This is a genomic window from Allobosea sp. AAP35, assembly GCF_001295925.1.
Taxonomy (GTDB): domain Bacteria; phylum Pseudomonadota; class Alphaproteobacteria; order Rhizobiales; family Beijerinckiaceae; genus Allobosea.
On record NZ_LJHQ01000024.1, the window covers coordinates 1 to 115343 of the forward strand.

Genomic DNA, 115343 nt, shown 5'->3' on the forward strand with positions numbered 1-115343 from the left:
CCCACCCCGACCCTCCCCACCGCAAGCGGGGGGAGGGGGAAGGGGGAGCTGCGCCAGCGGCGAAACCAGCGTCAGCCTTTGCGGCCCGTCGCCCTCATGCTCGTCGACCAGCCGCTCGGCCAGCAGCGTCGCGACCAGTTCCGGATGGCTTTGCGCCGTGACCCCACGCAACTGCATGTTGCCGCGCGCCGAGATCTCGATCAGCCCGTTGCCGTGCTGGCCCGCCAGCGTCGCGATGCGCCGCAATTGCGCCGGGGTTAGACAGGCGCCAGGCGGATGCAGCCGCACCAGCCAGCCATCGCCGGTCTCCATCGGCTTGAGCGTGCTCGGGCACCAGCCGCGCCGCAGGGCTTGGGGGGAGGGCGCGTTCATTCCGCCGCCTCCGCCGCAGGCCTGCCCGCCAGAAACGGCCCCACCGAATTGCGCCGGCTCGTCCACAGGCCGCGCCGCGCGGCATCCGCCAGCCGCGACCGGATCGCCTCGGCGGCCGGCGCATTGGCGGCCTCGATCGCGGTCCAGACAGTCGTATCGGCGCACCAGGCCTGGAAAACCGCGTCGAACAGCCCGTCGGAGACCGCATCCGTGCTCGCCGCAAAGACGAAGAGCGTGTCGATTGCCTCCGCCAGTTCCGCCGCGCCGCGCCAGCCATGGGCGAGATGGGACGCGATCCAGCGCGGATGCGTCAGCCGGCCATGGACGATGCGGGTGATGTCCTCGGCCAGCGTGCGGGCTTTCGGCGCCTCGGGGTTGGAGGAATCGAGGCTGTAGAGCGCGGGTGCGGCCCCGAGCGACTGCGCCGCGGCCGCAAGCCCGCCGATGACGTCGGCAGCACTAGAGGCTTCGAGGATATCGCGCCCGGCGGTGTCGCTGACATGCACGAAGGCATCGGCCGCGCGGATTCGGGCGGAGAAACTGTCATCGGGATGGGCAGCACCCTCCGGCCCGCCATAGGCGTGGCTGGAGGCGGCGAGATAGGCGGCGCCCAGTTCGTCGCGGCTCGTCCAGTCGCCGTCGAGCGCCCGGTCGGCGACGGCCGCGCCATAGCGGCCCGGCGCTGCCCCGAAGACGCGCGCGCCGGCTTCGCCACGACGCCGCGCGGCGGCGGGCTCGTTACAGTCGTCCGGTTCGTCGAGCAGCGCGACGGCGCGCGCAGCCGCATCGAGCAGCGCGACTTGGCTCGGAAACGTGCCGCGGAAGGCGCCCGAGATACGCACCGTCACATCGACGCGCGGATGCTCCAGCTTGGGTTGCGGCGTGATCGCAAAGCCGGTGACGCGCGTCGAGGCATCGTCCCAGAGCGGCACGACGCCCATCAGCGCCAGCGCATGGGCGATGTCCTCGCCGCCCGAGCGCAGCGTCGGCGACGCCCAGAGATCCATCACGATCCGGCGCGGCGGCTCGCCCTCATCCTGCAAATGGCGCGCGATGACGGCCTGCGCCGCCAGCGCTCCCAGCCGTGCCGCCGCTCGCGTGGGAATTGCGCGCGGGTCGAGCGTCGAGAGGTTGCGCCCGGTCGGCAGCACGTCGGGCCGGCCACGATGCGGCGAGCCGGCGGGCCCGGGAGCCACGAAGTGCCCGTCGAGCGCGCGCAGCAGCCCCTCGCGCTCGCTTTCCGCCGAGACCGGGTCGAGCGCGGACTGTCCAAAGACATGCAGCCCGTCGCGGAAGGGCAGTTCGGCGATGTCGCAAAGATGCGCGTCGAGCCGCGTCAGCGCTTCACTCATCGGCTGATCGGCCGTGACGCCGCAAGCCGCGGCCAACCCGCTGGCCTCCGCCCGCGCCCGGATCTCGCTGGCGACGATGTCGGCCCGGCGCGGATCGAGCACCTGTGCCTGGCTGAACTCCTCGACGAGGTCGCGCAGCAGCGCGGTCTCGCCTGAAGCCCCGATCTGTGCCAGCGGCGGCGGCAGATGGCCGAGCGTCATCGCCGAAAGCCGCCGCTTGGCCGGCGCGGCCTCGCCGGGGTCATCGACGACGTAAGGATAGATGACCGGCAGGCCGTGCGTGACCAGCCGCGGCCAGCAGGACGACGACAGCGCCACCGCCTTGCCCGGCAGCCATTCGGTCGTGCCATGGGTGCCGAGATGGATCAGCGCGTCGATGCCCGCCGTCTCCCGCAGGGCGCGGTAGAAGGCGAGATAGCCATGGGCCGGCGGCGCGTCGGGGTCATGATAGCGCGCCTTCCGGTCGGGCGTCGCATCGCGCGGCGGCTGCAGCGCGATGGTGAGGGCACCATTGCGGACGATGCGGAAGCGGAAGGCGCCATCGCTGACGGTCGGATCGGATTCCGGCGTGCCATGGGCGGCGATGAGGGCCTCGCGCGCGTCGTCGGGGATGGTGGCAAGCCAGGCGCGATAAGCGTCGAGGGGGAGCGAGAGAGCGGCTGGCCCGGTGGTGAGGGAGGTCATCAGAGCCGCGCCGGCCTTTTCTCCCTCCCCCCGCTTGCGGTGGGGAGGGCCGGGGTGAGGGGGCATTCCGCTTGGCTCAACGGTCAAGGCCTCTCCTGCACGCCCCCCCATCACTAACCCTTCCCCACCGCAAGCGGGGGGAAGGGGATGGCGTAAGGCTTCAACCGCTCCACCGGAAACGGCGTACCCCGCCGCCGCCAGCAGCCCCTGGATCACGCCGACGCTCGCCGGCGTGTCGAGCCCCACCGCGAAGCCCGCCCGCCCGCCGCGCGCGGGGTAATCCGACATTACCAGCGCCAGCCGGCGCGCGGCGACCGGCTTGGACGCCAGCGCGGTCCAGCTGGTCACGAGATCGGCGAGCGCTGCAACGCCCTCCGGATCGGGCACCAGCCGGCGGGTCGCCAGCCCGGTCGCAGGGTCGGTGATCTCGGCCTTGAAGGCGACGGGGATCGTGCCCAGCCGCCCGTCGAACTCCGGCAGCGCGACTTGCATCGCGAGATCCACCGCCGAGAGCCCCCGCGCCGAGGCCGCCCAGGCCTCGCGGGTGCTGCCGACCGGCATGGCCTGAAAGACGGGGCAGTCCGCCGCGTCGAGCACGAAATCGGCGCCCTCGCGCGCCGAGAACGCGGTCGTGGTGACGATGGCCGCCGGCTGCCGCGTCGCGATCAGTGCCGCGAGCTCGGCGGTGACGGCGGGGTCCTTCAGGCTGGTCAAGGCGAGGATCAGCGGGGCCGTGCCGCGTGCAGCGAGCGCGGCGGCCAGCGCTTCGCCCATCGCCGTGTCGCCGGCGCTGACGGCCGAGCGGTAGACCAGGATCGGCACGAAGGACTTGTCGGGCAAGGCGGCGAGCGCCTCGCGCCAGGGCATCGGCGCGGCGTTGGCGCCCAGCGCAAACAGCGGCGGGAGGGAGAGGGGCGCAAGCTCGGAGGGCGGCCGGTCGCGGCCGAGATACCCCCCCGCCATCGCCAGCAGCCGGCGCATGTTCTCCGCCCCGCCGCCGGCATGGAAATAGCTCAGGATCGCCCGCGCGCAGGCGGGCGGCACGGTGCCGTACTCCGCCAGCCGGGCATCGTCGCGGTCGTCGCCCGGCAGCACGGCGAGTGCGATGCCCTCGCGTCGGCAAGTTTCGCTCAACTGCTCGACGCCGTAGCGCCAGTAATCCAGCCCGCCGAGGCAGCGCAACAGCACGAAGCGGCTCCTGGCGACCGTCTTCTCGATCAGAAGATCGACCGAGAGCGGGTGCCGTAGCCGCCGCAGCGAGACGAGGCGGACGCTCAGGGCACTGTCTCCGGCCGCCGCCGCCAGCGCGGAGAGATCGCTGTCGGCGAAGGAGAGCACGACCACGTCTCCCGGCGGCAGGCCAAGATCGACGGCGTCTTCGCCATCGTCGAGCCTGATCTCGCTGGTCGGGAGCAGATGCATGCGCGTCCTTTGACTGCCGCCCCGCGCTCAGGCGCCGGCGAGCGCGGCCTCCACAGCCTTCACGTCGAAGCCCTTGAGCCCGATCACGGTGAGGCGTCCGTCGCGCGCTTCGCCCTCGGTCCAGGCGCGGTCGAAATGATGGCTGACGCGCCGGCCGACGCCCTGCACGACGAGCCGCATCGGCTTGCCCGGCACGGCGGCGAAGCCCTTCAGCCGCAGCACGCCCTGCGCTTCGGCGGCCTTGCCGAGGCGCGCCGCCAGCGCCTCGGGCGCAAGGCCGGCCGGCAAAGCGAGCGCAACCGAATCGAAATCGTCGTGTTCGTGATCCTCGCCATCGCCGTGATGGGAGGGGCGCGACGCCAGATCGGCCTCGGCGGCCGCGCTCAGACCCAGGATCAGCGCCGGCTCGATCGTGCCGTGGCGGGTCTCGACAATCTTGATGGCCTTGGGCAGATGCGCGGCGATCTCGCTCTTCACCCGCTCGCGCGTCGCCTCATCGATCAGGTCGCTCTTGTTGAGCAGGATCAGGTCGGCGCAGAGGATCTGGTCCTCGAACACCTCCTCCAGCGGGTTGTCGTGCTCGACGGACGCATCCTGCGCCCGCTGTGCGGCCAGCGCCTCGGGATCGTCGGCGAACTGCCCCTCCGCCACGGCGGGCCCGTCGACCACGGCGATGACGCCATCGACGGTGACGCGGGCGCGGATCGCCGGCCAGTTGAAGGCCTGGACCAGCGGCTTGGGCAAAGCCAGCCCCGAGGTCTCGATCAGGATGTGCTGCGGCCGGTCGGCCCGGTTCAGGAGCTTTTCCAGCGCCGGCACGAAATCATCCGCCACCGTGCAGCAGATGCAGCCATTGGGCAGTTCGACCACGTCGTCCTCGGTGCAGCCGGAAATGCCGCAGCCCTTGAGGAACTCGCCGTCGAAGCCGAGATCGCCGAACTCGTTGACGAGGACCGCGAGCTTCTTGCCTCCGGCATTTTCCAGCAGATGGCGCACCAGCGTGGTCTTTCCGGCGCCGAGGAAGCCGGTGACGATGGTGCAGGGAATTTTGCCGAGGGTGATGTTGGTTGGGGACGTCATTGCGGACTCGCGATCGGAAGAGGGGGAAGGCGCGCCACGACGCCCTTGCGGATCGCCTCGGCGCGCTCGCGCCAGGGCACGATGCCATCAGGGGTCGAGCCATACTGGCGCGCGAAGGTGAGCAGCGTCTCGACGCCCATTGCGGGGTCGAGATCGCCATAGATATAGGTCCAGCGGCCCTCGCCGGTGAGCGCCACCGTGCAGGGCCGCTTGCAGACCGAGAGGCATTCGACCGTCTCGACGGTGACGGCCTGCCGGTCGCCGGCATCGAGAGCCTGCCGAAGTCCGGCGGCGAGAACCGCGCCGGGGCGCGGCGCATCGGGGTCGCCCCCGGCCGCGCGGCAACTGGCGCAGACGAGAATGCGCACGCAGTCCGCGCCCGTGCCCGGGCGCGGCGGCTCCAAAAGATCACTCATGCTGCGGTCTGGCTTCAGGCCGTGCCGGGCAGGGCGGCGGCGAGGAAGACCAGGCCGACGCAGGCGAGCGCAGCGGCCGCTGCACGAACCGGCAGGGGCAGGGCGGCGGGCATCGCAAACAGGCGCCGCACGAGCAGGATCGTGCCGACCGTGACCGCAGCCTGGATCGCCACCAGCCCGACAAGATAGGCCCCGACCACGGCGGTGTCGGCACCGATGATCGATTCGGCCAGCGCATGGCCATGGGCGAAGCCGGCCGCCGCAAAGAGCGCAGCCAGGGCAGGCAGCGGCAGCGAGGGCTTGAGCACGCCGATGGCGCCGATCAGCACCAAGCTGCCGGCAACCAGGATCTCGCCGGCCGGCAGATCGATGCTGTTCATATGGGCGAAGGCGCCAAGCCCCATGCCGACGATCCAAAGCACGGGCAAAAGCAGCGCGCCCGAGGCATAGCGCGAGGCGACGAGGCCGACCGCAACGAGCGCGGCGAGGTGATCGAGGCCGAGAATGGGATGGCCGAGGCCCGACAGCAGCCCCTCGGCGAGGGTCGAGGGCGTCGCGCCACCCATCGGGTGGTGGGCGAGCGCGGGCGTCGCGAGCAGGGCGGTGAAGGCGAGGGTCAGGCGGTTGCGAAGCGTCATGGTCGCAGGGTCTCCGTCACAAGGCAGCCGGTCTTGCGACCGGCCAACGTTCCCAAGGACGGAGCCGCCTGGCTTGACGCCACGCGAACACAGCCGCCGTCGGAACACCCCGTCCGATGGGCCCATGGGAACAGTGTCGACGGCAGGTCTCCTGGCTCGCGGGTCTAGGCCTTTCGCGCCGCCTTCCCGGGATCGCTCCCAGTGGCCGATGGCGCGAAACTCGCCGCTTACAGTTGCGGGGGCAGCCACGGCATCGCACCGCGTTCCCTTTTCACCTCCTCGCGGAGGCACCGTCGGCGACGATCATTAGCCATGTGCGGGAGGCTGTGCAATGCAGTTGCTTCGCTTCCACCCCAGCCCTCATCCTGAGGAGCCGCGAAGCGGCGTCTCGAAGGATGCTCCAGCGCACTCTGGAACATCCTTCGAGACGCGGACTGTCGTCCGCTCCTCAGGATGAGGGCTCGCTTCCTTGCGCGGGCTGCCGTGACAGAATCGATCCCCCACCTCACCCTCGTCCTCGGCGGCGCCCGCTCCGGCAAGAGCCGCCATGCCGAAGCGCTGATCGAGGCCCTGCCGCCACCTTGGGCCTATATCGCGACCGCCCAGGCCTGGGACGACGAGATGCGGGCGCGAATCGCCGAGCATCGCGCCCGCCGCTCCCCGGACTGGCTCACGCTCGACGCGCCCCTCGACCTGCCCGATGCGATTCGCAGGCTTCCCGAGGGCCGCCCGGTGCTGGTCGATTGCCTGACGCTGTGGCTGACCAATCTGATGCTCGCCGAGCAGGACACCGTCGCCGCCGGTGCCGCGCTGATCGCGGCCTGCGCGCAGGCCTCGGCGCCCATCGTTCTCGTCTCCAACGAGGTTGGGCTCGGCATCGTGCCCGACAATGCGCTGGCCCGGCGTTTCCGCGATGAGGCCGGCCGTCTGCACCAGGCGATTGCGGCAAGGGCCGGCCGCGTGGTCTTCATGGTCGCCGGGCTGCCGATGCAGGTGAAGTGAGAACGACGATGACGAACGAAACCGACGACGCCGCCCGCTACAAGGCCAAGATGGCAAAGCGCAAGGCGCTTCAGGATGCCGAGGTCGCCTCCAAGACGGTCGAGAAGGGCCTGCTGATCGTCAACACCGGGCCCGGTAAGGGCAAGTCGACGGCGGCCTTCGGGTTGATGCTGCGCGCGCTCGGCCATGGCTGGCGCGTCGGCGTGGTGCAGTTCATCAAGGGCGCCTGGGAAACCGGCGAGCGCCGGGCGCTGGAGGCCTTCGGCGAGCAGATCGCCTGGCACACCATGGGCGAGGGCTTCACCTGGGAGACGCAGGACAAGGCCTGCGACATCGCTGCCGCGACCCGCGCCTTCGACAAGGTCAAAGAGCTGATGGCCGATGACAGCATCCGCCTGATCGTGCTGGACGAGCTCAACATCGCGCTGCGCTACGATTACCTGCCGCTGGCCGAAGTCATCGCCACGCTGCAGGCGCGCCGCCCCGATCTCCACATCGTCGTCACCGGCCGCAACGCCAAGCCGGAGCTGATCGAGGCCGCCGACCTCGTGACCGAGATGACACTGGTGAAGCACCATTTCACCGCCGGCGTGAAGGCGCAGGAGGGGATCGAGTTTTAGAAGGGTGTCAGGCCGTGGGAATGAGGTGAAGCGCGTCGGCACCGCCACGGACTGTATAGGTGGCGATATGTGTATCGAAGGTCGCCAGCTTCCCGCCTTTGGATGACGCGAGCGCCAGCAGATAGGTATCGGTCACCTCTTTTGAATGGCGCAGCCGTGAGAGATCGACGATCGCGTCGTCAAACAGACTGACCGCATCAGGCCAAAAAACGTGTCCGGGAATGGCGCGGAGTTCGCTCAGAATCCGGGCAACGCCAGCAGGTGACGATTGGGCCGGCGAAAACGGATAGCGCGGGTTTCCGAGGATACGCACCACGCCGTTCTCGACGATCGGACAGGTCGCCCATGACTCTTTCGCACGGGACGCAAACCAGTCATGTGCGACCGAGGAATGAATGTGCGACGGATTGATGAGCGCGATCAGAACGTTGACGTCGAGCAGATACGTCACGGCTCTTCATCGCGAAGCGCGTTCACCAGTTCCAACGTGACCACGACGCCGGGACGGCTCGGCAGTTGAGGGAAGCCGTTTCGGTAGGTGATCTCCGGCTCCGCTGGCAGAGCGCGCCGGGCCAGGTCGGAGATCACCTCCCCGACGGTGCGGTCCTGCTCCCGCGCCAGCTTCTCGGCGGCCCGGACGACGTCGTCGTCGATCGTCACATGCGTGCCCATGATCGCCTTCCCACCCGGCTTCAGAACGATTTTAGCGCAAACTGCGGCCAGCCGTAAGCCGGCCTGCTCACCCCCGCGACAGCACCAGCGCGATCAGCGCGCCGCATCCCGCCAACCCCCACAACAGCCCGCAAGCCTTGCGATACAGCCGCAAGCCGCGCCGGATGTCCGCCGCCGTCGCCTCGGCCCGGCCGTCGCCCATCCAGCCATCCTCGACGGTGACATCGCCATAGATGCGCGGCCCCGCCAGCCTCAATCCCAGCGCGCCCGCCATCGCCGCTTCCGGCCAGCCGGCATTGGGCGAGCGATGCAGGCGCGCATCGCGGCGCACGGCCCGCCAGGCGCCCGCCGCATCGGCGTCGCGGTCGAGCGAGGCGGCTGCGACGATCAGCAGCGCGGTCAGCCGCGAGGCTGGCAGGTTGACGAGGTCGTCGAGCCGCGCCGAGGCCCAGCCGAAGGCGAGATGGCGCGGCGTCTTGTGCCCGATCATCGAATCGGCGGTGTTGATCGCCTTGTACAACGCGATGCCGGGCAGCCCTCCGACACCAAGCCAGAAGGCCGGCGCCACCACGCCATCGGAAAAATTCTCCGACAGACTCTCGATCGCGGCGCGCGAGACGCCGGCCTCGTCGAGGCTGTCGGGATTGCGCCCGACGATCATCGACACCGCCTTGCGCCCCTCGGCCAACCCGCCGCTTTCCAGCCCGTCGGCGACAGCCGCGACATGCTCATGCAGGCTGCGCTGCGCCAGAAGCGTCGAGGCGAGCAGCGCCAGCGGCAAAAGTCCCGCCGGCCCGAGCAGCCAGCACAGGGCGTTCAGCGCGAGTGCGGCAACCAGCGCCACCGCGAGCAGGATGACGAGCGCGGCCACGCCCGCCGCCTTGCGGGCAGCGAAACCGGCGCTCTCGCGATTCATTCGGCGGTCGAGCGTGGCGATCAGCGCACCGAGCCAGGTGACGGGATGGCCGATCCGCGCATACAAGCGCTGCGGATAGCCGGCCGCAGCCTCGATCGCGAGCGCGGCCAGCAGCAGAAGCATTGTGTCGGGCAGGGCCATGGGCGAAACGACGGGGACCGGAGGCATCTGGCATGGCGGCGATCTCGGCCAAGCCCGGGCGCTGTTTCCGGCAGCGCCCGAGCCCTGGATCGATCTCTCCACCGGCATCAACCCGATCCCCTATCCGCTTCCCGCGCTGCCGTTAAGCCTGTGGCAGCGCCTGCCCGGTGCCGATGATGAGGCTGCGCTGCTGACGGCGGCGCGAAAGGCCTATCGCGTCCCGCCCGAAGCGGGGATCGTCGCCGCGCCCGGCACGCAGATTCTGATCGACCTGCTGCCGCGCGTTTGTCCAGAGATCGCCCGCGCCGGGCCCGTCGCGGTGCTTGGGCCGACCTATGCCGAACATGCGCTGGCCTGGCGGAAGGCGGGCGCGCAGGTTATCGAGGTGGAGACCGTCTCACGGGCAGCCGAGGCAGCGAGCCTGGTGGTCGTCAACCCCAACAACCCCGACGGCCGCAGCTTTCAGCCGGCAGAACTCAGCGCGCTCGCCATGCGCTGCGCCGCGCGCGGCGGCCTCCTTGTTGTTGACGAGGCCTTCTGCGATGTCACGCCGAAGCTGAGCCTGATCCCGGCCCTGCCGCCGGCTGCGATCGTGCTACGCTCCTTCGGCAAGACCTATGGGCTAGCGGGTGTCCGGCTCGGCTTCGCGATCGGCGAAGCGGCTCCGATAGCAGCGTTGCGCACCGCGATGGGCCCCTGGGCCGTCGCCGGCCCGGCGCTGGAGATCGGGGCACAGGCTCTGGCCGACGCCGAATGGCTCGCGCAGGCCGGCGCGGCGCGCGTCGCCGATGCCGCCAGGCTCGATGCTTTGCTGTCGCCGCTGGGCCGGATTGTCGGGGGCACGGCGCTGTTTCGCCTGCTCGCGACCCCGGATGCGCCGCAACTCTTCGCCCATCTCGGCCGTGACGGACTCTATGTCCGCCGCTTCCAGAACGATGCGACATGGCTGCGCTTCGGCCTGCCCGGCGATGGCGCAGCCTGGCGCAGGCTCGAAGCGGCGCTGTCGTCCTTCGCTCCGCGCTCGGGTTCAGCGTGAGTCTTGCATGCGCCACGCGCCGGGACAGAGCCCAAACCGCCCGCTACGTTGCCCTCAACCGCGCCTGATCACGCCTTGCCTCGAGAGGATACGACCGACATGCCCGCCCTGCCGCCATCAGGCGATCTGACCATCTGCTTTGCCCATGCCGCCTATCAGTTGCAGGCCGAATTTGCGACGCGCGGCCATGCGGCGAAGAGCTTCGAGGTCCGCTCCCTCGACGCGTTGAAGGCCCGCGCGCATGAGGCCGATGTCGTGGTCGTGTCAGGCCTGTGGCGCAACGAACTGATCGCGACGAGCCCGAAGCTGCGCTTCGTCCAGTCGGTCTCCGCCGGCACCGACCAGTACGACAAGGCGGCGTTCGCGGCCGCCGGCATTCGCCTCGCCAGCGCGCAAGGAGCCAATGAGCGCGCCGTCTCCGAGCATGCCATGGCGCTGATCCTCGGCCTGACCCGCCAGATCCACCTCGCCCGCGACAACCAGACGGCCGGGATCTGGCGCCCGATGATCGGCGACCGCAGCCGGCGCGAGGACGAACTTGCCGGCAAGACGCTGGTGATCGTCGGCCTTGGCCGCATCGGCCTGCGGCTGGCGACGCTCGCCGCCGCTTTCGGCCTGCGCGTCATCGGCGTGCGCCGCAGCCCGCAGCCGAATGCCAGCATCGAAGCGATTGTGCGGCCCGATCAACTGCACGAGGTCCTGACGCAGGCCGACATCGTCGCGCTGACCTGCCCGCTGACGCCGGAGACGGAAAACCTGATCGACGCGGCGGCGCTGGCCGCAATGAAGCCGAGCGCGCTCCTGATCAACGTCGCGCGCGGCAAGGTCGTCGATGAGCAGGCGCTGATCGAGGCTCTCAGCGAAGGGCGCATCGCCGGTGCGGGGCTCGACACCTTCGTCGAGGAGCCGCTGGCGGCGGCTTCGCCGCTCTGGGCGATGAAGAACGTCATCGTCACGCCCCACAGCGCCGGCGAAACCCGCGCCTATGAGACGAATGTCGTCGATCTGCTGGTGGACAACCTCGCCCGCCTTTCGCGCGGCGAGACGGTGCTGCGCAATCAGGTGGTTTAGCCTCTTCACGATCGCCCCTATGCGCCGTCATCCTGGGCGGCCCTAGGCCGACCGGGATCCATCATAGGGCAGCGACGGTGCTCGATGATGGATCCCGGCCTGCGCCGCTGCGCGGCTCGGCCAGGATGACGGCGTGTTTCCATTCGAACTTGATGCCGCTTACACCCGCAACCCGCGCCACCAGCTGCGCGCTGCGTCGCGAGCCCGGATGGCAAAGCCGTAAGCCGCGCTGCTACGAACCCAGTCGAGCGCCCGGCGCCGCAGCCGCTCGAGCAGGGTCATCAGCCAGTTCAGCCAGCCATAGGTCAGAAGCTTCTCGCGCCCGGCATGATAGATCCGCTCGACCAGCAGGAAGCTGACGAGATGGGCGAAGGCGAAGACGACGAGCCCGGTCCGGAACCGGCCATCCGTCATCATCCACAACCCCAGCAGCTTCAGCGGTTCGGCGATGGCGAAGGGCACGGCGAGCAGGGCGAGGATCGCCAGCCGCGACTGCCGCGCGATCACGGCCTCCATCCGCGCCACGATCCGCAGCGAGGCGAACCAGGCGATCAGCGGGCGGTAGAGCGGCCGGGCGATCTCGTCGACGACGATGACGACGGTCAGGATCGCTCGCAGGATGGCGAAGAGGATACGGGCGAGGGGGCCGCGCGCGTCGCTTGGAGGATCAGACTTTGTCATCGGTCGTGCTCACCCCGCCTTGGCATCCTCCAGCATCATTGCCGCGCCCTTTTCGGCAATCATCATGGTCGGGTTGGCGGTGTTGCCCGAGGTGATGGCCGGCATCACCGAGGCGTCGATCACGCGCAGACCCTTGATCCCGCGCACCCGCAACCGCTCGTCGAGCACGGCGAAGGCGTCATCATCGCGGCCCATCTTTGCCGTGCCGACGGGATGGAAGATCGTCGTGCCAAGCGTTGCTGCCGCCGCGAGCAATTCGTCGTCGCTGCTAGCGGCGGGGCCCGGCAGATGCTCCTGAGGCCGGAAGCGCGCCAGCGGCGCCTGCGCGACAATCCGGCGCGTCAGCTTCATCGCGTCGATCGCGACCTGTCGGTCGGCTTCCGTGTCGAGGTAGTTCGGCGAGATCGCGGGCGCGTCCTGCGCGGAGGGCGTCTTGAGATGGACATGGCCGCGGCTGGTCGGGCGCAGATTGCAGACGCTGGCGGTGAAGGCATCGAAGGGATGCAGCCCCGAGCCCCAGGAATCCAGCGACAGCGGCTGGAAGTGATACTGGAGATTGGCCGTCGCATACTCGGCCGAGGACTTCGCGAAGGCGCCGACCTGCGAGGGCGCCATCGTCAGCGGCCCGCTGCGCAGCGCCGCATATTGCAGCGCCATCAGCGGCCGTCGCCAGATCTTGGCATAGTCGCTGTTGAGGGTCCGCACGCCCTCGACCTTGTAGACGGGCCGGATCTGGAGATGGTCCTGCAAATTCTCGCCGACGCCGGGCAGGTCGGCCACGGTCGCGATGCCGAGGCCTTGCAGCCGAGCGCCATCGCCGATGCCCGAACGTTCGAGCAGCGCCGGCGAGCCGATGGCGCCGGCTGACAGCACCACCTCGCCCGTCACCTCGGCGCGCAGCATCTCGCCCCCGTGGCTGAACTCGATCGCCGTGGCGCGGCCGTTCTCGACAACCACGCGTTCGACCAGCACACCCATTTCGAGCCGCAGATTGGCCTCCCGCGCGTCCAGCACCGGCCGCATGAAGGCGTTGAAGGCGCTGAGCCGCCGCCCACGCCGCTGATTGACCTGGAAATAGGACGAGCCCTCGTTGTCGCCGGTGTTGAAGTCGTCGATCTTGGCGATGCCGGCCTCGGCCGCCGCCTCGCGGATCGCGTCGAGGATCGCCCAGCGCACGCGCGGATGCTCGACGCGCCATTCCCCGCCTGCCTTGTGCATGTCGCTGGCGCCAGGCCCGGCATGGTCCTCATGCTGGAGGAAATAGGGCAGCACATCGTCCCAGCCCCAGCCGGAGAGGCCGAGCTGGCGCCAGCCGTCATAATCGGCAGCCTGCCCGCGCATATAGACCATGGCGTTGATGGCGGACGAGCCGCCGACCACCTTGCCGCGCGGATAGGCCAGGGCCCGCCCGCCCAGCCCTGCCTGGGCTTCCGTCTTGTACAGCCAGTCGGCGCGCGGATTGCCGATGGCGAAGAGATAGCCGACCGGGATGTGGAACCAGATCCAGTCGTCCCGCCCACCAGCCTCCAGCAGCAGCACGCGGTTCTTCGGGGCACGCGACAGGCGGTTGGCCACGACGCAGCCGGCCGAGCCGGCGCCGATGACGACATAATCGTAAGTGCCGATCGTGCGGCGTCCGGCATCGTCTTGGTCGGCCATGGCGTTTCCTGTCAACGACGGCAGGTACGCCCCGCTCTTGATCCGGCGAGGGATAAGGCGCGGGGGACGCCGCTGCAATGGAACTGTCGTCTATGAACAAGGCACCCGCCCTCGGCCTGCGCCTTGCTAGGGCGGAGACGAGCGGTTGATATGCCACCGTGGCTTCGTGGTGCGCGTCTGGGAGACGGGTTGATGGGATATCGCATCGCGGTCGGCAACCAGACTTACGTCTTCGCCGATCTCAAGGAACTGATGGCGAAAGCGACGCCGCTGCGTTCCGGCGACCGGCTGGCTGGTCTCGCGGCCGGCAGCTTGGAGGAGATGATGGCGGCGAAGATCGCGCTGGCCGATCTCCCCCTGCGGACCTTCCTGCACGAGGCGCTGGTGCCTTACGAGCAGGACGAGGTCACCCGCCTGATCATCGACGGCCATGACGCGCCGGCCTTCGCGACCGTCGCCTCGCTGACCGTCGGCGAGTTCCGCGACTGGCTTTGCTCGGACGCCGCAACGACGGAGGGGCTTGCCAGGCTCGCGCCCGGCATCACCCCCGAGATGGCGGCGGCGGTCTCCAAGCTGATGCGCAATCAGGATCTGATCCTCGTCGCGCGCAAATGCAGCGTCGTCACGCGCTTCCGCAACACGCTGGGCCTGCCCGGCCGGCTTGCCGTTCGCATCCAGCCCAACCACCCGACGGATGATGCTGCTGGCATCCTCGCCTCGACCATCGATGGGCTGAGCTATGGCTGCGGCGATGCCGTCATCGGCATCAACCCGGCCTCCGACAGCACGGCCCGGATCGGCGAATTGCTGCGCCTGCTGGACGGCCTCATCGCGCGCTTCGACATCCCAACCCAAGCCTGCATCTTGACCCATGTCACCACCTCGATCGCGCTGATCGAGCAGGGCGCGCCGGTCGATCTCGTTTTCCAGTCGGTCGCCGGCACCCAAGCCGCCAACGCCTCCTTCGGCGTGACGCTGCCGTTGTTGCAGGAGGGGCTGGAGGCCGGCCGCTCGCAGAAGCGCGGCACGGTCGGCGACAATGTCATGTATTTCGAGACCGGCCAGGGCTCGGCGCTCTCGGCCAATGCCCATCATGGCGTCGACCAGCAGACGCTCGAAGCGCGCGCCTACGCCGTCGCCCGGGCCTACCAGCCGCTCTTGGTCAACACCGTCGTCGGCTTCATCGGCCCGGAATATCTCTATGACGGCAAGCAGATCATCCGCGCTGGTCTTGAGGACCACTTCTGCGGCAAGCTGATGGGCGTACCGATGGGCTGCGACATCTGCTACACCAACCATGCCGAGGCCGATCAGGACGACATGGACACGCTGCTCACCTTGCTGGGCACGGCCGGCGTCAATTTCATCATGGGCGTGCCCGGCGCCGACGACGTCATGCTGAACTACCAGTCGACCTCCTTCCACGACCAGCTCTACATCCGCGAGGTGCTCGGCCTAAAGCGCGCGCCGGAATTCGAGGATTGGCTGCGGCGGATGGACATCACGGATGCGAGCGGCCGTTTGAGCGCCGGGCAGGGCGGGCCGGCCTTGCTCGCCGCCCTGCAGGACCGGGCGGCATGAGCGTGTCGGACAAGCCGCCGGCCGCGGGCCGTTTCGCGGAACTCGCCAGACTGACGCCGGCTCGGATCGCGCTGGGACGGACCGGCGCCTCGCTGCCGATGCGCGAGGTGCTGCGCTTCGGCCTCGCCCATGCCCAGGCGCGCGACGCCGTCCATGCACCCTTCCGCCCTCACGAGGTCGTGGCCGCACTCGTGGGGCTTGGGATCGAGACGCTTGCGGTTGAGAGCGCGGCCCGTTCGCGCGAGGATTATCTGCGCCGGCCGGATTGGGGCCGAAGTCTCTCGCCGGAAAGCCGCGCCGCACTGGAGGCGCGTCGCGCTTCGTTCGACCTCGCCATTGTCGTCGCCGACGGGCTGTCCTCGACCGCCGTCCACCAGAACGCCGCTGCGCTGATCGGCGCGCTGCTGCCGTTCCTGCAGCGCCAGTCGCTCACCGTGGCGCCGATCGTCATCGCCACGCAGGCGCGGGTGGCGCTGGGGGACGCGGTGGGCCAGGCGCTGGGCGCGCGCATGGTCGCGGTGCTGATCGGCGAGCGCCCTGGCCTGTCCTCGCCGGATTCGCTGGGCGCCTATCTCACTTTCGCGCCGCGGATCGGGCTGACCGACGAAGCCCGCAACTGCATCTCGAACATCCGCCCCGGCGGGCTCGGCTTCCCGGAGGCGGCCTTCAAGCTCGCCTGGCTGATCGACCAGGGGTTTCGTCGCGCCCTGACCGGGGTCGATCTCAAGGACGACAGCGATGCCGCGCTGGAGACGGGCGCTGATCGGCTACGGCTTCCACAGCCTTGAACGCGGCCGCGAACCGGCAGGCGCAGAGGCAACTCAGCGGCGCCGGTGCTTGCGCATGCCTCGGGCGATCCCATCAGGCGAATCCCTGCCGCGCGCCGGGCGCCGGTCGGTCTTTCGAATCAGGAACGGCATCGACGTTTCGCTGTCCAGATCAGACGCGCCGCTCGTAAAAAGGGCTGCCCTTACGGGAATTTCACGCAGAGGTTGAAGGAGGGCATTTGCTCCCGTTGCAGCAGCATCTCGTCAACCTTTTGAATCAGGTTTCGAGCGGTCGTGGATAGACATTGCCTTGTCTTCGTCCTAATTCGAATGGACTTCTAACAGCAATGACCTTCACTTCCCCCGATCGGAACACCTCATGGCAGACAATAACGAAGAGCTACTGGACCTGACGACCTCGATCGTCTCCGCCTACGTCGCCCGCAACAACGTCCCCCGTGCTGATCTCGCCGATTTGATCGCCAGCGTCCATGCCTCGCTCGCCAAGCTCGGCGGCGAGCCTGAAGCGCCAGCCGCCGCGCCGCTGGTTCCAGCCGTGTCGATCCGCAAATCGGTCACCCCTGATGCGATCATCTGCCTGGAGGACGGCAAGTCGTTCAAGTCGCTGAAGCGCCATCTCAGCAGCAAATACGACCTCACCCCCGAGCAGTACCGCACGAAATGGGGTCTTCCGGCCGATTATCCGATGGTTGCGCCGGCTTATGCCGAGGCACGCTCGGCGCTGGCCAAGTCGATGGGACTCGGCCGCAAGGCCGCCGTGCCGGCCGCTGCCGCCAAGCCCAAGCGCGTCGCCCGCGCCAAGGCGTGACGCTCAAGCTCCGACGCGCTTGACGTCAGCGCGCCCGGAACCAACGGGCCTCCGACCTCCGCCACGCGCGGCGGAGCCGCAACACGACGAAGCGAACACGACAGAACCCGCCCGGCCGCCGGGCGGGTTCTGAACGTCCACGCGGGCGAATCAGCGCTGCTCCAGCAGGCTCTTCTTCAGCATGCAATGCACGCCCTTGTGCTGGTTCACCGTTTGCGTGACGCGGAGATCCGCCGCCATCGAGCACAGCGCATAGGCCTGCTCGCGGGTGATGCCCGTGCGTTCGACGATCAGCACGATCATGTCGCGCAGCGCCTTTTCGGCACAGCGGTCGAGATCGGGGTCCATGCCGCAGGTGATGACATGGGTCGGCGTCTCGGCACGCGGATAGGTGAAGCTCAGATCCTTGCGCACAGTCAGCCGGAAGGTGCCCGACAGCGCCGTCTCGATGGCGGTGACGTTGACCTCGCCATCGCCCTGCACGCCATGGCCGTCACCGACCGAAAACAGCGCGCCGGGCGCGAAGACCGGCAGATACAAGGTCGTGCCCGCGACCAGTTCCTTGTTGTCGAGATTGCCGCCGAAAGCGCGCGGGATGATCGAGGTGCAGCGCCCCCATTCGATCGGCGGCGCGACGCCCATCACCCCGAAGAACGGCGCGAGCGGCAACTCGAGACCCCATGGCATCGTCGCGACCATCCGCGCCTTGTCGAGCGGGATGTTCATCAAATGGAAATGCGGAAAGTCGTCGGGCAACGTGCCGGCGAGCGGCCGGTTGAAATTGTAGCCCCAATCCTGGCGCAGCGAGACGGCCTCGATATCGACCTGCAGCACGTCGCCGGGCCAGGCCCCCTCCACCGCCACGGCCCCGGTCAGGATATGCGGCCCGAACGGCAGGCCCTTCTGCGCGGCGTGGATCGCGTGCAGTTCGGGCGGCACGTGGAACCCGGCAGGCGGCAGTGTCTCGACCGTCCCGCTGACGGATTCGATCGTCACCCTCTCGCCGCTTGCAATCGTCACGGCCGGCGCGACGCGCGCGTCGAAATACCCCCAATGGCAGGTTTCGGGCGAGGCGTGCAGATGGTGGGGCATGAGCGATCCCTGGCGGCTGGGGGGTGGCAGGAGGATGGACTTTGGGCGCTTTGCATGTCGAGTGCCAATCCCGCAAGCCAGGCGCCTCACGCCAGCAGGCGGAGCGGCCCGCTTCTTGCTCCCACATCGTGCTGGTGCTTGTCGCGCGGCCGACATTCCGGCATGCCCGGACTGGCCTGTTCCTCGGAGAGACCCCTTGCGCCAGATCATTGCCGGACACGCCTTCGATGCCCATCGCAGCCTGAGCGACACCCGCTTGACGCTGGATTGTGGCACCATCGCCGCAGTCGCCCCCGCCGCGCAGGCGCCTTCCGACGACATCGTCCTGCTGCCGGCGCTGGTCAACGCGCATGACCATGCAAGGCCGATCCGCACCAGCTCGGTCGGCGGCTTCGCCAGGCCGCTCGAACTTTGGCTGCACCGGCTGGCGCTGTTTGCCCCCGTCGATCCTTACCTCGCGACCCTGGCCCCGCTCGGCCGTGCCGCGCTCGGCGGGCAGGGCGCGGTGATGATCCACCATGTCCGGCCGATGGGGCTGACCGACCTGCCGACGGAGGCCGCCGCGATGGCCCGCGCCGCCCGCGACATCGGCGTGCGCATCGCCTTTGGCGTCGGCATGCGCGACCAGAACCCGCTGGTCTATGGCGATCACGCCCCCGTTCTCGCCGATCTCGACCCCGTCGCCCGCGCCGAGATCGAGGCGCGCTATCTTGCGCCGGTGCTGCCGGTCGCCGAGCAGATCGCCCGTGTCGACGCCGTGGCGGAGGCCATCGCCGGGCCGATGGTCGATGTGCAATATGCGCCCAACGGTCCGCAATGGGGCTCGGATGCGCTTTGGCAGGCGATCGCCGAAGCCTCGGCCCGGACCGGCCGGCGCGTCACCACCCATCTTTTCGAGACGAAATACCAGCGCGACTGGGCCGACCGGACCTATCCGGGCGGGCTGGTGAAGCACTGGAAGGAGATCGGCCTGCTCTCCCCGCGCCTGACGCTGGCCCATTGCGTCTGGGCAAGGCGCGACGAACTCGAGATGATCGCCGAGGCCGGCTGCGTCATCGTCACCAACACCTCCTCGAACCTGGCGCTGCGCTCAGGGTTGGCGCCGGTCGCCGAGATGGTCGCGCGCGGCTGCAAGGTCGCGCTCGGCGTCGACGGGCAGGCCTTCGACGAGGATGACGACGCGCTGCGTGAATTGCGCCTGCTCTGGTCGCTGCAGGCCGGCTGGGGCTTCGACCAGACGCTCAAGCCGCGCGATGTCCTCGCCATGGCGCTGGAGACGGGCCGCATCGCGCTCGGTGCGCCCCCGGGCGGCCAACTTGCGGAAGGGCAGGCGGCCGATCTCCTGATCCTCGACCGTGCCGCACTCGACGAGGATGCGCTGATGCCGGTCGATCCGCTGGATCTGATGTTTGCCCGCGCCAACCGCCGCCATATCCGCGAACTGATCGTGGCGGGGCGCACGGTCGTCGCGCATGGCCGCGTCCAGGGCGTCGATCTCGACGCCGTCCATGACGAACTGCGCGGCATCTACCGCGCCGGAATTAAGGAGCGCGCCGGTCTCGCCGCAGCCCTCCCGGCGCTGGAGAGCGCCGTGACGCGGCACTACCTCTCGCGCCTCGGCTGCTGCTGAAGCGCGGCGGCGACCATCAGGAGCGCGATGTCAGTCGAGCGGCGCGGGCGGCGCCAGCCCGTGCAGGAAGACATCGATACAGTGCCGCGCATGGGCGAAACGGTCCTCGCGCGTCAGCAGGTCATCGCCCGGAAAGCGCTTGACCAGCACGCCGAACACCATGTCCATCAGCATGCGCGCCGCCGTCTGCGGCGGAAACGGGCGTAGCGCGCCGCGCTCCTGCTGATGCGTCATCCAAGTGGTCAACAGCCGAAGCGCCGGCTCCGCCCCCTCAAGGGTGATCGCCTCGGCGATCTCCGGGTAGCGGTCCGAATCAGCCATGGCGAGCCGAATGAAGGCGAGCCTCTCATTGTTGTCGGGCTCCTCGATATCGAGGCGGAAGATCGCGGCCAGGGCCTGCGCCAGCGGCAGATCCTCCGGCGGGCGCGGCAAGGCCAGCATCGTGCGCCGGTTATCGGCGACCATGGCCCTGAACAGATCCGTTTTGGCCGGAAACAACCGGTAAAGCGTCTTCTTGGAGATGCCGCAGCGCGCCGCGACGCCGTCCATCGTCGTGCCGCCATAGCCGACATCGAGAAAGAATTCGCAAGCCAGCGCGATGATTCGCTGCCGCTCTTCCGCGTCCGAACGCTGCTTGGGCCGCCCGCGCGGCCGTGTGGCGTGCATTGCTGCTTCCGTATGGTCATTCATTAACCGTCACCACTTTCGGAAACATCTTTGGGTTTGACAGGCGAAGAAATCAAGCGTTAAGAAACCGAAGAGTTTCCAAAAGAGGCGCCTCATGCCGACTAACCGATTCGAGACCGCCAGGCACGTCCTTCTGTCCGGCAGCGTCCTGCTTGGCCTTGTCAGCTGCAACAGCGAGAAGGCCGCAGCACCACCGCCGCAGCCGCAGGCCCAGGTCAGCGTCGTGGTGCTGCGTCAGCAGCCCGTCGCGATCAGCGCCGAACTGCCGGGCCGCGTCGCCGCCAGCCTGGTCGCCGAAGTCCGCCCGCAGGTCGGCGGGCTGATCAAGTCGCGCCTGTTCCGCGAAGGCTCCGAGGTCAAGGCCGGCGACCTGCTCTACGAGATCGACCCGGCGAGCTATCAGGCGGCGCTCGACAGCGCCGTCGCGTCGCTGGCCCGCGCCGAGGCGTCCGTACCCAGCGCCCAGGCCAAGGTCGACCGCTATCGCGACCTGATCCGTCAGAATGCGATCAGCAAGCAGGACAATGACGACGCCAATGCGGCGCTGGCACAGGCGCAGGCCGATGTCGCCTCCGCCAGGGCAAGCCTTGCCACGGCGCGGATCAATCTCGCCTTCACCCGCGTCACGGCCCCGATCGGCGGCCGCGTCGATGCCTCGACGCTGACGCCCGGCGCGCTGGTGACGGCCAACCAGACCACCGCACTGACCACAATCCGTCAGCTCCACCCGATCAATGTCGACGTCATCCAGTCGAGCACCAACCTGTTGAAGTTCCGCAGCGCGGTGGCGGAAGGACGGCTGAAGCTCAGCGGCCCCAATGTCGCGGTCAAGCTGAAGCTGGATACGGGCATCGAATACGCCCAGTCCGGCCAGCTCGAATTCGCCGAGGCGAATATCGACGCGACCACCGGCACCTTCACGGTGCGCGCCGAATTCCCCAATCCCGACCGGCTTCTGCTGCCGGGCATGTTCGTGCGGGCCGTGATCCAGGAGGGCGTTGCCGAAAACAGCTTCCTGCTGCCGCAGCGCGCCGTCACCCGCAACACCAAGGGCGAGGCGATGGCCAAATTCGTCGCAGCCGACGGCAAGGTCGAGGAGCGGGTGGTCGCGACCTCTCGCAGCGTCGGCAACAATTGGCTCGTCGATCAGGGCGTCAAGGACGGCGAACGGATCGTTGTCGAAGGCGCGCAACTCGTCCGCCCCGGCCAGACCGTCACCGGCAATGAAGTGACGATCGACGAGGCCAGCGGCGAGCTCAAGCCGGCCAACCGCCAGGCTTCGCTGCCCGCCTCGCCGCCGGCCGCCCCGGCCGTCAGCCCGACCGCGAAGAACTGAACCTCATGTCGCGTTTTTTCATCGACCGCCCGATCTTCGCCTGGGTCGTGGCCATCGTCATCATGGTCGCGGGTCTTCTGGCCCTGCGGACGCTGCCGATCTCGCAATATCCGCAGATCGCCCCCACCACCGTCAGCATCAGCGCGAGCTACCCCGGCGCCGACGCGCAGACGGTCGAAAATTCGGTGACCAAGGTCATCGAGCAGGGCATGACCGGCGTCGACAACCTGCAATACATGTCGGCCACCTCGACGTCTTCGGGGCAGGCGACGATCACCCTGACCTTCACCAGCGCGGCCGACCCCGACGTCGCGCAGATGCAGGTCCAGAACAAGCTGCAGCTTGTCACCTCGCAACTGCCGCAGACGGTGCAGAACACCGGCATCACGGTCGCCAAGGCGTCGAGCGGCTTCCTGATGGTGGCCGCCTTCGTCTCGACCGACGGGCGGATGTCCACCACCGACCTCGCCGATTATGTCGACTCGACCCTCAACGACACCTTGAAGCGCGTGGCCGGCGTCGGCTCGACCCAGCTCTTCGGCGCCGGCTATGCGATGCGGATCTGGCTTGATCCCGACAAGCTGCAGAAATATGCGCTGATGCCCAGCGACGTCGTCACCGCGATCCAGGCGCAGAACGTCCAGGTCTCGGCTGGCCAGCTCGGCGGGCTGCCGCAGACCAGGGGGCAGCAGCTCAACGCCACCGTCACCGCGGTGAGCCGCCTCCAGACGGTCGGCCAGTTCGAGAACATCATCCTCAAGAGCGGCGCCTCGGGTTCGATCGTGCGGCTCAACGACGTTGCCCGCGTCGAGCTCGGCGCCAAGGATTACACCACCGCGACGCGCTATAACGGCGTTCCGGCAACGGGCCTGGCGGTCAATCTCGCGACCGGCGCCAATGCCCTCGACACCGCCGCCGCCGTGAAGGCGACCATCGACCGGCTGAAGCCGACGCTGCCTGTGGGCGTCGACGTGGTTTACCCCTTCGACACCACGCCCTTCGTCCAGGTCTCGATCGAAAAGGTGATTCACACGCTGATCGAGGCGATCGTCCTCGTCTTCATCGTGATGTATGTCTTCCTGCAGAACCTGCGCGCCACCCTGATCCCGATGATCACGGTGCCGGTGGTGCTGCTGGGCACCTTCGGGGTTCTCGCGGTCGCCGGCTATTCCATCAACACGCTGACCATGTTCGCCATGGTGCTCGCCATCGGCCTGCTCGTCGACGACGCCATCGTCGTCGTCGAGAATGTCGAGCGCGTGATGCAGGAGGAGAAGCTGTCGCCCAAGGAGGCGACGATCAAGTCGATGAACGAGATCACCGGCGCGCTGGTCGGCATCGCCACGGTGCTGTCTGCGGTGTTCGTGCCGATGGCCTTCTTCGGCGGCTCGGTCGGCATCATCTACCGGCAGTTCTCGATCACGATCGTCACCGCCATGGCCTTGTCCGTGATCACCGCCCTGATCCTGACCCCGGCGCTCTGCGCGACCATGCTCAAGCCCGCCGGCGATCACGCCGCGAAGAAGGGCCCCTTCGGCTGGTTCAACCGCGGCTTCGACAAGACGATGCATGGCTATGCCAGCGGCGTCGCCGGCATGATCGCGCGGCCGCTGCGCTTCATGCTGGTCTTCCTGCTGATCGGCGGCGGCATGGTCTATCTCTTCGCGCGGCTGCCGAGCTCCTTCCTGCCCGAGGAGGACCAGGGCGTGCTCTTCACCATCGTGCAGTTGCCTGTCGGGGCCACCCAGGATCGCACGCTCGCGGTCCTCGACCAGGTCAGGCGGCACTACCAGGAGAACGAGAAGGACCTGGTCGAGGGCGTGCTGACCGTCACCGGTTTCTCGTTCAGCGGCGCGGGCCAGAATGTCGGCATCGCCTTCGTGCGGCTCAAGCCCTTCGAGGACCGCGTCGGCAAGCAGGCGACGGCCCAGGCGGTCGCAGGGCGCGCCATGGGGGCCTTCCGCGGCATCAAGGACGGCATGGTGTTTGCGCTGGCGCCGCCCTCGATCCAGGGCTTCGGCAACAGCGCGGGCTTCGAGTTCTACCTGCAGGACGTCGCCGGCGCCGGCCACGCCAAGCTGATGGAGGTGCGCAACCAGTTGCTGGGCCTCGCCGCGCAGAGCCCTGTGCTGTCGGGCACGCGCCCCAACGGCCAGGAGGACACGCCACAATATGCCGTCGAGATCGACCAGGAGAAGGCCAGCGCCCTGACGGTGTCGCTGGGCGACGTCAACACGACGCTCTCCACCGCCTGGGGCTCGGCCTATGTCAACGACTTCATCGACCGGGGCCGCGTGAAATCGGTCTATGTCCAGGCCGACGCGCCGTTCCGGATGCAGCCCGAGGACATCGATCGCTGGCATGTCCGCAACAGCGGCGGCGCGATGGTGCCGTTCTCGGCCTTCGCCTCCGGCCACTGGACCTATGGCTCGCCCCGGCTGGAACGCTACAACGGCGCCTCGGCGGTCAATCTCCAGGGCGCGGCGGCGGCCGGCATCTCCTCGGGCGCGGCGATGGACCAGATCGATGTGCTGGCCAGGCAGCTACCCGCCGGCTTCAACCATGAATGGACCGGCCTGTCTTTCCAGGAGCGGTTGTCGGGCAGCCAGGCGACCGCGCTCTACGCGCTCGCCATGCTTGTCGTCTTCCTGTGCCTGGCGGCGCTCTACGAGAGCTGGTCGGTGCCGTTTGCGGTGATGCTGTCGGTGCCGATCGGCATCTTCGGCGCGCTCGTCGCGGCGACCGTCTTCGGCCAGACCAACGACGTCTATTTCAAGGTCGGCCTGCTCACCACGATCGGCCTGGCGGCCAAGAACGCGATCCTGATCGTCGAATTTGCGATCGAGCAGGAGGCGGCCGGCAAGAGTCTCGTCGATGCGACGGTGGATGCCGCGCGCCAGCGCCTGCGCCCGATCCTGATGACCTCGTTCGCCTTTATCCTCGGCGTGCTGCCGCTGGCAATCGCGACCGGCGCCGGCTCCGGCAGCCAGAATTCGATCGGCATCGGCGTGATGGGCGGCATGATCGCGGCGACCCTGCTCGGCGTGTTCTTCGTGCCGCTGCTTTATGTCGTCGTCGCCGGCACGGTCCGGCGCTGGCGCAAGGCCCCGGCTGCAAGCCCGACCCCGGCGCCGGCCGAGGCGCATTGAGGACATGACGCGGATGACGAAGACGATTTGCGCCATGTTGCCTTGTGCCATCACCCCTGCCGCAACTGGTGCGGCACCTGTCGCGCGCCTCTTGCCTCTGGCCGGCCTGGGCCTGCTGGCAATGGCTCTCGCCGGCTGCGCGGTCGGGCCCGATTACGCCACACCGGCGCAGTTTCTGCCGACCAATTGGGGCAACGCCCCAAAGACGAACAAGCCGCTCGAGGCCAAGCGGCTGGCGCGGTGGTGGACGAAGCTTGGAGATCGCCGTCTCGACGCGATCGTCGAACGCGCGGTGGCCGGAAACCTCGATGTCGCCTCGGCCAAGGCGCGCATCCGCGAGGCCCGCGCGACCCGTCGGCAGGCGGTCGGCGCGCTGTTCCCGCAGGTCGACGGGTTCGGCTCGGGCACGCGCTCGCGCACGGCGGCCGCGACCTCGGCCAGCGGCGGCAACACCACGGGCAACCTGTTCCAGGCAGGCTTCGATGCGAGCTTCGAGCTCGATCTCTTTGGGGCCAATGCCCGCAATGTCGAGGCGGCGACCTTCGGGGTCGATGCCGCCGACGAGGATCTGCGCGGGGTTCTGCTGACCCTGATCGGCGATGTCGCGACCAACTATGTCGAGGCGCGGGGCGCCCAGGCTCGCGTCGCGCTGGCCCGCCGGACCTCGGCCTCGCAGCGCGAAACCGAGCGGCTGACCCGCACCCGGTTCACGGCCGGTTCGGCCTCGGCTCTCGATGTCGAGCGCGCCGCCGCCCAGGCCGCCACCACGGAAGCCGCCGTCCCGACGCTGGAGGCGGCCTATGCCCAGAGCCTGCACCAGCTCGGCATCCTGACCGGCGAGGCCCCGACCGCGCTCGCGGGCATCCTCGACCGGGGCGGGCCGATCCCCGCCGCGCGCGGCACGCCGCCGGCGGGCATCCCCGCCGATGTCCTGGTCAACCGCCCCGATGTGCGCCGGGCCGAGCGCCAACTCGCGCAGTCAACCGCACGGATCGGCCAGGCGGAAGCCGCGCTTTATCCAAGCATCAGCCTGACCGGAAACATCGCAACCACCGCTCTCAAGACCGGCGACCTCGCCAAGAACTCCTCGATCGGCTGGTCCTTCGGCCCGTCCCTGAGCGTGCCGATCTTCAATGGCGGCGAATTGCGCGCGGCCGTCGAGGTCGCGCAGGCCCAGCGCGATCAGTCCGACGCGGCGCTGCGGCTCTCGGTGCTCACAGCCCTGCAGGATGTCGAGAATTCGCTCGTCAACCTCGCCAAGGAGCGCCAGCGCGCCGGCAAGCTCGCCGCCGCCACAGCCTCCTTCCGCGAGGCGGCCAGGCTCTCGCGCACGCTCTACCAGTCGGGTGCGGCGAGCTTCCTCGACGTGCTCGACGCCGAACGCTCGCTCTACAGCGCGGAAGACACGCTGCTGCAGAGCCGCGTCGCCGTGACGTCCAATTTCGTGTCGCTCAACAAGGCGCTCGGCGGCGGCTGGGACAAGCCGGTCGCCGTCGATCTGCCCCGGGTGATCGACGCCAACACCGGCCCGCATCCGCGCGCCGCCTATTGAGCCGAAGCCGGCTCAGCCCGGCGTCTTCTGCGGCACCTCGACACCGGCGATCGACGCCGCCTTGGGCGCCCGTTCGCGGCGGGGCCATTGCAGCGCGATCACGCCCAGCGCCAGCCCGAAGCCGATCAGATCCGTGATCAGGCCCGGCTTGATCAGGGTGAAGGCCGCCGCCAGCATCATGGCCCGTTCGATGTGCGTGGCGCGGGCCAGGAAGAAGCCGTGCAGCCCGGCTGCGAGAAACAGAGCCCCGCAGGTGGCACTGACCGCCGAGGTTATGATCGTCGGCCAGTCGCCGATCATCAGCAGGGCCGGCTCGTAGACGAACATGAACGGCACGATGAAGCCGGCCGCGCCGATCTTCACCGACGCCCAGCCGGTCTCCCAGAGGTCGGATTTGGCGAGCCCGGCCGCGGCATAGACCGCCAGCGCCACTGGCGGCGTGATCGCGGACATGATCGCGAAATAGAACGCGAACATATGGGCCGCCGGTGCGACGACGCCGAGCTTGACCAGGGCCGGCACCAGCAGCGCCGTCATGATGATGTAGGCTGGCGTCGTCGGCATGCCCATGCCGAGCAGGATGCCGGCGAACATTGTCAGGATGAGTGCGAGCAGCAGCGTCTGATCCGCGGCGCTGATGACGAGCTGCGTGAAGACGATGCCGACGCCCGTCAGCGAGATCGCCCCGATCACGATGCCGGCGCAGGCGCAGGCCAGCGCCACCGCCAGCGTGCCCCTCGCGCCGTCGATCAGCGCGCCGATCAGATTGGCGAAGGTCACCGTGCCGCGTGACGATTTGCGCAGCGCGGCGACCGGAAAGCAGGCGACCGTGCCGGCAAGCGCCGCCAGCGGGGCGCTGTAGCCGGCGTAGATGATCGCGAGGATGACCGCGACCGGCAGGAAGAGATGGCCGTGCTCGGAGAGGACGTTGCGCATCCGCGGCAGGTCGGCACGCGGCAGCCCGGCGAGGCCGAGCCGGCGGGCCTCGAAATGCACCGCGCCGAAACAGGCGACATAGAACAGGATCGCCGGGATCAGCGCCCAGATCGTCACCTGCGCATAGGAAACGCCGAGGAACTCGGCGAGCACGAAGGCGGCGGCGCCCATGATCGGCGGCATGATCTGCCCGCCGGTGGAGGCCACCGCCTCGACGCCGCCGGCGAAGGCGGGCCGGAAGCCGGTGCGCTTCATCAGCGGGATCGTCATCGTGCCGGTGACCATGACATTGGCCACCGCGCTGCCCGAGATCGTGCCGAACAGGCTCGACGAGATCACCGCGACCTTGCCGGGCCCGCCCGAACTGCCGCCAGCGATGCTCATGGCGAAATCCATGAACAGCCGTCCCGTGCCCGTACGCTCGACGAAAGCGCCAAACAGCACGAAGATCATCACATAGGAGGCCGAGACCGACAGCGGGATGCCGAAGATTCCTTCGGTCGTCATGAAGAGCTGGTCGAGCAGCCGCATCGGCTCGACCCGTGAGACGAACAGGGCATAGACCAGGAACACCATCGCCGTGATCGGCAGGGCCCAGCCGATGACCCGGCGCGTCGCTTCGATCAGCGTGACGATCAGGACCACGGCAAAGACCATGTCCAGCGTCGAGAGATCGTCGACATAGTAGATGCGGTTGACCAGGTAGTCGTAGTTGAAGAACAGATACAGGATCGGCGCGCTGGCGACGATCATCCAGACATAATCGCTCCAGGACGGACCCGAACTGTCGTCTACCGATCTGCGGAAGATCAGGAAGGTCAGCGCCAGCGCAAACAGCAGGTGCATGCCCCGGAAGATCACCGCCTCGGGCGTTCCGGTCAGGATCACCCAGATATGGTAGAGCGACATCGCGCTGGCCAGCACGGCGATGAGCCAGGCGCTCGGCGACAGGGTTTTCAAGCGCTGCATGGCGCTGCTTTCATGTCTGGATCAGGCGGGAGGGGTCGTCCGGAGCGCAGCGTGGCGCTCCGGATGGCCAGGCGAGAGACCGTCGAGGCCGCGCCTCACTGCGTCGCGACGGTGACGCCCTTTTCCTGATAGAACTTCGCCGCGCCGGGATGGAACGGCACGCCGACATCCTCCGCCATGCCCTTCACCGTCAGCCCGGCCACGGCCTTGCTGGTCGCGGCCAGCGCGGGGATGCTCTCGGCCACCGCCTTGGTCATGGCGTAGATCTGGTCGGCCGGCAGCTTGCAGGACGCGACGAGATGGGTCGCATAGCCAATCACCTTCACGTCGCCGTCCTGTTTGGGATAGGTGCCTTTGGGCACGGTCACCAGCGTGTAGCCCGGGTTGAGCTTCTTCATGCCCTCGAGATCGGCGCTGAGATCGAGCAGCTTGATGTCGCGCGACGAGGCGAGGTCCATGATCGATCCTGCCGGGATCGCCGTCCCGAGCGAAAAGGCCGAAGCCTGCCCGTCCTGCATCTGCTGCACCGAGTCTGTGTAGGAGACGAAGGAAACCTTCACGTCGCTGTAGCTGAGCCCATGAACCTTCAGCAATTGCCCGGTGATCAGTTCCCCGGTGTTGCCGCGCGGCTGGGTGGTGATCGCCTTGCCCTTGAGGTCCTTGACGGAGTTGATCCCCGCATTGGCCGGAACCACCATCTGGAAATACTGCGGATAGAGCGAGGCGATGTTGCAGATATTGGTGTGCTTCTTCGGGAAGGGCGCGTTCCCGGCCAGGCCGTCGACGGTCGAGATCGAGTTGCCGAAGCCGATTTCCGCCTTGTTCTCCTCGATGGCGCGGACATTGGCGATGCCCGCGCCCGGCAGCGCCTGCACCGAGAGCCCCGGCACGGCTTTCTCCCAGATATCCTTGAGCTGTCCGCCGAGCGGCACCCAGACGCCGCCTTGCGGGCCGGTCATCAGCCGCATGTCGGCGGCCTGGGCCGTGGCGGGCAGCAGCGCGCCGACGGCGCAGGCGAGATACAGATAGGGCTTGAGTCCGAAATTCATGGCGCGTTCTCCCAAGATTATGGTTCTGAAAGCGCCATGTCGTTGCTGCATGTGCGCCCTGGCGGCGCCCGGTCTTTCGGCCCAGCGCAGCCTCGCTGGTCAAGCTACCGGCTGTGACGCCTGTGGCAAGGCCGGATTTTGACGGCGGCGAAGTCCAGGATCCATCCGGACGCCTCAGGTGCCGCAGAAGGTGCGGCGCACGCGCTCATGCGGTTGCGGTGGGGTTTCATAAGCCGCGAAGGCCGCGCGCTCCTCGAAAGGCTCGGCGAGCACGCTCATCAGCGTCTCGAACGGGCCGAAATCATCGCGCTCCTGAGCAGCCTCGATGGCCGCTGCGATGCGGTGATTGCGCGGGATATAGGCCGGGTTGACCGTCAGCAGCGACCCCTTCGCCGTGCCGGCGCCGCGGTTCCGCCACCGCGCCAGCCAGTCGGCGAGCGCGGGATCATCGCCAAGCGCCGCGCGCAGCGGTGCCTCATCGGCCAGACCTGCCTGCAGCCGGCTGAGATGGCGGAAGCTCAGGGTGAAATCGGCGCCCTGCGCACTCAGCATTCCGAGGAATTCGGCACCCAGCACGGTGTCGGCCTCGCCGTCGCCGGCGAGCCCAAGCTTGCGCGCGATGCCGGTGTCGTAAGCGGCCTGGAAGCGCGGCGCGAAGGCCTCCAGAGCCGTCTGGGCCAGCGCGACCGCCGCGTCGGTGTCCTCCGCCAAGAGCGGCAGCAGCGCCTCCGCCAGCCGCGTCAGGTTCCACAGCGCGATGCTCGGCTGATTGCCATAGGCGTAGCGTCCATGGGCATCGATCGCGCTGAAGACGGTCTCCGGATCATAGCCGTCGAGGAAGGCGCAGGGGCCGTAATCGATCGTCTCGCCGGAAATCGAGCTGTTGTCGGTGTTCATCACGCCATGGATGAAGCCGACCAGGAGCCAGCGCGCCACGAGATCGGCCTGCGCCGAGATGACCGCCTCGAGCAGGGCAAGGGTGGGATTGGCAGCCTCGGCGGCGTGGGGATAATGCCGCGCTATGGCATGGTCGGCCAATAGCCGCAGCGCCTCGATGTCCTGCCGCGCGGCGAAATACTGGAAGCTGCCGATCCGGATATGGCTGGTTGCGACCCGGGTCAGCACCGCGCCGGGCTGGATCTCCTCGCGGATCACCGGAGCACCCGTCAGAACAAAGGCGAGCGCGCGCGTCGTCTTGATGCCCAGCGCCGCCATTGCCTCGCTCACGATGTACTCTCGCATCACCGGGCCCAGTGCCGCACGGCCATCGCCGCCGCGCGAAAAGCGGGTGCGGCCGGCGCCCTTGAGCTGGATGTCGCGGCGCGTCCCGGCCCGATCGACGACCTCGCCGAGCAGGATGGCGCGGCCGTCGCCAAGCTGCGGCGAGAACTGCCCGAACTGGTGGCCGGCATAGGCGGTCGCGATCGGCGTCGAGCCCGGCGCCACCGCATTGCCCGCCAGCATGGCGACACCTTCGGGGCCTTCAAGCCAGGCCGCATCAAGACAAAGCTCGTCGGCCAGCGCTTCATTGAGCCGCACGAGGCGGGGGGCGGGAACCGGCGTCGGCGGCGTCAACGCGAAGAAGCGCTCAGGCAGCCTGGCATAGCTGTTGTCGAAGGCGATGGGCATGGCGCGTCCTGTGCACGGGGCGGCAAACCCCTCTCGTCGAAAGCCGTGGCGGCTGCAAAGGGTTCCCCGACGATGTGGGAGCCGGCTCGCGCGGCGCTTCCTCGACCATGTGGAGATCGGTTTGCACGAAGACAACGCGTCGCGGCCCACGCGGGGCGGTTGTCACATATTCCCGGCGCGCATTCTGCTAGGCTTCCGCCATGGCAACGCTCCGACTGAAACGCATGCTCGAACCGGCGACGATCGCCGTCGTGGCGCCGCCGGGATCGGCGACTGTGCCGCTGCTTCACGGCATCCAGGCGGGGGGCTATGCCGGCCGGGTCTTCGTGCTCGGCGGCACGCAGGCCGAGGGTTTCGAGCCCGCCGCCGGCCTGGACGAGCTGCCGCTGCCGGCCGACCTCGTCATCGCCCCGTTCCGGGGCGCGCTGGAGACAATCGCGGCGGCGGGTCGCCATGGCTGCGCCGGCGTCCTTATCGTCGATGGGAGCCGCGATGACGCCAGAGCCCTGTGCGAAGCGGCACGCCGCGCCGGCATCCGGCTGATCGGCCCCGATTCGATCGGGCTGGTCGCGCCCCGGCTGCAGCTGAATGCGAGTTTGGCGCCTGTTGTGCCCAGGGCCGGCAGCATCGCCCTTGTCGCGCAGTCGAACTCGATTGCCGCTGGCATTCTCGCCTGGGCCGCGCGTCGCGAGGTTGGCTTTTCCGGCGCTGTCACGCTGGGCGCCGCCGGCGATGTCGATCTCGCCGATTGCCTCGACCATTTCGGGCTGGACGGCCGCACCCGCGCGATCCTGCTGGCGCTCGACGATGTCGAGGACGCGGCGCGCTTCCTGTCATCGGCGCGGGCCGCAGCCCGGCTGAAGCCCGTGCTGGTGCTGAAGCCCTGGCGCGCCGCGGCGGCGGCAGGGTCGGAGATGGCGGCCCATACCCATGCGGGGCTGATCGTCACCTCCGACCGTGCCCATGATGCCGCCTTCCACCGCGCCGGGCTGCTGCGGGTCAACGATCTCGACGAGCTGTTCGCGGCGGCCGAGACGCTGGGGCGCACGCGGCCGCTGGCCGGCGGCCGGCTCGCGATCGTCAGCAACGGTTCGGGGCTTGCGGCCCTGGCGGCAGGGCGCCTGGCTCAGCTCGGCGGCGCGCTCGCGACCCGGATCGACCCAAGCCGCGGCTTGGACATCCGCAAGGAAGAGGCAGTGATCGAGGCCGCGACGCCTGCGGAGTATGGCGCGGCGGTTTCCAGCCTGATCGAGGATGACGGGGTCGATGCCGTGCTGGCGGTCCATGCACCGTATCTCCTGGCGGAAGCGGAGGCCTGCGCGGAGGCGGTGGTGGCGGCCGCGAAGGGCGCGCGCAGCACCAAGCCCGTGCTGGCGGCCTGGATCGGCGGCGACGAAACGATCGGCGCCCGCTTCGCAGCGGCCGGGCTGCCCTCCTTCGCGACGGGGGCCGAGGCGGTGATCGGCTTCCAGCACCTGCTGCGCCATGCCCGCCTGCAGGGCGAACTGATGGCGACGCCCCCTTCCGCAGAAGAGCGCGCCCCGCCCGACCTGGCGCAGGCGCGCGCGATCGTGTCGGGGGCCTTGGCCCAGCAGCGCGACTGGCTCGATCCCGACGAGGTCGCGGCGCTCCTGGCGATCTACCACATCCCGGAGCTGCGCCCGGTGGTGGCTGTCGATATCGAGGCGGCGCTGGCCGTGGCGCGGCCTCTGCTCGCGCGTGGCCGGCCCGTGGCGCTGAAGATCGTCTCCCCCGACATCGCCCACAAATCCGATGTCGGCGGCGTCGCGCTCGATCTGGCGACCGAGGCCGCCATCCAAGAGGCGGCGCAGACCATGCTGGCGCGGGTGCGCGCCGAGCGGCCCCAGGCGCGGATCACCGGGCTTGCGGTCCAGCCGATGGCGGAGCGCGCCAAGGCGCGCGAACTGATCGTTGGCTTTGCCACCGATCCCTGCTTCGGGCCCGTCGTCGTCTTCGGCCGGGGCGGCATCGCCGCCGAGTTGATCGACGACAGCCACGCCGCCCTGCCGCCGCTCGATCTCGGCCTGGCGAGCCGGCTGATCGCCCGCACCCGCGTCTCGCGCGTGCTTGCGGCCTATCGCGATGTGCCCGCCGCGCGGCTCGATGCGGTCGCGGCCACGCTCGTCGCCGTGGGGCAGATGGCGGTCGACCTGCCCGAGATCCGGGAACTCGATCTCAACCCGCTCCTGGCCGATGAAACCGGCGTCATCGCGGTCGATGCCCGCATCATGCTGGAACGTTCGCCGGAGAAGCGCCGTCGCCCCGCGATCCGGCCCTATCCCGGCCACTGGCGACGCGAGGTCGCGCTGCGTGGCGATGTGCGCTTCTTGCTGAGGCCGATCAGGCCGGAAGACGAGACGGCGATCGGCGCCATGCTGCGCAAGGTCACGCCCGAGGATCTGCGCTTACGCTTTTTTGCGCCGCTGAAGAGCTTCAGCCACGCCTTCCTCGCCCATCTCACCCAGCTCGATTATGCCCGCGCCATGGCGTTCGTCGCCTTTGAGCAGGCCACCGGGGAGGTGGCGGGCGTCGTGCGGCTCCATACCGAACCGGACCATGAGGAGGCCGAATACGCGATCCTGCTGCGCTCCGATCTCAAGGGCATCGGGCTGGGCTGGACCCTGATGACGCTGATCATCGAATGGGCGAAGGCCGAGGGGCTGAAGACGATCCGCAGCCAGGTGCTGGCCGAGAACACGCGCATGCTCGCGCTGTGCCGCGAACTCGGCTTCGAGATCGGCTATGATCCCGACGACATCGCGCTGCGCATCGTGACGCTGCCGGTCGAAGCGGCGGTGCTGCGCCTGCGCCGCTGACGGGGCGCGTCCCGAGGCACCGGTCAGCAGGGAGGGGCCGATCGCGATCAGGTCCCGATCTGGCGGATTGCGATTGTGTCAAAGGGCGGGAGCTTGCTGCCCTCCTGCACCATGTCAATCTCGCCGTTGCGCACCCTGAACCGGATCACCGTCCCGCCCGCGCCGCGCCAGTCGGCAGTGTCGCCGTCATCCTCGTAGAGCTCGCCGCTGGCGCCCTCGACCAGCCCGCAGACCAGGATCTCCCGCTGTTCGGAGATGCCAGCCGGGTCGCCGAGCGGGATCAACGCGCCGGCCCGCACGAAGAGCGGCAGGCGTCCGAGCGGCGCCGCGACCGTCGCGACCGCGCCGCCCTGGTGGAGCTTGCCCTCGTGCCAGTCATACCAGCCGCCCGGATGGGCCGGCAGATAGACGCTGCGCTGCGTCGAACCCTCCTCCAGCACCGGCGCGACCAGCACGTCCGGACCCAGCATGAAGGCATCGTCCACGGTCACGGCGACGGCGTCCCGCGGGAAGTCGTAGAGGAGCGGGCGGATGGCGGGCGTGCCGTCGCGGCTGGCGCGCCACATCTGCGTGTAGAGATAGGGCATCAGCCGGTAGCGCAGCGAAATCGCCTCGCGCACCTGCGGCACCATCTCCGGATGCATCCAGGGCAGGTTGACCACACCGTCGTCGTTCCAGGAGTTCATCACCATGCGCGGCCACAGGCTGCAGAACTCATTGAAACGCACGAAGAGCTCCGGCCCCGGGGTGGGACCATGGAAGCCGCCGACATCGTGGCCGATGCTGAACATCCCCGACAGGCTCATGTTGAGGCCTTGCGTCAGGTTGTAGCGCAGCGTCTTCCAGGCGGTTTCGTTGTCGCCCGACCAGGTCTGGCCGTAGCGCGAAATGCCGGCGCAGCCGCCACGCGTGATGGCATATGGCCGCTTCCCGGGTTCGCGCGCGCCTTGAGTCTCATAGGACAGCTTGGTCATCAGCAATGGCTGCGCCGGACGCGCCAGCGCCTGGCGGAAGGGCCGGCCATCGCCGTCGCAGAGTGCGTCCTCGTCCCAGATCTCGTACTCGTTGTTGTCGTTCCAGACCGTGCTGAAGCCGTGATCGAGCAGCGCGGTCTCGATGCCCTCGCGCCACCAGGCCCGGCCCTTGGGGTTCGTGTAGTCGAGATGGAAGCCGAGCCCGTCCCAGAACTGCGCGACCGCCGGCTCCCCGGTCTGGCCGTCCTTCACCAGGAAGCCGCCATCCAGCGTCTCCTGCAGACGCGGATGGTCATCGAGCAGGCAGGGCTTGAGATTGGCGACCGTCTGCATGCCGGCTTCGTTCAGCCGCTGCATCGTCGCCTTGGGGTCCGGGAACTTGTCGCGGTTCCAGTTGAAGGCGTAGCGGCGATGGCCGATCTGCGTATAGCCCGAGCCGAAATGGAACGAGTCGCAGGGGATGCGATGCGTCGCGAGCTTGCCGATGAAGTCGCTGATGCGGGCATCGGCGTCGGGCGCGTCGGCGATCGCCATGGAGGTGACGCCGAAGCCGAAGGACCACAACGGCGCGAAGGCCTGCCCGCCGGTGAGCCAGGAGAAGCGCTTGACCACGTCGGGCACGTTCGGCCCGGCCATGACGTAGTAGTCGAGATCGCCGTCATCGCCTTTCCAGGAGCGGAACAGGCCATGGTAGTTGTCCAGCGTGCAGCCGAAATCGACGCTGCCGGTCGAGAGGTTGTCGTAGAACACGCCATGCGCGCCCGCAGGCCCGTCGACGATGAAGAAGGGCAGCATCTTGTAGAGCGGGTCCGACAGCTCCGCGTCGAAGCCGCAGGGGTCGACGGCGTCGATGGCGAAACGCCGCCCGGTCCGGTCGAGCGGGCCGGCCTTGTCGCCCAGCCCGTAATGCCGCTCGGCATAATCGCGCGCCATGAAATGCGCGAGCGCGCCGGTGCGCGGCGACATCAGATAGGCCTGGGTCGTGCGGTCCTGCAGGAACGGCTTGTCCTCCCCGGCGCGAAACCAGGCGATGCCGAAGGGCGACAGCGTGACTTCGGCAGTGAGGCCGCCGGCCGACAGGACGATTTTGCCATCGCTTTCGGCCACGCTCGCCTGCGGGCAGGCGAAGCCTTCGAGGCTGTCGCGCGGCCGGCCCTCATAGGCCGGCTCCAGCCCGCCGGGGGCGATCGACCAGCCCCGGTCGAGCCGGTAGCCGCCCTGCGGCTTCAGGGTCACCCGGCCGATGTCGCCTTCGAGGATGCGTACGGTGATCGTCGCGCCGAGCCCGACATCGAACAGGGCGGCTTCGCCGTCGCGGCCGAGATAGCGGCCTTGCGTGAGGGCTTTCATGGGGTCGTCTCCGGGATCGGACTATCGTTTGGCAGCGTTGAAAGGCTGGTTCGGAAACACCCCGTCATCCTGGGCAAGCGAAGCGCGGCCCGGGATCCATCGTAGAGCAGCGACATTGCCCTATGATGGATCCCGGCCTGCGCCGCTTCGCGGCTTGTCCAGGATGACGCGGTGTTTCCGAGGAGGCGGATCAAGGCCGGATCGCCTGGCCGGTTTGGTCGAACAGGTGGAGCTGCGCCGAGGGCAGGGCGAGGAAGACGGTCTCACTGCGCTGATGCGCGCTCTGGCCGTCGAGCTTGAGCGTGATCTGCGGCAGGCCGGGCGAGGCGCCGTAGAGATAGCTTTCGCCGCCGAGCCGCTCGACGAGGTCGATCGTGAGCGGCAGGCCTTCGCCCTCGGCGAGCGCCAGATGCTCCGGGCGAACGCCGAGCGTCACGGACGCGCCGGGCGCCAGCGTGCCCGTGGCGCAGGCGATCTCATGGCCGCCCTCGCCAACGGTCACAAACCCGGCGCGCGCCACCGTACCGGGCAGTAAATTCATCCGCGGCGAGCCGATGAAGCCTGCGACGAACAGGTTGTCCGGACGGTTGTAGAGGTCGAGCGGCGTGCCGATCTGCTCGATCCGGCCGCCCTGCAACACGACGATGCGGTCGGCCAGCGTCATCGCCTCGACCTGATCGTGGGTGACATAGATCATCGTGCCGCCGAGCTCGGCATGCAGGCCAGCCAGCTCCTTGCGGGTCGCGACGCGCAGCTCCGCATCGAGATTGGAGAGCGGCTCGTCGAACAGGAAGATCTTGGGGTCGCGCACGATCGCCCGCCCGATCGCGACGCGCTGGCGCTGGCCGCCCGAGAGCGCGCGCGGCTTGCGCTCGAGATAGTCCGTGAGCTTCAGCATCGCCGCCGCGCGCCGCACGCGCTGGTCGATCTCGTCGCGCGGCAGGCCCATATTCTCGAGCGCAAAGGCCATGTTCTTGAAGACGCTCATATGCGGATAGAGCGCATAGGACTGGAACACCATGGCGAGCCCGCGCTCGGAGGCCGGCAGGCCGGTGACATCGACGCCGTCGATTGCGACCGCGCCCTCCGTCACGTCCTCCAGACCGGCGATGACGCGCAGCAGGGTGGATTTGCCGCAGCCCGAGGGGCCGACGAAGACGACGAATTCGCCATCCGCGACGGTGAGGTCGATCCCATGAAGCACATGCGTCGCGCCAAAGGATTTGCGCACACCGGAAAGGGTCAGGCCGGCCATGACTACTTCATTCCCGTATTGGCGATGCCGGTGGTGATGAACCGCTGCAGGAAGACGAAGACCAGCGCCACCGGCAGCAGCGTCACCACGGTCATCGCGAGCAGGTAGTGCCACTGCGTCTGGAGTTCGCCCTGGAAGGCGTTGAGGCCGATCTGCAGCGTGTAGGATTCGGTCTTGGTCAGCACCGCGAGCGGCCAGAGGAACTCGTTCCAGCGCCACATCACCGAGAAGATCGCCAGCACCGCCAGCGCCGGCATGGCCAGCGGCATGACGATGCGCCAGTAGATCTGCCACTCCGAGGCCTTGTCCATGCGGGCGGCCTCGATCAGGTCGCGCGGCAGGGTCAGCATGTATTGCCGCAGCAGGAACACCCCGGTCGGCGTCGCGGCGCCCGGCAGGATCACCGCCCAGAGCGAGTTCACCAGCCCCAGTTCGGTGACGACCAGATAGACCGGGACGAGGATGATGGTGATCGGGATCATCAGCGTGCCGATCACCATCAGCATCACCGTGTTCTTGCCGCGGAATTCGTAGATCGACAGAGCATAGGCCGCCATCGAGTTGATGATCAGCGTGATGATCGTCGCCACCACCGTGACGAAGACCGAATTCCACAGGAAGCGCGTGAAGGCGAAGCGCTCCAGCGGCTCGGTATAGTTCTCGGTCGCGAGCTTGAACTCCCGCACCGGGGTGCGCTTGTCGATGGCGACGCGGATGACCTCGGCCGGATTGGCGGGGTCGACCATCTGCGCCTGGATGCCGATGCGCCGGACCTGGGCGAGTACACGCGTCGATCCGTCGGGCATCGTGACTTCGAACAACGGCAACGGCTGCGCATGGCCCGCAACCACGACCTCCTGCTGCGACATCGGCAGGAGCGAGGGCGGGAATTCCAGCAGCCCGGCCTGCGTCTTGAAGGAGGACATCGCCAGCCAGAGCACCGGCCCGAACATCAGGACGACGCCAAGCGCGAGATAGGCGTAGGCCGCGACATCGGTCCAGTGCCAGCGGCCGGGTTTGCGGCGCGCGGTGGCGAGCTTGGTGACGAGGCTCATGCCGCCCCCTTGCGGTTGCTGGCCGCCAGTTGCGCCAGCGTCAGCGCGAAGAGCACGACGCCGAGCACGACGGAGGCTGCCGCCGCGAGCCCGAAATTCTGGACCTGGTTGGAGAACGCCGTCTCGTAGATATAGTGCACGACCATCAGCGTCGCGGTGCCCGGCCCGCCGCCGGTCAAAACGAAGACCTCGTCGAAGGTCTGCACGCCCTTGATCAGCGCCAGCACGATCACGACGATCATGTTGGGCCAGAGCAGCGGTAGCGTAATGCGCCAGAACACGCGCCAGCGCGGCGTCGCATCCATCTCGGCCGCCTCGTAGAGATCGGCCGGGATCGCCTGCAGGCCGGCCAGCAGGATCAGCGTGTAGAAGCCCATATGGGCCCAGACCGAGACGAAGACGATCCAGAACATCGCCCAGCTCGGATCGACCAGGAACAAGATGCGCTCGCCGCCGAGCGAGGTGATCCCCGCGTTCAGCAAGCCGTCGCGCTGCAGGATCCACTTCCAGGTCAGCGCCACCACGACGGGCGAGAGCAGGACGGGGAAGAAATACACCGCCCGGAAGAAGCCGCGCGCCCTGATGCGCATGTTGAGCACCACCGCCGTCACCAGCGAGAACAGCACCATCGCCGTCACCTGGAAGACGGTGAAGCGGGCGGTGTTGGAAACGCCGCGCCAGAAATGGTCCTCGCGGCAGGAGTTCGGATCGAGGAACGAGCCGCAATCGAACAGATAGGCATATTGCTCGCCGCCGACGAAGGGCCGCTGCGAGGGAAACAGCGCGGTCCCCCCGGTCACCGAGAACACCACGTTGATGATCAGCGGCAGGAAGACGAACAGGCCGAAGAAGACGATGTTGGGCAACAGGAAGGCATAGGCCATCTGCCGCTCGCCGATGAGGCGCTGGAGTGCGCTCATCGGCCAGTCGACGAGCCGCATCAGCAGGGACAGCGGCGCGGCGAAGAAATGTGCGGCGCCTCGCGGCGCCGCTGGTTCGGCGGAGGCCATGCGGGCTTACTTCTTGTTGCGCTCGGCGATCTGCTGCTCGATGTCCGAGGCGATGCGCTTATAGGCCTCGTCCAGCGTCGTTTCGCCCGAGATCGCCTGGCCGACCCGGCTGATCGCCGCATTGAAGATGATGCGGTTGTTGACATAGCCCTGCAGCGCGTAGGCGACGGGGGAGAGGTTCGCGACCTGGTCGGAGAAGACCTTCAGCGCCGCCTTGGCCTGGGGGCTGGCGTCCTTGTAGTCGAGGCCCTTGGCGGCGATGCCGAGATGTCCCGGCACGAACAGCGAGCGGGCATAGAACTCGCTCAGAACCGGCTCGCTGGCGAGATACTCCATCACCTTGGCGACGGCTTCCGGGTTCTTCGTCGCCTTGATCGCGACGAGGCCGGCGCCGCCCGGCATGCCGGTGCAGGCGGCCGCACCGCAGGGCGAGGGCGCCGCAACCCAGTCGAAGGCGTTGCCGACGGTCTTGTCGAACTGCGCGATCTGCCAGGAGCCGGAGACATACATCACGACCTGGGCGTTCTTGAACTCGTCATTGGCGCCGCGATAGGCCGCGCCCGAGACCGAGCCCCAGAGCTCCTTGGGCATGACGCCGTCCTTGTGCCAGTCGAAGACGCGCTGCGCCGCGCGCTTGAAGCCGTCATCGATCACCGCCGGCTCGCCCTTGGTGTCGAACAGCTTGGCGCCTTCCGAGATGGCGAGCCCGAAGAAGCGGTGGCCGGAGCGGTCCATCGCCAGCGGGAACGGCGCCTGCACCTTGGTCGCGACCGCCTTGGCGGCCTTCGCCCAGTCGTCCCAGCTCGCCTTGGCGCCGGGCATGGCGATGCCGGCCTGCTCGAACAGCGTCTTGTTGACCAGCGGGCCGGTGACGGTGAGCTGCGTCATGAAGCCGGTGATGGCCTTGTCGTCGCCGGCCGGCCGCATCCAGGGCAGGAAGGGGCCGAAATTCTTCTCCCAGTAACCGGCGTCCTTGAGATAGGGCCGCAAATCCAGCGCATAGCGGGCGACGCCGCCGAGATCGACCACGCGGGCGATGTCGGGGCCCTGGCCGGAGGCGAGCTGCACGGGCAGGTTCTCGGTGATCGCCTTGTAGGGCACCTGGTCGAGGACGACCTTGATGTCCTTGTTCTGCGTCTCGAAGCGCTTGAGCAGGTCGGAGACGACCTCGCCCTCGATGCCGTCGGAATACCAGGCGATGCGTACCGTGGTCTGGGCGAAGGCCACGCCGCTCGCCAGAAGGCCCGCCGTCAGCGCGAGCGCCGAAACCCAATGTCTGCCCTGCATCTGCGTTCTCCCTGAATGGTCTCCAGCGCTCATGGACGCCTTGGGCGGCACTAAGGCAAACGATTGCCTTGCTTGTCAACGGTCCAGATCGGCCTCATTGGTGAGGTAACGGCCGCAAGAGCCGGCGGCATTCGGGGAGATTCGGGCGGCGATGACGGGCAGGCCGGGAAGAACGTTACAGGGAGGACCGCGCAAGCACGCCGCCTCGCTCGCGACCGTAGCCAAGGATGCCGGCGTCTCGGTCGCGACCGTCTCGCGCATCGTCAACGGCAAGACCGGGCGTGCCTCGGCTGAGACCATCGCGCGCGTCGAGGAGGCGATTGCCCGGCTGAGCTATCGGCCCAATTCCGTCGGGCGGGCGCTGCGCCACCGGGCCAGTCGCGTCGTGGCGATGCTGGCGCCCAATCTCGACAATCCGGCGATGGCCGCGATCGCGGTCTCGGTCGAATCGGCCCTGCGGGATGCCGGTTACGTGATGATCCTGTGCGACACCCACGACCGCGCTGATCTCCAGGACGATTATCTGCGGGCGATGCGCGATCAGCTCGTCGCGGGCTATGTCATGGTTAGTGCGGTGCGCAGCAAGGGGCTGGAGGAGACGCTGAAGCGCGGCGATCCGACCGTCTTCGTCGCCAGGCGCAACCCGCTCGGCGGCGGCGCCTTCGTCGGCATCGACAACCGCCGGGCCGGCGCCGATGTCGCCGATTTCCTGCTCGACTGCGGCGTCGATCGTCCCGCCGTGCTGATGGCGGCGCAGAATGCGTCCAGCACCTCGGAGCGCGCAGCCGGCTTCATCGAACGGCTGATCGAGCGCGGCGTGCCCGACGACGCCATCCGCCGCGCGATCGGTCCGGGTCTCTCGCATATCGAGATCGGCTATGCCGCCGCCGGCATGCTTGTGCGCGAGGGCGGCTGGCCGCGCGGCGCGCTCTGCGTCAGCGATATGATCGCCTATGGCGCCTATCGGCTGGCGGTCGAGCATGGCGTGCCGATCCCGCAGCGCTGTCGGCTCGTCGGCGTCGACGGCAACGCGATCAACGCCTGGATCGCACCCTGGCTGACCTCGATCCGCATTCCCTATGAGAGCTTCGGCCGCCATGTGGTCGAACAGCTCACCTCGCTCTGGAGCGGCGCTGCCACCAGCGAGATCCATGTGCCGCATGAGGCGCCCACCGCCTTGGCACAGCCCGACATCTCCAACCGTCCGGCCGCCGGCGCGAGCCTCCTCAGCAAGCGTTAAAAACAGCTGGCCGAGGTTCGCCCGAACCATGGTGCCGATGACGGACGACAAGGCGTAGATGCCCGGCCACGCCTGGTGAAGATGCCGAAAATGTGAGGTGGCCTCAGGGCTGAGGTTGCCCGGACGCCTGGAACGTTTCCAAACTCTGAGTGGTTGGGGTGTCAGGCAACCGCGCAGCGCGGCGCCGCGATGACGCGCCGGACTCCGAACGGCCGGTCATCGCAGCATCGCGCGATGCGTCCAATCTCGGAGCAACCATGCAATTTCCCAGCGATCTGGCGGCAACGCGCCGTCACGTGCTGATCGGCACAGCCGCCGCGATGGCAACGACGTCATCGGGCTCGCGCCTGGCAGCCCAGACCCCTGCCAATCCCGCGGCCAGCGTGCCCAACGACCTCGCCCCGGTGATCTCGCGGATCTCTTTCGAGGTCAACGGTGCCAAGCGGGAACTCAGCCTCGACGCCCGCACCACGCTGCTCGACGCGCTGCGCGAGCATCTTCACCTGACCGGCACCAAGAAGGGCTGCGATCACGGCCAGTGCGGCGCCTGCACCGTCATCATCGACGGTCGTCGCGTCAATTCCTGCCTGACGCTCGCCGTCATGCATGAGGGCGACACGGTGACCACGATCGAGGGTCTCGGCACGCCCGACAACCTGCACCCGATGCAGGCGGCCTTCGTAAAGCATGACGGCTACCAGTGCGGCTATTGCACGCCGGGCCAGATCTGCTCGGCAGTCGGGACGCTGGAGGAGATCAAGGCCGGCATCCCCAGCCATGTCACCGCCGATCTCAATGCGGCGCCCGAAGGCACCGAAGCCGAGATCCGCGAGCGCATGAGCGGCAACATCTGCCGCTGCGGCGCCTATCCCAACATTGTCGATGCCATCACCGAAGTTTCAGGGAGGAAGGCATGAAATCCTTCACTTACGAGCGCGCCGGCTCTCCCGCCGCTGCCGCCGCTGCCGCCCTCAAGACGCCGGGTGGAAAATTCATCGCCGGGGGCACGAACCTGCTCGACCTGATGAAGCTCGAGATCGAGACGCCCCGGCATCTGATCGACGTCAACGACCTCGCTCTCGACAAAATCGAGCCGACGCAGGACGGCGGGATGCGGATCGGCGCGCTGGCGCGCAACACCGATCTTGCGGCCGATGCTCGGATCCGGCGCGATTACGGGCTGCTCTCGCGGGCCTTGCTGGCCGGCGCCTCCGGGCAGCTCCGCAACAAGGCGACGACCGCCGGCAACCTACTGCAGCGGACGCGTTGCCCGTATTTCTACGACACCAACCAGCCTTGCAACAAGCGCCAGCCAGGAAGCGGTTGCTCGGCGATCGAGGGCTACAGCCGGCAGCTGGCGATCGTCGAGACCAGCGAGGCCTGCATCGCGACGCATCCCAGCGACATGGCTATCGCGATGCGCGCGCTGGACGCGCAGATCGAGACGGTCAAGCCCGATGGTGCCACCCGCGCGATCCCGATCGCCGAGTTCTACCGTGCGCCGGGCGACACGCCCCATATCGAGACGGCGCTCGAAACCGGCGAACTGATCACGGCGGTGACCCTGCCCAAGCCGGTCGGCGGCAAGCAGATCTACAAGAAGGTGCGCGACCGCGCCTCCTACGCTTTCGCGCTGGTCTCGGTTGGCGCGATCATCCAGCAAGACGGCAGCGGCCGCGTCACCGTCGGCGGCGTTGCTCACAAGCCCTGGCGTGTCGAGGCGGCCGAGGCTCGCCTGCCCCAAGGGGCCAAGGCCGTGACGGACGGTCTCTTGGCCAATGCCCGCACCACCAAAGACAACGCATTCAAGCTCCCGCTGGTGGAGCGCACGCTCGCCGCCGTGCTTGCCGAAGCGAGGGCCTGACGCCATGAAGTTCGACACACCCGCCACCACCAACCCGATCGACCGGATGAAGGTCATCGGCCAGCCGCTGGACCGGATCGACGGGCCGCTCAAGGTCTCGGGCACCGCCCGCTACGCCTATGAGCAGCACGACGTCGCCGCCAACCAGGCCTATGGCCATATCGTCGGCGCCGCCATCGCCAAGGGGCGCATCGTCGCGATGGACCTCGATGCCGCCCGCAAGGCGCCGGGCGTGCTGTCGATCGTCACGGCCGAGAGCGCCGGCAAGCTCGACAAGGGCAAATACAACACCGCCAAGCTGCTTGGCGGGCCGGAGATCGAGCATTACCACCAGGCCGTCACGCTCGTCGTGGCGGAAAGCTTCGAGCAGGCCCGCGCCGCAGCTCAACTGGTCAAGGTGCGTTACGACGAGACCAAGGGCGCCTTCGATCTGGACGCCGCCAAGTCGGGCGCACCCGACGCCCCCTCCGACGAGGACAGCCCGACCCAGACCTCCGTCGGCGATTTCGACGGGGCCTTCGCATCCGCGCCGGTGACGCTCGACCAGAGCTATTCCACCCCCGATCAGTCGCATGCGATGATGGAGCCGCACGCCTCCATCGCGCAATGGGAGGGCGACAAGCTCACGCTCTGGACCTCCAACCAGATGATCGCCTGGAGCGTCGGCGACATGGCCAAGACGCTGGGCATCCCCAAGGAGAACATCCGACTGGTCTCGCCCTATATCGGCGGCGGTTTCGGCGGCAAGCTTTTCAACCGGGCCGATGCGCTTCTTGCGGCGTTGGGCGCCCGCGCGGCTAAGCGGCCGGTCAAGGTGGCGCTACAGCGGCCGCTGATCTTCAACAACACCACCCACCGCCCCGCCACCATCCAGCGCATCCGCATCGGCGCGACGCCCGACGGCAAAATCACCGCCATCGGGCATGAGAGCTGGTCGGGGGATCTGAAGGATGGGCAGCCGGAACTGGCGACGCAGCAGACGAAGCTGCTCTATGCCGGCGCCAACCGGATGACCTCGCTCAAGCTCGCCGTGCTCGATCTGCCGGAAGGCAATGCGATGCGTGCGCCCGGCGAAGCGCCGGGCCTGATGGCGCTTGAAATCGCCATGGATGAGATGGCCGAGAAGCTGAACATGGATCCTGTCGCGTTCCGGGTCCTCAACGACACGCAGGTCGATCCCGAGAAGCCCAAACTGCCGTTCTCGCAGCGGCATCTCGTCGAATGTCTGCGCCAGGGCGCGGAACGCTTCGGCTGGGACAAGCGCTCAGCCAAGCCTGGCACCGCGCGCGACGGCAACTGGCTGGTCGGCATGGGTGTCGCATCGGCCTTCCGCGGCAATCTGGTGATGAAGTCGGGCGCCCGCGTCACGCTCGGGAAGGACGGCGTCGTCACCGTCTTCTCCGACATGACCGATATCGGCACCGGCAGCTACACCATCATGGCGCAGACGGCAGCCGAGATGATGGGTCTGCCGATCGGCAAGGTGAAGGTCGAACTGGGCGATTCCAGCTTTCCGGCCTCGGCCGGCTCCGGCGGCCAGTGGGGCGCCAATTCGGCGACGTCTGGCGTCTACGCGGCCTGCGTCAAGCTGCGCGAGGCGGTGGTGCAGAAGCTCGGCTTCAACTCGGCCGACGCGGTGTTCGAGGACGGTGCCGTCAAGACGGGCAACCGTGCGGTTCCGCTGACACAGGCTGTCAGCGACGGCGAGATCACCGCCGAGGACACGATCGAGTTCGGCGATCTCGACAAGACCCACGCGCAGGCGACCTTCGGCGGCCATTTCGTCGAGGTCGGCGTCGATGCCGCCACCGGCGAGGTCCGCCTGCGGCGCATGCTGGCCGTCTGCTCGGCCGGCCGCATCCTCAATCCCAAATCGGCCCGCAGCCAGGTTATCGGCGCGATGACGATGGGGGCCGGCGCGGCCTTGATGGAGCACCTCGTCGTCGACAAGAGGCGCGGCTTCTTCGTCAACCACGATCTCGCCGGCTACGAAGTCCCGGTCCATGCCGACATTCCCCATCAGGAGGTCGTCTTCCTCGACGAGACCGACCCGATGTCCTCGCCGATGAAGGCCAAGGGCGTCGGCGAGCTCGGCATCTGCGGCGTCGGCGCCGCCGTCGCCAATGCGATCTACAACGCCACCGGCGTGCGCGTCCGGGATTACCCGATCACGCTCGATAAGATGATCGACCGGCTCCCCGCCGTGAGCTGAGACACGCATCGACCGGACCTTCCCGCAGCCCAGGGGGCGCGGGAAGGCCCGTTCGAACCTTCGCGCAGCCAAGAGGTTGCGGTGCAAAGCAAGTATCCGTCAAGATGAACATTTGTTCATTGTTGGCGCAGCAGCGTTGCGCCGAAATTCGGTGGGAACAAATACTATAGCCGATACGTTTTCGCTGCATGACACGGACGGAGAATTTTTCTCCGATGTGGTCAAGCGAAGGACGATCCCCATGTTCAAGCCTTTGGCTCTCGCAGCCGCGATCTTCATCATTCCCGCCGCCGTTTCCGCGCAGAACGCTCCTGCCGCCCAGGGCGGTGCCCTTAGCGGCGCTGCGACCGGTGCCGTCGGCGGCGCCATCGTCGGCGGTCCGATCGGCGCGGCTGTCGGCGGTGTCGGTGGTGCCGTCGTCGGTGCGATCATCGGTGACAACACACCGAAGTTCCAGACCTATGTCGTCCAGCAGCGGCGTCCGTCCTACACCTATGCCGAGCCGGTCGTTGTCGGCGGCGTGCTGCCCAGCAACGGTATCGAATACTACGCTGTGCCGCGCGAATACGGCGAGACCAACTATCAGTACACGGTGATCAACAACCGCACCGTGCTGGTCGATCCCGCGACGCGCCGCGTCGTTCAGGTCATCCAGTAACCGTTTTCCCGCCGGGCCGGGTCGACAGATCCGCGCCTGGCGTATCTACACCATGACGAAAGCCCGGACCGAAATCGGACCGGGCTTTCGCTGTTGCGGCGTCCCCGTCGCGTGAAACCCGGCCGGCCGAGAAGCCGTGCCGGTTGACAACCTGGATGATCAGCACGGTGGACGCCTATATTCTGTTTCTTCTGGGCTTTGGCTGTCTCGTCCTGCTGACGGCCTGGCTGCCGATGGTTCTGAGCCGCGCGCCGCTCTCGTTGCCGATCGTCTGCGTCGCGATCGGCGCTGGCCTGTTCGCCATCCCTGGCGTGTTGACGTTCGATCCGCGCCCGCAGGCACATCTGCCCCTGGTCGAGCGTTTTTCCGAGATGGTCGTGATCATCTCGCTGATGGGCGCCGGGCTCAAGCTTGACCGGCGCATTGGCTGGAAACGCTGGATCCTGACCTGGCGGCTGCTCGGCATCGCGATGCCGCTGACCATCCTCGGCCTGGCGCTGCTCGGCTACGGGCTGCTGGGGTTGGGTGTCGCCTCCGCGCTGCTGCTGGCGTCGGTTCTGGCGCCGACCGATCCGGTGCTGGCGGCCGATATCCAGGTCGGCCCGCCCAATTCCGGTGAGGATGGCGACACCCGCTTTGCCCTCACATCGGAGGCTGGGCTCAACGATGCGCTGGCCTTTCCGTTTGTCCACGCCGCCATCGCCCTGTCTCTGGTCTCGGCGAGCAGCGAGCCATGGCTCCTGCACTGGTTTTCCGTCGATGTCGTCTGGAAGCTCGCGGCAGGTCTCGCCGTCGGGGTCGTCACGGGCTATGGGCTCGGCTACCTCGTCTTCCGGCTGCCCAACACGGCGCGGCTGTCGCGCACGGGGGATGGGTTCGTCGCGCTGGGGATCACCTGCATCGCCTATGGCGGGGCCGAACTCGTCCATGGTTATGGCTTTTTGTCGGTCTTCCTTGCGGCGCTGGTGATGCGTATGCAGGAGCGCGACCACGACTACCACACGCGGCTGCACGACTTCGCCGAGGAACTCGAACGGCTGTTGATGATGGCGCTGCTGGTGGCCTTTGGCGGAGCCCTGTCGACAGGGGGGCTGCTGCAGGCGCTGGGCTGGGACGGCATCGCCTTCGGCATGCTCGCCCTTTTCGTCGTCCGGCCCTTGAGTGCCTGGATTGGACTGAACGGCGCCGTGCTGCCGGGCGACAAGAGGGCCGTGATCAGCATCTACGGCATCCGCGGCATCGGCTCGGTCTACTATCTCGCCTATGCCGCCGGTCACGGGTCCTTCGACGACGCCGATCAGATCTGGAGCGTGGTTGCCTTCATCGTGCTCGTTTCGATCGTGCTTCACGGCGCCACCGCCAGCCCGGTGATGGCCTGGCTCGATCGACGAAGGGCGGAGCGCGAAGCCGTGGCGGGGACCGATCCTGCCTGAAGCCGCGACGCATGAGGCCGGCCTGATTGTCGCGGCCGATTGAAATTAGAACTGTTCTAAACTATATGAATGGGGCCGGCGCGGCACTCCCTGCGCTCAGGATGACCCATCATGACCATCATCGTCCCGCCCGTGCCGGCCTGTCCGCAGAGCGACGCGCCCTGCACCTGCGCGCGCCCTTTCGAACGCAGCTGCTCGGCGAGCCCGGCGGAGCAGGCGAGGCGCTCGCCCGGCTGGTTCGGCGGCCGCCTGCCGCGCGCAGTCAGCCTGTTTGGTCACGATGTTCAAACCGTCGAGCTGCTGCGGGTCGCGGTCGTCGCGATCACGGCGGCGCTGGTCTGGTTCGAGATCGTGCCCCGCATCGCCGGCTGGGATGTGATCGGCATGGCAGGACTGCTGTTTGGCGCCTGGCCGATCCTGCGCGAGGCATTCGAGAACCTCAAGGCCCGGCGGATGACCATGGAACTCTCCATGTCGATCGCCATCCTGGCGGCGGCCGCGATCTCGGAATTTTTCACCGCTCTGGTCGTCACCTTCTTCGTGCTCGTCGCCGAGGAGCTCGAGAATCTCACCGTCGACCGCGGCCGGGCCGCGATCTCCGATCTGATCGACGTGATGCCGCAGGACGCCACTGTGCGCCGCGACGGCGTGATCGCCGTGGTGCCGATCGACACGATCGTCGTCGGCGACCGGGTGCTGGTGGCGCCCGGCGAGAACATCCCCGTCGATGGCGTGGTCCAGTCGGGCCAGTCTTATGTCGATCAGGCCCGCATTACCGGCGAGTCGATGCCGATCAAGCGCAGCGAGGGCGACACGGTCTTCGCGGGCTCGATCAACCAGTCGGGCGCGCTCGATATCCAGGTCGATCGCATCGGCCGCGACACCAGCTTCGGGCGCATCATCGACGCGATCGAGAACGCCGAGCAATCGCGCGCACCGGTCCAGCGCCTGGCCGACCAGCTCGCCGGCTATCTCGTCTATTTCTCCTTCGCGGCGGCGATCCTGACCTACTGGCTGACCGGCAATATTCGCGACACCATCTCGGTGATCATCGTCGCCGGCGCCTGCGGTGTCGCGGCGGGAACGCCTCTGGCCGTGCTTGGCGGCATCGGGCGCGCCGCGCGCAACGGCGCCATCATCAAGGGCGGCATGCATCTCGAAATGCTGGGCAAGATCGACACCATCGTGCTCGACAAGACCGGCACGCTGACCTTCGGCGAGCCGCGCGTCGCGGGGATCCACCCGGCGCCGGGCCGGTCGGAGGCCGATCTGGTCAGGTTCGCGGCGTCCGCCGAACTGCGCTCCGAACACCCGCTCGCCAAGGCGATCGTCGCCGAGGCCCATCGCCGCGAGATCGCGGTGCCGGAGCCCGACAGCTTCGACTATACGCTGGGGCGCGGCGTCACCGCCCAGATCGGCGAGGCCCGCGTGCTGATCGGCAGCGTCAAGCTGCTGAAAGCCGAGGGTGTCGAGGTTCCAGACGACAGGGGCGGGGACATCGTCTCCTCCGAGATCTGCGTCGCGATCGACGGGCTTTATGCCGGGGCCTTCTCCGTGGCCGATGAGGTCAGGCCAGAGGCTGCGGCCGCCATCGCCGCCCTGCATGCGATGAAGATCCGCACCATCCTCCTCACCGGAGACAATGCCCGGGTGGCGCAGAGCGTCGGTGCCAGCCTGGGGATCAACACGGTCGAGGCCGGCATGCTGCCCGAGCAGAAGCTGGAGCGCGTGCGGGCGCTGGTGGCCTCGGGCGCCCGGGTCGCCATGCTCGGCGACGGCATCAACGACGCGCCCGCATTGACGGCGGCCAGCGTCGGCATCGCGATGGGCTCGGGCACCGATGTCGCCAAGGAGAGCGCCGACATCGTGCTGCTCGCCAACGATCTTGGACGTCTCGTCGAGACCGTCGCGCTCGCCAAGCAAACGCGCGGCGTGATCTGGCAGAACTTTGCCGGCACGATCGCGGTCGATGCCATCGGCATCGCGCTGGCCGCCTTCGGCTTCCTGAACCCGCTATTTGCAGCCTTCATCCATGTCTCGTCGGAGCTGATCTTCATCTCCAACTCGGCCCGCTTGCTGCCGGCTGCCGACAAGATCAAGCTGCCCGGGAAGGCCGCGGCTGCGAAGACGAACGCCCTCGCAGGCGGCGCGCAGGGCTGATGGGCCGATCGTGCCTGGCCCGACACCCGGCCATGCGGCTGGCTGACAATGCCGACGATCAGGACCGCGAGGGCGTTCCCGTCTCGCGATCGCGGACCCAGCGCTGCAGGGCAGGGCGGTAACGCAGGAAGCGGACATAAAGCCATTCCAGCGCCGCGCCGACATGGCGGTTGCGCGCAGCCAGCCCGAACGGCCGCAGGATCGGAATCGCCCGCCACATCGCCGCGAAGGCGGCGGCGCCCGACAAAAGCTTGCCGTTTTCCTCCGCATGGAAGCGCGCCAGCAGCGCGCCGCGATCGATCGGGCAGCTGGTGTCATCGGAGGTCACGTCGAGAAAGGTGATGGCGCCGTTGCGGTCCAGCCGCCTCATCGCCGCGATCTCGCGCCGGCAAAGCGGGCAGTTGCCATCATACCAAACAGTGGGACCGGTCATGGACGAAGACATGGGCCCTCAGTGCCGACCCGGCAAGCGAGGCCGACGCCGCAGGGCCTCTTGTCGCAGGTGTCGAAAAACAAGCCGTCCCGGCGCCAGGGACGGCGCCGGGACGATTGAGGAGCGCCGAGGCGCCCCGTCGAGACGTGGTCTCAGTTCAGGTCGAAACGGCCGGCATTCATCACCTTGACCCATGCCGCCACGAAATCGGCCACGAACTTCGCCTTGGCGTCGTCCTGGGCATAGACCTCGGCATAGGCGCGCAGCACCGAATTCGAGCCGAAGACAAGATCGACCCGGGTCGCGGTCCACTTCACCGTGCCGCTCTGGCGCTCGACGATGTGGTAGAGGTTCTTGCCGACGGGCTCCCAGCGATAGGCCATGTCGGTCAGCGCGACGAAGAAGTCCGTCGTCAACGCGCCGACCCGGTCGGTGAACACGCCATGCGCGGTGCCGTTGTGGTTGGCGCCGAGAACGCGCAGACCGCCGACCAGCACCGTCATCTCATGAGCCGTCAGGCCCAAAAGCTGGGCGCGGTCGAGCAGCAGCTCTTCGGGGCTGACCGCGTAGTCTTTCTTCAACCAGTTGCGGAAGCCGTCGGCGACCGGCTCCATCACCTCGAAGGAGCTGGCATCGGTCTGCTCGGGCGTGGCATCGCCACGGCCGGTCGCGAAGGGCACGCTGATCTCGACGCCGGCCGCCTTGGCCGCCTGTTCGACGCCGTATGACCCGGCAAGGACGATCACGTCGGCGACGCTCGCGCCGGTCTCCGCCGCGATGCCTTCCAGCACGCCCAGAACCCGGGCGAGCTTTGCCGGCTCGTTACCCTCCCAGTCCTTCTGCGGGGCAAGGCGGATGCGCGCGCCATCGGCGCCGCCGCGCAGGTCCGAGCCGCGGAAGGTCCGCGCGCTGTCCCAGGCGGTGGAGACCATCTCGGCGATCGACAGACCCGATGCTGCGATCTTCGCCTTGACGGCGGCGACGTCGTAGTCGCGTCGCCCGGGGGTGACCGGATCCTGCCAGATCAGCTCCTCGCTCGGCACTTCCGGGCCGAAATAGCGGATCTTCGGGCCCATGTCGCGATGGGTCAGCTTGAACCAGGCCCGGGCGAAGGTGTCGGAGAAATAGGCATGGTCGCGGCTGAAGCGTTCGCAGATTTCCCGATAGGCCGGGTCCATCTTCATCGCCATGTCGGCATCGGTCATGATCGGCATGACGCGGATCGAGGGATCCTCGACATCGACAGGCATATCTTCTTCGCGGATGTCGATCGGCATCCACTGGAAGGCCCCGGCTGGCGAGGTCTTCAACTCCCACTCATAGCCGAACAGCAGATCGAAATAGCCATTGTCCCACTTGGTCGGATGAGTGGTCCAGGCGCCTTCGAGGCCCGAGGTCACGGTATCGCGCCCGATGGCGCGGGTGCTGTGGTTCATCCAGCCGAAGCCCTGCTCGGCGATGTCGGCGCCCTCGGGCGCGGGGCCCAGCAGCGCGGCATTGCCATTGCCATGGGTCTTGCCGACGGTGTGGCCGCCTGCGGTGAGCGCGGCGGTCTCCTCATCGTTCATCGCCATGCGCGCGAAGGTCTCGCGGACATGGGCCGCCGTCATCAGCGGATCGGGCACGCCGTTCACGCCCTGCGGGTTGACGTAGATCAGGCCCATCTGCACGGCGGCCAGCGGGTTCTCCATCGTCGAGGCGTCCATGAGATCGCCATAGCGGCTGTCGGACGGCGCCAGCCACTCCGTCTCCGCGCCCCAATAGATGTCCTTCTCCGGGTGCCAGATATCCTCGCGCCCGAACCCGAAGCCGAAGGTCTTCAGGCCCATCGACTCATAGGCGACGTTGCCGGCGAGCAGGATCAGATCGGCCCAGCTGACCTGGTTGCCGTACTTCTTCTTGATCGGCCAGAGCAGGCGGCGCGCCTTGTCGAGATTGGCGTTGTCGGGCCAGGAGTTCAGCGGCGAGAAGCGCTGGTTGCCGGTGCCGCCGCCGCCGCGGCCATCGGCCAGGCGGTAGGAGCCTGCCGCATGCCAGGCCATGCGGATGAAGAGGCCGCCATAATGGCCCCAATCGGCTGGCCACCAGGGCTGGCTGTCGGTCATCAGCGCGTTGAGATCGGCCTTCAGCGCCGGGACGTCGAGCGTCTTCAGCGCCTCGCGATAATTGAAGCCCTTCAGCGGGTTGGTCTTGCTGTCATGCTGGTGCAGGATGTCGAGATTGAGCGCGTTGGGCCACCAGTTCATGGTCCTGCCGTCGGTCTTCGTCACCGCGCCATGCATCACCGGGCACTGGCCCTTGGGTGTCACGTTGATACCGTCCATCACTTTTCCCCGCGCTGTTGATCAAAAGGCTGAAGCGCTCGGCGGCTGAAAGCCGGCTCGGATCGCTCAGTTCGATCGTGTTCTAGCACGCCGATTCGATAAAAATAATTTTGAATTTATAATCATTCTGATAAGTCAGGCCTATGATAGGCATCTCGATCAAGCATTTGCGCTATTTCGATGCGCTGGCGCGCCAGGGCCATTTCGGCCGTGCCGCAGAGGCCTGTTCGATCTCCCAGCCGGCCTTGTCGCTCCAGATCAAGGAGCTCGAGGAAATTCTCGGTGCCAAGCTGGTCGAGCGCAGCTCCAAGCAGATCCGTCTCACCATGCTGGGGGAGGCCTTCGCGCTGCGCGGGCGCGACATTCTGCAGGCGGTCGAGGAACTGACCGATCTCGCCAGGGCCTCGCGCGGCCCCCTCGCCGGGCGCCTGCGGATCGGGGTCATCCCCACCGTCGCGCCCTATCTGCTGCCCCGGCTGATCAAGGAACTGGTCGCACGCTATCCCGGCATCGAGTTGCATCCGCGCGAGGCGCTGACCCGGATCCTGCTGGAGGACCTCGTCGGCGGGCGGCTCGATGCCGCCATCGTCGCTCTGCCCATCACGGAACCCTCATTGGCCAGCTTCATCCTGTTCGAGGAAGAGTTCGTGCTGGTGCGCCCGCGCGACGATGCCGCCAAACCGGTGCCGAGCCCCAGCATGCTGCGCGAAATGCGGCTTCTGCTGCTGGAGGAGGGCCATTGCTTTCGCGAGCAGGCGCTCGAGATCTGCAGCATTTCCTCGTTGGCGCCACGCGCGCTGATGGAGGGCAGTTCCCTGTCGACGCTCGTGCAGATGGTCGGCGCCGGGATCGGGGTGACGCTGATTCCGGAAATGGCGATGCCGGTTGAAATTCGGGGTGCGGCCGTCTGCGTCGCCCGGCTCGACGCGCCGCGTCCCACCCGCATGATCGGCATGGTCTGGCGCAAGACCAACCCGCTCGCCGACCAGCTGATGGAAATCGCCGAGATGGTGCGTCGCGTCGGGCTCCTGGCGCTGGAGGATGCCGATAGCGCGTTCGGTCCGGCGCCGATCGCACCTTGACCTCAGCCGCTGCGGCTTCAGACGAAGCGGCTGAGGACGAAGCCAGTCAAAGCGATATGGGCCAGGGTGATGGCAACCGAAGCCCCGTGCAAGATCTTGAAGCGGCTCTTGTCGCCGGCATCGGTCGCAGCGTTGATCGCGGGCATCAGCAGTTGGCGGGTCGGGATCGTCGAGACGGCGATGGCGGCGAGCCAGGCCGCAGACGCCCCATCGCTGGTCCAGACCAGCGCCGCCGCAAGCGCCGATGTCGCGATGACGAACAGATAGAAATGCGGAAAGGCGCGCCGCAGCACCCGGCCGGCCTCATCCGCCGAGAGCGTGGCAAACAGGATCGCCGCGAACCCGAACGAAAACAGCACCATGCCGCCAAACAACAGCGCGACGGTCAGAAGGGCGGCGGTCTGCATCATCGAACCTTGCGCTGGAGGAGGGGAGACGCTTCAGCCCAGCCACATCGAACAAGACGACGAAGCGACATCACTGGCATCGCAGCCGCCCGAGGATCTGGGGAATCTGCTGCTTGACCTTGAAGAAGCCGGCACTCGCATGCGGCCAGATCAGGCCATCCCATTCGCGCCGAAATTCGCACAGCGCGATGCTGCGGGCCGCCAGCAGCGGCTGGGCCTGAGCCAGGAAATCATGCAACGGGCCCTGCGTGACGTAAGGCGTCGCGATCTGGCGTGCGCCGGACCGCGCCGCCCATGTGACCAGATTGTCGGGCGCATCGGCCTGCAGGGAATCCACGGCGAGCCCGACGCGTGCGGCCGCATCGTCGAGCGCCCGGGCCTCGAAAGCCGCGACCGCATCCGACACCGGCAGGGGCGAACGCAGATGGCTCGCGCTAAGCGTGGCGCAGGCGCGGATGTCGAGGCCGGCGAGATTGAAATCTTCCAGCCGGCAGTCCTCCTCGGTGATCAGAAGCGCCGTCGGCAGGCCCGGCTCCGGTGCCCGGACGCTGCGCGCGGCCTGCGCCGGCGGCAGGCCGTCGGGCTCCTGCGCCTCGAGGCCCTGCGTGACCTCGGCCAGATCACTGTCGCGCGGTGTGAAACGCTGGCCGGTGAACTTGGCGATGTTCCAGGCCTGCGCCGGATAGGGCTTGCCGCGCGTGTGCAGCCCGGCGACCCAGCGCCAGCCCAGCGTGTTCGAGGCGGGGTCGCCATCGAGCAGATGCCGGTAGAAGAAATCCGCGCCCAGCCGCCAGGGCAGACCCAGCGTGAAAATCCAGATCGAGGCGAACCACATCCGCGCATGATTGTGCAGATAGCCGGTCTCGGTCAGTTCCTGCGCCCAGGCGTCGAAACACGCCAGGCCCGTGCGCCCCTCTTCCGCCTCGGAAACCCGACGCCGCAACCGGCGATCGGCATCGAGCACGGCGAGGTCGGCCTCAAGGCCCGTGACATAGGCGCTCCAGATCGACGGGCGCCGCTCCAGCCAGCCCTTGAAATAGCCGCGCCAGAGCACCTCCTCGACGAATTTCTCCGCCTCCTCGGGGCCATGCGCGGCGATCGCGGCCGACACCAGCTCGGCCTCGGTCACGAGCCGGCGCCGGATATAGGGCGAAAGCCGCGAGACCGCGTCGTGACGCCCGGGGCCATGATCGAAATTGCGACCATTGGCATAGCGGCGGCCCATGCGGGGCACGAACTCGGCCAGCATCGCCAGGCCGGTTTCACGGGTTGCCATCGGCATGGGCATGATCTCAGCGCATCGTCTCTCGGCTTTCGCGAGAGCTACGCGCAAACCGCGCCGATTCAACCTGCTGCGACGCTATGACCGCAACACCTGTGCCCAGACGCAAGCCCGGCGACGGCCCGCACCGCCGCAAGGATCAGTTCAGGAACTCCGGCGAGATCAGGCTCGGCAAGAACAGCGAGACCTTGGGCCACATGATGATCAGGCCGAGGACGACGAACATCGGGATCAGCATGATCAGCGTGTCCCGGATCGCCGAGCGCATGCTGATGCCCGCGACCGAGCAGGCGATCATCAGGCACAGGCCGTAGGGCGGCGTCACCAATCCGAAGGCGAGGCTGACGATGCCGATCATGGCGAAATGGACCGGGTCCATCATCACCGTGCTCGCCAAAGGCGCCAGGATCGGCCCCACGATGATGATTGCCGGGATCGCATCCAGGAAACAGCCGACGAGCAGGAAGACCCCTGAGATAAAGAAGCCGGTCTCGTAGAAGCCCATCCCCCAGGCCGAGACGCCGGTCAGGATCGCCTGCGGCATCTTGTAATAGGCCATCAGCCAGCCGAAGGCCGACGCCGTGCCGACGCAAAACAGCGTCACGCCGGCAAGCTTGCCGGTGTCGAGCAGGGCCGCATAGAGCCCCTTGGCATCCATCTCGCGATAGACGATGAGCGACAGGAAGGCTGCGTAGACCACCGCGATCGCGGCTGATTCCGTCGCGGTGAACCAGCCGAAGACCTTGCCGCCGATGATGATGCCGGGTGTCAAAAGCGCCAGGAAGGAATGCTCGACCGCCTTGAACACCTGCCGGAGGGAGGAGCGCGGATAGGTCGGGTAGCCGCGCCTGACCGCATAGGCATGGACCGTTGCCATCTGCGCCACGCCGATCAGGATGCCGGGAATGACGCCCGCCAGGAACAGCGCGCCGATCGATGTCGTCAGGATACCGCCCCAGACGATCATCAGGATCGAGGGCGGGATGATCACCGCCAGCACGGCCGAGACGGCGGTGATCGCCACCGAGAAGCTGTCGTCATAGCCTTCCCGGCGCTGCGCCTCGATGAAGATCTTGGATTGGCTGGCGGCGTCCGCCGTCGAGGAGCCGGAGATGCCGGCGAAGAAGAACGACAAAACCACGTTGATCTGGGCGAGGCCGCCGGGGAAATGCCCGACCAGCGCCCGCGAAAGGCTCATCAGCCGGTTCGTCACCCCGCCGACATTCATCAGATTGGCCGTCAGCAGGAAGAACGGCACGGCCAGCAGGATGAAGGAGTTGAACGCGTTGAACGTCTCGCTCATCAGCGTCATCGAATCGAGCCGCGGCTCGATGATCAGGATCGGCAGACAGGCCAGCGCCAGTGCGAAGGCCACGGGAATGCGCAGGAAGAGGCCGAGGAAGAAGCAGCCGAAGAGGATGAAGGCAGCCTGCCCCGAGGAGAGAACGCTGCCGGTCATGAGCTGATGGTCTTTCCGAAGAGGACGCGAAGATCATCGACGAACTGCTCGCCGAGGAAGATGACCCAGCTCACCCCGGCGATCGGCCAGGCGATATGGATTAGCCAGAGCGGCAGTTCGGCCAGCTCCGAGGTCCGGTTCCAGGCGAACTGGGTGAATTCGATGCCGCCATAAACGAAGACGATCGCGATCGTCAGCACGCCGAGCTTGGCGACGATGCGCATGAAGGCATCGCCCCGTGCGCCCAGCCTCGGCAGCAGGTCGACATCGAAATGAGCCGCGTCGCGCACGCCGATGATCGTGCCGATCATCACGGTCCAGATGAACAGGAAGCGGGCCAGTTCCTCCGTCCAGATATAGGAGGGGATCAGGTTGGAGTAGCGCGAAACGATCTGCAGCATGACAGGCACCACCAGGATGCCGACGGAGAAGACCACGACGAATGACAGCAATCGCGAATAGGCAGCGGTCATGCGTCGCCACAGGCTGGGCCTGTCAGACAAGGAAGCATTCATGAAGGGATCCCGCGCGTAACAGCAGCTTCCGGGCGCTTTCGCGCCCGGAACTGATGGATTCAAAGGATGACGGGCTCAGACGCCGGCGATGGCGGTCTGGATGCCGCTGGCGTCGATTTCCTTCGCATAGGTCTGCATGATCGGCTCGGCGAGCTTCTGCATGGTGGGCCGGTCCTCGAAGGGAATCCGCTTCAGCCGGCCTGCCGCCTCGAGCCTGACGAGGATTTCCGCATCGCCGCTCGATTCGATCTTGCGCTCGTAATCGGCTGCTTCCTTGCCGGCCTGGATCACCGCCTCCTGCAGATCCTTGGGCAGGGTCGCCATGGTCTTCATCGAGAAGCAGATCGGCCGGACGGAGACCGCGTGCTGCGTCATCAGGATATTGGGCGCGACCTCGAAGAACTTCATCTGCTCGATGCCGGCCGCCTCGTTCTCGGCCGCCGAGATGACGTTGTTCTGGATGGCGTTGTAGATCTCGTTATAGGCGATGACCGTCGGCGACATGCCGATGGCCGCGAAGCTGCGCGACCAGATCGGAGCGCCCTGGACGCGCACCTTCAGGCCCTTGATCTCGGCAACGCTCTTCAGCGCCTTGTTGGCGAAGAGGTTGCGCACACCGCCGCCGCCAAAGCCGATCAGCCGCACGCCGGCCTTCTTCTCGATCTCGTCGGCGATCGGGTTCAGCAGGCCCTTGTTCACCACCGCTTCCATATGGGCGAAATCCCGGAAGACGAAGGGCGCGTCGATGAAGGGCGCGGCCTTGGAGAAGGTCGACATATGGGCGGGTGAAACCACCGCGTAATCGACGTTCTTCCCCTGCGCCATGTACTCGAAATACTGCTTTTCGAGCCCGAGCGACGAATCCTTGTGCAGGGTGAAGTTGACCGGCTTGTTGTAGAGCGCCTTCACACGCTCCTCGAATTTGAGGAGCCCCTGCGTGAAGGGGTGCGCGTCGTTGAACTGCACGGCACCGACCAGCGTCGGCACTGTCTGGGCCCGCCCGATGGCGGGGGCGGCAATGGTGGCGGCGACCGCACCGATGCCCTTGAGCAAATCTCTGCGTTCCATGGACGATTCCTATCCCTTGACGCTCCTCTGATGGGAGCTGTCATCAGAATGTCAGACGGAATCCGGTTTGGCCATCGTCATGACCGAAAGAAAGCAGGGCAGCATCCGGCAAAACGGCCTGGTCAACCCTCGACCCGGCGGGGGCTCACCTCGCCGAGATAGATGATCGCCTCGCCGGGCTTGGGCGTCTTGTTGGGAAAGATGGCAAAGCCGTCGCGCGGAGCCAGCACCACTGCGCCATCGGCCCGGCGCGCGATCGGCAGGCCGGCCGCGATGGCGTCCCCGGTCTTCCAGTCGCCCTCGATCTGGTCGCCCTCCGCCTCGCATATCACCAGATCGCACATGTGGATCACCTTCGGCCGCGTGCGCGCCGGGGCGGGGGCATCGATGAGGCCCAGATGCGCCAGCGCCTTGTGGATGGCGGCATAGCCAACGTCGATCGAGGCTGGATCGTCATGCTGACCGCATTCGAGCGTGACGCCGTAGCCCCCGGCAAAGCGCATGTACTCCGTCGTGCCGAAGCCTTCGGTGACCGCCAGCCGGGCAAGCCCCAGCCGCTCGCGCGCCGCGATCAGCCGGACATAGATGTCGAGCCAGCCATGGATCAGCATGCCGGTGCCGAGGCTGGCGGCGAAGGACGCTTCCGCGCCGGCATGGCGAAACGCCTCGAGCTCGCCGGTGTTGTCCTCCGGGCCGAAGAAGACGAAGGGCTCGCCCTCGCCCCTGAAGGAATGCACGTCCAGCAGGACGTCATGCCGGCGCAGCAATGCGCAGAGACGGTTGCCGATCCGGTCCTCGTTATCGCCGGGCTGCGGCCGTTCGCGCATGTCGCGGTTGAGGTTGCGGTCGCCCTCGCGGGTGTTCTGCCGGCGGGCCTTGGGGTTGGCGACCGGAACGAAGGTGACCTCACCCCGCAGCACGCTCAGCGCGCCCTTGCGGCAATCGGCGATGACCCGGTTGATCGCAGCCGGCCCGCAGCCCTCATTGCCATGCACGGCGCCGAGCACGATCAGCTTCGGCCCTGCCTTCAGCCCGTGAAAACAGACGCTTTCCAGCGGTCCGAGATCGAGCGCACCGGCTTGGAAGGACGAGTCGTGCATGGGGTGTCCGGATGGTTGGAGATGAGCTGCGGCATAGTTCTTGCTGTGAAAACTGCCGAGGCAAAGCGGCAGATATCACGTCAGATCTGGGGAGATAAGACCGATGCGCGTGTCAAATATCAAAAAAAACCTGATGATTTTTGCGTTTTCAGCCTGTGCTGCCGGTTGGGCCAGTCAGGCCTCGGCCCAGGCCACGCTGGCTCAGGTCAAGGCCAGGGGACATGTCAACTGCCAGGTCGGGCTGCCCACACCGGGCTTCTATGCGCTCGCCTCCGACGGCACCTGGTCGGGCATGGATGTCGATATGTGCCGTGGCGTCGCGGCCGCGATCTTCGACGATCCCAAGAAGGTGCAGTACCAGTCGGTCACCTCGGCTGTGCGCTTCACCTCGCTCGCCAATGGCGAGTCGGACATGCTCTCGCGGACCACGACCTGGACGGCAGTGCGCGACACGCAGCTCGGTCTCGAATTCGCCGGCGTCAATTTCTATGACGGCCAGGGCTTCGTGGTGCCCAAATCCTCCAACATCAAATCGGCCAAGGAGCTCAACGGCGCCACCGTCTGCGTGCTGACCGGCACCACGACGGAGCTCAATCTTGCCGATTATTTCCGCTCTACCGGCATGACCTTCAAGCCGGTGACGAACGAAAACGTCAATGTCCTGGTCGAGACCTATCTCGGCGGCGGCTGCGATGCCTACACCAACGACAAATCCGGCCTTGCGGCCCGCCGTTCCGCCTTCCCCAAGCCCGACGAGCACATGATTCTGCCTGAGACGATCTCAAAGGAGCCGCTCGGCCCCGTCGTCCGTCATGGCGACAACAACTGGGGCGACATCGTGCGCTGGGTGCTGTTCGGCATGATCGAGGCCGAGGAACTCGGCGTCACCTCCGCCAATGTCGACGAGATGCTGAAGTCGTCCAACCCCAACATCAAGCGCCTGCTCGGCACCGAGGGCAATGTCGGCGAGGGCATGGGCCTGCCCAAGGACTTCATGGTGCGCGTGCTCAAGCATGTCGGCAACTATGCCGAGACCTATGAGCGCAATGTCGGCGCCAAGACCCCCGTCAACATCCCGCGCGACGGCTCGCTGAATGCGCTCTGGAACAAGGGCGGCATCCTCTATCCGATGCCGTTCCGGTGAGCCCGGCCACCGGCCGGCTGCGCTTGCCCTGATGCGTCGCTCCCATCCCGGCCAGGCCAGGCCGGGCCGGGAGCGACGCCCTTCGCGATCGCCGCCGCCACCGCCTGTCATCGTTCCGGCCGACGGCTGCCAAAGGCCGTCGGTGGCTGCATGATACCAATGGCGAGGTCACCATGGCCCTACTCGACAGTCCGGCCCCGGCAGGCTCAGGCGCGCGCCTGATGGCGGTTCTCAACAACGCCACCGTCCGATCGGTGGTCTATCAGGCGCTGACGCTCGCCTGCGTGGTGCTGCTGTTCTGGTACCTGATCAGCAACACGATCGAGAACATGTCGCAGCGTGGCATGTCGGCGGGGTTCGATTTTCTGGGCGTCTCCGCCGGTTTCGGGATCGGCTTCACGCTGATCCCCTATCGCGAAGGCGACACCTATCTGCGCGTCTTCATGGTCGGCATCGCCAACACCATGCTGGTTGCCGTCGTCGCGATCGTACTGTCGACGGTGCTGGGGCTGATCGTCGGGCTGGCACGGCTGTCCAACAACTGGGTCATCCGCAACGTCGCGCGCTGGTATATCGAGGTGCTGCGCAACACCCCGCTGCTGCTCCAGATCATCGCCTGGTATTTCGGCGTCTTCACACTGCTGCCGAGGCCCCGCGACAGCATCGGCTGGGTCGACTCGATCTTCCTGAACAATCGCGGTCTCTATCTTCCCGCGCCCGTGATCGCGGATGGCTTCGGCACCGTGCTCGCCGCCGCGGTGCTGGGCCTGGCCGGCGCATTCGCCTGGGCGCGCTTTGCCCGCAAGGAGCGCGAGAACAGCGGCCGGATCAGGCCGGTCGTGCTGCCGGTCCTGGCGCTGCTCGTCCTGCCGCCGCTGCTCGCCACCCTGCTGGCGGGGGCCCCAGTGTCCTGGGACATGCCGCAACTGCGCGGCTTCAATTTCGTCGGCGGCCTCAACATCCCGCCCTCCTTCTGCGCGCTGATCATCGCGCTGTCGATCTACACCTCCTGCTTCATCGGCGAGAACGTCCGTTCCGGCGTGCAATCGGTGAGCCGCGGCCAGACCGAGGCCGCGCGCGCGCTCGGCGTGCCGCCGGGCCGGACGATGCGGTCGATCATCCTGCCGCAGGCGCTGCGGGTGATCATCCCGCCCCTGATCAGCCAGTATCTCAACGTCACCAAGAACTCGTCCCTGGCCATCGCGATCGGTTTTCCCGATCTGGTCAGCGTCTGGATGAACACCTCGCTCAACCAGTCCGGTCGCGCCATCCCCATCGTGGCGATGACGATGGGGTTTTACTGCCTGGTCAGCCTGGCGGTGTCGCTGGCGATGAACCGCTACAACCGCTCCATCCTGATCAGGGAGCGCTGAGCCATGGATGAGGTCCTCAGCCGCGATTCCGCCGCCGTAGAACAGCTGCCGGCGGAGATCTTCAAGCCCAAACCGGCCCGCGCCGCGCCGCCCAGCACGCTCGGCGTCCAGGGCTGGGTCCGACAGAACATGTTTTCCAGCATCCCCAATGCGCTGGTCACCGTGCTGGGCATCTGGATCGTCTACGCCTTTTTCGACACGATCCTGACCTGGGCGGTCGGCAATGCCGTCTGGGAGGCCGAAAACCGGCGCCAATGCCTGGATCTGGTCGGCCGCTCCGGTGCCTGCTGGCCCGGCGTGATCGCCTGGATCCCCAATCTGATCTACGGGCTCTACCCCAAGGATCAGGTCTGGCGCATCAATCTCGCAGGGGTGATCCTCCTGCTCTGGGCGTTGCCACTCTGGTTGCCCCGCGTCCAGTCGAAGGTTCAGATCGGCCTGTCGCTGGTGCTGCTGTTTCCGCTGCTGGCGTCCTATCTCTTCCTCGGCGGGGAGAAGGGCGTGATCTGGAGCGCGCTGATCGCGCTCGGGCTCGCCGGCTTCCTCTGGACGCTGCTGACGGCGGCGACCGAAACCATCAGCGGCCTGAGCTTCGGCCGCTATGCGGTGGCGGCAATCGGTTTTGGCGGCGACAATGATCCGGCCCGGCGCAACGGACAGATCGCGGCGCTGCTGGCGCTCTATGTGGTGGCGCTCATCGCCGTGCAGGCGATGTCGCTGTCTTTCGTCGCGACCCGCGCCTGGGGTGGGCTTTTTCTGACGCTGGTGATCTCGGGCATCGGAATCGCCTTCTCGCTGCCGGCCGGCATCGTGCTGGCACTCGGGCGGCGCTCGCGGATGCCGCTGATCAGCATGCTGTCGACGACCTTCATCGAGCTGTTCCGCTCGGTGCCGCTGATCACCATCCTGTTCACCTTCAACACCATGCTGCCGCTATTCTTGCCCGTCGGTGTCGAGGTCAACCAGTTGTTGCGGGCGATCGTCGCCGTCTGCCTGTTCTCGTCGGCCTATATGGCGGAGGTCATTCGCGGCGGGTTGCAGGCGATTCCGCGCGGTCAGTACGAGGCGGCCTCCGCGATGGGCCTCGGCTTCTGGCAGTCGACCGGCCTCGTGATCATGCCGCAGGCCCTGAAGATCATGATCCCGACCATCGTCGGCAACTTCATCGGCCTGTTCAAGGACACCACACTGGTCTCCATCGTCGGCCTGTTCGACCTGCTGAGCATGTCGCGCGCGGTCGGTGAGGACACACGCTGGCTCGGGCTGTTCCTGGAGCCGTTCTTCTTCATCACGATGATCTACTTCGTGGTCTGTTTCACCATGTCGCAATACAGCCTCAACCTCGAACAGCGCCTCTCGGCGGGAGAGCGCCGATGACGGACGCTGTCCGAGGGGAACCGCCCGTCGAGATGATCGGCGTGAACAAATGGTTCGGCGCCTTCCATGTGCTCAAGGATATCGACCTGCGGGTGCGCGAGGGCGAGCGCATCGTCGTCTGCGGCCCCTCGGGCTCGGGCAAATCGACGATGATCCGCTGCATCAACCAGCTGGAGCGGCATCAGGAGGGCACGATCCGCGTCCATGGCCGCGCCTATGGCCGCGATCTGCGCGAGAACGACGCGATCCGTCGCGAGATCGGCATGGTGTTTCAGTCGTTCAACCTGTTCCCGCATCTCTCTGTTTTGGACAACTGCACCTTCGCCCTGACATGGGTCAAGCATCTGCCTAAAAAAGAGGCTGAAGACCGCGCCATGGAGATGCTGACGCGCGTGCGGATCCCGGAGCAGGCGGGAAAGTACCCGCTGCAGCTCTCCGGCGGCCAGCAACAGCGGGTCGCCATCGCCCGCGCGCTCTGCGCCCAGCCCAAGATCATGCTGTTCGACGAGCCGACGTCGTCGCTTGATCCGGAGATGATCAACGAGGTGCTGGATGCGATGGTGGAGCTTGCCGAGAGCGGCATGACCATGATCGTCGTGACCCATGAAATGGGCTTCGCCCGCAAGGTCGCCGACCGGGTGATCTTCATGGACCAGGGCGAAATCGTCGAGGAGGCTCCGCCGGCGCAGTTCTTCGACGCCCCCCGTTTCGACAGGACACGGCTGTTTCTCAGCCAGGTTCTCTAGGGACCGGTCCCTGTATCCGGCAAGGAGAGACGGCACCACCGTCGGCGCCAACGACCTCTATCGAATTGCGGTTTCAGATCAGATGCTTGGATTCTGTGTTCACGCGATCCACAGGAAGCGATGACACGAAGGTGATCGGTCGGTTCAGTGTGATGTCTCCCCGTTTACTGGACGCGGCCAACGGCGCTCCCTAGCTTTGACCTTGAACTTAGGGCCCGCAGATCGCTCGCCACAGGCACCAGCGCAAAACTGCCGCCCCCAAATCCAGCGCGACGGAGCGACCATGCACAAGACCATCATTGCCGTTGATCGCAGAACGATGCTGACCGGGCTGTCGGCGCTGGCGCTTGCGGGCGCGCTACCACGGCTCGTCGTCCCCGCCGCCGCGCAGACGCCGCCGCGGGGCCCGGTACCGGCAACCGAGACGATGCGCGGGGGGGCGAACAATTACGTCGCCAATGCTCCGATCGTCCGCAATCTCGGCACCGGCTTTGTCGCTTCGGGCCTGGTCAGGCGCGCCGGCGACGGCGCACCGCTGCCGAACGTCCGGGTGCAGATCTGGGCCGCCACCGAACGCGGCGGAGAACGCGAGCCGAGCAACCGCGGCAGTGTCATGACCGGGCCGGATGGCCGCTATCGCCTCGACATCTCGCCGATCGTCCCGCAATTCGGACAGCCTCATATCCACATTGCCTATGACGACGCTGATTATGCGACGTTGTTCCTGCGGCCGGTCCTGAACAGCCGCCACGACGCCGGCATCACGGCTGATTTTGTCCTTGCGCCTGCCGTGTCGAATGAAGCGCGCCGGAGTTGATGGGCGTCTGCGCGTCACGATCTGGCTTCTCATCGCGCTTGTCGCGGTCGTTCCGATCGCGGCCGCCGCTGCCAGCCCGCTCTTGCGTGGGCGGGAGTGGCTTTGGATCGCGGGCGGCATGGCGGGCGTGGTCGCGCTCAGCCTGCTGTTCGTGCAACCGCTCCTGATGGCAGCAGCGCCGCCGCTGACGGCCGTCAGGGACAGGATCGCCTGGCACCGCTGGGGCGCCATCGCGATCGTCGCGCTGGTCGCGCTGCATATCGGCGCGCTCTACGCTTACAGCCCTGACGATGTCACGGACATCCTGCTCCTGGCGGCGCCGACATCGTTCTCCGTCTACGGCGTGATCGGCATGTGGTGCCTGATCCTGACGGTGGCGCTGACATCGACGCGGCGCCTGCTGCGGCTCGGCTACAAGCCTTGGCGGATCGTCCATAGCGTTCTGGCGGTCGCGCTGGCCGGGTCCAGCGTCGTTCACGCGATCCAGATCGAGGGGGCGATGGAAGACTATTCCAAGCTGGCGATCTGCCTCGCAACCCTGGCGGCAACAACGGCGGCTGTGCTCGAAATCAACCTGTTTGTGCCTATGCGCCAAAGGAAATTGAGAAACGCCAAAGCCGAGCGTGGCACGAGACCCGCGACCTCGGCGATGTAACGAACCCTCGGTATCGCCCGACCTTGGCCCGGACTCGTAATTCGGGCCGAACTTGCAATTCGGGCCGGACTTGCGATTTGGGGCAAACTTGCAATTTGGGAACAGCAGAGGTTTCTGGCGCCATCATGCGCAATCTCTCATCCATCGCCCTGTTCTGCGGCTCCAACACCGGCCTCGGCGACACCTATACGCTCGCCGCGCAAGCGCTGGGCAGCGAGATCGGCCGACGCGGCATCACGCTGGTCTATGGCGGCACGCATAAGGGCCTGATGGGCGTCGTGGCGGATGCGGTCCTGGCCGCCGGCGGCCGGGCGCATGGCATCATCACCCAGCGCCTCGCAGGGCTGGGCCATCTGCATTCCAGCCTGACCGTGTCCGAGATCGTGCCCACGCTGCGCCAGCGCAAGGAGCGGATGGCGGCGCTCGCCGATGCCTTCATCGCGATGCCCGGCGGCATCGGCACGCTCGAGGAGTTCATGGAGGCCTGGACCATGAACCAGCTCGGCGAGCTCGACAAACCGGCCGGGCTCTACGACGTCGCCAGCTATTATCAGCCCTTCATGGGCTTCATCGATCACATGATCGCACAAGGCTTTCTGCCGCCGGCCCATCGCGAGGGCATCGTGGTCTCGCCCGAACCCGCCGCCCTGCTGGACGGTCTGGCGCGGTTCGCGCGCGTCACCGTTCCGAAATGGCTCTAGACCGGCCTGTCTCCAGCCGCGCGGCAAGCTGCTCGGCGAATTTCGCCGCAGCCACGGGCAGCGGCCGGCCGTGGAGCTGTCCCATGGCGAAGCGGGCCGGCTGAATGTCGCGCTCGTCGATGGCGCGCGAAATCAGCCCGTCGCGATGCTTCAGACTGGCGGGAGCACCGATCTCGATCTGGAAGGTGATCGCGTCCTCCAGCCGGACATAGTTGCGCAGGAACTCGAAGGAGTTCGATTCGATCACCGGAACGAGCTTGAACGAGCTCCGGGCGACGGCCTGGTCAAGCAGCTGGCGCCCGCCATAGCTGCGGTCGGGCAGTGCCAGCGGATAGTCGCTGCATTCCCGCAGGCGGATGCTGCCCTCCCGCGCGAGCGGATGTTCCTGGCGCATGATGGCGACGAGGCGCTGTTCGGCGGAGGCGATGATCTGGAAGCCGATGCTGGTGTCGAGCCGGAAGATCAGGGCCAGATCGACCTCGTAACCCGCCAGCGCCCGCAGCGCCTCGCCATGGCTGGCGACGCGCACGTCGAATTCGACGAGCGGAAAGGTGCGGCGATAGGAGGCGATCTCGACCGGCAGAAAGTCATGCGCCAGCGCATGGCTGCAGGCGATTGCGACCGTGCCGCGCCGGAAGCCGGAGAGATCCTCGATCTGCGAGCGCACCCGGCCCATATCGGCAAGTTGGCTGCGGATGTGCCGGATCAGCAATTCGCCGGCGGCGTTCAGCCTGACCCCGCGCGGCAGCCGCTCGAAGATCCGGGTGCCGAGTTCCTCCTCGACGTCCTGCACGCGACGGTTGAGCGCCGAGGCCGTGATGTTGAGGCGTTCGGCCGCCTTGCGGATCGAGCCGGTGCGCGCGACCTCGTCGATATAGGTGAGCAAGCGCAGATGCCTCATGGCGCGTCTCTCATGGCGCGAGCTCCCGACCGCTGCGTTTTTCGAACCGTTCCTGCACGAAGTCAGCACAAGACGGCACCGGTCAAGCGCCTTTAGGATTTTCCCATGGCAGCGGCACGGGGCCGCGATGGGAGAGCGCAGATGACGCATGCGATCAGCAGACGCCGTTTCACCCTGGCGGCAGGCACCACGGCGCTCGTCTCGTCCCTCCCGCGCCCGGCCCTGGCGCAGACGCCGACCCGCCTGAAGATGATCCTGAACTGGCGCTATCAGGGGCCGCAGGGCTGGTTCTTCCTGGCCGACGACCGTGGCTATTTCCGTGAGGAAGGCCTCGAGATCGTCATGGACCAGGGCAACGGCTCGGGCGCGGCGGTCGGTGCGGTCGCGTCGGGCTCCTACGACATCGGCTTTGGCGACATCAACGCGCTGATCCAGCTCGCGGCCCGGGCCCAGCCCGGCGCGGCGACGCCGCTCGCGATCGCCGCACTCTACAACCGCCCGCCCTTCACCATCGCGGTCAAGGCCGACGGGCCGATCAAGACGCCGAAGGATCTGGAAGGCCGCACGCTCGGCGGCCCGGCCAATGACGGTGCGCTCAAGCTCTTCCCGGCCTTCGCCAAGCTCGCCGGCATCGACGCCGCGAAGGTCAACATCACCAATATGCAGCCGAACTTGCGTGAGCAGATGCTCCAGCGCGGCCAGGTCGACGGCGTCTTCGGCTTCGTCAACACCATCGCCTTCTCGGCCAAGCTCGTCGGCATCGACCCGGCCAAGGACTTCCGCTTCATCAATTTCGGCGATTACGGCATGGACCTCTATTCCAACGCCATCATCGCCTCGCGCAAGCTCGCGACCGACAACCCCAATGCGCTGAAAGGTCTGCTGCGCGCGATCAACCGCGGCCTCAAGGACACGCTGAAGGACAACGACGCCGCGATCGAAGCCGTCGCCAAGCGCGAGCCGCTGATCAACAAGGTCGTCGAGAAGGAGCGTCTGGTCGCGACGTTGGCCTCGGAAATGAGCCATCCCGAGGTGGCGACCATCGGCATCGGCGACATCGACGACGCGCGCTTCAAGAAATCGATCGCCATCGTCGTCGAGGCCGACAGCCTGCCGCGCGTGCCCGCACCCGACGAGGTCTTCAGCCGCGCCTTCCTGCCGCCCCTGGCCGAGCGCGTCACCAAGCTGGGGTGAAGCCCATCTTCCTCCCCCTCCAGCCCTCATCCTGGGGAGGCCCGAAGTCCGCGTCTCGAAGGATGCTCCAGCCAGCTACTGACGCATCTGGAGCATCCTTCGAGACGGCCCTGCGGGCCTCCTCAGGATGAGGGCTGAGGGCGGCCTACGCGAAGACAAGAACAAGAGATTGACGATGGATCTGAACCTCACCGGCCGCGTCGCGGTCATCACCGGCCCGGCCAAGGGCATGGGCGCCGCCGTCACCCGGGCTTTTGCCACTGAGGGCTGCAAGCTCGCCTTGATCGGCCGCGACACGGCCGCGATCGAGCCCGTCGCCGCGGAGGTTCGTGCGAACGGGGCGCAGGCCATCGTGATTGCCTGCGACATCACCAGGGGCGTCGACTGCGAAGCCGCCATCTCACAAACGCTGTCGGCCTTCGGCGGGCGCATCGACATCCTCGTCAACGTCGCCGGCGGTTCGGGGCCGATCGGCAAGACAGGCTGGGAGACCACGGAGGAGGAGTTCGACGAGATCGTCGATCTCAACATGCGCGGCTGCTTCAACACGATGCGCGCCTGCCTGCCGACGATGATCGGGCAAAAGGGCGGCAAGATCGTCAATGTCGGCGGCACCTTCGGCATGCGCGGCCGGGCCGGGCGGATGGCCTATTCGGCCTCGAAATGGGGTCTGCGCGGCATCACCAAGAGCTTCGCGCTCGAGGCCGGCCCCTTCGGCATCAACGTCAACTGCGTCGCGCCCGGCATGGTCGACGGGCCGCGCTTCCGCGGCAAGGTCGTCCCTGAAATGGCGAGGCGCCTCGGCATTTCGGAAGACGCGGCTTTCGAGAAGCACGCCGCCGACTACGCGCTGAAGCGCGTCTCGACCGATGAGGACGTGGCCAATGCCTGCCTCTTCCTCGCCTCCGACGTCTCCCGCCAGATCACCGGCGTCGACCTGCCGGTCGATGGCGGCTGGGCCATGCTGTGAGCGCCCCGATGAGCGAGACGCCCTTCATCGCCGATCTCGTCCTCACAGGCGGCACGATCGTCACCGGCAAGACGCGCTATCGCGCCGATGTCGCCATCAAGGACGGGTTGATCGCGCTGATCGGCGAGCCGGCCGCGATGCCGGCCGCTCACGAAACCGTCGATGTCTCCGGCCAGTTCCTGCTGCCCGGCGCCATCGACGTCCATGTCCATTTCCGCGAGCCCGGCTACACCCATAAGGAGGACTGGCGCACGGGCAGCGCGGCGGCCGCGATGGGCGGCACCACCACCGTCTTCGAGATGCCCAACACCAACCCGCCGACGCGCTCGGTCAAGGAACTGCGCCAGAAGCAGGAGGCGGCCGCCAAGGCCCATGTCGATTACGGCATTTACGGCCTGCTGGCGGAGGACAATATCGACGAGCTCCAGGGCCTGATCGAGGGCGGCGTCAACGCCTTCAAATGCTTCATGGGCAACACCTTCGGCAATCTGCCCTCGCCCTCGACCGGGGCGATGCTGGAGGGCTTCGAGATCATCGCGCCCTCGGGCCTGCGGATCTCGCTGCATGCCGAGACGGCCTCGATCATGGCCTGGCGCCAGCAGCGCCTGATGGAGGCCGGCCGCAACGACCCGCTTGCCCATATCGCGGCGCGCCCGGCCATCGTCGCCGCGGAAGCCGTCAGCCGCGCGGCGGAGCTGGCGGAATGGACCGGCGCGCGCATCCATATCCTGCACATCTCCTCGGCCGCCGAACTGCGCCCGCTTGCCGAAGCCAAGGCGCGCGGCGTCGAGATCACCGGCGAGACCTGCCCCTGCTATCTCCTGCTCGACTCACGCGATTATGCCCGGCTCGGCTCGATCATCCGCGTCAACCCGCCGGTGCGCGAGGCCTCGGATTCGGAAGCCATCTGGGGGGCGCTGCAGTCCGGCGTCGTCGACATGATTGCGACCGATCACGCCCCGCACAGCGTCGAGGAGAAGACAAAGACGGTGATCTGGGAGGCCGATTGCGGCTTCCCCGGCGTCGAGACGCAGATGCCGCTGATGCTGAACGAGGTCTCGAAGGGCCGCATGACGCTGGAGCATTACGTCATGATCTCGGCCGAGAACCCGGCGAAGTCCTTCGGGCTCTGGCCGCACAAGGGCCGCATCGAGGCCGGCGCCCATGCCGACATCGCCGTCGTCGACATGGCCCGCACCGAGACAATTCGCGCGGAGAACCTGCACTCGCGTGGCAAGATCACGCCTTTCGAGGGCGTCAGCGTCACCGGCATTCCGGTCCACACGTTGGTGCGCGGCCGCTTCGTCCAGCGCGACCGCAAGCTCGTGCCTGAGACCAGCGGCTGGGGCCGGCAGGTCACGTCGATCCAGGCGATGCCGAAACCCAGCATTCGCAACGCCGACCAGACCCTGGCCGCCTGTTTGCAGGCGCCTGCCATCACCGCGGAGGGAGCCGGGCCGTGAACGCAGCCGTCACCGATATCGGGCTGGGCACCGCGACGCCCGCGCCGACCTTCATCGAATTCCAGGACGCCTCGATCACCTATGGCCGTGGCGCCAAGGCAGTCCAGGCGCTGGCGCCGACCTCGCTCAAGATCGGGGAGGGTGAATTCGTCGCGCTCGTCGGCCCGTCGGGCTGCGGCAAGTCGACGATCCTGAAGATGGTCGGCGAGTTGCTGGCCCCCTCGACTGGCCATGTCTTCGTCGCCGGCCGCGAGATCGGCGCGACGCCAATCCGCATCGGCATGGCCTATCAGAACCCGACTTTGCTGCCCTGGCTCAACATCCGCGACAACGTCATGCTGCCGCTGAAGATCGTGCCGCCCTTCCGGCAGGGTTATCGCGCCAAGCGCAAGACCGAGTATCGCGACCGCGTCGAGGCCCTGCTCGATCAGGTCGGTCTCGGCGGCTTCGGCGACAAATACCCCTGGCAGCTTTCGGGCGGCATGATGCAGCGCGCCAATCTCTGCCGCGCCTTGATCCACGACCCCGACCTCCTGCTGCTGGACGAGCCTTTCGGCGCGCTCGACCAGTTCACCCGCGAGGAACTCTGGGCGATCATGCAGGATCTCTGGCTCTCCAAGAAGCTGACCGTGCTTCTGGTCACGCATGATCTCAAGGAAGCCGCCTATCTCGCCGACCGCATCTGCGTGATGAGCGCGCGGCCCGGCCGCATTCTCGACGATTCACCCGTCGCGATCGCCCGCCCGCGCACCATCGACATGACCTTCGAGCCCGACTTCGTCGCACTGAACCAGCGCCTGCGGGCGATGATCGTCGGCGCGCGCGGCGGCACCGGCATCGTCAGCCACCCCCCGAAACCGGTCTGAGGAGCGATCAGATGCAGCCCTCGCCACACCCTCGTCGTCATCCCGGACAAGCCGCGCAGCGGCGCAGGTCCGGGATACATCATAAGGCACCGTCGTGCCCTACGATGGATTCCGGGTCTGCGCTTCGCTTGCCCGGAATGACGCGGTGTTTCCGAGCCTCTTTGCCAATCGTGGAAGGAGGCATCTGATGGAACGCCTTGGCGAAATCATCCGCGAAAAGGGTGCCTCGACCGCGCTCATCATCGGCGTCTTCGTGTTCTGGGAGCTGTTTTGCCTGATGGCGGGCATCTCCGACATCCTGCTGCCGCGCCCAACGCAGATCATCCAGGCGCTGATCCAGTACTGGCCTGCGATCTGGCCGCACACCTGGCAGACGCTCTACACCACGCTGGTCGGCTTCAGCATCGGGGTCGCGATCGGCCTGCTGCTGGGCATCCTGATCGGCTCGTCCAAGCTCGCCTACGACACCGCCTATCCCCTGCTGGTCGGCTTTTCCTCGATCCCCAAGGTCGCGGTCGTGCCAATCTTCGTGCTCTGGTACGGCGCGGGCACCGTGCCGGCGATCCTCACCGCCATGATCATCTGCATCTTTCCGATCGTGGTGAACGTCGCGACCGGCATCGCCACCGTCGAGCCCGAGCTCGAGGATGTCATGAAGACGCTCAAGGCGTCGAAATGGGACATCCTCTGGAATGTCAGCCTGCCGCGCGCGATGCCCTATTTCTTCGCCGCGCTGAAGGTCGCGATCACGCTCGCCTTCGTCGGCTCGGTCGTCGCCGAGACCGTCGCCTCCAACCGGGGCATCGGCAACATGATGATGATCGCATCATCCAGCTTCAACGTGCCGCTCGTCTTCGCCGGGCTCTTCGTCCTCGCCGGCCTGGGTGTCGCCCTCTACGTCCTGTTCTCGCTGATCGAACGGCGCGTCACCGGCTGGGCCCACCGCAAGACCGATCTCGCCTCCGCCTGACCTTTCCGCCAAACCCCTCTCGAAGGAGCCCGCCATGCGCCGTCATTTCCTGAAAGCCACCCTTGCTGCTGCCGTCACGGCCACGCTCGGCTTCGCCGCGCCCGCTCTGGCGCAGGCCCCGACCAAGATCCGCTTCACGCTCGATTGGAAGTACCAGGGCGTCCACTCCTGGTATTTCTACGCCAAGGAGAAGGGCTATTTCGCCGCCGAGGGGCTCGATGTCACCATCGACCAGGGCGATGGCTCGGCCGCGACCGTGACGCGCATCATGGGCGGCGCCTATGACGCCGGCTTCGGCGACATGAACGCCATCATCCAGCAGTCCGTGAACAAGCCGGGCGAGCAGCCGGTGATGGTCTACATGATCTACAACAAGGCGCCCTTCGCGATCATTCACAAGGCCGACGGCCCGATCAAGACGCTGAAGGACCTCGAGGGCCGCAAGCTGACCTCGCCCGCCGGCTCGGCCACGCACCGGCTGTTCCCGATCTTCGCCAAGCTCAACGGCATCGACGCCAGCAAGGTCGAGGTCGTCAACATCGCGCCTTCCGTCCAGGAGATGATGATGGTGCAAGGCCAGGTCGATGGCGGCTTCGTCTTCACCGTGACCTCCTACATGAACCTGATCGGGATGAAGCAGAACCCCGACAAGGACTACAAGTTCATCATGTATTCCGACCATGGCATCGAGTCCTACTCGAACGGCGTGATGGTTTCGCAGAAGCTGATCAAGGACAATCCCAAGGCCGTCGCCGGCCTCGTCCGGGCGATCAACAAGGCGATGCTCGAACTCGCCGCCAACCCTGCCGAGGGCGGCAAGGTCATGAACCGGGTCGAGCCCACGGTGAACGCCGATATCGAGGCCCAGCGCATCGCCTTCACCTACAAGGCCCACATGTACACTCCCGAGACCCAGAAGCTCGGCGCCGGCGACGTGTCGGACTCGCGCATGACCAAGGCGATCGCGCAGATCGCCGAGGCTTTCGAGCTGAAGAGCACGCCGAAGGTCGAGGACGTCTTCAACCGCTCCTTCCTGCCGCCGCAGACCGAACGGACGATGCCGGCTCCCAAGAACTGAGCCCGCGATCCGAGCCTGCACTCCGCCCAGGCCGGGCGCGCTGTCTTGGCGCGCCCGGCATCAACAGCCTCTCGCGCGGCTCCTCGCGCATCTTCGGGAGCGGACCGTCTAACATGATCGTGCTGAGCGAGGCCGATATCCGCGCCCTGATCCGCCCGGCCGAGGCCGTGGCCTTGGCGATGGAGGCCTTCCGGCTGACGGCTGCGGGCCCCGCCATGGCGCTGCGCGGAGATCTGCGGGCCGAAGAGCCGCGCCGGGGCTGCCTGCTGCTGGCCGGCAGCGCCGGCCCCGACAGCCTCTCGATCAAGACCAATGTCCATGCCCAGCCCGAGGATTCCGATGCGCCGCGCCATTGGGCGAGCCTGCTGACGCTGTGGGACTGGCAGCGTGCGCAACCGCGCGCGCTGATCTCCGCCGGGCTCTTCAACGAACACCGCACCGCGGCGGGTTTCGCCGCCGGGCTCGACCGGCTCGCCGCGCCCGACGCCACCACGGCCGCGATCTTCGGGGCCGGCCGCAGCGCCCCGCTCGCGGCCCTCTATCTCATGATCGTGCGGCCATCCCTGAAGCGCCTGTATCTGGTCGGCCGCTCATCGCAGCGGCTGGCGGCCCTGGTCGCCACGCTGTCGCGGGAACCGGCGCTCGCTGGCGTCGAGCTAGTGTCCTCCGCGACACCAGCCGAGGCCGTCGCCGACAGCCAGATCGTCATCACCGTCACCACCTCCGAGACGCCGGTCTTTCCGGGAAAGGCCGCGCGCCCCGGCGCCTGCATCGTGCTGGGCGGGGCTAATCGGGCGACGGCGCGCGAGGCCGACGACGATCTGATCCGCCGGGCCGACATCTATCTCGACGCCCGCGCGGATGCCTTCGCAAAGGCGGGCGATCTCGTTCAAGCGAAGGTCTCCGGCGCGCTCGACCCCGCCCGCATCCGCGCCGAGATCGGAACCCTTGTCGATGGCCCGCTCCCGCTGAGCCCGGGCGCCGATCTGACGCTCTTCAAATCGATGGGCCTGCCGCTCCAGGACGTTCTGCTGGCGCAGGCTCTGGTGGCGCGCGCGCAGGCCGGAAGCATCGGCACGCCGATCGATCTGCGCGGTGCGCCAGAGCTGCTGGGTGTCCCGGACCTGCAGGGTGCGCCAGAGCTGCAGGGTTCGCCATGAGCGAGACGTCGATCCTGATTCGTGGCGTGCGGATTCTTGCCGGCGCGCAGGCGGCGGCGACGCCGACCGGCGACATCCTGATCCGCGACAACCGGATCGTGGCGGTGGGCGAGGTGCCGCCGCAGCCGCCGGGTTCGATCGACCGCGAGATCGACGGGCGCGGCCTGCTCGCGGCGCCCGGCCTCGTCAACGCGCATATGCATTCGCAGTCATCGACCATGTCGGGCTTCGCAGACGGGCTGAGCCACCCGGCCTTCATGTGGCTGACACAGGCCCATACTTCGCGACGCACGCCGCAGGAGATCCGGCTCGCCGTGCTGCTCTCGGCGGTGCAGATGCTGACCACGGGGACGACGGCGCTGATCGACCATTTCCCTGGCCAGCGCTTCAGCACCGCCGACATGGACGCCGTGCTGGCCGCCTGGGAAGAGACGGGCCTGCGCGCGACGCTTGCCATGCGCTTCTTCGACGGCGTCTTCGCCGACATCCTGCCGGCCGGGATCGATGTCCCCGCCTCGGTGACAGACCTTGTCAGCGGCTCGGGCCTGCTCGCGCCGCACCCGCTGGCGCAGCTGCAGGAGCAGATGCCCGATCTGGTGGCGCGCTGGCACGGGCGTGGCGGACGGATCGCTGTCTGTCCCGCCCCCTCCAACCCCGACCGCTGCAGCGACGAGGCCCTGGTCTTCTGCGCCGAACTCGCGCAGCGGCACGATCTCGCCCTCCACACCCATCTTTTGGAGACCCAGGCCCAGGCCCGCATCGCGCGGCAACGCTATGGCGAAAGCACGCTGGCCCATCTTGAGCGCCTCGGCATCCTCTCCGAGCGCTGGTCCTGCGCCCATTCAATCTGGCTCGAGGACGACGATATCGCCCTCATGGCGCGGCGCGGTGCGATTGCGGTCCACAACCCCGAGAGCAATGCGCGAATCGGAACGGGGCGCATGCGGACTCCCGAGATGCTGGCGGCGGGCGTGCCGATCGCACTCGGCACCGACGGCTCCGGGGCCAACGACAACCTCGTCATGCAAGAGGCGATGCGTGGCGCCGCCCTGCTGCACCGCTCGGACCTGCCCGACAGGCGGCACTGGGTCAGCGCGCGCGATGCCCTGCGCATGGCGACGCTGGAGGGTGCGCGCGCGATCAGGCTGGCGGGCCAACTGGGCGAGATCGCACCGGGCCAGCTCGCCGACATCGTGCTCTACCGGCTCGACGCGCCCTGGTGGCGCCCGCTCAACGACGCCGCCTCGCAGCTCGTCTTCGCCGAAACCGGAGCCGCCGTGACGACCGCGATCGTCGATGGCCGCGTGGTGCTCGACCAGGGACGCATCACGACCTTCGACGCGCAGGCCGCTCTGGCCGAGATCGAGGGCATGGAGGCGAGCCTGCGCCTGCGCAATGCCGATCTGTTTGCCGCCGCCGATGCCATTGCGAGGGCCGTCCGATGAGCACGATGGTCGATCTTGTCATCCGCGATGCGCTGCTGGTGACCCCCGAGGCCAGCCGCCCTGGCGCGGTCGCGGTCGATGGCGGCCGCATCGTGGCGATCGGGCGCAGCGACGCGATGCCGGCGGCGCGGCGGGTGATCGATATCGGCGGCCGGCCGCTCATCCCCGGCGCGCTCGACGTCCACACCCATGTCCGCGAGCCCGGCTTCTCCCACAAGGAGACCTGGGCGACGGCCACCGCGGCCGCAGCCGTCGGCGGCGTCACCACGATCTTCGACATGCCCAACACCAACCCGCCGACGGGCAATGCCGCAGCGGTGCGCGAGAAGATCGCGATCGCGGCGCGCCAGGCCCATGTCGATTTCGGCGTCTACGGCTATGTCGGCGAGACCAATATCGGCGATTTGCGGTCGATGGCGGACGCCGGCGCCAGCGCCTTCAAGCTCTTTCTCGGCAGCGACAACCCGCTGGTGCCCTGCCCGAATGACGGCGCCGTGCTCGACGCAATGGCGCAGATCCGGCAGACCGGCCTGCGCTGCACCGTCCATGCCGAGAACACGCCGATCCTGAACTGGCGCGGCGCGCAGATGAAGGCGGCCGGCCGCGACGATCTCTCAGCCCATCTCGCCCAGCATGCCGACATCGCGACCGTCGAGGCGGTGCAGCGCATCGCCCTGTTTTCCGAATGGACGGGCTGCAAGATCCACATCGCCCATGAGAATTGCCGCCACGCGGTCCCGGTGATCGCCGCTGCCAAGCGGCGCGGCGTCGACATCACCGCCGAGACCTGCCCGCATTATCTCCTGCTGAGCATGGACGACGCCGAGCAGGCGGGGGGAAATGCGCTGCGGGTCAAGCCGCCGGTGCGCGAGGCCGGCCATGCGGATGCCTTGTGGGCGGCCTTGCTCGACGGCACGATCGACATGATCTCGACCGACCATGCCCCGCATCCGGCGCAGGAAAAGCACCGCGCCTCGATCTGGGAGACGTCGCCGGGCTTTCCCGGCGTCGAGACCTCAATGCGCCTGATGCTGACGGAGGTCGCCGCGGGGCGGCTGACCCTGCGGCATTACGTCAAACTGGCCTGCGAAGCGCCGGCGCGGGCCTTCGGCCTGTGGCCCCGCAAGGGCGCGCTGGTCGTCGGCGCTGATGCCGATCTCGTCGTGCTGGACCTCAATCACCGCGAGACCGTGCGCGGCGGGCAGTTTCAGTCGCTTGGCAAGGTCACGCCATTCGAGGGGCGCGAGACGATCGGGCGCGCCTCACAGACATTCGTGCGCGGGACGCTGGTGATGGATAATGGCGGCCTGGCGGGCGCGCCCGGTGTCGGACGGCCGCTGCAGCGGCCGTAGGGTCTGGCGTGGCGAAACGACAGTCTCTGGTTGTCCCAATGGTGCCCGGGCGGCGGATCGAGCCTCCGTTCCGGTCTGTTCGTCATATGACCGATGCCAGAGCCGTCAGCTCCCGCGGTGAGGCACGGCGGCTGCGGGTCGCAACCGATTTCCCGCCTCATGCCGCAGCGTTCCTCGCCGCGTCGGCGGCGCCTGTCCCGCAATATCAGTTGCGCGTGACTCGCTCCTGGGCACCTGCCCCTTGGCGATCAATAGACGTCGGCCTGGTAACGCCCGGTCTTCTTCAGCCCGGCCAAGTAGGCCTGCGCCGCGTCAGCCGAGCGTCCGCCATGGGCGGCTGCGATATCGACGAGTGCCAGTTCGACGTCCTTGGCCATGCGCTTGGCGTCGCCGCAGACGTAGAAATGCGCGCCCTGCTCCAGCCAGGCGAAAAGCTCGGCGCCGCGCTCGCGCATGCGGTCCTGGACATAGACCTTGCCGGTGTCGTCGCGCGACCAGGCCAGCGTCAGATTCGTGAGGACGCCCTCCTCCTTCATCGCCGTCAGTTCGTCCTCGTAGAAGAAGTCGCTGGTGCGGCGCTGATGGCCGAAGAAGAGCCAGTTCCGGCCGGGCGCCTTTGTCGCGCGACGATCATGCAGGAAGGCGCGGAAAGGCGCGATGCCGGTGCCCGGCCCGCACATGATGATCGGCGTCGCCGGATCCTCCGGCAGGCCGAAGCCATGCGCCCGCTGGACATAGACCGGGACCTTCTCGCCGGGCGCCACCCGTTCGGCGAGATAGGTCGAGGCGACGCCCCAGCGCGGCCGCGTGCCGATGGCATAGCGCACCGCATCGACGGTCAACGAGACGCGCCCGGGGGTGGCGATGCAGGAAGAGGAGATCGAATAAAGCCGTGGCTGCAGCGGATCGAGCGCCTCGACGAAGGCCTCGGGCGAGAGCCGCGCCCGACCGAACTTGTGCAGCGCGCCCAGCACGTCGAGACGGTCGAGATCGCCATCGGGGTCCTCGCCTGCCGCAAGGCGGCGCGCCTTGGCCCGCATCTCGCCGCCCGTGACATAGGAGATCAGCTGGAACAGCGCATCCGGCGCCGGCCCCAGTGCGCGTTCGGCCAGCAGAGCCTGACGCAAGCTGGTGCCGCCGACATCGGCATCGGGCCTGGCGCCGAGCAGCGCGATCACCGCATCGACCAGACGCGGGTCGTTTTGCGCCACGACCCCGAAGGCGTCGCCGACGACATAGTCGAGGCCGCATTCGCTCAGATCGAACTCGACATGCCAGGTCTCCTTCTGCGAGCCTTCGCCATTGAGCTTGCGGCGCGACAGGAACGTCGCCAGCGCCGGATTTTCGCGGCAGCGTCCGGCAGGGCCGAGGGGGGCAGCCGAGGTTTCCATGGTTGCGGCGGCGGGGGCCGAACCGCCGGCCTCCACCAGCGTCTTGAGCATCCTCAGCGTCTCCTTGCCGCCGGGTGCGCAGAGATTGAGGCGCGGCTCCTTGCCCTCCGCGATCGCCGCCGAATAGGTCTCGCAGACATAGCCGCACTGGCCGCAATCCTGTTGCGCCATGGCGGCGAAGAGCTTGCGGGGCAGGGGCTTGCCCTCGGCGAGTTGCATGCGATCGGGCAACTCCATCGAAGGGTCATGCCAGGGCGCCCCATCATCGGCTTCGCCCATGACGGCGGCGTTCTCTGTGGGCGACAGCGCGGTGATGCCAGCATTGTCGAGCGAGAGCAGGCCGGCGAAAAAGCCGTTCAGCCAGGAACGCTGCTCCTCGCTGAAGGGGGCGGTCTCCGGCAAAACCTGGACGATCGGGGAGGGTGGCTGGAGGGTCACGGTGCGTCTCCGCTCTGCGCGACCAGCGCCTGCAGCGCCACGATCTCGTGGCGGCGGGCGAAGGCGACGAAGCTTTCGTCGGGTGTGGCGCGATGGGTCTGCCACGTCCGCAGGATCGCCTCGACCAGCGCCGGCGCCTCCTCCGCCTTCACATTGGTGCGGAATTCGCGGCCGATGCCGCCCTCGACACCGAAGCCGCCGCCGACGAAGACATGATAGCCCGGCACCGTGTCGCCCTCTTCGCTGACGGGAACCTTGGCGCCGATCAGGCCGAGATCGCCGATATAGTGCTGGGCGCAGGAGTTGTGGCAGCCGGTCAGGTGGATGTTGACGGGGGTATCCAGCGTGAGGCGCGGCTCGCAATGGGCGGCAATCGCCAGCGCGTCCTCCTTGGTGTGGGCGGCGGCGAATTTGCACCCCGTGGCGCCGGTGCAGGCGATCAGCCCGGCCCGCAGGATCGAGGTCTCGGCCGAGAGGCCGATCGCCACCAGATTGGCGATGACGTCCTCGACCTTTTCGTTCGGCACGCCGGAGATCAGCAGGTTCTGCCAGACGGTCAGGCGGATATCGCCATCGCCGCAGCTGTTCGAGATCGAGGCGATCACACGCATCTGCGCGACGGTGAGCTTGCCCACAGGCAGTGCCACGCCGATCCAGTTCAGGCCTGGCTGCGACTGGGGATGCACGCCGATATGGGCGAGCCGATCATAGACCGGGCGCGGCTTGACGAAGCCCGTATCGAGCCGGACCAGCCTGCGGCCGAGCTTCTCCTCGACCGCCGTCAGGAATGTCTCGAAGCCCCAGGCGTCGAGCACATATTTCAGGCGCGACTTGGCGCGGTCGGTGCGGTTGCCGTTGGCGGTGAAGACGCGGACGATGGCGTCTGCGACCGCAATCGCGTCGGATGGCGCGACGATGACGCCAGTGTCGCGGGCGAGGTCCTTGTGGCCGGTGATGCCGCCGAGCGCGAGGCGATACCAGATGCCGGGCTCGACCGGCTGGCCGTTGAAGCTCGCGCCCTCCATCACATCGATCGCCTGGAAGCCGATGTCGTTGGTGTCCTCCAGCGTGGCGATCGAGCCGGCACCATCGAAGGCCACGTTGAATTTGCGCGGCAGGCCGTAAAGCGAACGGTCGTTGAGGATGTGGTGGTGCCAGGCGCGGGCATGGGGCCGCGTGTCGAGCAGTTCATGGGGATCGATGCCCGCCGTCGCCGAGCCCGTGACGTTGCGGATGTTGTCGGCGCCGGAGCCCTTGGCGGTGAGGCCGAGATCGGCGAGGCCTTCCAGCAGCAGTGGTGCATTCTCGGCGCTGATCTCGCGCACCTGCAGATTGGCCCGGGTGGTGACATGGGCATAGGGCCCGCACAAGGTCTCCGCCAGATCGGCGACGCCTGAAAACTGCCAGGCCTTCAGGATGCCGTTGGGGATGCGTAGCCGGCACATATAGCTGTTCTGCGCCGGGGCCACATAGAACAGCCCGTGATAGCGCCAGCGGAAATTGTCGTCCGGCTTGGGGTAGATGCCGGCATTGGCCTGATCCTTGAAGCGGGCATAGGCATCGAAAGGATGCTCGGCCGCCTTCCACTTCTCCTGATCGACGAGCTTGCCGCCGGCCGCGACCGTTTTCGTCTGCGCTTCGAGATGCTCGCGGTCGGGCCCCGACGGCGCGGATTGCGACGCGCCGCCGGTGCCGCCAAGCGGGCCCAGGCCCCGCGCCGTGCGGGCGGACTGCATGCCGGACATGAAGCCTTCGAGATAGCGCTTCTGGTCGGGAGTGAAATCGTCGCTCATGGTTTCGCTTTACAAGGTCGTGAGGGACGAACGTCAGCCCATCCTCCACCGTCATCCCGGGCTTGCCCCGGGATCCATCATAGGGCTCGGCGGTGCTCTACGATGGATCCCGGATCGGCGCGGCTTCGCCGCTTGTCCGGGATGACGGCGAGGACGGTGCGAGGGACTACGCCGCCTCGACGAAGCGGTGGCGCTCGTAGAGGAACTTCAGCACCGCCTCACGCGCGGCGATGTAGGTCCGGTCGGAGACGAGATCGAGCCGCTTGCGGGGACGGTCCAGACGTACATCGAGCACCTCGCCGATGCGGGCGGAGGGCCCGTTGGTCATCATCACGATGCGGTCCGAGAGCAGCACCGCCTCGTCGACGTCATGGGTGATCATGATCATCGTGTTTCCTAGCGTCGCATGGATCTGCATGATCGAATCCTGCAGATGCGCCCGGGTCAGCGCGTCGAGCGCCCCGAAGGGCTCGTCGAGCAGCAGGACCTTGGGCTCCATCGACAGGCCGCGCGCGATGCCGACGCGCTGCTTCATGCCGCCCGAGATCTCGGCCGGGCGCTTGTCCTTCGCGTGGCCCATCTGGACGAGGTCGAGATTGTGCATGATCCAGTCATGCCGCTCAGCCTTCGACTTGCGCCCTCCGAAGACCTTGTTCACCGCCAGCGCGACATTGTCGTAGACCGTCAGCCAGGGCAGCAGCGAGTGGTTCTGGAACACCACCGCGCGCTCGGGGCCGGGATCGCGCACCTCCTTGCCTTCGAGCAGGACCGCGCCGGCGGTGATCGGCGTCAGCCCCGCGATGATGTTGAGCAGGGTCGACTTGCCGCAGCCGGAATGGCCGATCACCGAGACATATTCACCCTTCTCGATATCGAGGCTGATGTCCTTGAGGACGTTGGTCATGGCGGCGCCGCGCTGGAAGGTTTTGTCGACATGGTCGATCTTGAGATAGCTCATGCTCGCTCCTCAGTTGGTCAGGGTGCCGCGGGTGACGATGGTGCCGACAAAGGCGACGAGGCGGTCGAGCACGAAGCCGACGACGCCGATATAGATCAGCGCCACGATGATGTCGGACAGGCGCGAGGAGTTCCACGCATCCCAGATGAAGAAGCCGATGCCGACGCCGCCGGTCAGCATTTCGGCGGCGACGATGGCGAGCCAGGACAGGCCGACGCCGATGCGCAGACCGGTAAAGATGTAAGGAGCCGCCGAGGGCACCATGATCTTGAAGAAGAACTCTACCTGGTTCAGCCGCAGCACCTGCGCGACGTTGCGGTAGTCCTGCGGAATGTTGCGGATGCCGACCGCCGTGTTGATGATCACCGGCCAGATCGCGGTGATGAAGATCACGAAGATCGCCGAGGGCTGGCTGTCGCGGAAGGCCGCGAGCGAGAGCGGCAGCCAGGCCAGCGGCGGCACGGTGCGCAGCACCTGAAAGACCGGGTCGAGCCCGCGCATCGCCCAGACCGACTGGCCGACCAGCGCGCCGAGCAGCACACCGACGATCGCCGCCAGGCTGAAGCCGATGGCGACGCGCTGGAGCGAGACCAGGATGCGCCAGCCCAGACCGATATCCTGCGTGCCAGCCCAGTAGAACGGCTCGACGATCAGATCCTTCGCCTCCTCCCAGATCTTGGTCGGGGGCGGCAGCGAGGATTGCGGGCCCGAGGCCGCGATCTGCCAGAAGAGCGCGATCAGCAGGACCGTCACCAGCGGCGGCAGGACGTTGACGAGCACCGCTCTGAGCCCAGGCAGCAGGCGCTGGCTCAGTGGTTTGCGCGTCGTCGCGGGCAGCGGCACGACGCCATGCTTGGCATCGGCCTTGGCATCGATCTTGGCACCCGGCAGGGCGACGACCGTCGCTCCCGCTGTCGCGTCCTTCATGACAGCCTGACCCATCGGGTTCTCCTTCGGTTGATGTATTCGAATGCGGTCATGCCGCCACCGTCGCAGGCGGCTGCGCGCCGATCCGTCGGATTTCGGGAAGACAGGACCCGCAATTGGTGCCCGCCTTGAGCTGCGCGCCGATCTCCTCGGGCGTCGCCGCGCCACCGGCGAAGGCGGCCCGGATCGCGTTCAGCCCGACGCCGAAACAGGCGCAGACCGTGGGGCCGGGATCGGCTGAGCCATCGAGGCTGCGGCCGGCCAGCAGCGCCAGCCGGTTCTCCGGCAGGGCGGCCGTATCGGCGAAAGCGCGCTTGACGGTGTCCCAGAGCGGCGCGTAGCCGAAGGGCGCGACGAAGAGCGCGGCTTCTAGCCGGCCATCGCGGAGGACGGCACAGCGATAGACGCCGCCTTCGAGGTCGATCATTTCGGTCAGGCCGTCCTCGCCGAAAGCGGCGCGGATGCTCTCCATCAGCTCCATAGGCGTGGCGTCGGTGGCGAAGAGACGGCCCTCGCCGCCCTCCACCGCGAGCTTGGCCCACCAGCTTCCATCGGGTAGGGCAAAGCCCCCGCGCGACAAAACGAAGCCCTGCGAGGCGAAGGCCACGGGGGCGACCGAAGACGGTGTCGCCTTCATCTCGGGCTGACCGGAAAACGGATCGCAGGCCGGCTGAACCGCTGCGCCGATGCGGGCATGTGAGGCTGTTTCGGCGGACCAGTGGATCGGCGCGAAGATCGAGCCTACCTGAAGGCCCGGGTCGAGCGCGACCTTGAGAACGACCGCGCCAAACGGATTGGCGATACGAGCGAAGCCGCCCTCTGCGAGGCCGAAGCGCGTCGCATCCGCCGGATGGACATGGACGCATGGTTCGGAGGCGTGGGCGCTCAGGCGAGGGCTGAGGCCGGTGCGCGTCATCGTGTGCCAGTGATCGCGGATGCGGCCGGTGTTGAGCAGCAGCGGCAAGGCCTCGCTCGTCGCAGCCGCCAGCGCCGGGACCGCAAGCGGCACCATCCTGGCGCGGCCATCCGCCGTGAAGAACCCGCCCTGCGCGAAGAGCCGCGCCGTGCCGAGCGGCTGTCCCGCCGGCACCGGCCATTGAACCGGCTTCAGCGCGTCATAGGCTCGCTTCGACAGGCTCTCATGGGCGCCGATGTCGAAATCGCGGGTGCCATCATTCTCGAAGGCTGAGAGCGCGGCGTGCTCTGCATAGATCTCGTCGGGACCGGCATAGGTGAAGGCTGCGCCGAAGCCGAGGCGCCTGGCGACCTCGCAGATGATCCACCAATCCGGCTTCACTTCGCCCGGCAGAGGCAGGAAAGCGCGCTGGCGCGAGATGCGGCGCTCGGAATTGGTGACCGTGCCGTCCTTCTCGCCCCAGGCGGCGGCGGGCAGGATCAGATGCGGCTTGGCCGAGAGCGTGTCGTTGGAGAGCACATTCTCCGACACGACGAAGAAATCGAGCCCGCTGAGCGCAGCCCTGACCTGATCGGCATGCGGCAGCGAGACGGCCGGGTTAGTCGCCATCACCCAGAGCGCCTTGATGGTGCGTTGTGCGACCGCCTCCATCATCGCCACGGCCTTCAACCCCTCGGCCTGCGCCATCTTGGGCGCGTGCCAGAAGCGACCGACGCGGTCGATCTCGACAGGCGAATAGCCCATATGGGCGGCAAGCATATTGGCGAGGCCGCCAACCTCGCGTCCGCCCATGGCATTGGGCTGGCCGGTCAGGGAGAACGGGCCACCGCCCGGTCGGCCGATGCGGCCGGTGGCGAGATGGCAATGCAGGATGGCGGCGACCTTGTCGGTGCCTTGGGCCGACTGGTTGACGCCTTGGCTCCAGGCCGTAATCACGGCCGGCGTCGCACCCCACAAGTCGTAGAAGGCTGCGATCTCGACCGGCTGCAGACCTGTGCGCTCGGACACGCTTGCGATCGTCGGGGCGATCTGGCGGGCATTCTCCAGCGCCGTCTCGTAGCCGGAGACATGATGGGCGAGATAGGTCGCGTCGGTGAGACCGTTCGCCGCGAGATGCAGCAGCAGGCCGGCGAACAGCACCGAATCAGAGCCGGGCTTGATCGCCAGAACCATGTCGGCATCTTCGGCGGTGGCGGTGACGCGCGGGTCGATGACGACGATGCGCGCGCCGCGCTGCGTCCGGTTTTGCTGCATGCGGCGGAACAGGACCGGATGGCACCAGGCCGTGTTGGAGCCGACAAGCACGATCAGATCGGCGCAATCGAGATCCTCGTAATTGCCAGGCACGGTGTCGGAGCCGAGCACGCGCTTGTGGCCGGCAACCGTCGAGGACATGCAGAGCCGCGAATTGGTGTCGACATGGGGCGAGCCGATGAAGCCCTTCATCAGCTTGTTGGCGACGTAGTAGTCCTCGGTCAGAAGCTGGCCCGAGAGATAGAACGCGACCGCCTCGGGACCATCTTTTGCGATGATCGTCCGCAGGCCGTCTGCCAGCGCGTCGAGCGCGAAATCCCAGCTCACCCGGTCATAGCCGCCGGTCGCATTGCGGCGCAGCGGATGGAGCACGCGCGAGCCCAGCCCCAGCGTCTCGCCCAGCGCCGAGCCCTTGGAGCAGAGCCGGCCGAGATTGGCCGAATGCGCCGGATCGCCCGCGATTGCAGCCCCGCCCCGGCCATCGGGTGTCGCAAGGACGCCGCAGCCGACGCCGCAATAGGGGCAGGTCGTGCGGATCGCACCGTCGGGCATGCCGGGACCGGGCAGGCTTGCATCGCCGCGCATGTCAGGCGGCCCTCCCGATGCAGTAGGGCTCGCCGAAGGGCAGGTCGGCGCGGATGGCGGAGATGTCCTGACCCGAGCGGATCAGGCCGAGATAGAACAGCGCGCCTTGCGTATCGCCGACGAGCACGCAGCCTGCGAGCCTGCCCTCGCGCAGCACGAATTTGCGGTAGATGCCACTGACGCGGTCGCGCAGGACGACGGTTTCCGCGCCTTCGCCGGCTTCGAATTCGCCCGCCGAGAAGACACCGACGCCGCTGACCTTGAGATTGGTCGCCAGCAACGAGCCCTCATAGGCGGCTGGCTTGTCCGACAGCCGCGTCGCCAGCACGCGCGCCTGCTCATAGGCCGGCTCGACCAGGCCGTAGACGCTGCCGCGATGCTCGGCGCATTCGCCGATGGCGAAAATGCTGTCGTCGTCGCTGACCATGCCGTCATCGACGATGATGCCGCGGTTCACCGCGATGCCCGCCGCCCGGGCGAGATCGACATTGGGCCGCACGCCGATGGCGATCACGACAAGATCGGCGGGAATGATCGCCCCATCAGCCAGTTCGACGCCCTCAACCTTGTCGGTCCCGACGAAACCTTTGGTCGCGGCGTTGAGGCGCACCTGGATGCCGCGCGCCCTGATCGCCGAGGCCAACAGGGCCGCGCCCTCAGCGTCGAGCTGGCGCTCCATCAGCCGGTCGACCAGATGCAGCAGCGTCACTTTTCCGCCGGCCCGCGACAGGCCGTAGGCCGCCTCGAGGCCGAGCAGCCCACCACCGATGACGACGATGCGCGCCCCGCGCTCGGCGTAAGCCCGCATCATCCCGACATCGGCCGTATCGCGGAAGGTCGCGACGCCGGGCAGGTCGCCGCCCGGGAAGGGCGGCTTCAGCGGTGTCGAGCCCGTCGCCAGGACGAGCTTGCCATAGGGGAGGGTCAGACCGCCTTCCAGCGTGACGGTCTTGCCCGCGCGGTCGATCTCGCGGACGCAGCGGCCATAGAACGTCGAGACGCCACGTCCCTGCCACCAGGCCGCAGGCTTCAGCTCGATCTCCGCCTCTTCGATCTCGCCCGCCAGCAGGGGCGAGAGCAGCACCCGGTTATAAGCCAGGCGGCCTTCCGCCCCGATCACCGCGATGGAATAGCGTCCGAGCGCCCGCTGGCTGAGTTCGTCAACCAGCCGCGTCGCCGCCATGCCCTTCCCGACGATGATCAGGGGCTCGGCCATCGATCAGGCGACCCGCTTGATCTTGAGGGCCTTGAGGTAGTCGAGCGGCGCGGCGGGATCGAACTTCACGCCGTCGAAGAAGGTCTCGACGCCGCGCGTGTCGGCCGTCGGAGCACCGGCGACGCCCAGCGTCTTGGCCGCCTCGCGCCAGAGATCGGCGCGGTTGGTCTTGTCGACCAGCGCCTTGATGTCGATTGTCGGCTCGAACTTGCCCCAGCGGATGTTCTCGGTGACGAACCAGGTGTCGAGGCTCTTCCAGGGATAGGAGGTCGATCCGCCCTCGCCCCAGAACTTCATCTGGAGATTGGTGCCCTTCACCTCGCGGCCATTGCCGTAATTGATGTCGCCGAGCAGGCGCTTGTTGATGTCGTTGACGGGGACGTTGAACCACTGGCGCTTGCCGACGATCTCGGAGAGTTCCTGGCGGTTCTCCTTCTTGTCGGCCCATTGCTGGGCTTCCATCACCGCCATCAGGATGGCCTGCGTCGCCTTCGGATTGGCGTCGACGAAATCGGCGCGCATGCCCAGGATCTTCTCGGGATGGCGCGACCAGAGTTCGCCGGTGGTGAGCGCGGTGTAGCCGATGTTCTGGTTGACGAGTTGCTCGTTCCAGGGCTCGCCGACGCAGAAGCAATCCATCGTGCCGACCTTCATGTTCGCCACCATCTGCGGCGGCGGCACGGTGATGACCTTGATGTCGGTGTCGGGGTCGATGCCGCCGGCGGCGAGCCAGTAGCGGATCCAGAGATCATGGGTGCCGCCAGGGAAGGTCATCGCGGCGGTGAGCTCCTTGCCGGCCGCCTTCTTGCGCTCGAAGGCCTGCTTCAGCGGCGAGGAATCCTTCTGGACGTTCAGGTCCTTGTACTCGTTCGAAACCGAGATCGCCTGGCCGTCCTCATTGAGGTTGAGCAGCGTGTACATCGGCAGCGGCTGGCCGTTCTGCATGACCTTGCCGGTCGAATAGAGATGCGCCTTGGGGCGCAGGATGTGGCCGCCATCGATGCCGTTGGACTTGAAGCCAAGCGCCATGTTGTCGCGCGTCGCGCCCCAGCTCGCCTGCTTGGCGATGTCCATGTCGGGCAGGCCGTATTTGGCGTAGAGCCCCTTTTCCTTGGCGATGATCAGCGGGGCGGCATCGGTCAGCGCGATATATCCCAGCCGCGTGCCCTTGACCTCGGGACCGCCCGACTGGGCGAAGGCGCCCGATGGCAAGGCGAGCCTGGCTGCGCTGAGCAGGGCGGCTGCGCCCGAAAGCTGGAGCAACTGGCGGCGACCGACTTGGGTGGCGTTGGCTTTCGGCCTGGTCTCGACTGTCTTGGTCATCGATCGCCTCTCGGTATGGGGAAGGAAGGCCTGTTGGGAAGGAAAGCCCGTCAGCCGCCGAACACGAAAAACGCCGCGCGAAATGCGCCCTGAGGCACGTTTCGACAGCGGCGTTGCTGTGCATTCCGGTTCGGAGGATGACGCGGGCAGCGTTGGCCGCGTTGAGGCAAGCTTTACAAGGATCGTGCCAAACGGAGCGCGTGTATGTGCCGACTGGAATTACAGTCGGTTAGCGCATGAGGCCGAGGCAGGGCGGCCATGCAAACCTGCTCCCGCACCGCATCATTCGAAGGCATCTGCACAGTTTAGGGGCAACGACAGGGTTCAGGCGTCGCTGCCTGGAAAATAGGCCGGACGAAAAACCGCCCGAGCCTGTTCCGTCATCTCGGGGGTCCTGTGGATCTGTCCGGCGCTCTCCATGCCGCCGAGGATCCAGTCGGCATGGTCGGGCTGCGGGCGCAGTGCCGCGCGGTCGAAACGGATGAAGCGCTCGACCTGTCGCGGCGGCCGGCCGGCGCCCTGGAGCAGATTGAAGCGCAGCACCGGCTCCAGGATCTCGACCGGCAGGGCCAGCCGGTCGGGTGCTGAAAGATGTTTGGCGAAGCGCGAAATGTTGGCCGGATCACAGGCCCAATCGCTTGCGCGCAGGATCGCAGCCGTCAGCTTGCGAACCGCGGCGGGACGACGTTCGAGATCGTCAGCCTGCCAGGCCAGCACCTTGTCGGGGCAATCGCGTCTGATATCTGTGCTCGTGTGAACCATGGCACCGACGCCGACGGAGACGGCCGCCGCGTTCCAGGGCGCACCGGCGCAGAAGCCATCCACCCGCCCGCTGGTCAGGGCCTCGACCGTCTGTGGCGGCGGCACGACCTCGAAGCGGATATCCGCGCCAAGCTTCAGCCCTGCCTTGGCGAGCCACTCGCAGAGCAGATAGGTATGGCTGGAAAAGCCGAAGACGGCGGCGAAGGTCAGCGGCGGAAGCCCCGACGCCTTGCGCCGTGCCACCATTGCCGCCAGCGCCCGGGAGGAGACGACGGTGTCGCTCATGTCACCCTCGGCCAGCCGCGACAGTTCCTCAAAGCGGCGCACCGAGACGGTGATCGCCGCCCCATCCAGATTTAGCGCCAGCGGCACCGCCATGGGCGCCTTGACGCCGCCGACGCCGAGCGTCGCGGCGATGGCGGCCGGCCCCAGCATGTGGGCCGCGTCGAACAGGCGGACATTGAGCTTGTCGCGCAGGTTCGACCAGGAAACCTCGCGGACCAGTTCGAGGTTGAGCCCCTCGGCCTCGGCGAAGCCCTCGTCCTTGGCCAGCACGATCAGCGCGCAATCGACCAGGGGCATGAAGCCGACACGCAGATGCAGGGTCACTTGAACACCTCCGCGGCCGTGATGATCGAGCGCGCGATCTCGACCAGCTTGCGCTTTTCGTTCATCGCGGTGCGCCGCAACAGGGCATAGGCCTCGTCCTCCGACAGGTTCTTCATGCGCATGACGATGCCCTTGGCCCGGTCGACGAGCTTGCGCTCCTCAAGCTGGGAGCGCGCCTCGTCGAGTTCCTCGCGCAGCTTTTTGAAGGCGTTGAAGCGGCTGATGCAGGTCTGCAGGATCGGCTGCATGCGCTCCTTCTTCAGCCCGTCAACGATGTAGGCGGAGACGCCGGCCTCAACCGCCGCCTCGATCGAGGCCGAATCCGATTGATCGACGAACATCGTAATCGGTCGTTTGATATGGCGACTAACCAGGAACATGTCGGCGAGGGCGTCGCGGCTTGGATCTTCGAGATCGATGACGACGACGTCCGGGTCGTGCTGCTCGATTGCGGCGACGAGCCCCATCGTTGCGGAGACGCGCACGAACTCCCAATAGCCGGCCTCGCGCAATCCCTCCTCGATGATCGCAGCGCGAACCTCGTTGGCGTCGACAATCAGGATCCTTAGATTGGGCACCATTCGCGCGGGATTCTCGGCTTCAGTCGAGGATATTCATGAACCGTGCCACGCCGCCCGACGAATAGATTGCCTCGACAGATCGGCATTCTCATCAGCGCTGTTCGGCGGGCTGACGCATGCTGCTCCACCAGCCTGGACGGCTTTGCAACCGCGGGCAACGAACTCCGCCTGGATAAAAGGTAGCGACAACGTCAACGCCGCCACGCTCGACCTGACCGAGGACGTGGTCCGGCAAATAAGCGAGATCGCGCTGAAGCATTCCGGCGTGCAAAATGCGATCGCCAAGCGAAGGAGGCGGTCAGATGAAAAAATCCTTCGGACCGGCGGGCAGGATGCTGTCGATCGTTGTTTTAGAGGTATGGAGCCGGGCGTAAGCTCAGCATGGAGTTACGTCTTCAGGACGAGCCGGCCTTTATCTGCGGGAAGTTGATCGCCCAGATGCCGCCTTCGTGCTTGATGTCCTTCCGGCCGAAGCGCCGAATGATCGCCCTCCTCGCGGCGACACTCCGGCAGGGCTCGGCTCGATCGTGCCAAGTCCCTGGCCGCACCCATCGAGACCCCTTCCGGGCGATTGCTGAAGGCCCGGAAGGGGTACTCGTTATCCCGCAGTGAGATTCGGCTTCGAAAGCCGAAAGGAGCAAGGCGCTGCGGCAAAGGCTGTCTTGGCCCGGTTTTCGCTAAGGAGCGGGCCACTGACAATGCCGATTAGGATCACTGCTAGCACTGGAACTTTGCGATCAGATCTTGACCTTGAGAAAGGCGCCGATGGTGCCGTTCCAGGTGGTCACGCAGTCGGGGCCGCAGCGACCGGCGAAGGCGGGCAGGATGACCTTGGTCAGCGCGTCCTTGCGCAGCGCCTCGTCCTCTGGCGTCACCGGAACCAGCTTCATCGCCGCCGGGGGGCCTTCACTGCAGGCCTTGCCGGTGTTGCAGTCGAGCCCGGTCTGGGTCTCGGTCTTGGCCTGGTCGAAGATCGAATCCTCCAGCTTGCGCAGATTGGTGGCAAGGAAAGCCTGAACCTTCGGATCGAGCGTGTTCCACCATTTCAGATTGGCGAGCTGCGCCGAGAGGCCGAAATTGATCGGCATCGGCGAGATGAACTTCGCCGCCTCGTGCCATTTCGATTTGTAGCCCGAGAGCGCGCCGGTGATGGCGCAGTCGATCACGCCGCTGGCGAGCGCCGGCTGGACCTCGGCGAAGGCGAGATTGATCGGCGAGCCGCCGATATGGCTGACGAAGGCCTGCTGCGAGGCGCCGGACGCCCGGACCTTGCGGCCCTTCAGGTCGGAGACCTTGGTGAAGGCGTCGCGGCAATAGATCACCTGCGCCTGATAGGTGCCAAAGCCCAATAGCTTGAGGCCGTGCTTCTCCTCGAGGAACTTGGCATAGGTCGGGCGGAAGACGTCGACGACCTTCTGCAACTCCTCGACCGAGCCGACGAGGCCGACAAGATCGGTCGCCTCGTTCATCGGGACCTCACCGGAGTTGTAGTTCAGCACGGTGGTGGCGAACTGGAGCGTGCCGGCCGAGACGAGGCGGAAGATTTCGGGGCCCTTGAAGCCGAGTTCTGTGAAGGGCTTGACCTGAACCTTGATCGCCCCGCCCGATTCCTTGGGAACCGTCTCGTTCCAGAACGGCACCTCGCGGCTGGTATACATCGACAGATTGCCGATGCTGCCGACCGCGTTGAAGCTGGTTGGCGGCAGGCCCTGGGCCTGGGCGGCGCCGCAGAGAAGCGTGGTGGCGAGGGCAGCTATCGGAACCAGATGTTTCATCGCAGTCTTCTCCTCTATGGGGTGGGGTGAGGCGGTGTCAGCCGCCGGCTTTGGGATTGAGAACGGTCGGCAGCCAGAGCGCGAGTTGCGGGAAGGCGATCAGCAGGGCGATCATCACCAGCATCGCGAATACGAAGGGCATGGCGCCCAGGCACAGATCGGCGAAATTGCCTTTTCCGCGCACGGCCTGCACCACGTAGAGGTTGAGGCCGACCGGGGGCGTGATCAGCGCCGCCTCCATCAGGATGACGAAGATGATGCCCCACCAGACCGGGCTGTAGCCGAGCGCGGTGATGACCGGCAGCACGACCGGCGTCGTCGCGATCATCATCGACAGCGTCTCCATGAAGCAGCCGAGGATCAGGTAGAACACCACGATCGCCAGCAGCATGCCCAGCGGCGGCCAGCCGAGCGAAAGCACGACATCGGTGATCGCCTTGACCAGACCGATCGAGACCATGACGAAGTTGAGGAAGAAGGCGGCAATCACGATCAGCATGACCATGCAGGTCGTGCGCACGGTGCCCTCGAAGGCGCGCAGCAAGACCGGCAGGGTGAGCTGCCGGTTGGCCGCGACCAAAAGCAGCGTTGCCATCAAACCCAGCGCCGCAGCCTCGGTCGGCGTCGCGACACCTGCATAGATCGAGCCGACGACAACAAGGAACAGCCCCAGCGGCGGGATCAGATGGCGCAGGCCAGCGACGCGCTGGCGCCAGAGATCGTCGGTGTCGACCTTGGGGCCCGCCCAGTCCGGCCGGTACAGCGCCAGGCCCAGCACGATCGCGGAAAACAGCGCCGCCAGCATGAAGCCCGGGATGAAACCCGCAGCATAGAGATCGGCGACCGAGGTGTCGGTCAGCACGGCATAGATGATCATGTTGATCGAGGGCGGGATCAGGATGCCGAGCGTACCGCCGGCCGCGATCGAGCCCAGGAAGAGGGGCCGGTTGTAGCCGCCCTTGTCCATGTTGGGGATCGCGACAGTGCCGATCGTGGCCGCAGTTGCCACCGACGAACCGGAGGTCGCAGCAAAGATAGCGCTGGCGGCGATGTTGGTGTGGATCAGCCTTCCGGGCACGCGGGCGAACCAGGGCGAGAGCGCTGTGAACAGCCGCTCGCTCATCCCCGAGCGGTGCATGAGTTCGCCCATCATGATGAACATCGGCGCGGCGATCAGGATGAAGTCGTTCGAGGAGTTCCAGGCCAGTTCGCCGACGGCGCCGGTCATCGGGAAAAAGGCGTAGTTCGCCTGCAGCACATAGGCCATCAGGGCGAGCGCGGCGGCGACGGGGATGCTCAGCCCCACCAGCACGACGAGCAGCGAGACCGCGGTGCCGATCATGGCGTACCCTTCCCGCCGACGGCCGGGTTCTCGACGCCGGACTGCTCGATCTCCTCGGTCACCCGCAGCGAGCCGATCAGCGCGTCGAAACCGGGACGATCATGCGCGATCAGCCGGGCGATCGCCTGGATCGGGATCAGCACAGCCATGCAGGCAAACCACACCAGCCCGACGCACCAGATCCCCTGCGGGATCACCATCGGCGTCTGCAGTTGCGACACTGATTTGGCGTTCAGAGCCCAGGATTGCGAAAGCGTGCCCCAGGCGAACCAGGCCAGCGCCACGGCGATCAGGGCTAGCGCCAGTGAGGCGAGGATGTCGCAGACGATGCGGAGCTTATCGGGCAGGGCGCCGAGCAGGATGTCGACGCGGATATTGGCCTTGGAGGTGACGGTGAAGGCCAGCCCCAGCCCGATGCAGGCCGCCAGCGCATAGCCTGAGATCTCGAAGCTCTCGACCATGCCGCGCTGGAACAGGAAGCGCGTGATCACGTCGATGGTGATGAGCAGGCTGCAGCCGAAGAGCACGACCGCGCCGGCGATCCAGGCCAGGATGCGCGAGATGCGCTGCGGCAGCGGCTCGTCGGGCAGAAGGCGGGAAATGTCGCTCATCGACGCGCCGGGGCGCGCGGGCGGGGGGTCGTCATCATCAAGGCCGGTCTCCAGGCGCCCGCTGCGCCTCGTCTTCGCATGTGACCACGCGTCAGGGTCCTGATGCAATAGTCCCGCCAGCGCGATGCCGCACCGCTCATGTGACGTAGCCATCGGCCTTGTCGGCGGCGGTTGCCGCGGGGTCGCGCTTGCCGGGGTCGCCATGGCCGCCGCCGCCGGGCGTCTCCATGCGGATGATGTCGCCGGCCTGCAGCACGCAGCCGATCGTCTTGGCGGGCAATGCGGTCTCATTGCCGTCGCGGATCAGGCTCAGGCGGCCGCCGCGTCCGGGCTCGCCGCCGGCCAGCCCGTAAGGCCGCGAGGCGAAGGCGTCGAAGGAAGCGTTGAGCAGGCCGTGCTCGGCGATGAAGCGCCATTCGCGCACCAGCCCCAAGCCACCGCGCATCTTACCCGCGCCGCTCGAGCCGGGCAGGAAGCCGTAATGGGTGAAGCGCAGCGGGAAGATCGCCTCGATCATTTCGATCGGCGTGTTCTGGCCGTTGTGGAAGCCGGCCGAGAGGCCAGAGGGGCCATCGGCCTCCGGATGGCCACCCCAGCCGCCGATCTCGGCGTCGAAATAGACCTGCCGGCGCCCGTCGGCATGGCGGATATTGACCGCGTGGTTGAAGGTCACGCCGTAATAGGAGGCGGGAATGCGCTCGGGGATCGCCTCCGCCAAGGCCTTCAGCACCGCGGTGGCTATCCGGTGGCCGGTCAGCATCCGCATCGAGACCGGCGCGGGAAACTGGGCGCTGACGAGGAGCCCATCGGGCGCGCGGACGGTGATCGGCCGGTAGCAGCCGGAATTGGCGGTCGCCTCGATGCCCGACGCCGCGATCACGGCGTAATAGACCGCTGAGCGGGTCGTCGCCATCGTCGCATTGATCGGCCCGCGTGCCTGGGGCGAGGACCCCGCGAAATCGACCGTGAGGCGATCGCCCGCGATCGTCAGGGTCACCGCGATGCGCTTCTGCCCCGCCTCCATGCCGTCGCCGTCGACGAAATCCTCCGCCTGGTAGACGCCATCGGGCAGTGCGGAGAGCGCGGCGCGCATCGCCGTCTCGGAATGGTCGAGCAGGGCTTCTCCGACGTCGCGCAACGTCTCGACGCCATAGCGCGCCGCGAGCTGCCGCATCGCCCTGGCGCCGACCTCGAGTGCCGCGATCTGGCTGAGGAAATCGCCGCGGAAGGTCTCGGGCTCACGGACATTCTGCAGGATCGTGGCGAAGAGATCGTCCTGCATCTCACCTTCGCGGACGATCTTCACTGGCGGCAGCCGCAGGCCCTCCTGGAAGATCTCGACCGCATGGGCGTTGTAGCCGCCCGCCGCGCCGCCGCCGACATCGACATGGTGGATCAGGACACAGGTGATGGCGATGCGCCGGCCCTCGATGAAGACCGGCTTGAAGGCGAGGAAATCGGGCAGATGCTGGCCGCCGCAATAGGGATCGTTGGTGACGACGACATCGCCCTCCTTCCAGCGCTCCAGCGGCAGATGGCGGGCGATGATCTCCTGCAGGCAGAGTTCCATCGAGTTGAGATGGACCGGCATGCGTGCCGCCTGGGCGATATTGCGGCCCTCTCCGTCGAAAACCGCCGTTGAATAGTCGAGCAGCTCGCGCACCGTGGTCGAGCGGCTGGTGCGCCAGACCGTGATCGACATCTCCTCCGCAGCCGAGACCAGCGCATGCGAGACGATTTCGAGGAGGACCGGATCGACCTTGTGATCGACCTTGCCTGCGACTTTGCTATCGATCTGGCTCATGACAGCGTCTCCCGGGTCGCGACGAGATCGCCCGAGGGGCGGACGACGACCCGCCAGCCGGCGGGAATGATCAGCGTGGTGTAGGCTTGCTCGATGATGGCGGGGCCGTCGACGACAGCGCCGGCGCCGAGCCTGCCCTGCTCGTGCACCGGGGCTTGCGTCCAGGCGCCGCCGAGATGGACCTGGCGTTCGCGCGCGGTGCCCGCCTCGCCGGCCTGCGGCGCGCTTGCGGTCGCCATGCCGCCCAGCAAGCCGACCGCCGCCAGCCGCATCGTCACCAGTTCGACCGTCTCCTCGGGATCGTCGAAGGAAAAGCGCTGCCGGTGCGCGTCATGAAAGCGCGCGCAAAGCGCGGCGAGCGCCGCATCGTCGCGCGGAACGTCCTCCAGCGGCACCAGCAATTCGAAGGCCTGGCCGCGATAGCGCAGATCGGCGGCGAGCTCGAGGCGCCTTTGCGCGGCGGGCAGGCCGTCCGCCGCCAGCAGAGCCTCGCCCTCGCGCAGCAGTTCCTCGGCGAGCGCCGCGAAGGCCGGACCCGCGCCGGCTTTCAGCGGCAGGACGCGGGTGCGGGCGAGATCATGGACGATGTCGGATTGCAGGATGCCATGGGCCGAGAAGGTCGAGGGATCCTTCGGGAAGATCACCGTCGTCATGCCGAGCTCCTCGGCGACCTCGACGGCATGAAGCCCACCGGCCCCGCCGAAGGACATCAGCGCGAAATCGCGCGGATCGAGCCCGCGCTCGAACAGCGAGAGCTTGATCGCACCGGCAAGCTTGGCAACGACCACGGCAAGGATACCGGAAGCCGCCCGATCGCGGTCGAGACCGAGCGGGCCGGCAATGCGGGTATCCAGCGCCTGGCGGGCCCCGTCGAGATCCAGCGCGAATTCGCCGCCGAGGAAGGTGAGGGGGTCGAGCCGCCCCAGGATCAGATTGACGTCGGTGACGGTCGGCTCGGTGCCGCCGCGGCCATAGCAGACCGGGCCGGGCCTCGCGCCGGCGCTGCGCGGGCCGACCTGGAGGCGCCCGGATGCGTCGAGCGAGGCGATCGAGCCACCGCCGGCGCCGATCGTGCGCATGTCGACCATCGGCACGCGTACCGGCAGGCCGTCAATGTCGCCCTGCGCGACGACGGCCCGCCTTCCCTCGCGGATGACCGCGACGTCATAGCTCGTGCCGCCCATATCGACGCCGACGACATGGGGGAATCCGAGCTCACGGGCGACGCCCTCGGCCGCGAGCACGCCGCCCGACGGCCCCGAGAGCAGGAGTTTGACCGGCGCCTCGCCGGCCGCGTGCGGCGTGGTCGCCCCGCCATTGGACTGCACGAGATAGAGCGGCGCCGTCAGCCCCTCTGCCGCGATGCGCGCCAGCAGCGCGTCGATATAGCGCCGCACCACCGGGATCAGCAGCGCGTTGAGCACCGTCGTCGAGGTCCGCTCGAATTCGCGGATCTCGGGCGAGACCTCATGCGAGCAGGAGACCGCCAGATTCGGCAGGCGTGCCTGCAACCGCTTGGCGATTGCGATTTCATGGGCAGGGTTGGTGAAGCCGTTGAGGAGCGCGACAGCGCAGACGCTCGCGCCCGAAGCGGCGACCTTGTCGATCGCCGCCTCGACGCTGGCCTCGTCGAGCGTGGTCAGCACCTCGCCGCCCGGCCCGATGCGCTCGACCACGCCGAAACGTCGCCGGCGCGGCACGAGCACGGATTGGGGTTCCGGCTTGAGGCGGTAGATCTCCTTGCGGGCGTGCCGGCCGATCTCCAGCACGTCCTCGAAGCCGGCCGTGGTGATCAGCGCGCCCTCGGGCAGGTTGCGGGTCAACACCGCATTGGTCGCGATCGTCGTGCCATGCATCAGCAAGGAGACATCCGACAAGGCGAAGCCGAAGCGTGCAGCAGCGCCTTTGATGGCGTTCATCAGACCCAGCGACGGATCGTCGGGCGTCGTCGCCGATTTGAAGCTTTGCGTCTCGCCGCTGGCTTCGTTGAGGTATTCGAGGTCTGTGAACGTTCCACCGATGTCGACGGCGATGCGGATTCGCTTGGCCTGCATGAATTCCAGGATCCGGAAGTGAGAGTGGCTTAACTAGAATCGTCGCATATGTCGCTCAGGCGGCGGTCGAGACCTATGGCTGGTTAGGCCCCCGCAACCGTATCAAAACCAACCCGTCGCAAAAAAGCGGCGGGTTTTCTCGTTCGAACCGCAAGCCTCGACGCTTGGTCCGTTGCGCTTGTGTACAGACATGCCAACCCATGCCTATTGGCGGAAGATGTCATGACGAACGCTCCGCGCAACCTACCCGCATCGACACCGATATAACAAACATCGCCGCGATCGACGAAGCGGCTCGGGCCGCCGGAGGGTTCCGTCGCGGCGGAGGACAAGGCGCAGCAGCAGGCTCCGAAGACTGTCAGAACCGCCAGATCAGCGGCACGTAGAACACCGCCATCACGAAGAACCAGATCATCAGCGGCAGGCCGAGCTTCCAGTAATCGCCGAAGGCGTAGCCGCCGGGGCCCATGACCATCAGGTTCGTCGAGGTCGCGATCGGCGTCATGAAGGAGGCCGAGCCGGCGATGCACAGGCTCATCAGGATCGGTCGGGGCGAGACGCCCAGGCTGGCGGCGGCCGCCATCGCGATCGGGATCACCAGCATGGTGGTGGCCGTGTTGCTCATGATCTGGCCGAGGCAGGCGGTGAGCAGGAACAGGCCGGCGAGGAAGACCGTCGGCCCGCCGCCGCCGGTCAGCGCCACGAGCTGGCGCGCGACGAGATCGGCCGCGCCTGACTGCACCATTGCGATCGAGAGCGGCATCATCGCTCCGATCAGGATGATCGTGGTCCAGTGGATCGCGCGATAGGCCTCCTCGACCGAGAGGATGCCGGCGCCGATCAGCGCCAGCGCGCAGATGAGCGCGGCGACCGCGGGCGGCACGAAGCCTGTCGCCAGCAGCAGGACGAGTGCGCCGAGCGCAGCCAGCGCGACGCCGGCGCCTGCGCCCATCGGCACCGCCTGGCGGCGGACGAGGTCGGGTGAGTTGACGACCAGCACGTCCGGGTCGGCCAGCCTCAGATCGAGCGCGCGCCAGCTTCCTTTCAGCAGGATCGTGTCGCCGGCCCGCAGGGTCGGCGATTCGATATCAAGATCGACGCCCGCGCGCTGCACCGCCAGCACGATCAGATCGCCGCTTTCGGTGGTCATGCCGGGATGCATGGCCTGCCCGATCAGCTTCGAGCGCGGCGGGATCACGACCTCGGCGAGGCCGGTGCGCTGGTTCAGCAGCGCCCCGGCAGCGGCGCCGTCATCGGCCTCGTCGCGCGGTGCGAGATGCCGTTCCGCGCAAAGACGGGCGATGGCCTCGCCCTCGCCCCTGACCAGCAGATAATCACCCTCTTGAACAGCCTCCACGCCGCGCGGCCGGCCCGATGCGCCATCCAGGGCGGAAACGAGCTCGACCCTGCCATGGCGGGACAGGTCCAGCTCCGCGGAACCCAGACCGACCAGATCCGAGCTCGCCCGCACGCGCAGATGGAAGAAGCCGTCGGTGAGGCCGTAATGCTCGACCAGGGTCTGCGCATGCTGGCTGAAATCAGCCGGCAGCCTCGCATTGCCTTGCGCCGGCAGCAGGCGCTTGCCCAGGAGCAGGATGATCAGCATCGTGCCCGCGAGCAATGGCAGGCCGACGAGCGCGAATTCCGCGAAGCCGAAACCGGTGAGGCCATTGTCCTCCAGCGCCTCGGAAACGAGGATGTTCTTGGGCGCGCCGGTCAGGAGAATGTTGGCGCCAGCATGGGCCGAGAAGGCGAGCGGCATCAGGAGCAGCGTCGGCGATTGCCGCAGCCGGATCGCCGCCAGGACCACGACCGGCATCAGCGCCGCGACCGCGCCGCCGCCGCTGATCAGCGCGGTCAGCGCCCCGGCTGCGGCCATGATGATCACGAGCAGGCGGTTCTTGCTCTCGCCGGCTTTGGCGATCAGGATCTGCCCGGCCCAGGCGGTGACGCCGGTCTTGTCCAGCGCGGCGCTGACGATGAACAGGCTGGCGACGAACATCACTGCGCGGTCGCCGAACCCCGCCAGCGCCTGCTCCAGCGTGACGACGCCTAGCGCCCAGAGCGACAGGGCCGCGCCGATCGCCACCACCACCACCGGCAGCCGGTTCCAGGCGAAGAAGGCGATCGTCACCGCGACGACGAGGGCTGTGCTTTCGATGGCGTTCACGGGCGCGCGTCCAGGGCTTTGCTTCGGGGGTCCAGGCTGCCGGTCTTCATCTATGCCGCCAGCAGGAAGCCGCCGCCAAGCCAGATGACGAGGCCAAGAAGCACGAGCCCGGCCGCAGACCAGAGCCGCAGGCGCGAATCGAGCCGCTCGATCGCGGCTGGCATGCGGGCGAGGCGCGGGGCCTGCCGCTCCGCCAGCACCAGGATGTCGCCCTCCGGCACGCGTCCCGCCAGACCCGCGAAGCGACCCGCACCCATGAAGATCACGACCCCCAGCATCATCGGCCAGACGAGCTTCCAGAGAGAGGCAAGGCTCCAGGCGCTGGCGAGCGCATCGCCCGACAGGGTCGGGTATAGCCACCAGGGAATAACGAGTGAGGCGGCAGCGACGATCAGGAACGGCAGGGTTTCGGCCGGCGGGGCGCTCGCGCCCGGGTTGTCCGCCGTCTCGCGCGCGATCACGGCGATGAAATGCAGCATCAGCATCGTGCTGCCGGCGGCCGCGAGCGAAACGGCGATGCTGAGCAGGCCGTAACCCAGCATCGGCTTGACCGCGAGCTTGGCGAGCGCGCCGCTGGTCAGGGGCAGGCCGGCAAGACTCAGCGCCAGTAGCCCGGTGATCAGCAGTACCGGGCGCCGATGCGCCCCGCCGCAGGCGAGGGCGATGCCGACCGCCAGAAACAGCCCGCCTTTGACCAGCGTGTGATGCAGGCCGTAATAGGCCGCCAGTCCCGGTGCCGAGGGGTCGCCCGCTGCCAGCCCTGCACCGAGGATCGCGGCGACCAGACCCATCTGGCTGACGGTCGAATAGGCCAGGATCGTCTTGGGCCGCTGCTGCATCACGCCGAGCGCCGCGCCGCCAAAGGCGGTCAGAATGCCGACCGTGCCAAGTAGCCCGCCCCAGGCCGGCAATGCGGCCTCGAAGGGCAGGAAGCGGATCAGCCCGATCACGCCGGCCTTCACCAGCACGCCGCTGAGCACCGCCGAGGCCGGCATCGGCGCGGCCGGGTGGGCGAGCGGCAGCCAGACATGCAGCGGGATCAGCCCCATCTTGAGCGCGAAGCCCAGGATCAGCAACGCCACGATGCCGTCCTTCATCGGCGAGCCCGGCAGCGCCGCCACCGCATCGCGGATCAGCGGGTTGGGATCGGGCTGTCCTGCTGCCAGCATGACGAAGGCAAACAGCAGGAAGGCCTCGCCCAGCAGCGCGAGCACCATGTAGACGAGGCCGGCGCGCTTGGCGGCTGGGGTCTGCTCATGCGCGACGAGACCATAGGCCGAGAGGCTCGCCAGCGTGAACAGCAGGTAGAAGCCGGCGATATCGGCGACGATGAGGACGCCGAGGCTGCCCGCCAGCGTCAGCGGCCACCAGACGCAGAACCCCGTCAGCCCCGGCTTGCCGCGCAGATAGGAGGCGGCATAGGCCCCTGCCGCGCCCCAGAGCAGCGCCGCCCCGCCGAGCAGGATCGCGCCGGTCTGGTCGAGCGCCAGCGTCATCCGGAACGGCACGGGGAAGGAGACGCTTGTGCCAGCCGGCAGCCACCAGGCCGCCAAAAGGGCGGGCATAGGTGCAAGCCAGAGCAGCCCCGGCACCCGCGCCTGGAACGCGCGGGAGAGACAGCCAGCCGCCAGCGCCAGCGGCACCAGCAGCGCAGCGGCCAGCAGCAGCCCGGCGGCGCTCATGGCGACACCAGGGCGATGTCGGGCCGCCCGATCTGCAACAGGCCGAAAGGCGCGAGCGGCAGGAAGCCGAGCCCCACCGCCAGCACTGCCAGAACCAGCGGGATGAGCTCGAGCCTCAGCGGGATCGGCTTGCGCAGCAGCAGCGGCTGCGCCGGTGTAGCGAGAGCCCGGTCCATGACGCGAAAGACATAGCCGCCCGCAAGAAGCCCGCCGGCCAGGATCGTAAGGGCGAGCCAGAGATGCCCGCCGATGGCGGCGGCCGTCAGGAGCAGGCATTTCGCGATGAAGCCGCCACTCGGTGGAATGCCCATCAGCGACAGCCCCGCCAGCCCGAAGGTTGTGGCAGTCAGCGGCAACACGCGGCCGAAGCCGCCGAGATCGCGGATGCGGTCATGCCCGATCGCTTCCGCAACGATGCCCGCCGCCATGAACATCGCCGCCTTGGCGAGCGCATGCGAGGTGAGCTGCAGCGCTCCGCCGGTCCAGGCGATCGTGCCCCAGGGGGCGGTTCCGTCGCCGACGCCCGCCAGCGGAAAGACGATGAAGAGATAGCCGATCTGCGCCACGGTCGAATAGGCGATCATCAGCTTCAGCCGTTCCTGCCGCAGCGCCATGACGCTGCAGAACAGGATCGACGCCGCGCCGAGCACCGCCAGCACCTGCCCGGCGACGGCGGCCGCGCCCGGCGGGGCGATGTCGACGACGAGCCGCAGGATCAGGAACACCGGCGCCTTGATCACCAGCGCCGAGAGGACCGCGCTGGCGGCGGCCGGCGCGCCGGCATGAGCCGGCGGCAGCCACAGATGCAGCGGAAACAGCGCCGCCTTGGCAAGCAGACCGGGGATCATCAACGCCAGCGCGATGGCCATCGCCGGGCCGTGCTGGCCGGCACTCGCAATCAGACGGATGTCGAGCGTCCCATAGGCGCCGTAGAGGAGCCCCGCGCCGAGCAGATAGAACATCGAGCCGAGCAGCGCGAACATCAGATAGCGCAGCGCTGCGGCCATCGTCTCGCCGCGCCCGTCCAGGCAGACCAGCGGCACGGCGGCGAAGGTCAGGAGTTCGAGCGCGACATAGAGGTTGAACAAATCCTGCGAGACGAAGACGAGGTTGAGCCCGCTCCACAGCCCCATCAGCAAAATCCAGAAGCTCGTCGCCAGGCGGCCGTCGCTCGTCGCGAGGTCGAGCCCGAAGAGTTCGCGCGCGAACAGCCCCGTCGCCGCCATGACGACGGCGGTGACCGCCAGCATCATCACCGACAGCCCATCGGCGCGCAGCGCGATGCCGAGCGGCGGCTGCCAGTTGCCGATAACGTAGATCAGGGCCGTGCCGCTGCGGACCAGCTGGAGGCCGGTCGCGAGTGCGACGACGAGGCCGAGCGCCAGGGCAATCAGCGCCACCCGGCGGGTGTGGCGCGGGCCCAGAACCAGCATCGCCAGCGCCGCCGCCGCCGGCAGCATGACGGCCAACACCAGCAGCAGGCCACCCGATGTCGCGGCATAGGTCGGCGTCACGGTTCGCTCCGTGGCGGCGCGGCGGGCGCCTCGAACGTGGCGCTTCCCGTCAGCGAGGCCAGCCGCCGCAGCAGCGCGATCGCCAGCGCGGTCGCCGCGAAGGCAACGACGATGCCGGTGATCACCATGGCCTGCGGCACCGGATCGCCGCCGAGCTCCATCGCTGCGCCGCGGCGCGCCACTGCCCCGAAAACGAGGAAGATGCCGGCGCCCAGGATGTTGAAACCGATGATCCGGCGCAGCAGATCGGGATGGCTGACGATGCAGAACAAGCCGATGCCGACCAGCGCGGCGCCGCACAGGCCAAAAAGAGATGCGGATGTCAGGGCCATCGCGCTCATGGTTCGGGTGCCCTGTCCGGCGGGCCGGCGACGAGAAGGGCCAGCGTACCGGCGATCGAGAGCGTCAACGCCGCCTCGATGCCGACGATCAGCGGCTTGGCGATGGCCTCCGGATAGGACAGGAACCCTTGCGCGACCGCGACGCCAAGGAAGCCGACCAGAACGAACAGCGCCGGCCCGCCCGCGAGCATCACCCGCAGCGCTCGCGCCTGCGTCGGTGGCGCGGGGCGCAGCCCCGCCAGCATGACGAGCAGCGCCATCGCGGCCAGGATGGTGCCGGCCTGGAAGGTCCCGCCCGGGAGATCCGCGCCGACCCAGACCTCATAGACCGCGATCAGCACGCCGAAGGGGGGCAGCACCCGCGCCAGAAAGACCAGCGGCTCCGGCACTACGGCCGGCTGAAGTTGCGAGGCCCCGCCCCAGGCGGCGTCGCGGCTCAGCGACCAGACGCCGACCAAGGCGAGGATCAGCACAATCTTCTCCAGCAGCGTGTCGATGGCGCGATAGGCCAGCAGCACGGCGGTGACCGGATTGCCGAGCCCCGTCGTCTCCAGCGACGCGACCGCCTGATGCGCGAGGCTCGGCGCCGGTTGGGGAAAGGCGAGCACGACCGCCGTCAGGGCCAGAGTGACGAGGCCGCAGGCGATCGCCGGGACGAGCCAGCGCCGTGGCTCGGGCGCAACCGGAGGCGGGGGCGCGGCATGGCGGGCCAGATGGGCATGCGCCCGCAGCAGCAGCATGCCGGTCAACCCGCCGCCGATCGCGGCCTCGGTCAGCGCGACATCGACCGAGGCCAGCCGCGCCCAGCCGATGCCGAGCAGCAGGCCAAACGCGATGAAGGCGAGGATCGCGCCGCGGCCATCGCGGGTCACGACGACATGCAGCGCCAGCGCGATCAGCCCCGCGACCAGCGCGATGTCGAAGAGAAGGCTGATGGACCAGAAAAGGCTCATGCCTGCGGCTTCCGGCGCGCGGCGATGCCGGCGATCAGCTGGCTCGCGGTGGCGGCCGAGAGCTGCGCCAGAAGCCAGATGCAGATGAGCTTGACCCCGCCCATCAGGCTCGCCTGCTGCGGCAGCAGTCCGAGCACGATCAGGCCAAGCCCCAGACTGTCGGCCTTGCTCAGCGCATGCAGGCGGCTGAGCGTATCGGGAAAGCGCAGCAGCCCGAGTGTTCCCGCCAGGAACAGGATGGCGCCGGCAACGGCGCAGACCAGAGTGAACGCGTCCGCCAGCCCCATCACGACGGCTCGTCCGGTTTCGCGATCCCGTCGTTTGGTTCACCCTCCCCCAGCGTGAACGCGGCACAGGAGAACGCCGACAGCAGGACCAGCAACAAGGCGACATCGGCGAGCGCCGGCTGCGCGGTGGCCGCGCCGAGCAGGAGCAGCGTCGCGCCGCCGCCCGTTCCGAGCAGCTGCACCGCCATCAGTTTTTCGATCGCGATCTCCGAGCGCAGCACGATCGCGAGCCCAGCCGCGCCGACCAGCAGAACGAAGAGGGCAATGAGGGTCAGGCTCTCAGCCACCAGCGCGCACTCCCGGCAGGATGCGCAGGAACGCCGCCTCGTCGGCCGCAAGCTCGGCCGTGACGGCTGCGTCGCTGTCGAGGCAATGCACCAGCATGTCGCCGCTGGTCGCGCAGGACACGGGCAGCTTGCCCGGCTGAAGGCTCATCACCGCGCAGAGCGCGCTCTGCGCCAGACCGGGCCGCAGGCTCGCCCGATAGGTCACGAGACCGGGCTTCATGACGATGTCGCGGGCAAAGGCGCGCCGGGCGACATCCACCCCCGCCACCACCGCCTGCGGCAGGAAGCGCAGGATGAAGCGCAGGAGCCCCGTCAGCGACAGCCGTCCATCGATTGGCCAGAGCGGGATGCTGGCCCATGCCGCCGCCACCCCTGCGACAAGGCCGACCGGCATGTCCTTGGGCGCCGTGCCGATCAGGACGAGCCAAAGCAGAAAGAAGCCGATCCCGCGACCCAGAAGGGTCCCCATCAGCCGAGGCGACGTCACCAGGCTGCTCATGACAAACGAGCCTTGCCGATCCTGTGACGTCGCGAGGCTGCGAGCCTGCCGTGCCAGCGAGCAGAAGAAAGCAAACGACGAGATGACAATAAACAGCGCTCACTGGCGCTGCGATGTCTTTCCAGTTCCATTGGAAAGGGCCATCTCTTGTTCGATTGACAGGTATGATCTTGCTTTGATTATCCGCAATAAGGTAGCATCCGTATCCGTGTCGGGCATCTGCCGCCTGTCTCAGTTCTGTGCTGGCCGTCCCATTTTGGCGGGGGCCGATCTAGGTTTCGTCGATGCTCGCTGCCTGCCGTCTCGAAGAGTTTTCCCTCTGGCTACCGTGCCCGACGGCACTGCGCCAATGCTGATCGAGCCGCGACGTGGCGACGCCGAGGACGACGCGAGCAGTACCAAGACGCATTCCCTGCTCGCCATAGCCGGCACGCTTCTGGGCGAGATCAACCTGCCCAAGCTCGCGCTGGCCTGGATCATCCTGGTTCTGGTGCCCGGCATCCTGCTCGGCGTCGCGCCGCTGGTGGTGACTGCCTGGTATGACGATGTCGCCGACCGGATCCTGGCGCTGGCCGGCCTCGGGCCGATCCTGCTGCTGGGGCTGGTCGCCGCCATCGGCTGGTTTGGCCTGCGGCCCCTGTTTCGGGCTGCCGAACGCAGCTTCTGGTCGCTGATTTCGCTCGCGGTCCAGCCGGGCTATGTGCTGGCGCGGGAGGGCCTGCGCCATCTCGCCGAGCGCTTCCTCCCGCTGGATGCCAGCGAGGACCGCCGCGCACGCTTGCGCGGATTGACCGCATTCGCGGCCGGCCTCGGGGCTGCGCTTATCGCTCTGGCCATCGCGGCGGCCGTCTGGCCGGCGACGCGCTGGTCCGGCGAGATCGCCGATCTCGGCCAGCCCTGGCGCATCCTCGGCCCGTCCCTGGCCAATACCGCGGTCGTCATGAGCGCCTATTTCGCCGGCGCCGCGTTGGTCTGGGGCGTTGCGGATGCGAGCATGTCGCAGCCGCGCAATCTTGTGGACTTCGACGATCCGGCCCTGTCCTCGCAGGTGTGGCGCGTCGCGCATCTCTCCGACATCCATGTCGTCGGCGAGCGTTACGGCTTTCGCATCGAGAGCGGTCGCGCCGGCCCGCGTGGCAATGAACGCCTGCACGCCGCGCTGGAGCGGCTTGCGGGCATCCATGCCGCCGCGCCGCTCGATCTCGTGCTGATCACCGGCGACATGACCGATGCCGGCCGCTCGGCCGAATGGGCGGAATTTTTGGACGCTCTCGCCCGCTATCCCGAATTGGCCGCACTGACCCTGATCCTGCCCGGCAATCACGACGTCAACATCGTCGATCGCGCCAATCCAGCGCGGCTTGAGCTGCCCGGAAGCCCCGGCAAGCGCCTGCGCCAGATGCGGACGCTGTCGGTGACCGAGGCCGTGCAGGGCGGGCGCGTCCATGTCGTCGACAAGACGGCGGGGGTGATCGGCCAGACGCTGTCGCAGCATCTGGCGCCCCATCGCGCGGCGATCGCGGCCTTCGCCGATGCCGGGGGCTTGCGCCTGTCGCGTGGGCTGTCGGCGATCTGGGAGGCGTCCTTTCCAATGGTGCTGCCGCCGGCCGAGCCGGATGGACTCGGCGTCGTGCTGCTGAACTCGAATGCGGAGACGCATTTCTCCTTCACCAACGCGCTCGGTTTGGTCGCGGAAGAGGATATGCAGGCGATGCTGGTGGCGCTGGCGCAGTATCCCCGCGCGCGCTTCATCATCGCGCTGCATCACCATCCGGTCGAGTATCCGCAGCAGGCCAAGGCCTTCTCGGAGCGGATCGGCACCGCGCTGATCAATGGCAGCCGCTTCATCCGCCTGCTCAAGCCGCAGGCGCATCGGCTCGTCGCGATGCATGGCCATCGCCATATCGACTGGATCGGCCGCTGCGGCCCGCTGCGCATCGCCTCGGCGCCATCCCCGGTCATGGAGGCGACAAATGACGAGCCGACCGCGTTCTACATCCACCATCTCGGCGCGGGCGCCGATGGCAGCCTTGCGATGATGGCGCCAGAGCGGGTCGAGATCCGGCCGACCGCCGGCGCTTGAAGCGATGTGTTTAGGCTCGCTCCGTCAGACCTTGACGACGTCGATGGCCGGCACCGGCTCGGGGGCCCCCGCGCCGAACAGTTCCGCGACCCAGAGGCTCGCGGGATGCTGGGCGCAGAAGGTCAGCAGCGCGATCGTGACGGGTACGCCGATGAAGGCCCCGAACACGCCCCAGAGATAGGCCCAGAAGAACACCGCGAACAGCACCAGCGTCGGCGACATCGAGAGCGCGCTGCCGGCGACGCGCGGCTCGATATAGCTGCCGACGACGAACTGGATCAGGTTCAGGCAGGCGAAGACTGCCACCACCGCCTCCCAGGAGCCGAACTGCGTCATCGCGAACAGCGTCGGGAAGACGGTCGCCACCAGCGGCCCAAGGAAGGGGATGTAGTTCAGCGAAAACGCGATGAAGCCCCATTCCGCCGCCAAAGGCAGGCCCACGATCGTGGCAAAGCCCCAGACCAGCAGGCCGGTGATCACGCTCATCACGGTGCGCACCATCATGTAGCGATGCAGCTTGTCAGCGGTCTGCATGCTGCCGCGCAGCAAGACGTCGCCGACCACGCGGTTGCGCATGGCCCGGAGCTTGCGGCCGAAATCCTCGACCTCGAGCAGGCCGAGAATGACATAGACCAGCACCACCAGCCAGAAGCTCATCGTCGTGTTCAGCCGTCCGCTGATCGTCTGCGCCATGCGCAGCATCCAGGCGACGTTGAAATTCTCCGCCCAGAGCCCGGTCACGGCGATGCCATGACCCTCCAGCCAGAGCGTGGCTTGGTCGTAGAACTGCTGGAAGCGGGCCGCATCGGCGGCGATCCACCGTCCGACGCGGCCAAACGCCCAGACGATCAGCGAACCGAAGGCGACGAAGGCCAGCACCATCACCACGATGCTGATCGCCAGCGCCAGCATGTGCGGCAGGAAGCCCTGCAGGCTGCGCTGCAGCGGCCAGACCAGCGCGATGATGAACAGCGCAAACGCCACGGGTGCGAAGACGGAGCTGGCGATCGACAAGGCCGCGACCACAAGGATGATCGCGATCAGCACCTGCGCGCCTTGATGGATCCTGCTGGTGGGCATCCCGCTCACACGCCCTGCGTCAGTTCATTGAGGTCGAGCGTCGAACGCTGGCCGAGATCGTCCCTGTGCGCGCGGTAGAAGGCTTCCGCCGACTGCCGCCCCTCGGTGCGCAGCATGGTCAGGAACTCCCATTCCGCGTTGAGCTTCGAGGAATAGCCGAGCTCTGCCATCCTGTCGCTGGTGACGCGGTGGAGCCGCATCCCGGCCCAGCGCGCGCCCTCACGGTCCTTCGGGTTGGCGCTGTTGCGCAGCAGCGCCATCATCCTGAGTTCCTTCAGCAGGACGCTGTTGAACGAGACCTCGTTCAGCCGGTTCAGGATGTCGCGCGCGGTCGTCGGCGTGCCCGGCCGCTCGACCGGGTTGATCTGGACCAGGATGGTATCAAGCGCGTCGCTCTCCTGAATCAGCGGCGTCATCGTCGGGTTGCCGGAATAACCGCCGTCCCAATAGCCGTCGCCGTCGATCTCGACCGCCTGGAACAAGGTCGGCAGGCAGGCCGAGGCCAGCAGCACCTGCGGCGTGATCTCTGCGTTACGGAAGACGCGGCCGCGCCCGGTGCGGACATTGGTCGCGGTGACGAAGAGCTTGATCGGCCCTTCCGCCAGCGCCTCGAAATCGATCACCTCGGCCAGGATGTCGGCCAGCGGGTTCGCCCCGCCGGGATTGAGGCTGTAGGGCGACACGACGCGGGACATCATGTCCATGGCGACGAAGAGCGGCGAATTGTCGAGCGTCCAGCGCCCGAGCAGGACATCGAGCGGGCTGCGTTGGAACGGGCTGAAGCGCGCGGCCTCCGAGGTCTTGCGCCAGAACGCCTCCAGCGCCAGCCTTGCGCCCTCGCGGCCGGCCTTGGCGAAGCCCGAAGCCAGCACGGCGGCGTTCATCGCGCCGGCCGATGTGCCGGAGATCGCGCTGATCGTCAGCCAGTCCTCCTCCAGAATGCGGTCGAGCACGCCCCAGGTGAAGGCGCCATGCGCGCCGCCGCCCTGGAGCGCGAGATCGATGGTCAGCGGCGTGCGACCGTCGAGGTCCGCCCCGCCGATCGCCTCTTTCGTCTTGGCAGCCTTGCTCACCTGTCACCCCCGCAGCGTTGCATCACGGCCCGATCATGTCGATTTCACCAGGCCGGAAAAGCCCGCGACCGCCAGCAGGCTGAGCGCCCACCCGATGATCGCCTGGAAATAGAAGTAGTTGATCGCGACCCTGCCATGACGGCCGATCGGATCCGGCCGCCAGAAGGATTTCTGGCCGAGATCGAGCACGGGCAAAAGCGTGTCGAGCGAGTAGAACCAGGGGTTGAATGCGGGGTAGCTCGAGGCTTCGCCCTGCTCGCGATAGCAGGCGAGCTGCGTCTGGCCCGGCGCCGCGCGTCCTGGCGCGGCTTGCGGCGGCGCGCCGAGCAACCGTTGCTGCGTGCGCTCGACGCCGCATAGCGTCCATTCCGGCGCGCGCAGCACGACGGCGCTGTTGGGCTTGAAGGCCCCCGCCGCCTCGGCCATGCCGAAGATGCCGACGCCCAGGAGCCAGAACAGGATCAGCCAGACGAAGGCGAGCAGCGGCTGGCGGCCATAGACCAGCGTCGCGGCCAGGAAGCCGTCGGTCAGCGTCAACGCTGCGCGCCAGAGTGGATTTTTCGCCCGCGCCCGCCGCGCCCGCCGCTGCAGCCGCTCCTTGACGATCAGGACGGCGCGCGCATCCTCGCCATGGCCCATCTCGCGGAACACGGCGGCGAGCTGCTCGTAGGGCTGCGGCCAGAAATCCTCGCCCCAGCGTTCGGGCGCCTGGCGCGAGAGCCAGTCGAGCCGGCTTGCCGCATCGACGGGGGCGGCGATGAAGGCGCCGTAGCGGCAGCGGTTGAGCAGCAGTTCACCGTGCGCCGGCCAGGACGCCACCTCGTCATGGATGGTGCCGATCGAGGCGCCGGTCATCGACAGGGCACCCGTGACGGACGCCTCGCCGCGCAGGAAGAAAGCGCCCTTGACCGACGCGCGGCTAAGGTCGAGCGCCATCGCGCCGGCGTTGTTCAGCGTCGCGCCGCTGCAATCGAGATCGCCGCCGGTCACGCAGGCGATAAGCCGCACCTCGCCCTCGGTCCGGGCCCGTCGCAGCACGACGCTGCCGCCGAACTCGGCCTCGGACCCATCGATGGCCAGGCTCTCGACGCCCTCGATCAGCGCACCGGCGCCATCGAGATCGGCCGCGATCCGCGCGCCCGCCAAGCCGATCGAGCCGCGCAGGATCGCGCCCCGGATGAGGAGATTGCGCAGTTCGATCGCATCGGCGTCGATGGCATGGCCGCTGGCGACGCGGATCGTCGCGCCATCGCATTCAAGGTTTCCGCCCAGCCGCGACTGCGCGATGGCGATCTCGCCATTCACCTGCGCGCCGCGCAGATAGACGCCGCCACGCGCTTCCAGACGTTCAGCCTCGAGCCCGGGCAGCGAGGACCCGTCGAGGAAGAGCCGGTTGATGATCGCCGCGCGCAGGATCGGCGTCGCCTCGAAATGGCAGTCGATCAGCCCGATGTCGCGGAAGACATGGCAGGCTTCGAGATCGAGCGTGTCGACGATCCAGGCGCCGGTGATGCGGATGCCCTTCTCATGGGGACGGCAACCCGGTTCGCCGCCGAGCATCAGGAACCGCAGAAAGGCGGCCCTGACGACTCGGCTTGGATCGGGGGCTGTCGGCCGGCTGCCGTCGCCGAGGCGGTCATAGGTGCCGCTGAGCAGCCGGGCGACGACCTCCTCCTCCGCCGGGAGCAGCGGCTGGAAGTCGGCGAGCCTGGCGGTCGCGAGCGCCCATTGCGTTCGCTCCGCCATCGGGCCGCCGGCTCCGGGGCCGATCATGTCGCAGCCGGCGTCACCGTCTCGCCAGGCGCCGCGGCGGCGAGCGCCTCGCGGAGCGCCGCTTCCTTGGTCTCGTCGAAGGAGGTGCTCATCAACGTGCCGCCGCTGCCGCGCAGATCGGCAAGCACCTTGTCGGTCGTCATTTTCCGGATCAGCAGGAACAGCCCCGCCGTGCCCGGCTGCAGCGCGGCGGCGGCGTCTTTCATGAACTGGTCGTTGATGCCGACATCGGTCAGCTTGCCGCCCAGCGCGCCCGAAGCCGCGCCCAGCGCCGTGCCCAGAAGCGGCGCCATGAAGATGAAGCCGATCAGCGTGCCCCACAGCGCGCCTGAGGCCGCGCCCGTCGTGGTCAGGTTGATCAGCTGGTTGAGCTTGATCTGCCCGGCCTCGTCCTTGACCACGACGACGGCGTCGCCGAGCTCGATCAGATATTCGCGCTGCATTGCCAGGATCTTCTGGCGGACCTCCTCGGCCTTCTGCTCGGTCGGGAAGGCGATGAAGACCAGATCGCTCATGGACGTTATCCTTGTGTTGAAAGGGACAGTCGCCGCGTCGGCGAAGATGCCGGTCGGCTCAGCCCGGCGCCCGGGCGGCAGTGTTCGCCGCGCTGGCACCGGGAGCCAAAGGCGCGACGCGCTGGCCGGGATGGAGCGCCTGGACGCCGCCGGCGACGATCGTCTCGCCGGGAACGAGGCCCTGCGACACGACGACATGGTCCGGGTCGAAGCGCAGGATGTCGATCGGGCGCAGGCTCACGGTCGATGTCGCGGGATCGACGATCCAGACCGCCGGCGCGGTGCCGGACTGGGTCAGGGCCTTGGCGGGGATCGACATGATCGCGGCCGAGGTCGTCTCGACCGAACCCACCACCGTCGAGCCCAGCCGCATCGCCTCAGGCGGGTCCTGCAGCCCGACCCTGACCTGGAAGGTCCGAGTCACCGGATCGGCCTGGGGCGCGATCTCGCGAATGCGGCCGATCGCGCTGATCCCCGGCGCCTCCGCCAGCCTGACGGTGACGAGAGGATCGCCAGTTTTGGCCTCCAAAAGCCGCGCTGGGACGTTGAAGACGGCGTCGCGTCCATCCTCGCGGGCGATCTGGACGATCGCCTGCCCGGGCTGGACAACCTCGCCGGGCTCGGCGCTGCGCGCGGTCACCACGCCGGCGACGTCGGCGCGCAGATCGGTGAACCCGAGCCTGTCCTGCGCCAGTTCGAGCTGTGCCTCTGCGGTCTCCAGCGCCGCCTGCGCGGTTTCCTGTGCCTTCTGGGCGGCGTCGAAGCGCGGGCGGGTGGTGAAGCCCTGGCCCATCAGCCGCTCCTGCCGCTCGAAGGTGTTGCGCGCGGTCGCGACTTCGCCCCGCGCCGCCTCCAGCGCGGCCCTGGCTGCCGTGACGGCGTTCGTCTCGATCGTCCGGTCCAGCTTGGCGACGATCTGGCCCGGCGTGATGCGGTCGCCGACATTGACGGGCCGCTCTGTGATCCGCCCCGCGATCCGGAAGGCAAGCGACACCGTTTTCTCGGCCTGGATCTCGCCGCTGAGTTCGACGCCGGCCGCGAGCTTGCTGGCCTCGACCATGACGACCTGGACGGGACGGCCGGCACTCGGGACCGCTTTTTCGGCATTGTCGCAGGCCGCGAGCGCGAGAAGGAGCGCGACGCTGCAAAGGCGGGGCGCGGATCGACCGTGATGACGGGTGACCATCGTGCTGAACCGGCGGCTCATCGTGCAGGCACTCCTGCCGTGACTGAATCGGGGCCTTTCGCCTTGGCTTCCGCGGCAGGCGAGGCGCCGCCAAAGACGGTGACATAAAGCACCGGCAGCAGGATCAGCGTCAGCACGGTGGCGACGAGAAGCCCGCCCATGATCGCGAAGGCCATCGGCCCCCAGAACACGGTCGGCGCGATGGGGATCATGCCGAGCACGGTCGAAATCGCCGTGAGCATGATCGGCCGGAAGCGCGTCGAGGCGGCGTCGAGCGCGGCCTGCGTGATGCTTTTGCCGTCGGCCCGCTCCGCCTCGATCTGGCCGATCAGGATCACCGCATTCTTGGTGATGATGCCGATCAGCGCGAGCACGCCGAGCAAGGCGACGAAGCCCAGCGGCTTGCCCGAAATCAGGAGGGCGCCGACGACGCCGATCATACCGAGCGGCGCGATGCTGATCACGATGGCGAAGAGCTTGAAGCTGCGCAGCTCCGCCATCAGCACGGTGAACATGATCAGCAGCATTACCGGCACGACCGCGATCACCGAGGCCTGCGAGGTCGCGCTCTCCTCGACCGTGCCGCCGGTGGCGATGCCATAGGCCGGCGGCAGCGTCTTGCGCAGTTCGTCGATGCCCGGCGCCAGCGCGCTGACCACCGTCTCGGGCAGGACGCCGGGCTTGATGTCGGAGGCGACCGTCAACGTCGGAACCCGGTCGCGACGCCAGATCAGCGGGGCGTCGAGATCGTAGCTGAAGGTGACGAATTGCGAGAGCGGCACCGAGCGGCCGCCGGGCAGCGCCACCTGCATCGTCCGCAGCGTGTCGAGCGAGATGCGGTCGGCGCCTTGGGCGCGCACAACGACATCGACGAGATAGATGTCGTCGCGCAATTGCGTCACCACCGTCCCGGAGACGACCGTATTGACGATGCCCGCCAGCGCCGCCGAACTGAGACCCAGCCGTCGCGCCTCATCCTGATCGACGCGCAGGCGCAGCTCGCGCGCGGGTTCGATCCAGTCGAAATTGACCTGGTCGGTGTGGGGGCTGGCGGCGACGACCTGCGCCAGCTTCATCGCGATGCTGCGGACCTCGGCGATGTCTGGGCCGGTGACGCGATACTGCACCGGCCAGCCGACCGGCGGCCCGAGTTCGAGCGGATAAACCCGCGCGATCAGATTGGGGAATTCGGTGGCGAGCCTGGCCTCGAGCTTCTTTTGCAGCCGGTCGCGGGCGGCGACGTCCTTGGCGACGATCACCGCCTGGTTGAAGAAGTCGTTGGGCAATTGCGCGTTCAGCGGCAGGTAAAAGCGGATCGCGCCGCGCCCGACATAGGTGCTCCAGCGCGCGACGTCGGGATCGTCCTTGAGCGCCGC

The 115343-nt window shown here is 67.5% G+C and carries 94 protein-coding genes, 1 pseudogene and 1 riboswitch (1 of these 96 running past the window's edge); of the genes and pseudogenes, 38 read left to right on the plus strand and 57 right to left on the minus strand.

Annotated features, from left to right (window positions below; genetic code table 11):
• From IP69_RS09935 to IP69_RS09955, 5 genes and pseudogenes are all read right to left on the minus strand, one after another.
• Positions 1 to 372: pseudogene (locus IP69_RS09935) on the minus strand (hypothetical protein); the annotation flags it as partial.
• Positions 369 to 3830: a cobaltochelatase subunit CobN gene (gene cobN / locus IP69_RS09940; RefSeq protein WP_054142672.1), complete on the minus strand. Its 3462-nt coding sequence runs from the start codon at positions 3828 to 3830 to the stop codon at positions 369 to 371. The pseudogene IP69_RS09935 and the gene cobN, both read right to left, overlap by 4 nt.
• A 27-nt stretch (positions 3831 to 3857) precedes the next feature.
• On the minus strand, positions 3858 to 4910 hold the full coding sequence (gene cobW, locus IP69_RS09945) for a cobalamin biosynthesis protein CobW (protein WP_054142673.1): 1053 nt from the start codon (positions 4908 to 4910) through the stop codon (positions 3858 to 3860).
• Entirely contained in the window at positions 4907 to 5326 is a 420-nt protein-coding gene (locus tag IP69_RS09950) for a DUF1636 domain-containing protein (protein ID WP_054142674.1), read from the minus strand. The genes cobW and IP69_RS09950 overlap by 4 nt, the downstream gene beginning before the upstream one ends.
• A gap of 14 nt (positions 5327 to 5340) precedes the next feature.
• Positions 5341 to 5964 (minus strand): HupE/UreJ family protein, encoded by a 624-nt coding sequence (locus IP69_RS09955; protein WP_054142675.1) that lies wholly within the window; start codon positions 5962 to 5964, stop codon positions 5341 to 5343.
• Positions 5965 to 6087: 123 nt separating this feature from the next.
• Positions 6088 to 6274: riboswitch (cobalamin riboswitch) on the minus strand.
• A gap of 173 nt (positions 6275 to 6447) precedes the next feature.
• On the opposite strand from IP69_RS09955, the gene cobU reads away from it, so the two are divergent.
• Positions 6448 to 6966 (plus strand): bifunctional adenosylcobinamide kinase/adenosylcobinamide-phosphate guanylyltransferase, encoded by a 519-nt coding sequence (gene cobU, locus IP69_RS09960; protein ID WP_248306784.1) that lies wholly within the window; start codon positions 6448 to 6450, stop codon positions 6964 to 6966.
• A gap of 8 nt (positions 6967 to 6974) precedes the next feature.
• Positions 6975 to 7586: a cob(I)yrinic acid a,c-diamide adenosyltransferase gene (gene cobO, locus IP69_RS09965; protein ID WP_054142677.1), complete on the plus strand. Its 612-nt coding sequence runs from the start codon at positions 6975 to 6977 to the stop codon at positions 7584 to 7586.
• Positions 7587 to 7593: 7 nt separating this feature from the next.
• On the opposite strand, the gene IP69_RS09970 is transcribed toward cobO, so the two are convergent.
• From IP69_RS09970 to cbiB, 3 genes are all read right to left on the minus strand, one after another.
• A complete protein-coding gene (locus IP69_RS09970) occupies positions 7594 to 8037 on the minus strand; it encodes a TA system VapC family ribonuclease toxin (RefSeq protein WP_054142678.1) in 444 nt (147 codons plus the stop codon).
• Complete coding sequence (locus IP69_RS21815; RefSeq protein WP_054142679.1) at positions 8034 to 8258, minus strand: CopG family transcriptional regulator; 225 nt, start codon at positions 8256 to 8258, stop codon at positions 8034 to 8036. The genes IP69_RS09970 and IP69_RS21815 overlap by 4 nt, the downstream gene beginning before the upstream one ends.
• Positions 8259 to 8325: 67 nt before the next feature.
• Positions 8326 to 9315, minus strand: coding sequence for an adenosylcobinamide-phosphate synthase CbiB (gene cbiB / locus IP69_RS09980; RefSeq protein WP_082359201.1), 990 nt, complete (start codon positions 9313 to 9315; stop codon positions 8326 to 8328).
• Between cbiB and cobD the strand changes: the two genes are divergently transcribed.
• Positions 9314 to 10351, plus strand: coding sequence for a threonine-phosphate decarboxylase CobD (cobD, locus tag IP69_RS09985; protein WP_054142786.1), 1038 nt, complete (start codon positions 9314 to 9316; stop codon positions 10349 to 10351). The genes cbiB and cobD overlap by 2 nt on opposite strands.
• Positions 10352 to 10450: 99 nt before the next feature.
• Positions 10451 to 11422 (plus strand): D-2-hydroxyacid dehydrogenase, encoded by a 972-nt coding sequence (locus IP69_RS09990; protein ID WP_054142681.1) that lies wholly within the window; start codon positions 10451 to 10453, stop codon positions 11420 to 11422.
• A 159-nt stretch (positions 11423 to 11581) separates the two neighbouring features.
• Here IP69_RS09990 and IP69_RS09995 read toward each other — a convergent pair whose 3' ends face one another.
• On the minus strand, positions 11582 to 12103 hold the full coding sequence (locus IP69_RS09995) for a hypothetical protein (RefSeq protein ID WP_054142682.1): 522 nt from the start codon (positions 12101 to 12103) through the stop codon (positions 11582 to 11584).
• Between the two features lie 9 nt (positions 12104 to 12112).
• Positions 12113 to 13762, minus strand: coding sequence for a GMC family oxidoreductase (locus IP69_RS10000; protein ID WP_054142683.1), 1650 nt, complete (start codon positions 13760 to 13762; stop codon positions 12113 to 12115).
• A 192-nt stretch (positions 13763 to 13954) separates the two neighbouring features.
• Between IP69_RS10000 and IP69_RS10005 the strand changes: the two genes are divergently transcribed.
• The 3 genes from IP69_RS10005 (at position 13955) to IP69_RS10015 (ending at position 16939) form a co-directional block, all read left to right on the plus strand.
• Positions 13955 to 15343, plus strand: coding sequence for an ethanolamine ammonia-lyase subunit EutB (locus IP69_RS10005; RefSeq protein WP_054142684.1), 1389 nt, complete (start codon positions 13955 to 13957; stop codon positions 15341 to 15343).
• Complete coding sequence (gene eutC / locus IP69_RS10010) at positions 15340 to 16131, plus strand: ethanolamine ammonia-lyase subunit EutC (RefSeq protein ID WP_054142685.1); 792 nt, start codon at positions 15340 to 15342, stop codon at positions 16129 to 16131. The genes IP69_RS10005 and eutC overlap by 4 nt, the downstream gene beginning before the upstream one ends.
• Before the next feature lie 358 nt (positions 16132 to 16489).
• Complete coding sequence (locus IP69_RS10015; protein ID WP_054142686.1) at positions 16490 to 16939, plus strand: MucR family transcriptional regulator; 450 nt, start codon at positions 16490 to 16492, stop codon at positions 16937 to 16939.
• Between the two features lie 150 nt (positions 16940 to 17089).
• Here the strand turns inward: IP69_RS10015 and IP69_RS10020 are convergent, their stop codons facing one another.
• Positions 17090 to 18031 (minus strand): acetamidase/formamidase family protein, encoded by a 942-nt coding sequence (locus IP69_RS10020; RefSeq protein ID WP_054142687.1) that lies wholly within the window; start codon positions 18029 to 18031, stop codon positions 17090 to 17092.
• A gap of 196 nt (positions 18032 to 18227) precedes the next feature.
• Between IP69_RS10020 and IP69_RS10025 the strand changes: the two genes are divergently transcribed.
• Entirely contained in the window at positions 18228 to 19661 is a 1434-nt protein-coding gene (locus IP69_RS10025; protein ID WP_054142688.1) for an amidohydrolase family protein, read from the plus strand.
• Positions 19662 to 19691: 30 nt separating this feature from the next.
• On the opposite strand, the gene IP69_RS10030 is transcribed toward IP69_RS10025, so the two are convergent.
• A complete protein-coding gene (locus IP69_RS10030) occupies positions 19692 to 20327 on the minus strand; it encodes a TetR/AcrR family transcriptional regulator (protein WP_054142689.1) in 636 nt (211 codons plus the stop codon).
• A 115-nt stretch (positions 20328 to 20442) separates the two neighbouring features.
• Here IP69_RS10030 and IP69_RS10035 point away from each other — a divergent pair, with 115 nt between their 5' ends.
• From IP69_RS10035 to IP69_RS10045, 3 genes are all read left to right on the plus strand, one after another.
• On the plus strand, positions 20443 to 21684 hold the full coding sequence (locus IP69_RS10035) for an efflux RND transporter periplasmic adaptor subunit (RefSeq protein ID WP_054142690.1): 1242 nt from the start codon (positions 20443 to 20445) through the stop codon (positions 21682 to 21684).
• A gap of 5 nt (positions 21685 to 21689) precedes the next feature.
• Positions 21690 to 24833 (plus strand): efflux RND transporter permease subunit, encoded by a 3144-nt coding sequence (locus IP69_RS10040; RefSeq protein ID WP_054142691.1) that lies wholly within the window; start codon positions 21690 to 21692, stop codon positions 24831 to 24833.
• 121 nt (positions 24834 to 24954) lie between these two features.
• Positions 24955 to 26385 carry an efflux transporter outer membrane subunit gene (locus tag IP69_RS10045; protein ID WP_248306794.1) on the plus strand — a complete coding sequence of 477 codons (1431 nt, stop codon included), beginning with the start codon at positions 24955 to 24957 and terminating at the stop codon, positions 26383 to 26385.
• Between the two features lie 12 nt (positions 26386 to 26397).
• Here the strand turns inward: IP69_RS10045 and IP69_RS10050 are convergent, their stop codons facing one another.
• The 3 genes from IP69_RS10050 to IP69_RS10060 all read right to left on the minus strand — a co-directional run bounded on the left by IP69_RS10050 (position 26398) and on the right by IP69_RS10060 (position 30968).
• Complete coding sequence (locus IP69_RS10050) at positions 26398 to 28290, minus strand: TRAP transporter permease (RefSeq protein WP_054142692.1); 1893 nt, start codon at positions 28288 to 28290, stop codon at positions 26398 to 26400.
• 95 nt (positions 28291 to 28385) lie between these two features.
• A complete protein-coding gene (locus tag IP69_RS10055; protein ID WP_054142693.1) occupies positions 28386 to 29339 on the minus strand; it encodes a TAXI family TRAP transporter solute-binding subunit in 954 nt (317 codons plus the stop codon).
• A gap of 174 nt (positions 29340 to 29513) precedes the next feature.
• A complete protein-coding gene (locus tag IP69_RS10060; protein WP_054142694.1) occupies positions 29514 to 30968 on the minus strand; it encodes a protein adenylyltransferase SelO in 1455 nt (484 codons plus the stop codon).
• A gap of 200 nt (positions 30969 to 31168) precedes the next feature.
• On the opposite strand from IP69_RS10060, the gene IP69_RS10065 reads away from it, so the two are divergent.
• Positions 31169 to 33805: a GNAT family N-acetyltransferase gene (locus IP69_RS10065; protein ID WP_054142695.1), complete on the plus strand. Its 2637-nt coding sequence runs from the start codon at positions 31169 to 31171 to the stop codon at positions 33803 to 33805.
• Positions 33806 to 33852: 47 nt separating this feature from the next.
• Here IP69_RS10065 and IP69_RS10070 read toward each other — a convergent pair whose 3' ends face one another.
• The 5 genes from IP69_RS10070 to IP69_RS10090 form a co-directional block, all read right to left on the minus strand.
• Positions 33853 to 36129, minus strand: a complete 2277-nt coding sequence (locus IP69_RS10070) for a glycoside hydrolase family 31 protein (RefSeq protein WP_054142696.1) — start codon at positions 36127 to 36129, stop codon at positions 33853 to 33855.
• Between the two features lie 190 nt (positions 36130 to 36319).
• Positions 36320 to 37384: a sn-glycerol-3-phosphate ABC transporter ATP-binding protein UgpC gene (gene ugpC, locus IP69_RS10075; protein ID WP_054142697.1), complete on the minus strand. Its 1065-nt coding sequence runs from the start codon at positions 37382 to 37384 to the stop codon at positions 36320 to 36322.
• Positions 37385 to 37386: 2 nt separating this feature from the next.
• Positions 37387 to 38439, minus strand: coding sequence for a carbohydrate ABC transporter permease (locus tag IP69_RS10080; RefSeq protein ID WP_054142698.1), 1053 nt, complete (start codon positions 38437 to 38439; stop codon positions 37387 to 37389).
• Complete coding sequence (locus IP69_RS10085) at positions 38436 to 39449, minus strand: sugar ABC transporter permease (protein WP_054142699.1); 1014 nt, start codon at positions 39447 to 39449, stop codon at positions 38436 to 38438. The genes IP69_RS10080 and IP69_RS10085 overlap by 4 nt, the downstream gene beginning before the upstream one ends.
• A 6-nt stretch (positions 39450 to 39455) precedes the next feature.
• The gene (locus IP69_RS10090; protein WP_054142700.1) at positions 39456 to 40736 is read right to left on the minus strand and encodes an extracellular solute-binding protein; all 1281 of its coding nucleotides are present in this window, start codon (positions 40734 to 40736) and stop codon (positions 39456 to 39458) included.
• A gap of 151 nt (positions 40737 to 40887) precedes the next feature.
• On the opposite strand from IP69_RS10090, the gene IP69_RS10095 reads away from it, so the two are divergent.
• The 7 genes from IP69_RS10095 (at position 40888) to IP69_RS10125 (ending at position 50303) form a co-directional block, all read left to right on the plus strand.
• Complete coding sequence (locus IP69_RS10095; RefSeq protein ID WP_082359204.1) at positions 40888 to 41976, plus strand: LacI family DNA-binding transcriptional regulator; 1089 nt, start codon at positions 40888 to 40890, stop codon at positions 41974 to 41976.
• 257 nt (positions 41977 to 42233) lie between these two features.
• Positions 42234 to 42893: an aldehyde dehydrogenase iron-sulfur subunit PaoA gene (gene paoA / locus IP69_RS10100; protein ID WP_054142788.1), complete on the plus strand. Its 660-nt coding sequence runs from the start codon at positions 42234 to 42236 to the stop codon at positions 42891 to 42893.
• Complete coding sequence (locus tag IP69_RS10105; RefSeq protein ID WP_054142701.1) at positions 42890 to 43840, plus strand: xanthine dehydrogenase family protein subunit M; 951 nt, start codon at positions 42890 to 42892, stop codon at positions 43838 to 43840. Before paoA ends, IP69_RS10105 begins: the two co-directional genes overlap by 4 nt.
• Positions 43841 to 43844: 4 nt before the next feature.
• The gene (paoC, locus tag IP69_RS10110) at positions 43845 to 46052 is read left to right on the plus strand and encodes an aldehyde oxidoreductase molybdenum-binding subunit PaoC (protein ID WP_054142702.1); all 2208 of its coding nucleotides are present in this window, start codon (positions 43845 to 43847) and stop codon (positions 46050 to 46052) included.
• Positions 46053 to 46293: 241 nt separating this feature from the next.
• Positions 46294 to 46710: a DUF1236 domain-containing protein gene (locus IP69_RS10115; RefSeq protein ID WP_054142703.1), complete on the plus strand. Its 417-nt coding sequence runs from the start codon at positions 46294 to 46296 to the stop codon at positions 46708 to 46710.
• 155 nt (positions 46711 to 46865) lie between these two features.
• A complete protein-coding gene (locus IP69_RS10120; RefSeq protein ID WP_054142704.1) occupies positions 46866 to 48143 on the plus strand; it encodes a cation:proton antiporter in 1278 nt (425 codons plus the stop codon).
• Positions 48144 to 48254: 111 nt separating this feature from the next.
• A complete protein-coding gene (locus tag IP69_RS10125) occupies positions 48255 to 50303 on the plus strand; it encodes a cation-translocating P-type ATPase (protein WP_054142705.1) in 2049 nt (682 codons plus the stop codon).
• A 58-nt stretch (positions 50304 to 50361) separates the two neighbouring features.
• Here the strand turns inward: IP69_RS10125 and IP69_RS10130 are convergent, their stop codons facing one another.
• Positions 50362 to 50748 (minus strand): DUF393 domain-containing protein, encoded by a 387-nt coding sequence (locus IP69_RS10130; RefSeq protein ID WP_248306785.1) that lies wholly within the window; start codon positions 50746 to 50748, stop codon positions 50362 to 50364.
• A gap of 140 nt (positions 50749 to 50888) precedes the next feature.
• Complete coding sequence (gene katG, locus IP69_RS10135; RefSeq protein ID WP_054142707.1) at positions 50889 to 53060, minus strand: catalase/peroxidase HPI; 2172 nt, start codon at positions 53058 to 53060, stop codon at positions 50889 to 50891.
• Between the two features lie 143 nt (positions 53061 to 53203).
• Between katG and IP69_RS10140 the strand changes: the two genes are divergently transcribed.
• Positions 53204 to 54142, plus strand: coding sequence for a hydrogen peroxide-inducible genes activator (locus IP69_RS10140; protein ID WP_054142708.1), 939 nt, complete (start codon positions 53204 to 53206; stop codon positions 54140 to 54142).
• A 17-nt stretch (positions 54143 to 54159) separates the two neighbouring features.
• On the opposite strand, the gene IP69_RS10145 is transcribed toward IP69_RS10140, so the two are convergent.
• From IP69_RS10145 to IP69_RS10170, 6 genes are all read right to left on the minus strand, one after another.
• A complete protein-coding gene (locus IP69_RS10145; RefSeq protein ID WP_054142709.1) occupies positions 54160 to 54552 on the minus strand; it encodes a DUF4149 domain-containing protein in 393 nt (130 codons plus the stop codon).
• Between the two features lie 67 nt (positions 54553 to 54619).
• Positions 54620 to 55831, minus strand: coding sequence for an FAD-binding domain-containing protein (locus IP69_RS10150; protein ID WP_248306786.1), 1212 nt, complete (start codon positions 55829 to 55831; stop codon positions 54620 to 54622).
• A gap of 139 nt (positions 55832 to 55970) precedes the next feature.
• A complete protein-coding gene (locus IP69_RS10155; protein ID WP_054142711.1) occupies positions 55971 to 57290 on the minus strand; it encodes a TRAP transporter large permease in 1320 nt (439 codons plus the stop codon).
• Positions 57287 to 57763, minus strand: a complete 477-nt coding sequence (locus tag IP69_RS10160; RefSeq protein WP_229473996.1) for a TRAP transporter small permease — start codon at positions 57761 to 57763, stop codon at positions 57287 to 57289. Before IP69_RS10160 ends, IP69_RS10155 begins: the two co-directional genes overlap by 4 nt.
• 117 nt (positions 57764 to 57880) lie before the next feature.
• Positions 57881 to 58873 carry a TRAP transporter substrate-binding protein gene (locus IP69_RS10165; protein ID WP_054142713.1) on the minus strand — a complete coding sequence of 331 codons (993 nt, stop codon included), beginning with the start codon at positions 58871 to 58873 and terminating at the stop codon, positions 57881 to 57883.
• Positions 58874 to 58995: 122 nt separating this feature from the next.
• Positions 58996 to 59973 (minus strand): succinylglutamate desuccinylase/aspartoacylase family protein, encoded by a 978-nt coding sequence (locus IP69_RS10170; protein WP_054142714.1) that lies wholly within the window; start codon positions 59971 to 59973, stop codon positions 58996 to 58998.
• A gap of 103 nt (positions 59974 to 60076) precedes the next feature.
• Here IP69_RS10170 and IP69_RS10175 point away from each other — a divergent pair, with 103 nt between their 5' ends.
• From IP69_RS10175 to IP69_RS10205, 7 genes are all read left to right on the plus strand, one after another.
• Positions 60077 to 61117, plus strand: a complete 1041-nt coding sequence (locus IP69_RS10175) for an amino acid ABC transporter substrate-binding protein (RefSeq protein WP_054142715.1) — start codon at positions 60077 to 60079, stop codon at positions 61115 to 61117.
• 173 nt (positions 61118 to 61290) lie between these two features.
• Positions 61291 to 62490 carry an ABC transporter permease subunit gene (locus IP69_RS10180; RefSeq protein ID WP_082359205.1) on the plus strand — a complete coding sequence of 400 codons (1200 nt, stop codon included), beginning with the start codon at positions 61291 to 61293 and terminating at the stop codon, positions 62488 to 62490.
• A gap of 3 nt (positions 62491 to 62493) precedes the next feature.
• A complete protein-coding gene (locus IP69_RS10185; RefSeq protein WP_054142716.1) occupies positions 62494 to 63867 on the plus strand; it encodes an amino acid ABC transporter permease in 1374 nt (457 codons plus the stop codon).
• A complete protein-coding gene (locus IP69_RS10190) occupies positions 63864 to 64613 on the plus strand; it encodes an amino acid ABC transporter ATP-binding protein (protein ID WP_054142717.1) in 750 nt (249 codons plus the stop codon). The genes IP69_RS10185 and IP69_RS10190 overlap by 4 nt, the downstream gene beginning before the upstream one ends.
• Before the next feature lie 283 nt (positions 64614 to 64896).
• Positions 64897 to 65430, plus strand: coding sequence for a hypothetical protein (locus IP69_RS10195; protein ID WP_054142718.1), 534 nt, complete (start codon positions 64897 to 64899; stop codon positions 65428 to 65430).
• Positions 65411 to 66085 carry a ferric reductase-like transmembrane domain-containing protein gene (locus IP69_RS10200; protein ID WP_054142719.1) on the plus strand — a complete coding sequence of 225 codons (675 nt, stop codon included), beginning with the start codon at positions 65411 to 65413 and terminating at the stop codon, positions 66083 to 66085. Before IP69_RS10195 ends, IP69_RS10200 begins: the two co-directional genes overlap by 20 nt.
• 125 nt (positions 66086 to 66210) lie before the next feature.
• Positions 66211 to 66786, plus strand: a complete 576-nt coding sequence (locus IP69_RS10205; protein ID WP_054142720.1) for a TIGR00730 family Rossman fold protein — start codon at positions 66211 to 66213, stop codon at positions 66784 to 66786.
• Here IP69_RS10205 and IP69_RS10210 read toward each other — a convergent pair.
• The gene (locus IP69_RS10210) at positions 66764 to 67687 is read right to left on the minus strand and encodes a LysR substrate-binding domain-containing protein (protein ID WP_054142721.1); all 924 of its coding nucleotides are present in this window, start codon (positions 67685 to 67687) and stop codon (positions 66764 to 66766) included. The genes IP69_RS10205 and IP69_RS10210 overlap by 23 nt on opposite strands.
• Positions 67688 to 67828: 141 nt before the next feature.
• On the opposite strand from IP69_RS10210, the gene IP69_RS10215 reads away from it, so the two are divergent.
• The 9 genes from IP69_RS10215 (at position 67829) to pyrC (ending at position 78185) form a co-directional block, all read left to right on the plus strand.
• Complete coding sequence (locus IP69_RS10215; protein ID WP_054142722.1) at positions 67829 to 68881, plus strand: ABC transporter substrate-binding protein; 1053 nt, start codon at positions 67829 to 67831, stop codon at positions 68879 to 68881.
• A 175-nt stretch (positions 68882 to 69056) separates the two neighbouring features.
• Complete coding sequence (locus IP69_RS10220) at positions 69057 to 69851, plus strand: SDR family NAD(P)-dependent oxidoreductase (RefSeq protein WP_054142723.1); 795 nt, start codon at positions 69057 to 69059, stop codon at positions 69849 to 69851.
• Between the two features lie 8 nt (positions 69852 to 69859).
• On the plus strand, positions 69860 to 71314 hold the full coding sequence (locus IP69_RS10225; protein WP_054142724.1) for a dihydroorotase family protein: 1455 nt from the start codon (positions 69860 to 69862) through the stop codon (positions 71312 to 71314).
• A complete protein-coding gene (locus IP69_RS10230) occupies positions 71311 to 72180 on the plus strand; it encodes an ABC transporter ATP-binding protein (RefSeq protein WP_054142725.1) in 870 nt (289 codons plus the stop codon). The genes IP69_RS10225 and IP69_RS10230 overlap by 4 nt, the downstream gene beginning before the upstream one ends.
• A gap of 187 nt (positions 72181 to 72367) precedes the next feature.
• Positions 72368 to 73150 (plus strand): ABC transporter permease, encoded by a 783-nt coding sequence (locus IP69_RS10235; RefSeq protein ID WP_054142726.1) that lies wholly within the window; start codon positions 72368 to 72370, stop codon positions 73148 to 73150.
• Between the two features lie 34 nt (positions 73151 to 73184).
• Positions 73185 to 74228, plus strand: coding sequence for an ABC transporter substrate-binding protein (locus tag IP69_RS10240; protein WP_082359206.1), 1044 nt, complete (start codon positions 73185 to 73187; stop codon positions 74226 to 74228).
• 113 nt (positions 74229 to 74341) lie between these two features.
• Positions 74342 to 75388 carry an ornithine cyclodeaminase family protein gene (locus IP69_RS10245; protein ID WP_054142727.1) on the plus strand — a complete coding sequence of 349 codons (1047 nt, stop codon included), beginning with the start codon at positions 74342 to 74344 and terminating at the stop codon, positions 75386 to 75388.
• The gene (locus IP69_RS10250) at positions 75385 to 76833 is read left to right on the plus strand and encodes an amidohydrolase family protein (protein WP_054142728.1); all 1449 of its coding nucleotides are present in this window, start codon (positions 75385 to 75387) and stop codon (positions 76831 to 76833) included. Before IP69_RS10245 ends, IP69_RS10250 begins: the two co-directional genes overlap by 4 nt.
• Positions 76830 to 78185, plus strand: a complete 1356-nt coding sequence (pyrC, locus tag IP69_RS10255; protein WP_054142729.1) for a dihydroorotase — start codon at positions 76830 to 76832, stop codon at positions 78183 to 78185. The genes IP69_RS10250 and pyrC overlap by 4 nt, the downstream gene beginning before the upstream one ends.
• Positions 78186 to 78433: 248 nt before the next feature.
• Here the strand turns inward: pyrC and IP69_RS10260 are convergent, their stop codons facing one another.
• The 9 genes from IP69_RS10260 to IP69_RS10300 form a co-directional block, all read right to left on the minus strand.
• Positions 78434 to 80014, minus strand: a complete 1581-nt coding sequence (locus IP69_RS10260; RefSeq protein WP_054142730.1) for a sulfite reductase subunit alpha — start codon at positions 80012 to 80014, stop codon at positions 78434 to 78436.
• Positions 80011 to 81807, minus strand: coding sequence for a NirA family protein (locus IP69_RS10265; protein ID WP_054142731.1), 1797 nt, complete (start codon positions 81805 to 81807; stop codon positions 80011 to 80013). Before IP69_RS10265 ends, IP69_RS10260 begins: the two co-directional genes overlap by 4 nt.
• Positions 81808 to 81973: 166 nt before the next feature.
• Positions 81974 to 82765 carry an ABC transporter ATP-binding protein gene (locus tag IP69_RS10270; protein WP_054142732.1) on the minus strand — a complete coding sequence of 264 codons (792 nt, stop codon included), beginning with the start codon at positions 82763 to 82765 and terminating at the stop codon, positions 81974 to 81976.
• 9 nt (positions 82766 to 82774) lie between these two features.
• Entirely contained in the window at positions 82775 to 83707 is a 933-nt protein-coding gene (gene ntrB, locus IP69_RS10275) for a nitrate ABC transporter permease (protein ID WP_248306787.1), read from the minus strand.
• A 34-nt stretch (positions 83708 to 83741) separates the two neighbouring features.
• Complete coding sequence (locus IP69_RS10280) at positions 83742 to 86447, minus strand: nitrate reductase (protein WP_248306788.1); 2706 nt, start codon at positions 86445 to 86447, stop codon at positions 83742 to 83744.
• 1 nt (position 86448) lies between these two features.
• Positions 86449 to 87663 carry an FAD-dependent oxidoreductase gene (locus IP69_RS10285; protein WP_054142733.1) on the minus strand — a complete coding sequence of 405 codons (1215 nt, stop codon included), beginning with the start codon at positions 87661 to 87663 and terminating at the stop codon, positions 86449 to 86451.
• A 3-nt stretch (positions 87664 to 87666) separates the two neighbouring features.
• Positions 87667 to 88986 carry a CmpA/NrtA family ABC transporter substrate-binding protein gene (locus IP69_RS10290; protein ID WP_054142734.1) on the minus strand — a complete coding sequence of 440 codons (1320 nt, stop codon included), beginning with the start codon at positions 88984 to 88986 and terminating at the stop codon, positions 87667 to 87669.
• A gap of 324 nt (positions 88987 to 89310) precedes the next feature.
• Positions 89311 to 90357, minus strand: a complete 1047-nt coding sequence (locus IP69_RS10295; RefSeq protein ID WP_054142735.1) for a CmpA/NrtA family ABC transporter substrate-binding protein — start codon at positions 90355 to 90357, stop codon at positions 89311 to 89313.
• The gene (locus IP69_RS10300) at positions 90354 to 90938 is read right to left on the minus strand and encodes an ANTAR domain-containing protein (RefSeq protein WP_054142736.1); all 585 of its coding nucleotides are present in this window, start codon (positions 90936 to 90938) and stop codon (positions 90354 to 90356) included. The genes IP69_RS10295 and IP69_RS10300 overlap by 4 nt, the downstream gene beginning before the upstream one ends.
• Here IP69_RS10300 and IP69_RS21820 point away from each other — a divergent pair.
• Positions 90928 to 91368: a hypothetical protein gene (locus IP69_RS21820; RefSeq protein WP_156323385.1), complete on the plus strand. Its 441-nt coding sequence runs from the start codon at positions 90928 to 90930 to the stop codon at positions 91366 to 91368. The genes IP69_RS10300 and IP69_RS21820 overlap by 11 nt on opposite strands.
• A gap of 307 nt (positions 91369 to 91675) precedes the next feature.
• Here the strand turns inward: IP69_RS21820 and IP69_RS10310 are convergent, their stop codons facing one another.
• The 13 genes from IP69_RS10310 to IP69_RS10370 form a co-directional block, all read right to left on the minus strand.
• Positions 91676 to 92713, minus strand: a complete 1038-nt coding sequence (locus IP69_RS10310; protein WP_054142738.1) for a TRAP transporter substrate-binding protein — start codon at positions 92711 to 92713, stop codon at positions 91676 to 91678.
• A gap of 37 nt (positions 92714 to 92750) precedes the next feature.
• Positions 92751 to 94055: a TRAP transporter large permease gene (locus IP69_RS10315; RefSeq protein WP_054142739.1), complete on the minus strand. Its 1305-nt coding sequence runs from the start codon at positions 94053 to 94055 to the stop codon at positions 92751 to 92753.
• Positions 94052 to 94666, minus strand: coding sequence for a TRAP transporter small permease (locus IP69_RS10320; RefSeq protein WP_054142740.1), 615 nt, complete (start codon positions 94664 to 94666; stop codon positions 94052 to 94054). Before IP69_RS10320 ends, IP69_RS10315 begins: the two co-directional genes overlap by 4 nt.
• 136 nt (positions 94667 to 94802) lie before the next feature.
• Complete coding sequence (locus IP69_RS10325) at positions 94803 to 96470, minus strand: hydantoinase B/oxoprolinase family protein (protein ID WP_054142741.1); 1668 nt, start codon at positions 96468 to 96470, stop codon at positions 94803 to 94805.
• On the minus strand, positions 96467 to 98524 hold the full coding sequence (locus IP69_RS10330; RefSeq protein WP_054142742.1) for a hydantoinase/oxoprolinase family protein: 2058 nt from the start codon (positions 98522 to 98524) through the stop codon (positions 96467 to 96469). Before IP69_RS10330 ends, IP69_RS10325 begins: the two co-directional genes overlap by 4 nt.
• A 358-nt stretch (positions 98525 to 98882) precedes the next feature.
• Positions 98883 to 100694 carry an SLC13 family permease gene (locus IP69_RS10335; RefSeq protein WP_054142743.1) on the minus strand — a complete coding sequence of 604 codons (1812 nt, stop codon included), beginning with the start codon at positions 100692 to 100694 and terminating at the stop codon, positions 98883 to 98885.
• A 50-nt stretch (positions 100695 to 100744) separates the two neighbouring features.
• Entirely contained in the window at positions 100745 to 102376 is a 1632-nt protein-coding gene (locus IP69_RS10340) for a complex I subunit 5 family protein (protein WP_054142744.1), read from the minus strand.
• Positions 102373 to 103890: a proton-conducting transporter membrane subunit gene (locus IP69_RS10345; protein ID WP_248306789.1), complete on the minus strand. Its 1518-nt coding sequence runs from the start codon at positions 103888 to 103890 to the stop codon at positions 102373 to 102375. The genes IP69_RS10340 and IP69_RS10345 overlap by 4 nt, the downstream gene beginning before the upstream one ends.
• Entirely contained in the window at positions 103887 to 104231 is a 345-nt protein-coding gene (locus IP69_RS10350; RefSeq protein WP_248306790.1) for an NADH-quinone oxidoreductase subunit K, read from the minus strand. Before IP69_RS10350 ends, IP69_RS10345 begins: the two co-directional genes overlap by 4 nt.
• A complete protein-coding gene (locus IP69_RS10355) occupies positions 104228 to 105184 on the minus strand; it encodes a hydrogenase subunit MbhD domain-containing protein (RefSeq protein ID WP_054142745.1) in 957 nt (318 codons plus the stop codon). The genes IP69_RS10350 and IP69_RS10355 overlap by 4 nt, the downstream gene beginning before the upstream one ends.
• Positions 105181 to 105471, minus strand: a complete 291-nt coding sequence (locus IP69_RS10360) for a monovalent cation/H(+) antiporter subunit G (protein WP_054142746.1) — start codon at positions 105469 to 105471, stop codon at positions 105181 to 105183. The genes IP69_RS10355 and IP69_RS10360 overlap by 4 nt, the downstream gene beginning before the upstream one ends.
• Entirely contained in the window at positions 105471 to 105758 is a 288-nt protein-coding gene (locus IP69_RS10365; protein WP_054142747.1) for a monovalent cation/H+ antiporter complex subunit F, read from the minus strand. Before IP69_RS10365 ends, IP69_RS10360 begins: the two co-directional genes overlap by 1 nt.
• Positions 105751 to 106257, minus strand: coding sequence for a Na+/H+ antiporter subunit E (locus IP69_RS10370; protein ID WP_082359208.1), 507 nt, complete (start codon positions 106255 to 106257; stop codon positions 105751 to 105753). Before IP69_RS10370 ends, IP69_RS10365 begins: the two co-directional genes overlap by 8 nt.
• Before the next feature lie 349 nt (positions 106258 to 106606).
• Between IP69_RS10370 and IP69_RS10375 the strand changes: the two genes are divergently transcribed.
• Positions 106607 to 108340 (plus strand): metallophosphoesterase, encoded by a 1734-nt coding sequence (locus IP69_RS10375; RefSeq protein WP_054142749.1) that lies wholly within the window; start codon positions 106607 to 106609, stop codon positions 108338 to 108340.
• 24 nt (positions 108341 to 108364) lie between these two features.
• Here IP69_RS10375 and IP69_RS10380 read toward each other — a convergent pair whose 3' ends face one another.
• From IP69_RS10380 to IP69_RS10405, 6 genes are all read right to left on the minus strand, one after another.
• Positions 108365 to 109420 (minus strand): AI-2E family transporter, encoded by a 1056-nt coding sequence (locus tag IP69_RS10380; RefSeq protein WP_054142750.1) that lies wholly within the window; start codon positions 109418 to 109420, stop codon positions 108365 to 108367.
• A 5-nt stretch (positions 109421 to 109425) separates the two neighbouring features.
• Positions 109426 to 110463 (minus strand): patatin-like phospholipase family protein, encoded by a 1038-nt coding sequence (locus IP69_RS10385; RefSeq protein WP_054142795.1) that lies wholly within the window; start codon positions 110461 to 110463, stop codon positions 109426 to 109428.
• A gap of 63 nt (positions 110464 to 110526) precedes the next feature.
• Positions 110527 to 112239 carry a hypothetical protein gene (locus IP69_RS10390; protein ID WP_054142751.1) on the minus strand — a complete coding sequence of 571 codons (1713 nt, stop codon included), beginning with the start codon at positions 112237 to 112239 and terminating at the stop codon, positions 110527 to 110529.
• A 23-nt stretch (positions 112240 to 112262) separates the two neighbouring features.
• Positions 112263 to 112781 (minus strand): DUF1269 domain-containing protein, encoded by a 519-nt coding sequence (locus IP69_RS10395; RefSeq protein ID WP_054142752.1) that lies wholly within the window; start codon positions 112779 to 112781, stop codon positions 112263 to 112265.
• 58 nt (positions 112782 to 112839) lie between these two features.
• The gene (locus IP69_RS10400; RefSeq protein ID WP_248306791.1) at positions 112840 to 113988 is read right to left on the minus strand and encodes an efflux RND transporter periplasmic adaptor subunit; all 1149 of its coding nucleotides are present in this window, start codon (positions 113986 to 113988) and stop codon (positions 112840 to 112842) included.
• Positions 113985 to 115343: the end of an efflux RND transporter permease subunit gene (locus tag IP69_RS10405; RefSeq protein WP_054142753.1), read on the minus strand. The gene runs 1734 nt beyond the window's last position; the window shows 1359 of its 3093 coding nt (coding positions 1735-3093); the start codon falls outside the window, past its right edge; its stop codon occupies positions 113985 to 113987. Before IP69_RS10405 ends, IP69_RS10400 begins: the two co-directional genes overlap by 4 nt.

Bases quoted from the DNA above. Each gene is read 5' to 3' on its own strand.
- cobN (WP_054142672.1), bottom strand. From the start codon at position 3,830: ATGCATCTGCTCCCGACCAGCGAGATCAGGCTCGACGATGGCGAAGAC.
- cobW (WP_054142673.1), bottom strand. From the start codon at position 4,910: ATGACGTCCCCAACCAACATCACCCTCGGCAAAATTCCCTGCACCATC.
- IP69_RS09950 (WP_054142674.1), bottom strand. From the start codon at position 5,326: ATGAGTGATCTTTTGGAGCCGCCGCGCCCGGGCACGGGCGCGGACTGC.
- IP69_RS09955 (WP_054142675.1), bottom strand. From the start codon at position 5,964: ATGACGCTTCGCAACCGCCTGACCCTCGCCTTCACCGCCCTGCTCGCG.
- cobO (WP_054142677.1), top strand. From the start codon at position 6,975: ATGACGAACGAAACCGACGACGCCGCCCGCTACAAGGCCAAGATGGCA.
- IP69_RS21815 (WP_054142679.1), bottom strand. From the start codon at position 8,258: ATGGGCACGCATGTGACGATCGACGACGACGTCGTCCGGGCCGCCGAG.
- cobD (WP_054142786.1), top strand. From the start codon at position 9,314: ATGGGCGAAACGACGGGGACCGGAGGCATCTGGCATGGCGGCGATCTC.
- cbiB (WP_082359201.1), bottom strand. From the start codon at position 9,315: ATGGCCCTGCCCGACACAATGCTTCTGCTGCTGGCCGCGCTCGCGATC.
- IP69_RS09990 (WP_054142681.1), top strand. From the start codon at position 10,451: ATGCCCGCCCTGCCGCCATCAGGCGATCTGACCATCTGCTTTGCCCAT.
- IP69_RS09995 (WP_054142682.1), bottom strand. From the start codon at position 12,103: ATGACAAAGTCTGATCCTCCAAGCGACGCGCGCGGCCCCCTCGCCCGT.
- IP69_RS10000 (WP_054142683.1), bottom strand. From the start codon at position 13,762: ATGGCCGACCAAGACGATGCCGGACGCCGCACGATCGGCACTTACGAT.
- IP69_RS10005 (WP_054142684.1), top strand. From the start codon at position 13,955: ATGGGATATCGCATCGCGGTCGGCAACCAGACTTACGTCTTCGCCGAT.
- eutC (WP_054142685.1), top strand. From the start codon at position 15,340: ATGAGCGTGTCGGACAAGCCGCCGGCCGCGGGCCGTTTCGCGGAACTC.
- IP69_RS10015 (WP_054142686.1), top strand. From the start codon at position 16,490: ATGGCAGACAATAACGAAGAGCTACTGGACCTGACGACCTCGATCGTC.
- IP69_RS10020 (WP_054142687.1), bottom strand. From the start codon at position 18,031: ATGCCCCACCATCTGCACGCCTCGCCCGAAACCTGCCATTGGGGGTAT.
- IP69_RS10030 (WP_054142689.1), bottom strand. From the start codon at position 20,327: ATGCACGCCACACGGCCGCGCGGGCGGCCCAAGCAGCGTTCGGACGCG.
- IP69_RS10035 (WP_054142690.1), top strand. From the start codon at position 20,443: ATGCCGACTAACCGATTCGAGACCGCCAGGCACGTCCTTCTGTCCGGC.
- IP69_RS10040 (WP_054142691.1), top strand. From the start codon at position 21,690: ATGTCGCGTTTTTTCATCGACCGCCCGATCTTCGCCTGGGTCGTGGCC.
- IP69_RS10045 (WP_248306794.1), top strand. From the start codon at position 24,955: ATGGCTCTCGCCGGCTGCGCGGTCGGGCCCGATTACGCCACACCGGCG.
- IP69_RS10050 (WP_054142692.1), bottom strand. From the start codon at position 28,290: ATGCAGCGCTTGAAAACCCTGTCGCCGAGCGCCTGGCTCATCGCCGTG.
- IP69_RS10055 (WP_054142693.1), bottom strand. From the start codon at position 29,339: ATGAATTTCGGACTCAAGCCCTATCTGTATCTCGCCTGCGCCGTCGGC.
- IP69_RS10060 (WP_054142694.1), bottom strand. From the start codon at position 30,968: ATGCCCATCGCCTTCGACAACAGCTATGCCAGGCTGCCTGAGCGCTTC.
- IP69_RS10065 (WP_054142695.1), top strand. From the start codon at position 31,169: ATGGCAACGCTCCGACTGAAACGCATGCTCGAACCGGCGACGATCGCC.
- IP69_RS10070 (WP_054142696.1), bottom strand. From the start codon at position 36,129: ATGAAAGCCCTCACGCAAGGCCGCTATCTCGGCCGCGACGGCGAAGCC.
- ugpC (WP_054142697.1), bottom strand. From the start codon at position 37,384: ATGGCCGGCCTGACCCTTTCCGGTGTGCGCAAATCCTTTGGCGCGACG.
- IP69_RS10080 (WP_054142698.1), bottom strand. From the start codon at position 38,439: ATGAGCCTCGTCACCAAGCTCGCCACCGCGCGCCGCAAACCCGGCCGC.
- IP69_RS10085 (WP_054142699.1), bottom strand. From the start codon at position 39,449: ATGGCCTCCGCCGAACCAGCGGCGCCGCGAGGCGCCGCACATTTCTTC.
- IP69_RS10090 (WP_054142700.1), bottom strand. From the start codon at position 40,736: ATGCAGGGCAGACATTGGGTTTCGGCGCTCGCGCTGACGGCGGGCCTT.
- IP69_RS10095 (WP_082359204.1), top strand. From the start codon at position 40,888: ATGACGGGCAGGCCGGGAAGAACGTTACAGGGAGGACCGCGCAAGCAC.
- paoA (WP_054142788.1), top strand. From the start codon at position 42,234: ATGCAATTTCCCAGCGATCTGGCGGCAACGCGCCGTCACGTGCTGATC.
- IP69_RS10105 (WP_054142701.1), top strand. From the start codon at position 42,890: ATGAAATCCTTCACTTACGAGCGCGCCGGCTCTCCCGCCGCTGCCGCC.
- paoC (WP_054142702.1), top strand. From the start codon at position 43,845: ATGAAGTTCGACACACCCGCCACCACCAACCCGATCGACCGGATGAAG.
- IP69_RS10115 (WP_054142703.1), top strand. From the start codon at position 46,294: ATGTTCAAGCCTTTGGCTCTCGCAGCCGCGATCTTCATCATTCCCGCC.
- IP69_RS10120 (WP_054142704.1), top strand. From the start codon at position 46,866: ATGATCAGCACGGTGGACGCCTATATTCTGTTTCTTCTGGGCTTTGGC.
- IP69_RS10125 (WP_054142705.1), top strand. From the start codon at position 48,255: ATGACCATCATCGTCCCGCCCGTGCCGGCCTGTCCGCAGAGCGACGCG.
- IP69_RS10130 (WP_248306785.1), bottom strand. From the start codon at position 50,748: ATGTCTTCGTCCATGACCGGTCCCACTGTTTGGTATGATGGCAACTGC.
- katG (WP_054142707.1), bottom strand. From the start codon at position 53,060: ATGGACGGTATCAACGTGACACCCAAGGGCCAGTGCCCGGTGATGCAT.
- IP69_RS10140 (WP_054142708.1), top strand. From the start codon at position 53,204: ATGATAGGCATCTCGATCAAGCATTTGCGCTATTTCGATGCGCTGGCG.
- IP69_RS10145 (WP_054142709.1), bottom strand. From the start codon at position 54,552: ATGATGCAGACCGCCGCCCTTCTGACCGTCGCGCTGTTGTTTGGCGGC.
- IP69_RS10150 (WP_248306786.1), bottom strand. From the start codon at position 55,831: ATGCCGATGGCAACCCGTGAAACCGGCCTGGCGATGCTGGCCGAGTTC.
- IP69_RS10155 (WP_054142711.1), bottom strand. From the start codon at position 57,290: ATGACCGGCAGCGTTCTCTCCTCGGGGCAGGCTGCCTTCATCCTCTTC.
- IP69_RS10160 (WP_229473996.1), bottom strand. From the start codon at position 57,763: ATGACCGCTGCCTATTCGCGATTGCTGTCATTCGTCGTGGTCTTCTCC.
- IP69_RS10165 (WP_054142713.1), bottom strand. From the start codon at position 58,873: ATGGAACGCAGAGATTTGCTCAAGGGCATCGGTGCGGTCGCCGCCACC.
- IP69_RS10170 (WP_054142714.1), bottom strand. From the start codon at position 59,973: ATGCACGACTCGTCCTTCCAAGCCGGTGCGCTCGATCTCGGACCGCTG.
- IP69_RS10175 (WP_054142715.1), top strand. From the start codon at position 60,077: ATGCGCGTGTCAAATATCAAAAAAAACCTGATGATTTTTGCGTTTTCA.
- IP69_RS10180 (WP_082359205.1), top strand. From the start codon at position 61,291: ATGGCCCTACTCGACAGTCCGGCCCCGGCAGGCTCAGGCGCGCGCCTG.
- IP69_RS10185 (WP_054142716.1), top strand. From the start codon at position 62,494: ATGGATGAGGTCCTCAGCCGCGATTCCGCCGCCGTAGAACAGCTGCCG.
- IP69_RS10190 (WP_054142717.1), top strand. From the start codon at position 63,864: ATGACGGACGCTGTCCGAGGGGAACCGCCCGTCGAGATGATCGGCGTG.
- IP69_RS10195 (WP_054142718.1), top strand. From the start codon at position 64,897: ATGCACAAGACCATCATTGCCGTTGATCGCAGAACGATGCTGACCGGG.
- IP69_RS10200 (WP_054142719.1), top strand. From the start codon at position 65,411: ATGAAGCGCGCCGGAGTTGATGGGCGTCTGCGCGTCACGATCTGGCTT.
- IP69_RS10205 (WP_054142720.1), top strand. From the start codon at position 66,211: ATGCGCAATCTCTCATCCATCGCCCTGTTCTGCGGCTCCAACACCGGC.
- IP69_RS10210 (WP_054142721.1), bottom strand. From the start codon at position 67,687: ATGAGGCATCTGCGCTTGCTCACCTATATCGACGAGGTCGCGCGCACC.
- IP69_RS10215 (WP_054142722.1), top strand. From the start codon at position 67,829: ATGACGCATGCGATCAGCAGACGCCGTTTCACCCTGGCGGCAGGCACC.
- IP69_RS10220 (WP_054142723.1), top strand. From the start codon at position 69,057: ATGGATCTGAACCTCACCGGCCGCGTCGCGGTCATCACCGGCCCGGCC.
- IP69_RS10225 (WP_054142724.1), top strand. From the start codon at position 69,860: ATGAGCGAGACGCCCTTCATCGCCGATCTCGTCCTCACAGGCGGCACG.
- IP69_RS10235 (WP_054142726.1), top strand. From the start codon at position 72,368: ATGGAACGCCTTGGCGAAATCATCCGCGAAAAGGGTGCCTCGACCGCG.
- IP69_RS10240 (WP_082359206.1), top strand. From the start codon at position 73,185: ATGCGCCGTCATTTCCTGAAAGCCACCCTTGCTGCTGCCGTCACGGCC.
- IP69_RS10245 (WP_054142727.1), top strand. From the start codon at position 74,342: ATGATCGTGCTGAGCGAGGCCGATATCCGCGCCCTGATCCGCCCGGCC.
- IP69_RS10250 (WP_054142728.1), top strand. From the start codon at position 75,385: ATGAGCGAGACGTCGATCCTGATTCGTGGCGTGCGGATTCTTGCCGGC.
- pyrC (WP_054142729.1), top strand. From the start codon at position 76,830: ATGAGCACGATGGTCGATCTTGTCATCCGCGATGCGCTGCTGGTGACC.
- IP69_RS10265 (WP_054142731.1), bottom strand. From the start codon at position 81,807: ATGAGCGACGATTTCACTCCCGACCAGAAGCGCTATCTCGAAGGCTTC.
- IP69_RS10270 (WP_054142732.1), bottom strand. From the start codon at position 82,765: ATGAGCTATCTCAAGATCGACCATGTCGACAAAACCTTCCAGCGCGGC.
- ntrB (WP_248306787.1), bottom strand. From the start codon at position 83,707: ATGGGTCAGGCTGTCATGAAGGACGCGACAGCGGGAGCGACGGTCGTC.
- IP69_RS10280 (WP_248306788.1), bottom strand. From the start codon at position 86,447: ATGCGCGGCGATGCAAGCCTGCCCGGTCCCGGCATGCCCGACGGTGCG.
- IP69_RS10285 (WP_054142733.1), bottom strand. From the start codon at position 87,663: ATGGCCGAGCCCCTGATCATCGTCGGGAAGGGCATGGCGGCGACGCGG.
- IP69_RS10290 (WP_054142734.1), bottom strand. From the start codon at position 88,986: ATGACCAAGACAGTCGAGACCAGGCCGAAAGCCAACGCCACCCAAGTC.
- IP69_RS10300 (WP_054142736.1), bottom strand. From the start codon at position 90,938: ATGGTGCCCAATCTAAGGATCCTGATTGTCGACGCCAACGAGGTTCGC.
- IP69_RS10310 (WP_054142738.1), bottom strand. From the start codon at position 92,713: ATGAAACATCTGGTTCCGATAGCTGCCCTCGCCACCACGCTTCTCTGC.
- IP69_RS10315 (WP_054142739.1), bottom strand. From the start codon at position 94,055: ATGATCGGCACCGCGGTCTCGCTGCTCGTCGTGCTGGTGGGGCTGAGC.
- IP69_RS10320 (WP_054142740.1), bottom strand. From the start codon at position 94,666: ATGAGCGACATTTCCCGCCTTCTGCCCGACGAGCCGCTGCCGCAGCGC.
- IP69_RS10325 (WP_054142741.1), bottom strand. From the start codon at position 96,470: ATGAGCCAGATCGATAGCAAAGTCGCAGGCAAGGTCGATCACAAGGTC.
- IP69_RS10330 (WP_054142742.1), bottom strand. From the start codon at position 98,524: ATGCAGGCCAAGCGAATCCGCATCGCCGTCGACATCGGTGGAACGTTC.
- IP69_RS10340 (WP_054142744.1), bottom strand. From the start codon at position 102,376: ATGAGCGCCGCCGGGCTGCTGCTGGCCGCTGCGCTGCTGGTGCCGCTG.
- IP69_RS10350 (WP_248306790.1), bottom strand. From the start codon at position 104,231: ATGAGCGCGATGGCCCTGACATCCGCATCTCTTTTTGGCCTGTGCGGC.
- IP69_RS10355 (WP_054142745.1), bottom strand. From the start codon at position 105,184: ATGAGCCTTTTCTGGTCCATCAGCCTTCTCTTCGACATCGCGCTGGTC.
- IP69_RS10360 (WP_054142746.1), bottom strand. From the start codon at position 105,471: ATGGGGCTGGCGGACGCGTTCACTCTGGTCTGCGCCGTTGCCGGCGCC.
- IP69_RS10370 (WP_082359208.1), bottom strand. From the start codon at position 106,257: ATGAGCAGCCTGGTGACGTCGCCTCGGCTGATGGGGACCCTTCTGGGT.
- IP69_RS10375 (WP_054142749.1), top strand. From the start codon at position 106,607: ATGCTGATCGAGCCGCGACGTGGCGACGCCGAGGACGACGCGAGCAGT.
- IP69_RS10380 (WP_054142750.1), bottom strand. From the start codon at position 109,420: ATGCCCACCAGCAGGATCCATCAAGGCGCGCAGGTGCTGATCGCGATC.
- IP69_RS10390 (WP_054142751.1), bottom strand. From the start codon at position 112,239: ATGGCGGAGCGAACGCAATGGGCGCTCGCGACCGCCAGGCTCGCCGAC.
- IP69_RS10395 (WP_054142752.1), bottom strand. From the start codon at position 112,781: ATGAGCGATCTGGTCTTCATCGCCTTCCCGACCGAGCAGAAGGCCGAG.
- IP69_RS10400 (WP_248306791.1), bottom strand. From the start codon at position 113,988: ATGAGCCGCCGGTTCAGCACGATGGTCACCCGTCATCACGGTCGATCC.